The organism is Hydrogenophaga sp. ANAO-22 (genome assembly GCF_042466645.1).
In the GTDB taxonomy this organism is placed as follows: domain Bacteria; phylum Pseudomonadota; class Gammaproteobacteria; order Burkholderiales; family Burkholderiaceae_C; genus Hydrogenophaga.
In genome coordinates this window covers 5,286,144-5,396,247 of record NZ_CP159956.1, presented here as the reverse complement: position 1 = coordinate 5,396,247, position 110,104 = coordinate 5,286,144, and the positions used below count along the sequence as shown (strand labels likewise).

General features: G+C 67.7%; 108 protein-coding genes, 3 tRNA genes and 5 pseudogenes (2 of these 116 only partly in view). 45 read left to right on the top strand and 71 right to left on the bottom strand.

What is annotated here, in order from left to right:
* From ABSY19_RS26180 to ABSY19_RS26170, 3 genes and pseudogenes are all read right to left on the bottom strand, one after another.
* Positions 1–271 carry the start of a branched-chain amino acid ABC transporter permease gene (locus ABSY19_RS26180; protein ID WP_056581653.1) on the bottom strand. The gene continues 611 nt to the left of window position 1, outside the view, so the window shows 271 of its 882 coding nt (coding positions 1–271); it begins with the start codon at positions 269–271; the stop codon falls past the left edge of the window.
* 77 nt (positions 272–348) lie between these two features.
* On the bottom strand, positions 349–1,398 hold the full coding sequence (locus ABSY19_RS26175) for an ABC transporter substrate-binding protein (RefSeq protein ID WP_382157239.1): 1,050 nt from the start codon (positions 1,396–1,398) through the stop codon (positions 349–351).
* 517 nt (positions 1,399–1,915) lie between these two features.
* Positions 1,916–2,369, bottom strand: a pseudogene (locus ABSY19_RS26170) (transposase); the annotation flags it as partial.
* Positions 2,370–2,525: 156 nt separating this feature from the next.
* On the opposite strand from ABSY19_RS26170, the pseudogene ABSY19_RS26165 reads away from it, so the two are divergent.
* A pseudogene (locus tag ABSY19_RS26165) lies at positions 2,526–2,657 on the top strand (IS110 family transposase); the annotation flags it as partial.
* A gap of 114 nt (positions 2,658–2,771) precedes the next feature.
* Here ABSY19_RS26165 and ABSY19_RS26160 read toward each other — a convergent pair.
* Both ABSY19_RS26160 and ABSY19_RS26155 read right to left on the bottom strand, forming a co-directional pair.
* On the bottom strand, positions 2,772–3,467 hold the full coding sequence (locus ABSY19_RS26160; protein WP_082548890.1) for a GntR family transcriptional regulator: 696 nt from the start codon (positions 3,465–3,467) through the stop codon (positions 2,772–2,774).
* Positions 3,468–3,749: 282 nt separating this feature from the next.
* Positions 3,750–4,684: pseudogene (locus tag ABSY19_RS26155) on the bottom strand (transposase).
* 180 nt (positions 4,685–4,864) lie between these two features.
* Here ABSY19_RS26155 and ABSY19_RS26150 point away from each other — a divergent pair.
* From ABSY19_RS26150 to ABSY19_RS26065, 18 genes and pseudogenes are all read left to right on the top strand, one after another.
* A pseudogene (locus tag ABSY19_RS26150) lies at positions 4,865–5,434 on the top strand (SDR family NAD(P)-dependent oxidoreductase); the annotation flags it as partial.
* Positions 5,435–5,499: 65 nt separating this feature from the next.
* Positions 5,500–5,688, top strand: coding sequence for an SDR family oxidoreductase (locus ABSY19_RS26145; protein ID WP_382157237.1), 189 nt, complete (start codon positions 5,500–5,502; stop codon positions 5,686–5,688).
* A 10-nt stretch (positions 5,689–5,698) separates the two neighbouring features.
* Positions 5,699–6,415 (top strand): alpha/beta fold hydrolase, encoded by a 717-nt coding sequence (locus ABSY19_RS26140; RefSeq protein ID WP_082548893.1) that lies wholly within the window; start codon positions 5,699–5,701, stop codon positions 6,413–6,415.
* Positions 6,416–6,642: 227 nt separating this feature from the next.
* On the top strand, positions 6,643–7,587 hold the full coding sequence (locus ABSY19_RS26135; protein ID WP_066123738.1) for a LysR family transcriptional regulator: 945 nt from the start codon (positions 6,643–6,645) through the stop codon (positions 7,585–7,587).
* Positions 7,584–7,862: an EexN family lipoprotein gene (locus ABSY19_RS26130; protein WP_056581661.1), complete on the top strand. Its 279-nt coding sequence runs from the start codon at positions 7,584–7,586 to the stop codon at positions 7,860–7,862. Before ABSY19_RS26135 ends, ABSY19_RS26130 begins: the two co-directional genes overlap by 4 nt.
* Positions 7,863–8,098: 236 nt before the next feature.
* On the top strand, positions 8,099–10,099 hold the full coding sequence (locus ABSY19_RS26125; protein WP_056581665.1) for a conjugal transfer protein TraG: 2,001 nt from the start codon (positions 8,099–8,101) through the stop codon (positions 10,097–10,099).
* Positions 10,096–10,560 (top strand): ribbon-helix-helix protein, CopG family, encoded by a 465-nt coding sequence (locus ABSY19_RS26120; RefSeq protein WP_003111089.1) that lies wholly within the window; start codon positions 10,096–10,098, stop codon positions 10,558–10,560. Before ABSY19_RS26125 ends, ABSY19_RS26120 begins: the two co-directional genes overlap by 4 nt.
* A complete protein-coding gene (trbB, locus tag ABSY19_RS26115; RefSeq protein WP_056581667.1) occupies positions 10,557–11,609 on the top strand; it encodes a P-type conjugative transfer ATPase TrbB in 1,053 nt (350 codons plus the stop codon). The genes ABSY19_RS26120 and trbB overlap by 4 nt, the downstream gene beginning before the upstream one ends.
* Positions 11,606–11,989, top strand: a complete 384-nt coding sequence (locus ABSY19_RS26110) for a TrbC/VirB2 family protein (protein WP_056581670.1) — start codon at positions 11,606–11,608, stop codon at positions 11,987–11,989. The genes trbB and ABSY19_RS26110 overlap by 4 nt, the downstream gene beginning before the upstream one ends.
* Positions 11,986–12,258, top strand: a complete 273-nt coding sequence (locus ABSY19_RS26105) for a VirB3 family type IV secretion system protein (RefSeq protein ID WP_056581671.1) — start codon at positions 11,986–11,988, stop codon at positions 12,256–12,258. Before ABSY19_RS26110 ends, ABSY19_RS26105 begins: the two co-directional genes overlap by 4 nt.
* Before the next feature lie 15 nt (positions 12,259–12,273).
* Positions 12,274–14,733, top strand: coding sequence for a conjugal transfer protein TrbE (gene trbE, locus ABSY19_RS26100; protein WP_382157235.1), 2,460 nt, complete (start codon positions 12,274–12,276; stop codon positions 14,731–14,733).
* Positions 14,730–15,455 (top strand): P-type conjugative transfer protein TrbJ, encoded by a 726-nt coding sequence (gene trbJ, locus ABSY19_RS26095; RefSeq protein WP_056581676.1) that lies wholly within the window; start codon positions 14,730–14,732, stop codon positions 15,453–15,455. Before trbE ends, trbJ begins: the two co-directional genes overlap by 4 nt.
* Positions 15,456–15,467: 12 nt before the next feature.
* Positions 15,468–15,800, top strand: a complete 333-nt coding sequence (locus ABSY19_RS26090; protein ID WP_056581679.1) for an EexN family lipoprotein — start codon at positions 15,468–15,470, stop codon at positions 15,798–15,800.
* Complete coding sequence (trbL, locus tag ABSY19_RS26085; protein ID WP_056581682.1) at positions 15,797–17,182, top strand: P-type conjugative transfer protein TrbL; 1,386 nt, start codon at positions 15,797–15,799, stop codon at positions 17,180–17,182. Before ABSY19_RS26090 ends, trbL begins: the two co-directional genes overlap by 4 nt.
* A gap of 24 nt (positions 17,183–17,206) precedes the next feature.
* Positions 17,207–17,911, top strand: a complete 705-nt coding sequence (gene trbF / locus ABSY19_RS26080) for a conjugal transfer protein TrbF (RefSeq protein ID WP_066116900.1) — start codon at positions 17,207–17,209, stop codon at positions 17,909–17,911.
* A complete protein-coding gene (gene trbG, locus ABSY19_RS26075; RefSeq protein WP_056581687.1) occupies positions 17,908–18,912 on the top strand; it encodes a P-type conjugative transfer protein TrbG in 1,005 nt (334 codons plus the stop codon). Before trbF ends, trbG begins: the two co-directional genes overlap by 4 nt.
* A 2-nt stretch (positions 18,913–18,914) precedes the next feature.
* Positions 18,915–20,183, top strand: coding sequence for a TrbI/VirB10 family protein (locus ABSY19_RS26070; protein ID WP_056581690.1), 1,269 nt, complete (start codon positions 18,915–18,917; stop codon positions 20,181–20,183).
* On the top strand, positions 20,180–20,422 hold the full coding sequence (locus ABSY19_RS26065) for a DUF2274 domain-containing protein (RefSeq protein WP_056581693.1): 243 nt from the start codon (positions 20,180–20,182) through the stop codon (positions 20,420–20,422). Before ABSY19_RS26070 ends, ABSY19_RS26065 begins: the two co-directional genes overlap by 4 nt.
* A 652-nt stretch (positions 20,423–21,074) precedes the next feature.
* On the opposite strand, the gene ABSY19_RS26060 is transcribed toward ABSY19_RS26065, so the two are convergent.
* On the bottom strand, positions 21,075–22,631 hold the full coding sequence (locus tag ABSY19_RS26060; protein WP_382157233.1) for a methyl-accepting chemotaxis protein: 1,557 nt from the start codon (positions 22,629–22,631) through the stop codon (positions 21,075–21,077).
* Here ABSY19_RS26060 and ABSY19_RS26055 point away from each other — a divergent pair.
* The 9 genes from ABSY19_RS26055 (at position 22,621) to ABSY19_RS26015 (ending at position 29,591) form a co-directional block, all read left to right on the top strand.
* A complete protein-coding gene (locus tag ABSY19_RS26055; protein WP_382157231.1) occupies positions 22,621–22,860 on the top strand; it encodes a hypothetical protein in 240 nt (79 codons plus the stop codon). The two genes, ABSY19_RS26060 and ABSY19_RS26055, sit on opposite strands and share 11 nt — an antisense overlap.
* A 78-nt stretch (positions 22,861–22,938) precedes the next feature.
* Entirely contained in the window at positions 22,939–23,250 is a 312-nt protein-coding gene (locus tag ABSY19_RS26050) for a flagellar hook-basal body complex protein FliE (protein WP_382157229.1), read from the top strand.
* Between the two features lie 5 nt (positions 23,251–23,255).
* On the top strand, positions 23,256–24,140 hold the full coding sequence (locus tag ABSY19_RS26045; protein WP_382157227.1) for a FliM/FliN family flagellar motor C-terminal domain-containing protein: 885 nt from the start codon (positions 23,256–23,258) through the stop codon (positions 24,138–24,140).
* Between the two features lie 6 nt (positions 24,141–24,146).
* Entirely contained in the window at positions 24,147–24,533 is a 387-nt protein-coding gene (locus ABSY19_RS26040; protein WP_382157225.1) for a FliM/FliN family flagellar motor switch protein, read from the top strand.
* Complete coding sequence (gene fliP, locus ABSY19_RS26035; RefSeq protein WP_382157223.1) at positions 24,530–25,312, top strand: flagellar type III secretion system pore protein FliP; 783 nt, start codon at positions 24,530–24,532, stop codon at positions 25,310–25,312. Before ABSY19_RS26040 ends, fliP begins: the two co-directional genes overlap by 4 nt.
* Entirely contained in the window at positions 25,309–25,578 is a 270-nt protein-coding gene (gene fliQ, locus ABSY19_RS26030; protein ID WP_291112544.1) for a flagellar biosynthesis protein FliQ, read from the top strand. Before fliP ends, fliQ begins: the two co-directional genes overlap by 4 nt.
* Before the next feature lie 10 nt (positions 25,579–25,588).
* Positions 25,589–26,362 (top strand): flagellar biosynthetic protein FliR, encoded by a 774-nt coding sequence (gene fliR, locus ABSY19_RS26025; protein WP_382163950.1) that lies wholly within the window; start codon positions 25,589–25,591, stop codon positions 26,360–26,362.
* A 3-nt stretch (positions 26,363–26,365) separates the two neighbouring features.
* Positions 26,366–27,490, top strand: a complete 1,125-nt coding sequence (locus ABSY19_RS26020) for a flagellar biosynthesis protein FlhB (RefSeq protein ID WP_382157221.1) — start codon at positions 26,366–26,368, stop codon at positions 27,488–27,490.
* A 13-nt stretch (positions 27,491–27,503) separates the two neighbouring features.
* Positions 27,504–29,591, top strand: a complete 2,088-nt coding sequence (locus ABSY19_RS26015; protein WP_382157219.1) for a flagellar biosynthesis protein FlhA — start codon at positions 27,504–27,506, stop codon at positions 29,589–29,591.
* 7 nt (positions 29,592–29,598) lie between these two features.
* On the opposite strand, the gene ABSY19_RS26010 is transcribed toward ABSY19_RS26015, so the two are convergent.
* The 3 genes from ABSY19_RS26010 to ABSY19_RS26000 form a co-directional block, all read right to left on the bottom strand.
* A complete protein-coding gene (locus tag ABSY19_RS26010; protein ID WP_382157217.1) occupies positions 29,599–30,561 on the bottom strand; it encodes a hypothetical protein in 963 nt (320 codons plus the stop codon).
* A gap of 122 nt (positions 30,562–30,683) precedes the next feature.
* Complete coding sequence (locus tag ABSY19_RS26005) at positions 30,684–31,568, bottom strand: flagellin (protein WP_382157215.1); 885 nt, start codon at positions 31,566–31,568, stop codon at positions 30,684–30,686.
* Positions 31,569–31,678: 110 nt separating this feature from the next.
* The gene (locus tag ABSY19_RS26000) at positions 31,679–32,341 is read right to left on the bottom strand and encodes a TetR/AcrR family transcriptional regulator (RefSeq protein WP_382157213.1); all 663 of its coding nucleotides are present in this window, start codon (positions 32,339–32,341) and stop codon (positions 31,679–31,681) included.
* Between the two features lie 324 nt (positions 32,342–32,665).
* Between ABSY19_RS26000 and ABSY19_RS25995 the strand changes: the two genes are divergently transcribed.
* Positions 32,666–34,252 carry a tannase/feruloyl esterase family alpha/beta hydrolase gene (locus tag ABSY19_RS25995; RefSeq protein WP_382157211.1) on the top strand — a complete coding sequence of 529 codons (1,587 nt, stop codon included), beginning with the start codon at positions 32,666–32,668 and terminating at the stop codon, positions 34,250–34,252.
* A gap of 62 nt (positions 34,253–34,314) precedes the next feature.
* Here the strand turns inward: ABSY19_RS25995 and ABSY19_RS25990 are convergent, their stop codons facing one another.
* The 12 genes from ABSY19_RS25990 to flgB are packed head-to-tail and all read right to left on the bottom strand — an operon-like array spanning position 34,315 to position 44,141.
* On the bottom strand, positions 34,315–35,391 hold the full coding sequence (locus ABSY19_RS25990; protein WP_382157209.1) for a hypothetical protein: 1,077 nt from the start codon (positions 35,389–35,391) through the stop codon (positions 34,315–34,317).
* 14 nt (positions 35,392–35,405) lie between these two features.
* The gene (flgL, locus tag ABSY19_RS25985) at positions 35,406–36,317 is read right to left on the bottom strand and encodes a flagellar hook-associated protein FlgL (protein ID WP_382157207.1); all 912 of its coding nucleotides are present in this window, start codon (positions 36,315–36,317) and stop codon (positions 35,406–35,408) included.
* A 13-nt stretch (positions 36,318–36,330) separates the two neighbouring features.
* Positions 36,331–37,707: a flagellar hook-associated protein FlgK gene (gene flgK, locus ABSY19_RS25980; protein ID WP_382157205.1), complete on the bottom strand. Its 1,377-nt coding sequence runs from the start codon at positions 37,705–37,707 to the stop codon at positions 36,331–36,333.
* A 3-nt stretch (positions 37,708–37,710) separates the two neighbouring features.
* Positions 37,711–38,091 (bottom strand): rod-binding protein, encoded by a 381-nt coding sequence (locus ABSY19_RS25975; protein WP_382157203.1) that lies wholly within the window; start codon positions 38,089–38,091, stop codon positions 37,711–37,713.
* 12 nt (positions 38,092–38,103) lie between these two features.
* A complete protein-coding gene (locus ABSY19_RS25970) occupies positions 38,104–39,234 on the bottom strand; it encodes a flagellar basal body P-ring protein FlgI (protein ID WP_382157201.1) in 1,131 nt (376 codons plus the stop codon).
* 10 nt (positions 39,235–39,244) lie between these two features.
* Positions 39,245–39,907, bottom strand: coding sequence for a flagellar basal body L-ring protein FlgH (flgH, locus tag ABSY19_RS25965; RefSeq protein WP_382157200.1), 663 nt, complete (start codon positions 39,905–39,907; stop codon positions 39,245–39,247).
* Positions 39,907–40,695, bottom strand: coding sequence for a flagellar basal-body rod protein FlgG (flgG, locus tag ABSY19_RS25960; protein WP_382157198.1), 789 nt, complete (start codon positions 40,693–40,695; stop codon positions 39,907–39,909). The genes flgH and flgG overlap by 1 nt, the downstream gene beginning before the upstream one ends.
* A gap of 40 nt (positions 40,696–40,735) precedes the next feature.
* The gene (locus ABSY19_RS25955; RefSeq protein ID WP_382157196.1) at positions 40,736–41,464 is read right to left on the bottom strand and encodes a flagellar basal body rod protein FlgF; all 729 of its coding nucleotides are present in this window, start codon (positions 41,462–41,464) and stop codon (positions 40,736–40,738) included.
* Positions 41,465–41,474: 10 nt separating this feature from the next.
* Positions 41,475–42,668, bottom strand: a complete 1,194-nt coding sequence (locus ABSY19_RS25950; protein WP_382157194.1) for a flagellar hook protein FlgE — start codon at positions 42,666–42,668, stop codon at positions 41,475–41,477.
* A 17-nt stretch (positions 42,669–42,685) separates the two neighbouring features.
* Positions 42,686–43,354, bottom strand: a complete 669-nt coding sequence (locus tag ABSY19_RS25945) for a flagellar hook capping FlgD N-terminal domain-containing protein (RefSeq protein ID WP_382157192.1) — start codon at positions 43,352–43,354, stop codon at positions 42,686–42,688.
* Positions 43,355–43,356: 2 nt separating this feature from the next.
* On the bottom strand, positions 43,357–43,776 hold the full coding sequence (flgC, locus tag ABSY19_RS25940; RefSeq protein ID WP_382157190.1) for a flagellar basal body rod protein FlgC: 420 nt from the start codon (positions 43,774–43,776) through the stop codon (positions 43,357–43,359).
* Positions 43,777–43,778: 2 nt separating this feature from the next.
* Positions 43,779–44,141, bottom strand: a complete 363-nt coding sequence (gene flgB / locus ABSY19_RS25935; RefSeq protein WP_382157188.1) for a flagellar basal body rod protein FlgB — start codon at positions 44,139–44,141, stop codon at positions 43,779–43,781.
* Between the two features lie 16 nt (positions 44,142–44,157).
* Here flgB and flgA point away from each other — a divergent pair, with 16 nt between their 5' ends.
* Complete coding sequence (gene flgA / locus ABSY19_RS25930) at positions 44,158–44,832, top strand: flagellar basal body P-ring formation chaperone FlgA (RefSeq protein ID WP_382157186.1); 675 nt, start codon at positions 44,158–44,160, stop codon at positions 44,830–44,832.
* 10 nt (positions 44,833–44,842) lie between these two features.
* Here flgA and ABSY19_RS25925 read toward each other — a convergent pair whose 3' ends face one another.
* The 16 genes and pseudogenes from ABSY19_RS25925 to fliF form a co-directional block, all read right to left on the bottom strand.
* Complete coding sequence (locus ABSY19_RS25925; protein WP_382157184.1) at positions 44,843–45,574, bottom strand: glycoside hydrolase family 73 protein; 732 nt, start codon at positions 45,572–45,574, stop codon at positions 44,843–44,845.
* Complete coding sequence (gene flgN, locus ABSY19_RS25920; RefSeq protein WP_382157183.1) at positions 45,561–45,986, bottom strand: flagellar export chaperone FlgN; 426 nt, start codon at positions 45,984–45,986, stop codon at positions 45,561–45,563. Before flgN ends, ABSY19_RS25925 begins: the two co-directional genes overlap by 14 nt.
* On the bottom strand, positions 45,983–46,267 hold the full coding sequence (gene flgM / locus ABSY19_RS25915) for a flagellar biosynthesis anti-sigma factor FlgM (protein ID WP_382157181.1): 285 nt from the start codon (positions 46,265–46,267) through the stop codon (positions 45,983–45,985). The genes flgN and flgM overlap by 4 nt, the downstream gene beginning before the upstream one ends.
* A gap of 52 nt (positions 46,268–46,319) precedes the next feature.
* Positions 46,320–47,261, bottom strand: coding sequence for an OmpA family protein (locus ABSY19_RS25910; protein ID WP_382163948.1), 942 nt, complete (start codon positions 47,259–47,261; stop codon positions 46,320–46,322).
* A gap of 123 nt (positions 47,262–47,384) precedes the next feature.
* Positions 47,385–48,248, bottom strand: a pseudogene (gene motA / locus ABSY19_RS25905) (flagellar motor stator protein MotA); the annotation flags it as partial.
* A 21-nt stretch (positions 48,249–48,269) separates the two neighbouring features.
* Positions 48,270–48,983 carry an RNA polymerase sigma factor FliA gene (gene fliA, locus ABSY19_RS25900; RefSeq protein ID WP_382163946.1) on the bottom strand — a complete coding sequence of 238 codons (714 nt, stop codon included), beginning with the start codon at positions 48,981–48,983 and terminating at the stop codon, positions 48,270–48,272.
* 8 nt (positions 48,984–48,991) lie between these two features.
* On the bottom strand, positions 48,992–49,444 hold the full coding sequence (locus ABSY19_RS25895; RefSeq protein WP_382157179.1) for a flagellar basal body protein: 453 nt from the start codon (positions 49,442–49,444) through the stop codon (positions 48,992–48,994).
* Between the two features lie 35 nt (positions 49,445–49,479).
* Complete coding sequence (locus ABSY19_RS25890) at positions 49,480–50,523, bottom strand: flagellar hook-length control protein FliK (RefSeq protein WP_382157177.1); 1,044 nt, start codon at positions 50,521–50,523, stop codon at positions 49,480–49,482.
* Positions 50,520–50,831 (bottom strand): hypothetical protein, encoded by a 312-nt coding sequence (locus ABSY19_RS25885; RefSeq protein ID WP_382157175.1) that lies wholly within the window; start codon positions 50,829–50,831, stop codon positions 50,520–50,522. Before ABSY19_RS25885 ends, ABSY19_RS25890 begins: the two co-directional genes overlap by 4 nt.
* Positions 50,824–51,210, bottom strand: a complete 387-nt coding sequence (gene fliS, locus ABSY19_RS25880) for a flagellar export chaperone FliS (RefSeq protein WP_382157173.1) — start codon at positions 51,208–51,210, stop codon at positions 50,824–50,826. Before fliS ends, ABSY19_RS25885 begins: the two co-directional genes overlap by 8 nt.
* A gap of 43 nt (positions 51,211–51,253) precedes the next feature.
* Entirely contained in the window at positions 51,254–52,615 is a 1,362-nt protein-coding gene (gene fliD, locus ABSY19_RS25875; RefSeq protein ID WP_382157171.1) for a flagellar filament capping protein FliD, read from the bottom strand.
* A gap of 170 nt (positions 52,616–52,785) precedes the next feature.
* A complete protein-coding gene (locus tag ABSY19_RS25870; RefSeq protein WP_382157169.1) occupies positions 52,786–53,220 on the bottom strand; it encodes a flagellar FliJ family protein in 435 nt (144 codons plus the stop codon).
* On the bottom strand, positions 53,217–54,524 hold the full coding sequence (fliI, locus tag ABSY19_RS25865) for a flagellar protein export ATPase FliI (RefSeq protein ID WP_382157167.1): 1,308 nt from the start codon (positions 54,522–54,524) through the stop codon (positions 53,217–53,219). Before fliI ends, ABSY19_RS25870 begins: the two co-directional genes overlap by 4 nt.
* Positions 54,521–55,231, bottom strand: a complete 711-nt coding sequence (fliH, locus tag ABSY19_RS25860) for a flagellar assembly protein FliH (RefSeq protein WP_382157165.1) — start codon at positions 55,229–55,231, stop codon at positions 54,521–54,523. Before fliH ends, fliI begins: the two co-directional genes overlap by 4 nt.
* Complete coding sequence (locus tag ABSY19_RS25855) at positions 55,228–56,253, bottom strand: FliG C-terminal domain-containing protein (protein WP_382157163.1); 1,026 nt, start codon at positions 56,251–56,253, stop codon at positions 55,228–55,230. The genes fliH and ABSY19_RS25855 overlap by 4 nt, the downstream gene beginning before the upstream one ends.
* Positions 56,237–57,925: a flagellar basal-body MS-ring/collar protein FliF gene (gene fliF / locus ABSY19_RS25850; RefSeq protein ID WP_382157161.1), complete on the bottom strand. Its 1,689-nt coding sequence runs from the start codon at positions 57,923–57,925 to the stop codon at positions 56,237–56,239. The genes ABSY19_RS25855 and fliF overlap by 17 nt, the downstream gene beginning before the upstream one ends.
* A gap of 388 nt (positions 57,926–58,313) precedes the next feature.
* Between fliF and ABSY19_RS25845 the strand changes: the two genes are divergently transcribed.
* Positions 58,314–59,933 (top strand): ATP-binding protein, encoded by a 1,620-nt coding sequence (locus ABSY19_RS25845; RefSeq protein ID WP_382157159.1) that lies wholly within the window; start codon positions 58,314–58,316, stop codon positions 59,931–59,933.
* 15 nt (positions 59,934–59,948) lie between these two features.
* Here ABSY19_RS25845 and ABSY19_RS25840 read toward each other — a convergent pair whose 3' ends face one another.
* From ABSY19_RS25840 to ABSY19_RS25820, 5 genes are all read right to left on the bottom strand, one after another.
* Complete coding sequence (locus ABSY19_RS25840) at positions 59,949–60,392, bottom strand: hypothetical protein (protein ID WP_382157157.1); 444 nt, start codon at positions 60,390–60,392, stop codon at positions 59,949–59,951.
* A 363-nt stretch (positions 60,393–60,755) separates the two neighbouring features.
* Positions 60,756–61,529, bottom strand: coding sequence for a hypothetical protein (locus ABSY19_RS25835; protein WP_382157155.1), 774 nt, complete (start codon positions 61,527–61,529; stop codon positions 60,756–60,758).
* 19 nt (positions 61,530–61,548) lie between these two features.
* Positions 61,549–62,166, bottom strand: a complete 618-nt coding sequence (locus ABSY19_RS25830; protein WP_382157153.1) for a hypothetical protein — start codon at positions 62,164–62,166, stop codon at positions 61,549–61,551.
* A 169-nt stretch (positions 62,167–62,335) separates the two neighbouring features.
* Complete coding sequence (locus ABSY19_RS25825) at positions 62,336–62,998, bottom strand: hypothetical protein (protein WP_382157151.1); 663 nt, start codon at positions 62,996–62,998, stop codon at positions 62,336–62,338.
* Positions 62,999–63,014: 16 nt separating this feature from the next.
* The gene (locus ABSY19_RS25820; RefSeq protein ID WP_291112465.1) at positions 63,015–63,602 is read right to left on the bottom strand and encodes a hypothetical protein; all 588 of its coding nucleotides are present in this window, start codon (positions 63,600–63,602) and stop codon (positions 63,015–63,017) included.
* Positions 63,603–63,820: 218 nt separating this feature from the next.
* Here ABSY19_RS25820 and ABSY19_RS25815 point away from each other — a divergent pair, with 218 nt between their 5' ends.
* A complete protein-coding gene (locus ABSY19_RS25815) occupies positions 63,821–64,492 on the top strand; it encodes a hypothetical protein (protein WP_382157149.1) in 672 nt (223 codons plus the stop codon).
* 65 nt (positions 64,493–64,557) lie between these two features.
* Here ABSY19_RS25815 and ABSY19_RS25810 read toward each other — a convergent pair.
* The 11 genes from ABSY19_RS25810 to ABSY19_RS25760 form a co-directional block, all read right to left on the bottom strand.
* Positions 64,558–64,631 (bottom strand) — tRNA-Cys (locus ABSY19_RS25810).
* Positions 64,632–64,703: 72 nt separating this feature from the next.
* Positions 64,704–64,779: transfer RNA gene (locus ABSY19_RS25805), tRNA-Gly, on the bottom strand.
* A gap of 111 nt (positions 64,780–64,890) precedes the next feature.
* Complete coding sequence (gene lon / locus ABSY19_RS25800; protein WP_382157147.1) at positions 64,891–67,323, bottom strand: endopeptidase La; 2,433 nt, start codon at positions 67,321–67,323, stop codon at positions 64,891–64,893.
* An 88-nt stretch (positions 67,324–67,411) separates the two neighbouring features.
* On the bottom strand, positions 67,412–68,677 hold the full coding sequence (gene clpX / locus ABSY19_RS25795) for an ATP-dependent Clp protease ATP-binding subunit ClpX (protein WP_382157145.1): 1,266 nt from the start codon (positions 68,675–68,677) through the stop codon (positions 67,412–67,414).
* A 135-nt stretch (positions 68,678–68,812) separates the two neighbouring features.
* A complete protein-coding gene (gene clpP, locus ABSY19_RS25790; RefSeq protein WP_137916933.1) occupies positions 68,813–69,430 on the bottom strand; it encodes an ATP-dependent Clp endopeptidase proteolytic subunit ClpP in 618 nt (205 codons plus the stop codon).
* Between the two features lie 189 nt (positions 69,431–69,619).
* Positions 69,620–70,930, bottom strand: coding sequence for a trigger factor (tig, locus tag ABSY19_RS25785; RefSeq protein ID WP_382157143.1), 1,311 nt, complete (start codon positions 70,928–70,930; stop codon positions 69,620–69,622).
* Between the two features lie 75 nt (positions 70,931–71,005).
* Positions 71,006–71,091 (bottom strand) — tRNA-Leu (locus ABSY19_RS25780).
* A gap of 110 nt (positions 71,092–71,201) precedes the next feature.
* Positions 71,202–71,849: an aspartate/glutamate racemase family protein gene (locus tag ABSY19_RS25775; RefSeq protein ID WP_382157141.1), complete on the bottom strand. Its 648-nt coding sequence runs from the start codon at positions 71,847–71,849 to the stop codon at positions 71,202–71,204.
* Position 71,850: 1 nt separating this feature from the next.
* Positions 71,851–74,433, bottom strand: coding sequence for a TRAP transporter permease (locus ABSY19_RS25770; protein ID WP_382157139.1), 2,583 nt, complete (start codon positions 74,431–74,433; stop codon positions 71,851–71,853).
* A 103-nt stretch (positions 74,434–74,536) separates the two neighbouring features.
* Complete coding sequence (locus tag ABSY19_RS25765) at positions 74,537–75,463, bottom strand: TAXI family TRAP transporter solute-binding subunit (protein WP_382163944.1); 927 nt, start codon at positions 75,461–75,463, stop codon at positions 74,537–74,539.
* Positions 75,464–75,633: 170 nt separating this feature from the next.
* On the bottom strand, positions 75,634–76,965 hold the full coding sequence (locus tag ABSY19_RS25760) for an aspartate aminotransferase family protein (RefSeq protein ID WP_382157137.1): 1,332 nt from the start codon (positions 76,963–76,965) through the stop codon (positions 75,634–75,636).
* A gap of 183 nt (positions 76,966–77,148) precedes the next feature.
* On the opposite strand from ABSY19_RS25760, the gene ABSY19_RS25755 reads away from it, so the two are divergent.
* Positions 77,149–78,396, top strand: a complete 1,248-nt coding sequence (locus ABSY19_RS25755) for a D-amino acid dehydrogenase (RefSeq protein WP_382157135.1) — start codon at positions 77,149–77,151, stop codon at positions 78,394–78,396.
* 3 nt (positions 78,397–78,399) lie between these two features.
* Here the strand turns inward: ABSY19_RS25755 and ABSY19_RS25750 are convergent, their stop codons facing one another.
* The 3 genes from ABSY19_RS25750 to ABSY19_RS25740 form a co-directional block, all read right to left on the bottom strand.
* Entirely contained in the window at positions 78,400–79,302 is a 903-nt protein-coding gene (locus ABSY19_RS25750; protein ID WP_382157133.1) for a LysR family transcriptional regulator, read from the bottom strand.
* Between the two features lie 319 nt (positions 79,303–79,621).
* A complete protein-coding gene (locus ABSY19_RS25745) occupies positions 79,622–82,789 on the bottom strand; it encodes an efflux RND transporter permease subunit (RefSeq protein WP_382157131.1) in 3,168 nt (1,055 codons plus the stop codon).
* Between the two features lie 8 nt (positions 82,790–82,797).
* Complete coding sequence (locus ABSY19_RS25740) at positions 82,798–83,910, bottom strand: efflux RND transporter periplasmic adaptor subunit (protein WP_382157129.1); 1,113 nt, start codon at positions 83,908–83,910, stop codon at positions 82,798–82,800.
* Between the two features lie 122 nt (positions 83,911–84,032).
* On the opposite strand from ABSY19_RS25740, the gene hpnC reads away from it, so the two are divergent.
* A complete protein-coding gene (gene hpnC / locus ABSY19_RS25735) occupies positions 84,033–84,932 on the top strand; it encodes a squalene synthase HpnC (RefSeq protein WP_382157127.1) in 900 nt (299 codons plus the stop codon).
* Between the two features lie 18 nt (positions 84,933–84,950).
* Here hpnC and ABSY19_RS25730 read toward each other — a convergent pair whose 3' ends face one another.
* Complete coding sequence (locus ABSY19_RS25730) at positions 84,951–86,561, bottom strand: ATP-binding protein (RefSeq protein WP_382157125.1); 1,611 nt, start codon at positions 86,559–86,561, stop codon at positions 84,951–84,953.
* A gap of 10 nt (positions 86,562–86,571) precedes the next feature.
* Positions 86,572–88,116: a methyl-accepting chemotaxis protein gene (locus tag ABSY19_RS25725; protein ID WP_382157123.1), complete on the bottom strand. Its 1,545-nt coding sequence runs from the start codon at positions 88,114–88,116 to the stop codon at positions 86,572–86,574.
* A 214-nt stretch (positions 88,117–88,330) separates the two neighbouring features.
* On the opposite strand from ABSY19_RS25725, the gene ABSY19_RS25720 reads away from it, so the two are divergent.
* Positions 88,331–89,059: a Crp/Fnr family transcriptional regulator gene (locus tag ABSY19_RS25720; protein WP_382157121.1), complete on the top strand. Its 729-nt coding sequence runs from the start codon at positions 88,331–88,333 to the stop codon at positions 89,057–89,059.
* 12 nt (positions 89,060–89,071) lie between these two features.
* Here ABSY19_RS25720 and ABSY19_RS25715 read toward each other — a convergent pair whose 3' ends face one another.
* Genes ABSY19_RS25715 through ABSY19_RS25700 form a run of 4 tightly spaced genes read right to left on the bottom strand, consistent with a single transcriptional unit; the run spans position 89,072 to position 92,261 of the window.
* A complete protein-coding gene (locus ABSY19_RS25715; protein ID WP_382157119.1) occupies positions 89,072–89,512 on the bottom strand; it encodes a nucleoside deaminase in 441 nt (146 codons plus the stop codon).
* Between the two features lie 26 nt (positions 89,513–89,538).
* On the bottom strand, positions 89,539–90,702 hold the full coding sequence (locus tag ABSY19_RS25710; protein WP_382157117.1) for a mechanosensitive ion channel family protein: 1,164 nt from the start codon (positions 90,700–90,702) through the stop codon (positions 89,539–89,541).
* Positions 90,703–90,746: 44 nt separating this feature from the next.
* Positions 90,747–91,727: an AraC family transcriptional regulator gene (locus ABSY19_RS25705; RefSeq protein WP_382157115.1), complete on the bottom strand. Its 981-nt coding sequence runs from the start codon at positions 91,725–91,727 to the stop codon at positions 90,747–90,749.
* 6 nt (positions 91,728–91,733) lie between these two features.
* Entirely contained in the window at positions 91,734–92,261 is a 528-nt protein-coding gene (locus ABSY19_RS25700; protein ID WP_382157113.1) for an OsmC family protein, read from the bottom strand.
* 265 nt (positions 92,262–92,526) lie between these two features.
* Between ABSY19_RS25700 and ABSY19_RS25695 the strand changes: the two genes are divergently transcribed.
* From ABSY19_RS25695 to ABSY19_RS25680, 4 genes are read left to right on the top strand one after another with little or no spacing between them, the layout of a single operon-like run.
* A complete protein-coding gene (locus ABSY19_RS25695; protein ID WP_382157111.1) occupies positions 92,527–93,339 on the top strand; it encodes a class I SAM-dependent methyltransferase in 813 nt (270 codons plus the stop codon).
* A gap of 14 nt (positions 93,340–93,353) precedes the next feature.
* Positions 93,354–94,181: a class I SAM-dependent methyltransferase gene (locus ABSY19_RS25690; RefSeq protein WP_382157109.1), complete on the top strand. Its 828-nt coding sequence runs from the start codon at positions 93,354–93,356 to the stop codon at positions 94,179–94,181.
* A 53-nt stretch (positions 94,182–94,234) separates the two neighbouring features.
* Positions 94,235–95,533 (top strand): NAD(P)/FAD-dependent oxidoreductase, encoded by a 1,299-nt coding sequence (locus ABSY19_RS25685; RefSeq protein WP_382157107.1) that lies wholly within the window; start codon positions 94,235–94,237, stop codon positions 95,531–95,533.
* Between the two features lie 20 nt (positions 95,534–95,553).
* The gene (locus ABSY19_RS25680) at positions 95,554–96,027 is read left to right on the top strand and encodes an EVE domain-containing protein (protein ID WP_382157105.1); all 474 of its coding nucleotides are present in this window, start codon (positions 95,554–95,556) and stop codon (positions 96,025–96,027) included.
* 6 nt (positions 96,028–96,033) lie between these two features.
* Here the strand turns inward: ABSY19_RS25680 and ABSY19_RS25675 are convergent, their stop codons facing one another.
* Together ABSY19_RS25675 and ABSY19_RS25670 are read right to left on the bottom strand one after the other, a co-directional pair.
* Entirely contained in the window at positions 96,034–97,017 is a 984-nt protein-coding gene (locus ABSY19_RS25675; protein WP_382157103.1) for a formylglycine-generating enzyme family protein, read from the bottom strand.
* 27 nt (positions 97,018–97,044) lie between these two features.
* The gene (locus ABSY19_RS25670) at positions 97,045–97,854 is read right to left on the bottom strand and encodes a cupin-like domain-containing protein (protein ID WP_382157101.1); all 810 of its coding nucleotides are present in this window, start codon (positions 97,852–97,854) and stop codon (positions 97,045–97,047) included.
* A gap of 263 nt (positions 97,855–98,117) precedes the next feature.
* Between ABSY19_RS25670 and ABSY19_RS25665 the strand changes: the two genes are divergently transcribed.
* Positions 98,118–98,516, top strand: a complete 399-nt coding sequence (locus ABSY19_RS25665) for a hypothetical protein (RefSeq protein WP_382157099.1) — start codon at positions 98,118–98,120, stop codon at positions 98,514–98,516.
* 56 nt (positions 98,517–98,572) lie between these two features.
* On the opposite strand, the gene ABSY19_RS25660 is transcribed toward ABSY19_RS25665, so the two are convergent.
* From ABSY19_RS25660 to imuA, 4 genes are read right to left on the bottom strand one after another with little or no spacing between them, the layout of a single operon-like run.
* The gene (locus ABSY19_RS25660) at positions 98,573–99,193 is read right to left on the bottom strand and encodes a LysE family translocator (protein WP_382157097.1); all 621 of its coding nucleotides are present in this window, start codon (positions 99,191–99,193) and stop codon (positions 98,573–98,575) included.
* Positions 99,194–99,219: 26 nt separating this feature from the next.
* On the bottom strand, positions 99,220–102,327 hold the full coding sequence (locus tag ABSY19_RS25655) for an error-prone DNA polymerase (protein ID WP_382157095.1): 3,108 nt from the start codon (positions 102,325–102,327) through the stop codon (positions 99,220–99,222).
* Positions 102,328–102,337: 10 nt separating this feature from the next.
* Positions 102,338–103,648 (bottom strand): Y-family DNA polymerase, encoded by a 1,311-nt coding sequence (locus ABSY19_RS25650; RefSeq protein WP_382157093.1) that lies wholly within the window; start codon positions 103,646–103,648, stop codon positions 102,338–102,340.
* Positions 103,593–104,414, bottom strand: coding sequence for a translesion DNA synthesis-associated protein ImuA (gene imuA / locus ABSY19_RS25645; protein ID WP_382157091.1), 822 nt, complete (start codon positions 104,412–104,414; stop codon positions 103,593–103,595). The genes ABSY19_RS25650 and imuA overlap by 56 nt, the downstream gene beginning before the upstream one ends.
* 413 nt (positions 104,415–104,827) lie before the next feature.
* Here imuA and ABSY19_RS25640 point away from each other — a divergent pair, with 413 nt between their 5' ends.
* Both ABSY19_RS25640 and ABSY19_RS25635 read left to right on the top strand, forming a co-directional pair.
* Entirely contained in the window at positions 104,828–105,178 is a 351-nt protein-coding gene (locus ABSY19_RS25640) for a nucleotidyltransferase domain-containing protein (protein ID WP_382157089.1), read from the top strand.
* A complete protein-coding gene (locus ABSY19_RS25635; protein WP_382157088.1) occupies positions 105,171–105,557 on the top strand; it encodes a hypothetical protein in 387 nt (128 codons plus the stop codon). Before ABSY19_RS25640 ends, ABSY19_RS25635 begins: the two co-directional genes overlap by 8 nt.
* 9 nt (positions 105,558–105,566) lie before the next feature.
* On the opposite strand, the gene ABSY19_RS25630 is transcribed toward ABSY19_RS25635, so the two are convergent.
* Positions 105,567–106,757, bottom strand: coding sequence for a PLP-dependent aminotransferase family protein (locus ABSY19_RS25630; RefSeq protein WP_382163942.1), 1,191 nt, complete (start codon positions 106,755–106,757; stop codon positions 105,567–105,569).
* A 92-nt stretch (positions 106,758–106,849) separates the two neighbouring features.
* Positions 106,850–107,155 carry a DUF2917 domain-containing protein gene (locus ABSY19_RS25625; RefSeq protein WP_382157086.1) on the bottom strand — a complete coding sequence of 102 codons (306 nt, stop codon included), beginning with the start codon at positions 107,153–107,155 and terminating at the stop codon, positions 106,850–106,852.
* Between the two features lie 83 nt (positions 107,156–107,238).
* On the opposite strand from ABSY19_RS25625, the gene ABSY19_RS25620 reads away from it, so the two are divergent.
* The 3 genes from ABSY19_RS25620 to ABSY19_RS25610 all read left to right on the top strand — a co-directional run bounded on the left by ABSY19_RS25620 (position 107,239) and on the right by ABSY19_RS25610 (position 109,777).
* Entirely contained in the window at positions 107,239–108,189 is a 951-nt protein-coding gene (locus ABSY19_RS25620; protein WP_382157084.1) for a LysR substrate-binding domain-containing protein, read from the top strand.
* Positions 108,190–108,210: 21 nt separating this feature from the next.
* Positions 108,211–108,849: an endonuclease III gene (nth, locus tag ABSY19_RS25615; RefSeq protein WP_382157082.1), complete on the top strand. Its 639-nt coding sequence runs from the start codon at positions 108,211–108,213 to the stop codon at positions 108,847–108,849.
* Between the two features lie 112 nt (positions 108,850–108,961).
* Positions 108,962–109,777 (top strand): phosphate/phosphite/phosphonate ABC transporter substrate-binding protein, encoded by an 816-nt coding sequence (locus ABSY19_RS25610; protein WP_382157080.1) that lies wholly within the window; start codon positions 108,962–108,964, stop codon positions 109,775–109,777.
* Between the two features lie 12 nt (positions 109,778–109,789).
* Here ABSY19_RS25610 and ABSY19_RS25605 read toward each other — a convergent pair whose 3' ends face one another.
* On the bottom strand, positions 109,790–110,104 hold the 3' portion of the coding sequence (locus tag ABSY19_RS25605) for a histidine phosphatase family protein (protein WP_382157078.1). 240 nt of this gene lie beyond the right edge of the window; 315 of the gene's 555 nt are visible here — the last part of the coding sequence; the start codon falls outside the window, past its right edge; it ends in the stop codon at positions 109,790–109,792.

Below are 110,104 nucleotides of genomic sequence, written 5' to 3'. Positions count from 1 at the left end.
CGGGACGTAACAACAACTCTAACGGAGCTCCGACTGTTCCAACGAGTACACCAGACAACACAAGTGCTGGAACAAGAAAAATCATCGGCATTTGCCATTGGTGCAAGAGGCCGACAGCCGTAATAGCAAAAAACGCTCCCAGCGCATAGAACGAACCACAGGCAAGATTGACGACCTTTTGAACGCCAAAGATGAGTTGCAGACCGCAGGCGACAAGAAACAAAATCGCGGCTTGGAAGAGACCGGCTAAAAAGAGGTTGGCATACTGCATTGAAGCATCCATTTCATGCGTGTACGGAATTTTTAACTTAGCGGAGTACGCTTAAAGCACACTCCGCTAACGAATAATTACACGCGGAAATCTGCAGTCTTGATCCATTTCCAGTAGTCTGCGCCTGCAGGCTTCTGCAATTGATCAGAAAACGCGGCGGTAATATCGGACAGCCCCGGGTACTCATGCTGAGTACTGTTCTTACTGAAGCCTTGGTAGAACATCTGTTCGGCAATCTTGTCGGCCCGATAACGCCCTCGGCCACCTAGACTTTCGATGTCGTTTCCGGCAATGGCATCAGCGATCTCATCAGTTTTTGGCCAGCGGCCGGCAGCCTTCGCCGCCTTCTCGACACCGGCTTTGTAAGCCATCAGATTGAAGTAGGCGCGGTCAGCCAATGTGGTCGGAATGGCCTTGTAGCGGTCCCTGTATTCCGCAACAAACGACTTCTGCAATTCGGATGCTCCGGGCAAGTCAAAGTAGAAGGTGTTCTGCCCCAGCAATGCACCCTCGGGAACGAAACTGGACCGCAGGTCATTGATTTGACCACCCGCCACGGCCGACACGATCTTTGCGTTGGCCAGCAGACCTGCCGCGGAGGCCTGCCGAAGAAAGATAGGAAGATCGGAGAGGAAGAGCGAATTGAAAATCAGATCAGGCTTGGCGGCGTTCAATGCCGCCACGTTCGTCGTGAGATCGGTGGCACCAACCCGGATCCATTGCTCAGAAACAACCTTGGCCTCGATGTCATAGCGAGACAACAACGTCTTGAACGTTTCCCAGCAGTTTCGCCCATACGAATAGTCGGAATTCACTCCTGCAATAGTTGCGAACTTACCTTTGAAGCGTTTGATGGCCATGAGCGAACTCATCACTGCTTCACACTCGTTGTCAGTCGACCGGAACACAAAACGAGTTTTTGGCATCGACTCTTGCACTCCGTTTTGTGTCGTTCCATCCCAGCACTGGAGCAGAACACGCTCATCCTCTGCGACGGGGGCGACTGCCAGAGTAACGCCGGTAGAAATCAGTCCATGAATGGCGTCCACCTTCTCCTGCAGTGCCAGATGGCGAAACCGCTCAACTGTGTCCTTGGGAGTGGTCTCCTCCTGAATGACGAGCTCCACTTTCCTACCTGCAATCCCCCCGACCGGTTGATTCGGTCCACCCCCCACCGAACGGCTCGAATGCTGTCCTCCCCCATGAAGGCAGCCACCCCTGATCGCGGCGCCAACAGGCCAAGACGCAGAGGTCGGTCCTGCGCAAACAGAGGCCCACCCACAGATATCGCCGCCGCACCCAGGGTTGCTTGGGTAAAAGTCCGCCGACTTAACTTCATTTTGTCTCCTTTGCATGACACAGATAGATGAGGACCAATCGATGTCATGCAGTTTCGCAGTCATATGCCAACTTGCATGACACAAGTATATTACATGAGCGGCAAAAGTATCTCATAGAGGGTTTTCCCTTGAAATGAGGTACTAAGAGGATGTGCGGCCGAGAGGTGGCCCCATCGGTCTGAACACGAGTCGGGCGACGACAAGTGGAACGCTGCCGGGGTTGACCGCAGTGCAGAGATGTCCACGGTGGCGGGCGGGCGTCGCTTGCGCGAACGCACGACCGACGCGGTGGGCATCTCGTGTGACCGCCCATGCTGATGGCGATGCCCTCGCCCTTGAGCCGCTCGGTGAACACCATGCTGGTGAACTGCGAACCCTGGTCGGTATCGAAGATCTCCGGCTTGACGTGACGCGCGATCGCATGGTCGAGCACGCGCACGCAGAAGTCCGCTTCCATCGACATCGACACGTCCCTGGCCGGGACCTTGCGGCTATGTCAGTCAATGATCGCGGCCAGGTACACGAAGCCGCGTGCCATCGGGATGCAGGTCAGGTCCATCGCCCAGACCTGGTTCGCACGCTCGATCGCCAGGCCGCGCAACAGGTACGGGTAGATCACACATGCTGCGGCTCGTGTTGGGCTTGCTGTACAGCGCCTTGATGCCCATGCGCCGCATGAGGGGCGCCACGTGCTTGCGCCCGACCTCGAAGCCTCGTGCCTTGAGCATGTGGCGCGGCATGCGGCTGCCGGCGAACGGTTGACCTCCAGCGCCACCTTGGCCTTGAACGCCGGTGAGAAGTTCCGGCGTGGTCTTCTGCTCATGCTCTCGCTCCATGTCAGCCCGCTCTTCGCGGACCGCTCACAGGGCAGAGTTTTCACTCATCGCCGTGTTCAGATTTCCGGGGCCACCTTTGTGGTCCAGCGGCGCAACAAGAACGTGGCGGCGGTGGCACTCGCCAGCAAGAACGCTCGAATCGTCTGGGCGTTGCTGGCCCGTGATCGGCGTGACGAGACGGGTTACAGGAAGGCGGCCGAGGTCGCGTGATCGAACCTTTGAAGTTTCCAACTTCTTGCTGTACGCGAAATCGAGGCAGGGTCAAACTGCCTGACTTAATCTCCGCGCGCCGGGGCCAATTCGCAGCACCAAGGTACCCAAGTTCTAATTGGTGATGGTCTCTCGCGCAAAGCTCTCGATGTAGTCAACAAGACGATCGGAGGCCGCAGCGGCATCCTTAGAGTGACCCCTGGCTATCGCCTCGGCCATTTTTGAATGCAATGTGGCCGCCAGCGGAAGATCTCCAACCCTGCGATAGTGCTCGAACCAGAACCTGCGCGATAAACCGCGCATGAGCGCCATCGTCTTGGTTATGAACTCATTGCGAGCCGCTTTCCACATGCACTCATCGAGTTCTCGATCTAGCTGAGCAAAAAGCCCTTCGTCGCGCGCGCTAGCTGCATGAAGCAGAGAAGCGCCGATCTGGGCAAAATGCGCCCTCTCCTCCTCTGTTGCCCGCTCTGCTGCGAGTTGTGCGAGAAGACGTTGCACTTCCCTTCGCAACTCCAGCAATCGGAGTTGGGTGCGAATATTGGTTTCGGAAACAAGAACCCCTCGCTTGGGGAGGACCACAACCAGTCCCTCTCCGGCGAGACGCTGGAGCGCCTCTCTGATTGGTGTTCTACCAATTTCCAGCAGTTCCGACAAACCATACTCAGAAAGCACCACGCCTGGTGCTAGCTGCAGAGTAATGATCATCTCCTCAAGCCTCTTATAAGCCTGCTCGGCCAGAGTCGGCGCTTCAGTTCGGTTGGAGTTGGATTTTTGTCTCCTAGAGGAAACAGCGAGCGACTTCTTCATGCAATGCCTTTGCCGGTATAAAACGAGCCCTTCGTCAGCGCGATGGGGCAAAAAACAAGTTGTGTCCTGTTGACATGCTAGCTGAACTTGGACAGCACATGGTCCTCGGCCGCTTCGCAGTGCCCTTGCTCTGGGTCCACTGTATCTGGTCCGTTGTCCGCGACCTCTGCATCACCTACGCGAGGAAAGGTCTGCGCAACGTGATTCGCAGCGCCGATTCGGAAGCATCTTGACTACGCCACGCTACGCATGGTTGCTTCAAATCACTGCCCGTACGCGGCGCTACATGATGGTTTCGGTGCCCTTCGAGGCCGCCCCGCATAAGGCTGCGGACGCACTCATCCCTGCGCGCCCCATCAAGCTGCGCCGAGCCATCCACAGGTTCGACAGCGCGAACAGCGTGACGATCTGAACTGTGTTCTTCGCCAGGCCGCGGTACCGCACCTTCGTGTAGCCGAACTGCCGCTTTAATACACGGAACGGGTGCTCGACCTGGGCTCGGATGCTCGCCGTCAGCTTCTCCGCCTGCTCTGCCAGGAAGTCGGGCTGCAGGAATGGGTTCAGCTTGCGGCGGTCGCCGGCGCGCATCGCCACGTGCCACTGCAGCCCCTGAGCCTCGCCGCGCTTGTGAACGCCGCGGTAGCCGGCGTCGCCGAAGGCGACCTCCTCAACGCCGTGCAGCAAGCTGCCTGCCTGCGTCACGTCGTTCACGTTGGCCGACCAGCCCACGACGCTGTGCACCAGTCCCGACTCTGCATCGACGCGTTCTTCGTCGAACTCGGCGCTGCGATCAGCGTGGCGTCGACCACCTTGCACTTCTTCATCAACAGGCCCTTGGCCTGCAGGATGTCGTTGACCACTCGCAGCATGTCGGTCGCCAGGTCGTGCTTCTCCAGCAGGTGGCGGAACCTCAGGATCGTCGTCTCGTCCGGCAACCGCGCCACGTCGCCTGGCTTGGCGAACTCGCGAAACACGGGCATGTCGTGCAGCGCCTCTTCCATCGCCGGGTCGCTCAGCGCGAACCACTGCTGGAGGTAATGAACCCGCAGCATCGTCTCGATGGCAAACGGCGGCCGGCCCGTCTTCGCCTTCAGGTAGTACGGCTTCACGATCTGCACCAGCGCCGACCACGGAACCACGCGCTCCATCTCCTCCCAGAACTCCCGCTTGCGCGTCTTCTTAGTCGACAGGTTCAGGCCCAGTCCGAGTTGCTTCATGCCGCAGATCATCGCAGGGCGCTGCCGTTCACGCTACGCGGCCAGCGCCTGAGTTTTGCAGACATTCCCTAGAGCCCGAATGACGTAAGCGGCGGCAAGCGAGAGTCAGCCTCGACTCGCGTCAAGCTTCTTAGCCAGCCGACAACGGAATCTTGCTGACATCTTGAATATTACCGAGATATGTGTAAGATGCTAGACGGCCGAGACTCTGAACCCCCTCTGCCCTTTTCATATTGCAAGGAGACGTGTATGAGATTCACTGGAAAAACTGCTTTCGTGACAGGCGCCGCGAGCGGCATTGGTGAAGCCACAGCAAGGATGTTTGCGCGCGAGGGCGCGCGCGTGGTCATCGCTGACCTACTAGAGCAAGAAGGCCAAGCAGTCGCACAGTCGATTACCGAGGGGGGTGGCGAAGCATGCTTCGTCAAGCTAGACGTCACTGAAGAGGAAAACTGGAAGGAAGCCCTTCAGAAGGGGGAGCAATCCTTCGAAGCCATTCATATCGTTGTAAGCAATGCCGGCATAAGCGGTATGGTTCCTGATCATGAAAAGGTCGACTATCTCGACCGACTGACGTCAATCCATATCCGCGGCACCTTCCTAGCCATCCGCCATGGCGCCCGCGCCATCACTCGTGCAGGTGGGGGATCAATCATCACGATTTCCTCCATCGCAGCGTATGCAGGCATGCCCGGTCTCCACATGGGCTATTGCGCCGTGAAAGCCGGGGTGTTGGCCATGACGCGCTCTGCTGCAGGCGAGTACGCAAGATCAGGGATCCGGGTAAACGCCATCGTTCCCGGTCTTCTGCCCCCATGCGAACCTCAGTGGTGTCCGCTGATCCCAAAATGCGGGAAAAGTTCTTTGAAACCGTTCCACTGGGCGGCACCGGTAAGCGAGAAGACGCCGCGAACGCAATCTTGTTTCTTGCATCAGAAGAGGCTGGGTACGTGACTGGCGCCGAGATACTGCTGGACGGCGGCTTCTTGGCATATCGATACTGAGTCTCGCCCCATGAACACCTTTGTGATGGTCCATGGGGCCTGGTCAGCAGGTTGGGCGTGGTGGCGAATGCACTCTCTCTTTTTGGCAGCGCATCACCGACTCCTGACGCCAACCTGTACGGGGCTGGGTGAACGCTCGCACTTGCTTGGACCTCGTATCGACCTGCATATGCACGTCGATGATGTCGTCCGTGCTATCGAGTCGGAGAACCTCAACCATGTCATCTTGGTCGGGCACAGCTATGGGGGAATGGTCGTGACTGGTGTGGCCGACAGAATCCCCGATCGGATTCAACAGTTGATATACATCGACGCACTACTACCGGAGTCCGATGAGTGCGCATTGGATCTCATGCCAAAGGCTCAGCGAGCCGCCATCCTGGAAGACGTCAAGAACAATGGATTCGGTTGGCTGGTCCCCCCAAGCCCACTTCCGCCGGACACCCCTGACCATGATCAAAAGCTCGCCCAAGGGAGGCGCGGACCGCAACCCCTTGCTACGTTCACATCTCCTCTATGTCTAGCGGGAGAAGCTTCAAACATCCCTTCTGCGTATATTTACTGTACGAAGACTGGTCTGTATGACACCTTTGGTCTTTCGGCGTCCCGCGCTCAAGCCCGAGAAGGGTGGAAATATTATGAGCTGCCTGCTTCGCACAACCCCCACATCACCATGCCAGAGCAACTCACCACCTTGCTCTTGTCAATTGCCGATTTAACCAACTAAAAGGCTCCTCCTCGAGTATCGACGGAGTGTGTCTGCGGCCATCGTTGCACACGTAAGGCCAGGCTCTCAACGATTCGGGAAATGCAATCGTGGCGGGGCGTCATGATCGCTCCGATTTTCATCCGATCTACATCTGTACGGGACGCCAATCGTCGTCCACACAGATCGTTGTGACGAGATTGAGCATGGAGGCTCTGCGATGAAGATGCATTTTGAGAGGGCACTATATGGAGCTTCGTCATCTGCGTTGCTTCTTGGCCGTTGCTGAAGAACTCCACTTCGCACGAGCAGCGGAGAGGCTGCACATTGAGCAGTCGCCTCTGTCGCGCGCTATCAAGGAGTTGGAGGTGGAACTCGGGGCGGTGTTATTTGCTCGCACCACTCGCAGCACTCGATTGACGCTCGCTGGCCGACTGTTCTTGGAACACGTGCGTCGCGTGTTCACTGTCTTGGAGCAAGCCCGCGATAGCGTGAAAGCGGCGGCCAATGGTTTCCATGGGCAATTGCGAGTGGCATTGTCGGACGGCATCACACCGTCGCGCCTACCGGCTCTGCTGGCGCTATGCCGACAAGAAGAGCCTGAACTTGAACTCCGATTCTTCGAGGTACCGCTATCACAGCAGATCAAAGGTCTGCACGACGATCTGTACGACGTGGGGTTTGCGCAGTCTGATGAAGTAGGTGACAGCATCGCCGCCATACCTGTATGGCGAGACGCGCTCATAGTAACGGTGCCAGCCCGGCATCCGCTGCTTGCGTACAAGCGCATTCCTTTGGAGGAGTTGCTGCGCTATCCGCTGGTTCTATGCGATCCACAAGTTTGCGAAGGCCATGCCAGATTCGTAGATCGTGTGCTACGCCGGGCCGGCACGGAGCCGTTGGTCGCAGAACGGGTTGCTACGTGCGATCTGATGATGGTGCTGGTGTCGGCTGGCCTGGCGCTTGGGTTTACGGGTGCCGCGCGCATTGCCGCTAACCCTGACGCAGGTGTGGTGGCCCGACCGCTGGCATTGCGCGTGCCGCCGCTGACAACTTACCTACTGTTCCCCGAAGGCGAGCCGTCCGATGTTCTGGCCCGGTTCATTGAGCGCGTGCAGGCCATTGAATCTCCGGAACCCCCAAGGCCCAAGCCGGGCCATCATTCCGATCCCTTGGAGGAATCCACGCCATGAAGAAGCTCATCCAGTTCCTGCTGGTGGCCGCGCTGACTGCCTGCGGCAATTCCGAGACGCCACAAACGACCAACGTTCCGGAGGCGAATATCCCGACGGTGGAAGAACTGGCGGCCAACCCCGAACGGCTCAAAGAGCTGCGCCAACAATGCAAGACGGATCGCCCCAAGCTGGGCGACGTGCTGTGCAATCGGGTAGCCGAAGCCACGCGCAAGCGGTTCTATGGCGACGGTGAAACGCCGTACACACCACCGAAGGAATCAGCCAAGTTCTGATCGTTGGCGGTTCGCAGCATCGCCTCAATATTTCTGCTCGACACGCCGCAATGCGTTATCGCTTGCGGTGTTTTTCATTGGTTCGCCCCTGCACTAATTCTGTCTTTTTGCTCGACCTTTCTGCTCGAAGCAGTCTTTGACCGGCACTGACCCGACACCCATCCTGACGCCTGCGGCACGTTCTTGTGCCGCCTTCCCCATGAGGAATCAGCGCAGGAGAAATCGGAGGCCAGGTCATGCAAGGGACGAACGTGCTGTTCGGTCAGATCGCCGTGGTATTCGGCATCGTGATCGCCGGCGTGTGGGGCGCCACACAATGGACAGCAGCGGCTCTTGGCTATCAACTACGCCTTGGCTCGCCCTGGTTTGACCTTCTCGGCACACCGATCTACCACCCGTGGAAGCTGTTTGAGTGGTGGTTCGTTTTCGATGCCTACGCGCCGCGCGTGTTCGATACCGGCGGCGCCATCGCGGGCGGCAGCGGCCTGCTGGCGGTGGTGGTCGCCATCGGCATGTCGATTTGGCGCTCGCGCCAATCGCGCCTTGTCACGACTTACGGCTCTGCCCGCTGGGCGAACGCGCAGGACATTCGCATGGCGGGCCTCACGCAGCCGGCCGGCGTGTTCCTGGGCCAGCATGACCGCCAGTACCTGCGGCATGAAGGCCCGGAACATGTCCTGACCTTCGCGCCCACGCGCTCCGGCAAGGGCGTGGGCCTGGTGGTGCCCACCTTGCTGTCCTGGCCCGCATCCGCCGTCATCCACGACATCAAGGGCGAGAACTGGCAGATCACCGCCGGCTGGCGCTCGCGCTTCTCACATTGCCTGCTGTTCAACCCGACCGATGCGAAGTCGGCGGCCTACAACCCGCTGCTGGAGGTACGGCGCGGCGCGCATGAGGTGCGCGACGTGCAGAACATCGCGGACATTCTGGTTGATCCCGAAGGCGCGCTGGAGAAGCGAAACCATTGGGAAAAGACCAGCCACGCACTGCTGGTCGGGGCCATCCTGCATGTGCTCTACGCGGGCAAGGACAAGACGCTGCGCGGCGTCGCCAACTTCCTTAGCGACCCGGCCAGCCCCTTCGAGCTGACCTTGCATCGGATGATGACCACGCCGCACCTCGGCGATGGGGCGCATCCGGTCGTCGCGTCGGCGGCGCGTGAAGTCCTCAACAAGAGCGACAACGAACGCTCGGGCGTGCTGTCCACGGCCATGTCGTTCCTCGGCCTGTACCGCGATCCCACGGTGGCCGAAGTCACTTCGCGCTGCGACTGGCGCATCGCAGACCTGATCGCGGCAGCGCATCCTGTGTCGCTGTACCTGGTGGTGCCGCCTTCGGACATTTCGCGGACGAAGCCGCTCATTCGCCTGATCCTCAACCAGATCGGTCGGCGCCTCTCCGAATCGCTCGATGGCTCCGATGGCATCGAGCGCCGCCACAAGCTGCTGCTGATGCTCGACGAGTTCCCGGCGCTGGGGCGCTTGGACTTCTTCGAGACGGCACTGGCCTTCATGGCCGGATACGGCATCCGCAGCTTCCTCATCGCGCAGTCGCTCAACCAGATCGACAAAGCCTACGGCCAGAACCATTCGATTCTCGACAACTGCCATGTGCGCGTGACGTTCGCCACGAACGACGAACGCACCGCCAAGCGGATCTCCGAGACGCTGGGCACGGCCACCGAGCTGCGTGCCCAGCGCAACTACGCGGGCCATCGGCTCGCGCCGTGGCTGGGCCACCTGATGGTGTCGCGCCAGGAGACGGCCCGCCCGCTGCTGACGCCGGGCGAAGTCATGCAGCTTCCACCCGACGAGGCAGTGGTGATGGTGTCCAGCATGGCGCCGATCAAGGCGAAGAAGCTGCGCTACTACGTGGACAGCAACTTCAAGCGTCGCGTGCTGCCGCCGCCCGCGCTGGCGGACGGGCAGTACGCCGACGCGCCGCCATCGCGGCCCGATGACTGGAGCGGGCTGGCGATTCCGCTGATGCCGGCAGCACCGGGCACGGCATCCGCCGACGACTTGGACAGCACCGACGACGGCGGCCCATGCCGTCAGCCCGAACTCTCCGAAACCGTCGCCTACGACCCCGTGCTGGCCGCGCCTGCGGCCGACCTTGGGCTGCTCGATGACGACGACGACCTGCCGCTTCCCCTTCCTCGCCAGCTTGATCCAGCCATGCAGCGCACGGCCCGGCTGGCTTCCCTCGACCCCAACGACGGAATCGAGCTATGAGCCACTACCGCCTGAACCTCTTTATCCAGCCCGAGCACGCCAAGCGGCTCGATGAGCTTGCCGCCAAGAAAGGCGTGTCCAAGTCGTCCATCGTCGCGGCGGCGCTCGCATCGTGGCTGTCGCCCGATGCCGCCGACCAGCGCGAAGCGGCCATCGCCAAGCGGCTGGATCGCCTGTCGCGCCAGGCCGAGCGCATGGAGCGCGACCAGAACATCGCCATCGAAACGCTGGCGCTGTTCATTCGCTACTACCTCACGGTCAGCACACCAGTCCCCGAGGCGCACCAAGACGCGGCACGCGCGCAGGGCAAAGCGCGCTTCGAGCAGTTCACCGAGCAGCTTGGCCGCCACCTGCTGCGGGGCCGCAGCCTGGTGCGCGACGTGGTGGAGGAACTGCATCCCGACCCGATGCGGATGGAAGACGCGGCGGCAGCCGCGCAAGCGCAGGAGCGTGCGTCATGAGTGCCGTTCCGCAGTCCATGACCGCCACGTCGCTCGACCGCCGCATCCAGATGTTGCGCACGGCGATGGGGCCGCTGATCGCCGCCGCGCTCGAAGACCCGGACGTGGTGGAGGTGATGCTGAATCCTGATCGCACCCTTTGGGTGGATCGGCTTTCTAGTGGGCGCGCGCCGATGGGCGTGGAACTGTCCGAGGCGGACGGCGAGCGAATCATCCGCCTGGTCGCGGCCCACGTCGGCGCAGAAGTCCATCGCGGCCAGCCGCTGCTGTCCGCCGAGTTGCCCGAAACCGGCGAACGCTTCGAGGGCATCTTGCCGCCGGCAGCGCCGGGGCCGGCCTTCGCGCTGCGCAAGCGTGCCATCGGCGTAATTCCGCTGGAGCGGTACGTCATCGACGGAATGATGACCAGCGCGCAAGCGGGCTTTCTCGTTCGCGCCGTGCGCGAGCGGCAGAACGTGCTGATCGCCGGCGCCACCAGCAGCGGCAAGACCACGCTCGCCAATGCTTTGCTCGCCGAAATCGCCGCCACCGGCGACCGCGTGCTGGTGCTCGAAGACACGGTGGAGCTGCAATGCGCGGCCCGTGACCACGTTCCTCTGCGCACCCGCGCAGGCGTGGTGTCCATGACCGAGCTGGTGCGCTCGTCCATGCGCCTGCGGCCTGATCGCGTCGTCGTTGGCGAAGTGCGCGGCGCCGAGGCGCTGGATCTCATCAAGGTGTGGGGCACCGGCCATCCCGGCGGCATCGCCACGATCCATGCCGGCTCCGCACTCGGCGCGCTGCTGCGCTTGGAGCAACTGATTCTCGAAGTGGCGGTGAACCCGCCCCGTGCGCTGATCGCCGAGGCGGTCAACGTGGCGATCCACATCGCCGGGCGCGGGCGCAAACGCCGCATCGAGAGCATCGCCCGCGTCGTCGGCTTCGACGGCGTGGGCTACCAACTGGCGGACGCGCTGGAAACGCCGTTTCCCGAGCTGCCGCCGCTTCCCAATGCCGCACCCGCTGCGGCGACTTCCCCATCCCCTGACTCACTTGGAGAACTGCCATGACGCAGATGACCATTCCTGCTTTCCGTTTTTCTGCAAATCCGGCTTTGCGCCACGCGCGGCTGCGCTGCCTGGCCCGCCCTGCGGGGCAAGGGCTGCTGCTGGCCGCGCTGCTGCTGTTCCTAGCCGGAACCGCGCAGGCCGCCGGTTCCTCGATGCCGTGGGAAGGCCCGCTGCAATCCATCCTCGAATCCATCCAGGGGCCGGTGGCGCGAATCGTCGCGGTCATCATCATCATCGCCACGGGCCTCGCGCTCGCCTTCGGCGACACGTCCGGCGGATTCCGCAAGCTGATCCAGATCGTCTTCGGTCTGTCCATCGCGTTTGCGGCTTCCAGCTTCTTCCTGTCGTTCTTCAGCTTCTCCGGCGGGGCGGTCGTATGAGTGCCCCGGACACCTTCAGGGACGGCTTCGAGGTGCCGCTGCATCGCTCACTGACCGAGCCGATTCTGCTTGGCGGTGCGCCGCGCACCGTGGCGATCGCCAACGGCACGCTGGCCGCCGCTGTCGGCTTGGGCCTGCAACTGTGGATTCCCGGCGTGGTGCTCTGGATCGTCGGCCATTCGCTGGCGGTGTGGGGTGCGCGCGTCGATCCGCAGTTCATGCAGGTCTTCGCCCGGCACATCAAGCACCGCCCGCTGCTGGACGTGTGAGGGGAGGACGCCGCGATGCTGAATCTCGCCGAATACCGCCAGCGCCCGGCCTTGCTTGCCGACTGGCTGCCCTGGGCCGGGCTGGTCGCGCCGGGCCTCGTCTTGAACAAGGACGGCAGTTTCCAGCGCACGGCCCGGTTTCGCGGGCCTGACCTCGACAGCGCGACGCAAGGCGAGCTGGTCGCCACGTCGGCGCGGTTGAACAATGCGCTGCGCCGCATGGGATCGGGCTGGGCGCTATTCATCGAAGCCGAGCGCCGGCCTGCGGCCGACTATCCGCACTCGGAGTTTCCCGAGCCGCTTTCGTGGGTGGTGGAGGAAGAACGCCGGGCCGCCTTCGAGGAATCGGGTAATCACTTCGAGAGCGGCTATCACCTGACGCTGCTTTACCTGCCGCCGGAAGAATCCCGCGCTCGTGCAGCCAGGATGCTCTACGAGAACACGCCGACGAATGGCGTGGACTGGCGCGAGCGGCTGCAAGCCTTCGTCGCGGAAACGGATCGCGTCTTCGACCTGCTCGACAGCGTGATGCCGGAAATTGACTGGCTCGATGACGCGCAGACGCTGACCTACCTGCACGCGACCATCTCGACGCTGCGCTATCGCGTGGGCGTGCCCGAAGTGCCGTTCCACATCGACGCGCTGCTGACCGATTCCGCGCTGGTCGGCGGCCTGGCGCCCATGCTGGGCGACCAGCACCTGCGCGTGGTGTCGGTGCGAGGTTTCCCGACCTCGACCTGGCCGGGGATTCTGGACGACCTCAACCGCCTGGGGTTTGGGTATCGCTGGAGCACGCGCTTTCTGTGCCTCGACAAATCCGAGGCGGAACGGGGGTTGGGGCGCTTGCGCCGCCAGTGGTTCGCCAAGCGCAAGAACGTCATCGCGCTGTTGCGCGAAACGATCTTCCAGCAGGAAAGCCCGCTGGTCGATACCGACGCGAACAACAAGGCGGCGGACGCGGATGCCGCCTTGCAGGAACTGGGCAGCGATCAAGTCGCCTTCGGCTACCTGACGGCGACCGTCACCGTCATGGACGAGGACGCCGGCGCAGCCGACGAGAAGCTGCGCATGGTGGAGCGTGCCATCCAGGGCCGGGGCTTCGTCACCATTCCCGAAACGCTCAACGCCGTGGATGCGTGGCTGTCGTCCATTCCGGGCAACGCCTACGCCAACGTGCGTCAGCCCATCGTCTCGACGCTGAACCTGGCGCACATGATGCCGGTATCGGCGGTATGGGCCGGGCCGGAGAAGAACGACCATCTCGACGGCCCGCCGCTGATCGTCACGCGCACCGATGGCGCCACGCCGTTCCGGCTGGTGACGCACATCGGCGACGTGGGCCACACGCTGGTCGCGGGGCCGACTGGCATGGGCAAGTCGGTCTTGCTTGCCACGCTGGCGATGCAGTTCCGCCGCTACCGCGGCTCGCGCATCTTCGCCTTCGACATGGGGCGCTCGATGCGAGCCACGATCCTCGGGCTGGGCGGCGAGCACTACGACCTCGGCACGGATGGCGAAATCGCTTTCCAGCCGCTCGCACGCATCGACCGCGAGGGCTACCGCACCTGGGCCGCCGAATGGATCGAAGGCCGCTTGCTGCACGAAGGCGTGGCGGTCGGCCCAGACGAGAACGCGGCCATCTGGTCGGCGCTGGGAAGTCTCGCCGGTGCGCCGGTGGAGCAGCGCACGATGACCGGGCTTTCCGTGCTGCTGCAATCGAACACGCTTCGGCAGGCGTTGCCGCCCTATGTGCTGGGTGGCGCGCACGGCAAGCTGCTGGACGCCGACCACGACCGGCTGGGCATGGCCGACGTGCAGTGCTTCGAGATGGAGGAGCTGATGCACAGCAAGGCCGCCGTCATGGCCGTGCTGCATTACCTTTTTGCGCGTTTCGATGAACGCTTCGACGGGGCGCCCACGCTGCTGATCCTCGATGAAGCGTGGCTGTTCCTCGACGACCCGGTGTTTGCCGCACGCATCCGCCAGTGGCTCAAGACGCTGCGCAAGAAGAACGTCAGCGTCATCTTCGCCACGCAGAGCCTCGCCGACATCAAGGATTCGAGCATCGCGCCCGCGATCATCGAGAGCTGCGCGAGTCGGATTTTCTTGCCCAACCCGCAGGCGACGGAACCGCAGATTCGCACGATCTACGAAGGCTTCGGCCTGAACAGCCGGCAGATCGAGATCGTCGCCACCGCGAGCCCCAAGCGCGACTACTACTACCAATCCCGCCTCGGCAATCGCCTGTTCGACCTCGACCTGGGGCAGGCGGCGCTGGCCTTCGCGGGCGCTTCCACGCCGCAAGACCAGCGCGACATAGACCGCGTGCTGCTGGACGCCGGCGTGCCCGGCTTCGCGGGCGCCTGGCTGCGCCATCGCGGCCTCGATTGGGCGGCCGACCTGCTGGCCTCGTTCCCCGGCCTCGCGCCGGGTTCTTTCCGTACCACCGACCACCCACAGGAGAACCTGCCATGAAAAAGCGTCTTGTCGCCGCCGCCATCTCGGCCATGCTTTGCACTGCCACCGCCCACGCGCAATGGGTTGTGATCGACCCCACGAACCTCGTGCAGAACACGCTGACCGCGATCCGCACGCTGGAGCAGATCAATAACCAGATCCAGCAGCTCCAGAACGAAGCGCAGATGCTGATGAATCAGGCGCGCAACCTCGCCAGCCTGCCGTCCAGCGTGGTCGGCCAGTTGCGCGCCAATCTGGCGACCACGCAGCGGCTGATCGACCAGGCGCGCGGCCTGGCCTACGACGTGACGAATCTGGATCGGGAGTTCCAGCGCCTGTATCCCGAGCAGTACGCCGCCACCGTCAGCGGCGACCAGATGTACCGCGATGCGCAGGAGCATTGGCGGAACACGCTCAACGGCTTGCAGACCACCATGCGGATGCAGGCCCAGGTGTCGCAGAACCTGGGCGAAGACGAAAGCGTGCTGGCCGACCTCGTGGGCAAGAGCCAGTCGGCCGAAGGCGCGCTGCAAGCCATGCAGGCCATGAACCAGTTGCTGGCCTTGCAGGCCAAGCAGTCGATCCAGTCGCAGCGGCTCCAGATCACGCAAGATCGGGCCGCCTCGCTGGAGTTGGCACGGCAGACCGCGGCCACGGAACGCGCCCGCGAGGTGCGGCGGCGTTTCCTGGGCGATGGCACGCCATACACGCCGCAGCGCGTGGATTTCTACGGCAACTGACGGGAGGCCGCTATGCGATGCGTCCTCGTCCCGTCTGTTCTGGTACTTGCTGCGCTGCTGGCCGCTTGCAGCGAACAGCCGGCTGACCACCTTGCCGATGCCTTGGCCGCCGATCCCTTGCGGCTCAAGGCATTGCGCGCGCAATGCGCGGACGACCGGCAGGCCACGGGCGAGGACGCTTGCCGCGCCGCCGCCGAAGCCTTCCGGCGGCGCTTCTTCTCCGGCCAGGCTGGGCCGGATGAATACCAGACGCTGGCCGACCTGCCGCCGATCCCGCCGAGCTTCGAGGAACCGGCCGATGGCATGGCGCCGGCCGTTCCCGCCGAACCGAAGGACACGCCATGAATGACGTGACCATCATCGACCAATTCCTCAACACCTTTGCCGCTTATATCGACTCGGGTTTCGGGCTGCTGCGGGGCGAAGTGGCGTTCCTCACGGCCACGCTGATCGTCATCGACATGACGATCGCCGGCCTGTATTGGGCCATGAGCCATGCCACCGGCCAGGGCGAGGACGTGATCGCCAAGCTGCTGCGCAAGGTGCTCTACGTCGGTGCCTTCGCCTACATCATCAATAACTTCAACTGGCTGGCCAGCATCGTGTTCCGCTCGTTTGCGGGATTGGGCATCACAGCCACCGGCTCGGCCATCACGATGGAGAACTTCTTGCAGCCGGGCCGGCTGGCGAAAACCGGCATCGACGCCGGGGCGCCGATTCTGGAGCAGATCGGCGAGATGGCGGGCTTTCCCGAAGTGTTTGTGAACCTCGACCCCATCGTGGTGATGTTCCTCGCGTGGCTGGTCGTGGTCTTGTGCTTCTTCGTGCTGGCGATCCAACTGTTCATCACGCTGATCGAGTTCAAGCTGACCACGCTCGCCGGATTCGTGTTGGTGCCGTTCGCGCTCTGGAACAAGACCGCGTTCCTCGCCGAGAAGGTCTTGGGCAACGTGGTGGCCTCCGGCGTCAAGGTGCTGGTGCTGGCCGTGATCGTCGGTATCGGCTCAGGCTTGTTCGCTCAGTTCCAAGTCCATCCTGCCGAGCCGTCCATCGACCACGCGCTGGTCATCATGCTGGCCTCGCTCACCTTGCTGGCGCTCGGGATCTTCGGCCCCGGCATCGCCACGGGCCTCGTCTCCGGTGCGCCGCAGCTCGGCGCTGGCGCAATGGCCGGTGCTGCTGTCGGCGCTGCCGGCACGGCCGTCGCCATCGGCGCCGCCGCGACGGGCGTGGGTGGCGCCGTGGCTGCTGGTGCGCGCATGGCCCCGGCTGCCGCCAAGCTGGCCGGTAGCGGTGCGCGCGCCGCTACGTCGGCGGCCAGCAGTGCGAAGTCGGCGTTTCAGGCCGGTTCCGCCGCCGCTGGCGGCGGCGCAAAGGGCGCGATGGCGGGCCTGGGCAACGTCGCCAAGACCGGCGCGCGGGCGGCCGGGCGAGGCGCTGCATCCCGCGCTTCCGCTGCCGGGCAACGCATGGCCGCTCCCTTCCACGCTGGCTGGAATGGCGCTGCTGCCGATGGTGGCGCGGGCGCGGCATTCGGTCAGGGTGCCGCAGGCGAGGCCGCATCCGGCGCCGCTACGGCGCAGACACAGGAACGGCCCGCTTGGGCCAAGCGCCTGCATCGCCGCCAGCAACTCACCCACGCCGCGACCACCACCGCCCACACGCTGCGCGGTGGCGATGGCGGCGGCTCCGGCCAGGGGCCGAGCCTGCGCGGCTCCGACGAATAAAGCGATTCATAAGGAGAACTGACCATGCGATTCAAGAAGCCGCAGGTGCGCTATGCCGACACGCCGCAACCTGCCACGCCGTACCAAGCCGCCGGCCAGGTGTGGGACGACCGTATCGGCTCGCCGCGCGTGCAGGCGAAGAACTGGCGGCTGATGGCCTTCGGCTGCCTGACGCTCGCGCTGCTGATGGCTGGCGGCCTGGTGTGGCGCTCGGCGCAGTCCATCGTGACGCCCTACGTCGTGGAGGTGGACAACGCGGGCCAGGTCCGCGCCGTGGGCGAGGCCGCCACGTCGTACCGGCCCACTGATGCGCAGCAGGCGTACTACATCGCGCGCTTTGTGACGCTGGTGCGCTCGCTGTCCATCGACCCCATCGTCGTCCGCCAGAACTGGCTGGACGCCTACGACTACACGACCGACAAGGGCGCAGCGGTGCTCAACGACTACGCGCGTGTGAACGATCCGTTCGCACGCATCGGCAAGGAGTCGGTGACGGTGCATATCACCAGCGTCGTGCGAGCCAGCAACACCTCGTTCAACGTGCGCTGGACGGAACGCCGCTACGTCAACGGCGCCGCGGCCGGGCTGGAGCGGTGGACGGCCGTGGTGACCATCGTGCTCCAGCTACCACGCACCGAAGAACGCCTGCGCCGCAATCCCTTGGGCATCTACGTCAATGGTCTGTCGTGGAGCCGCGAGCTGGATTCTTCCGAAGGAGCCAAGCCATGAATGATCTTCTCCGTAAATCCGCTTTGCCAGTGATCCTGCTTGCATCCACCGCCTTGTTTTCGGGCTGCGCCACGCAGGGCAAGCCGCCGCCCGTGATCTCGCTCGATGAGCCGGTGCTTGCCCAGCCGCTGCCAGAACCTCCTGCGCCGGTGGAGGTGGTGGCCGTGCCCGAGGTGCTGCCGATGCCGGCGCAGTTGAAGCCGTTGCCCGAAGCCGAGGACGCCAAGCCCATGCCGGAGCCGGCAGACGAGAAGGTGCGCGTCTCGCGCGCCAATGCCGAGGCCCGCGTCGCACCTACGCGCGAGGGCTACGTCAACGCGATTCAGGTGTGGCCGTTCACCGACGGCGCGCTGTATCAGGTCTATGCGGCCGTGGGCCGCGTGACCGTGGTTTCGCTCCAGCCGGGCGAGGAGCTGGTGACGGTCGCCGCCGGAGATACCGTGCGCTGGATCGTGGGCGACACGTCCAGCGGACGCGGTGCCGAGTTGCGCGTGAACGTGCTCGTTAAGCCGATCCGCTCGGGCCTCAGGACCAATCTTGTCATCACCACCAGCCGCAGGACGTACCTGTTGGAGCTGGCCTCGACGGAAAAGACGTGGATGGCGTCGGCGTCCTGGGAATATCCGCGCGACCGGATGCTGGCCTTGCAGCGCCAGGCGCAGGCGGCCAGCGCAGTCGCGCCGGTGGATTCCGGCTTGTCGTTGGAGAACCTGCGCTTCCGCTACGCGGTCAGCGGCAGTAATCCGCCGTGGAAGCCGCTGCGCGCCTTCGACGACGGGCAGAAGGTCTATATCCAGTTCCCCGCCGGCATCGCGCAAGGCGAGCTGCCGCCGCTGTTCGTGATCGGGCCGGAAGGCGACGGGCAACTGGTCAATTACCGCTTCCGCTCGCCGTACTACATCGTGGATCGGCTGTTCGGCGCGGCCGAACTGCGCCTGGGCGGTGACAAGGGCGACGTGGTGCGGATCAAGCGCACGGACGGCGTCGCGCGGAGGAACTGACCATGAGCCAGGACGACACCCCCGACCTCGCCACGCCGCAGGCGGACAAGGTCGCACCGGAGGCGGTGGCGCTGCGCGCCCAGCCGCGCCCGGTCACACGCCTGAACCGGCGCACGCTGGCCATCCTCGTTGGCGGCCTATCGGTCGCCGTGCTCGGCGCCACGATTTGGTCGCTGCAGCCCCCGCGGCGCGCGGCCAGTGAGCAGACCGAGCTTTACAACGTCGAGCGCGTGTCGAAGTCCGAAGGTCTGGATGGCCTGCCGGCGGACTACTCGAAGCTGCCGCCGAAGTTACCCGAATTGGGGCCGCCGCTGCCGGGCGATCTTGGCCCCGCCATCGTCAACTCGCAGCAGCCCGTGACGCCAGCATATGCGCCACCGGGCCATGATCCCGAGGATGCCTTGCGCAAGGAGGCCGATGCAGCGGCGGCTTCGTCGGTGTTCTTCCGCTCGGGTGGCCAACGTGCAGCCACGGTGGCGCAGGCAGCGCCGGTGGCGCCTGGCGCAGCAAGCACGCTCGCGGCCTTCGATCCGCTCGCCGGCGGGCCGGCCTCGACGGCGGCCCAGCCTGCCGACCCGACTGCCGTGCAGAACCGGCAAGACCAGAAGGAGGCGTTCCTGAAAGGCGGCGCTACGGAAACCCGCAACTCCGGCAACTTGGCGCTGCCGGCGTCGCCCTATCAGGTGATGGCCGGAACGGTGATCGCTGGCGCCTTGGTCACGGGCATCAAATCAGACTTGCCGGGCGACGTGATCGCCACGGTGACAGAGCCGGTCTTTGACACGGCCACAGGCAAGTTCCTGCTGATCCCGCAGGGATCGCGCATCCTCGGGCGCTACAACAGCCAGGTCAGCTACGGGCAGAGCCGCGTACAGGTAGTGTGGAACCGGATCATCCTGCCCGACACGTCCTCGCTCACGCTCGACAACCTTGTCGGCACCGACCCGGCCGGTTACGCCGGCCTGGAAGACGATGTGAACTGGCATTGGAATCGCATCGTCGCGGGCGCTGTGCTGACGACGCTGCTGGGCGTCGGCGCCGAGCTGGCCGCGCCTGATAACCGCCAGAACGGCAACCGCATCGTCATCGCCGGCCGTGACAGCGCCCAGGACAGCATCAACCAGGTCGGCCAGGAGATCACCCGGCGCAACATGAACATACAGCCGACGTTGACGGCGCGCCCCGGCTTGCCGGTGCGAGTCATCGTTAACCGGGATCTCGTGCTGCGGCCCTATCAGCCGCTGTTCTTCAACCGGGGAGCTTCGCAATGAGCACGACCAAGAAGCTGCGGCTCGGGCCGCTGCCCAAGACCGAGAGCGTCAAGCTGACATTCGCGTGCCCGGCCAGCCTGAAAGCCGACCTCGACCGCTATGCCGCGCTGCACGCGCAGTCGTATGGCGAAGCGGTCGATGCCGCGACGCTGATCCCGCACATGCTGGAGGCATTCATGGCTGGGGATCGAGGCTTCAAGCGCACGCAGCCCAAGAACGGAAAAGCCGCCCCTGCGTGAACAGGGGCGGCTCTAGATTGGTGCCCGAGGCCGGAATCGAACCGGCATGACCGTAAGGTCGAGGGATTTTCTTACCACTTCGACTTTCGCCGCCAACGCGCATGCGCTGTTCGTGGTCTGGAGCACGCCTTCACCATAGCCTTGCGGCCGTAGGTGCCCGCCGTCTGCTCTCTACACCTTCCCAAACTGTTGCTTGGGCTTGGCTCGGCGTTGGCTCGGGTGCAGAAGCATCCAGGGCTTTCGCCGATTTTGACGGGCTTCACTCCGGGCGTTTCCCCCCGAAGGCTCAAATTGTTCAAGTCCCTTGTGTCTACCGATTTCACCACTCGGGCGTAGCGTGCAATGCGCTGGAAACACCTACCTCCATCTACTGGCGCCTAGCTGGCTCCTGACCGTCAAGCCAAGCTATGAAGCTGCATCATGGACGCTCGCAAACCGTTGTCACTATTGGCCTTCTGGCCCGTTGGCGCAAGCAAGAAGGACTTGACAAAACAGATTTTAAGTCCCCTGTGTTTACCAATTTCACCATCGAGGCCCAATGGCCAATTGTGGCAGGTTGAAAAACGCCGGCCCCGCCAACGCGGGGTTGGCGGGGCCGGCGCTCCCGCGAGGATTTCTTAAAAGTCGTTATCCATCAACCACTTAGCGGGCCTCAGACCTTGAACACCGCGACGATCTCCGCCAGCCGGCTGGCCTGGCTCTTGAGGCTGTCGGCCGCGGCGGCGCTTTCTTCCACCAGGGCGGCGTTCTGCTGCGTGACCTGATCGAGCTGGTTCACCGCGTCGCTGACCTGGCTGATGCCTTGCGACTGCTCGACGCCGGCCGCGCTGATCTCGGTGATCATGTCCGTCACGCGCTTGACCTGCGACACGATGTTCTCCATGTTGCGGCCCGCGTCGTCGGCCAGCCGCGAGCCGGCTTCCACCTTCTCCACGCTCTCGTTGATCAGGAGCTTGATTTCCTTGGCCGCGCCCGCGCTGCGCTGCGCCAGGTTGCGCACCTCGCCGGCCACCACCGCGAAACCCCGGCCCTGCTCGCCGGCGCGCGCGGCTTCCACCGCGGCGTTCAGCGCCAGGATGTTGGTCTGGAACGCGATGCCGTCGATCACGCCGATGATGTCGGCGATCTTCCTGGAGCTCTCGGTGATGTCCTGCATGGTGCCCACCACCTGCCCCACCACGTCGCCGCCCTGCACGGCCGCCTCGCTGGCGGTCGTGGCCAGCTGGTTGGCCTGGCGCGCGGTCTCCGAGTTCTGGCGCACCGTGGAGGTGAGTTCTTCCATCGAGGCCGCGGTCTGTTCGAGGTTGCTCGCCTGTTCTTCGGTGCGCTGGCTCAGGTCGTTGTTGCCGATCGCGATCTGCGAGCTGCCGGTGGCGATCGACTCGGAGCTGGAGCGCACGTTGCTCACGATGTTGAGCAGGCTGGTGTTCATGGCCTTGAGCGCGTTCAGCAGTTGCCCGGTTTCGTCGGTGCTGGTGACTTCGATGCGCGAGGTCAGGTCGCCGGCGGCCACGGTCTCGGCCACGCGGACGGCCTCGTTCAGCGGCCGCGTGATGGAGCGGCTGATCACCAGGCCCAGCACCATGCCGATGCCCACGGCGGCCGCGATGAGGGCCAGCATCATCGTCAGGCTGGTGGCGTAGAGCTGGTCCGTCAGGTCGTTGGCCTTGCTGGCCGCGCCTTCCTTCATGCGGGAGAGTTCGGTGAACAGGTTGTCCACCTTGGTGGACTCGATGCGGGCGTCGTCCAGCGCCTTGGTCAACGCCTCGCTGCGGGTGGACAGCAGAGCGTCCTGCGCGGCCAGGCTGAGCGCGGTGTTCAGGTGCTGGCGGTAGGCGGCCAGCGAGGCTTCGGCCTCGGCAAACATGTCCTTGGCCTTCGGCGAATAGAACAGGGGCGCGGCCTTGTCCAGCAACTCGTCGGCGGCGGTCAGGCTCTTTTCCAGGGTCGCCTTGTGGGCCGCGCGCTCGTCCTCGGTGGTGGCCAGCATGAAGTTGGAGCGGGCGCGCCCGGCATAGATCAGGTTGATGTTGGCTTCCTTGATGTGGGAGAGGCCCATCAGCTCAAGGCTGTACATCTTGGTGGCCTCGTCGTTGATCTTCGACATGTTGAGGATGCCGATGCCGCCCACCAGGGCGCAGATGGTGCAGATGACGAGAAAGGCGGCGATCAGGCGAGGGCCGACCTTCAAAGACTGGATGAAATTCACGTTTTTCTCGGGGTTGATGGCCAGAGTCGGCCGGTGGATGCAGCGCCGTCAGCGCCGATATTCAGAAGTTGATCCGCCAACTATCGGCGCCGCTTCGGGCGTCTTGAGGAAAGAAAGCGCCTTCATCCGCCGTGCGGTCGCGGTGCATACCTTTCGCCTCATTCCCCGCGGAAAACGCGCCGTCGCTGGCGCCGCAGGAGGCTTCAACGCCGGGTTTTCAGCCTGTTGACCTGGGTCGGCCGCGCCCTCGCCCCTCGATACTTTCTTCACCCCAAGCCTTTACGCCGCCGCGCCCATGAACAGCTCCATGCTTTTGAACATCCAGAGCAGCCTTGCGCAGATCAAGGCCAGCGAGTCGCACATCGCCGAGGCGTTGCCGCTCGGCGGGGGCCAGGGCGCCCGCTCGTTCACCGACCACATCGGCGGCCTGATCCGCTCGGTGGACGACAAGGGCCACGAGGCCCAGGCGATGGTGGGCGCGGTCGAGACGGGCCAGAGCGACAACCTGGTGGGCGCCATGCTCAAGAGCCAGGAAGCCTCGCTCAACTTTCAAATGATGATGCAGGTGCGCAACAAGGTCGTTTCGGGCCTGGACGACCTCATCAAGCTGCCGATCTGAGCCGCATGCCCGCGACCACGAAGATCATCGGGCCCGCCCGCGGGGCGCTCATGACGGTGATCGACACCTGCGAGCTGGGCCGCCCCGTTCACGTGCTGGACCGTTTTTGCCAGGTCCTCCACGCCGACCTGGCGGCCGCCGTGGAAAGCCTGTTCGCCACCCGCACCGCACCGGGCTTCCAGCTGGGGCGCATCGAGCATTCGCGCCGGGTTCATCCGCACAGGCCCCTGCGCTGGTTCCTGTTCGACACGGCCGCCGGCCGCCTGGGTTTCTCCATCGATCGCCAGGCCGCGCTCGCGCTGCTGGCCCGCCGCCTGGGCATGAGCAACTGGAGCCAGCTGGATCAGGAAACGCTGCAGCGCTCGGAGACCGCCACCGAACAGCGGCTCGCCGCGCAGGTGGGCAAGCGCCTCGTGCAGTGCCTCTCGGCGCGCCTGCTCAGCGGCTTGCAGGAGCGCGCCGCCACGGACACCGCACCGGCCGTGCTCGACGCCGAGCGCCATGGCTTCGGCGGCCCCACCGATGCCCAGGCCCTGTTCCTGGGCTGCGACCTGCTCGACGCGCAGGGCCGCCCCATGGGCCGGCTGAACTGGGTGCTGGAAGACAGCGCCCTGGACGCCCTGCTGCGCGCCCTGGCGCCACCCCGGCGCAAGCCCGCGAAAAAACCCATCGACCCGAGCACCCTGCGCCGGCAGCTGCCCATGCTGCTCGACGTGCGGCTGCTGGAGAAGCCGCTGTCGCTGGGCGACGTGATGGCGCTGCGGCCTGGCAGCGTGCTGCCGGTCGACCTCGGCCTGGCCACCGTGCGCATCCAGGACAGCCCGGTGCTCAAGGCCAGCGTGGTCGAGCACGGCGGCAAGCTCTGTCTCACCTCCCTCCAAGAAGTCTGAACCGCCATGGAAAACCTCACCGCGCCCCTCCCAGCCGACGCCGCCGGCGGCATCGACGAACTGCTGTCCTACATGGACGGCCCGGCCGAGAAACCCGTGGCGGAACCGGTGGCGTTCGAGGCCCCGGCACCCCGGCTGGGCATGGGCGGCCTCATGCGCAAGATCCCGGTCACGCTCACGCTGGAGCTGGGCTCGACCCGGGTGTCGCTGGAAGACCTGGCGCACCTGAGCACCGACAGCGTGGTCGAACTCGATGCGCTGGCCGGCGAGCCGCTGACCATCAAGGTCAATGGCGTGTCCATCGGCAAGGCTGTGGTGGTGATCTCCGGCGAAAACTACGGCCTGAAAGTGGTCGAGATCTCCGACCTGAACCTGGACAGCCTGGCCGCATGACGCCACGCGCCCTTCGACCCGGCACCCTGCTCCTGGGCGCCGTCACGCTGGCCGCGCTCACGGGGCTGGCGCCCACCGATGCGCTGGCGCAGGCGGGGAGTCAAGGGCTGCAGATCTTCAGCAGCAACACCAGCGGCGGCACCACCGACTACACGGTTCGCACGCAGATCCTGATCATCATGACGCTGCTGGGTCTGCTCCCGGCCATGATGCTCATGATGACCAGCTTCACCCGCTTCGTCATCGTGCTCTCGCTGCTGCGCCAGGCGCTGGGCCTGCAGCAGGGCCTGCCCAACCGCATCATCACCGGCATCGCGCTCATCCTCACCCTGCTGGTGATGCGGCCGGTGGGCGAGCGCATCTGGACCGATGCCCTGCAGCCCTACGACGAGGGCAAGATCACCCTGGCCCAGGCGCTGAAGAACGCCGAGGCGCCGCTCTCGCGCTTCATGCTCGCGCAGACCAGCAAGCCCGCGCTCGAACAGATCGCCACCCTGGCCGGCGCGCCGGCCGTCACCGACCCCGCGCTGCACCCCTTCACCGTCAAGCTCGCCGCCTTCGTGCTCAGCGAGCTCAAGACGGCTTTCATGATCGGCTGCATGCTGTTCATCCCCTTCCTGGTCATCGACCTGGTGGTCTCGTCCGTGCTGATGGCCATGGGCATGATGATGCTGTCCCCGCTGGTGATCTCCCTGCCGCTCAAGCTGCTGCTGTTCGTGCTGGTGGACGGCTGGACGCTGACGGTCAACACGCTGGTGACCAGCGTGCGCGCGATATGACGCCCGAGATCGCCGTCGAACTGGTCGCCGAGTGCCTCAAGCTGGTGGTGGTGCTGGTCACGCTGCTCATCGGCCCCAGCCTGGTCGTGGGCGTGGTGGTGAGCCTGTTCCAGGCCGCCACGCAGATCAACGAGCAGACGCTGAGCTTCCTGCCCCGCCTGATCGTGACGCTGCTGGCCATCATCTTCATGGGGCAGTGGCTGGCGAGCAAGCTCATGGACTACTGCATCGCCATCTTCGAACGCGCCGCGCAGCTGGCGATCTGACGTGAGCCCCATGGAGCCGGTCTTCGGTCAACTGCTGGCCACGCTGCTGGCGATGTGGTGGCCTTTCGTGCGGCTGCTGGCCATGCTGTCCTTCATGCCGGTGGTGGGCGAGAACATGGTGCCGATCACCGTGCGCGTGCTGCTGGCGCTGGCGCTGGCCGTGGTGCTGCTGCCGGTGGCACAGCCCCCGGCGCCGATCACCCCCTTCTCCCTGCTCGGCATCGTCACCACCATCGAGCAGGTGGTGATCGGCCTGATCATCGGCCTGTGTTTCCAGCTCATCATGGCGGTCTTCACCCTGCTGGGCTTCATGGCCTCGTCGCAGATGGGCCTGTCCATGGCGGTCATGAACGACCCCATGAGCGGCGTGTCCTCCGACGTGGTCTCCACCCTGCTCTACGTCATGAGCATCCTGGTGTTCTTCGCCGTCGAAGGCCACCTGGTCTTCAACGGCGTGATGGGGTCGAGCTTCAAGTCCTGGCCGGTGGGCGGCGGCATCCCGCAGGTGGCGCTGGAGATGCTGCCGCTGCAGGTGGCCTGGGTCTTCTCGGCCGCCCTGCTGCTGGCCCTGCCGGTGATCTTCTCGGCGCTGGTGGTGCAGATCGGCTTCGGCCTGCTCAACCGCATCGCGCCGGCCTTCAACCTGTTCTCGCTCGGCTTCTCGCTGATCATCGTGTTCGGCCTGTTCATGCTCTCCGGCCTGGTGCGCTACATCCCCGAGCAGTACGTGCGTCTGACCTCGCGCGTGCTGGGCATGCTCGAACAGATGATGGTGGCGAGGTAAGCCATGGCCGAGCAGGACACCGGGGAAAAGACCGAAGACGCCAGCGCGCAGAAGCTGCGCAAGGCGCGCGAGAAGGGGCAGGTCGCCCGCTCCAAGGACGTGGCCACCGCCGTGGGCCTGGTCTGCAGCCTGCAGCTCATCGTCATCATGGCGCCCTCGTACCTGGCCGATTTCAAGCACCTGTTCGGCCTGGGCTTCGTGATGCTCGACGGCGAGGCCGCGCTGGACAACATGTGGTCCAACGCCTTCAAGCCGGCGATCCTGCTGGTGGGCAAGATGGTGCTGCCCCTGGCGCTCATCCCCATCATCGTAGCCGCGTTCACGCTGTTCCCCAGCGGCTGGGTGCTCAGCACCGACCAGTTCATGCCCAAGCTGGAGCGGCTGAACCCGCTGAGCTACTTCAGCCGCATCACCAAGCCCAAGCACCTGATCGACTGGGCCACCACCGCCGCCAAGGCGGCCTGCCTGGGTGGCGTGCTCTGGCACACCGCGAGTTCCACGCGCCCGGCCTTCCTGCGGCTGCAGGGCCTGCCGCTGCACGAGGCGCTGGCGCAGGCCATGGGCCTGGCGATCACCGGCATCTTCACCCTGTGCAGCGTGTTCGTGGTGTTCGCGCTGATCGACCTGCCGCTGCAGCGCTTCGTCTTCCTGCGCGAACAGCGCATGAGCAAGCGCGACCTGAAGGAAGAGCACAAGACCAGCGAAGGCCGGCCCGAGGTGCGCCAGCGCATCCGCCAGCTGCAGCAGCAGATCGCCAAACGCAGCGTGCGCAAGATCGTGCCCACCGCCGACGTGGTGATCGTCAACCCCACGCACTACGCGGTGGCGCTCAAGTACGACACGCAGAAGGCCGAAGCGCCCTATGTGATTGCCAAGGGTGTGGACGAGCTCGCGCTCTACATTCGCGCCCTGGCCACCGAACACCAGGTGGAGGTGCTGGAGCTGCCGCCGCTGGCGCGCGCCATCTACAACACCAGCCAGGTCAAGCAGCAGATCCCGGCCGCGCTGTACCAGGCCGTGGCGCTCGTGCTGCGCTATGTGCTCCAGCTGCGCGCCTACCGCGAGGGCGGCCGCAAGGCGCAGCCTGCGCTGCCCGCCGACCTCCACGTCCCCGCCCACCTGACCTGACACCAAGCCCGCCATGAACGTCCTCAAGTCACTCTGGTCCGACCTGCAGCGCATGCGCTACGCCGCGCCGCTCTTCCTGCTGGCGATGCTGACGATGGTGATCCTGCCGTTGCCACCGCTGCTGCTGGACGTGCTGTTCACGTTCAACATCGTGCTCTCGCTGATCGTGATCCTGGTCGCGGTCAACAGCCGCCGACCGCTGGACTTCTCCATCTTCCCCACCGTCATCCTGGGCGCCACGCTGTTGCGCCTGATGCTCAACGTGGCCTCGACGCGGGTGGTGCTGCTCAACGGCCACCAGGGCACGGACGCGGCCGGCAAGGTGGTCGAGGCCTTCGGCCACGTGGTGATCGGCGGCAACTTCGTGGTCGGTCTGGTGGTGTTCGTGATCCTGATGATCATCAACTTCCTGGTGGTCACCAAGGGCGCCGAGCGCATCTCGGAGGTGTCGGCGCGCTTCACGCTGGACGCCCTGCCCGGCAAGCAGATGGCGATCGACGCCGACCTCAACGCCGGCCTCATCAACCAGGAAGGCGCGCAGGCGCGCCGCAAGGAAGTGGCGGGCGAAGCCGACTTCTACGGTGCCATGGACGGCGCCTCCAAGTTCGTCAAGGGCGACGCCATCGCCGGCATCCTGATCCTGCTGATCAACCTCATCGGCGGCGTGCTCATCGGCAGCTTCATGCACGACCTCTCGCTGGGCGAGTCGTTCAAGCTGTACGCGCTGCTGACCATCGGCGACGGCCTGGTCGCGCAGATCCCGGCGCTGCTGCTCTCCGCCGCGGCCGCCATCATCGTCACCCGCGCCAGCGAGTCGGGCGACATCGAAAAGCAGATCACCGGCCAGCTGCTGGCCTCGCCCGGCGTGCTGTACGGCGCGGCCGGTCTGATGGCCCTGCTGGGCGCCATCCCGGGCATGCCCACCTTCATCTTCTTCGCCTTCGCCGGCGTGCTCGGCTACGTGGCGTGGCGCATGGGGTCGCGCGTGGTGGTGGCCCCGCCGGACCCCAGCGCCCAGGTGCAGGTGGCCCTGCTGACCGAGAGCCAGCCCGAGATCGACTGGAAGAGCCTGCCGGTGGTGGAGCCGGTGGCCGTGTCGGTGGGCTACAAGCTGGTGGGCCTGATCGACCCCGGGCAAGGCGCCGTGCTCGCCAAGCGCCTCAAGGGTGTGCGACAGACCCTGAGCGAAGGCATGGGCGTGGTGCTGCCGCCCATCGGCGCGCGCGACGACCTCGGCCTCAAGCCCAACTTCTACTCGGTGCTCATGCACGGCACGGTGCTGGCGCAGGCCGAGGTGTTCGCCGACCGGCTCATGGCCATCCCGGGGCCCCAGGTGTACGGCGACATCGACGGCATCCCCGGCGCCGACCCCTCCTTTCGCATGCCGGTGATCTGGATCGAGCCGGCGCAGAAGGCGCACGCCCTGGGCATGGGCTACCAGGTGGTGGACGTGCCCACGGTGATCGCCACGCACGTGACCAAGCTGATGCGCGAGAACCTCGGCGAGCTGTTCCAGCACGACGACGTCAACGCGCTGATGGAGCGCCTGGCCTCGCTCGCGCCCAAGCTGTCGGCCGCGCTGGACAAGGCCTTCACCCACAGCATGCTGCTCAAGGTGTTCCGCACGCTGCTGGCCGAGAACGTCTCGCTCAAGGACATCGTGCCCGTGGCCACCACCCTGCTGGAGAACGCGGAGCAGACCAAGGACCCGCTGCTGCTGGCCGCCGAGGTGCGCTGCACGCTGCGCCGCCAGATCGTCGGCGCGCTGTGCGGCCAGACCGGCGAGATCAAGGCCTTCAACATGGGCGGCGAGCTGGAGAACCTGCTGCTGGGCGCGCTCAACCAGGCGCGCAGCGCCGGCAAGGTCGCGCTGGACAACTTCCCGATCGATCCCAACCTGCTCAACCAGCTGCAGTCCCACATGCCCATCGCGCGCGAGCAGATGAAACAGATGGCGGCCACGCCGCTGCTGCTGGTGATGCCCCAGGTGCGCCCCCTGCTGGCGCGCTACGCGCGGCTGTTCGCGCCGGGCCTGCACGTGCTGTCCTACAACGAGGTGCCCGAGCAGCGGGAAGTGGCCATCGTCGGCTCGCTCGGCTGAGCGGCCCTCAGGCCTGCGCGTCCGGCGGCACCGGCCAGTGCCGCGCCACACCACTCACCACCTCGGCCAGGGCGTGCAGCAACAGCGACGACGCGGGGTCGGGCCGGTAACTCAAGCCACCCGACGGCAAGGGCGCGAGCGGCGTGCCCAGTTGCACCTTGACCAGCGGCGCGCCCAGGCGGCCCAGGGCCGCGGCCAGCTCCGGCATCAGCTCGCGCAGCAAGGGCAGCACCTGAGCTTGTCGGGGCATCAGGGCCATGGCCAGGCCACCGCCCAGCCACAGCAGCTGAACCGTCATCGGGCCGGCCTGCGGCAGGGTCAGCGCCACCTCCAGGCCGGCGGGTCCCTCCTCGCGCGGCCGGGGCTTGCGGCGCTCCCACAGCGGCGCGGCGGCCACGCGCAGCGCCACGCTCAGGCCGCCCCAGGCGTAGAGGTGAAAGCTCCAGTGGCCGGGTTCGCCGCGCTCCGACGGCGGCGCACCGGGCGCCGTGTGCGGGCCGGGCAGCGCCAGCGGCGGGCGCTCCAGCAGCGCCAGCCCTTGCAGGCCCAGGTCCATGTGGCGCGAGGTGAGGATGACGCGCCACGCGGCGGCCAGTTCGGTGGGCGACGGCAGCTTCCACTGGTAGGCCCGCAGGGCCGCCTGGTCCAGGCGCATCGCGGGCAGTTCGTCGGGTGATGCGGGGGCGCCCGGCACGCCGGGCCGGGGCGCGACGAACTCGAGTTCGAGCGAAGGCTCGGTCGCCAGCACCCGCATCCACACCATGTCGCCCACCGAAAGGCCCTGGGCCCAGGCGCCTTGCGGAGGCAGGCGCAGCGTGGCGCCGCGATCGCGCCGCAACGTCACGCCATGCTCGTCCCGCCCCTCGTAGCGCAGGGCGATGTGCTCGCCCACGGCCGGGCGCGGCGCACCCTCCCGGGCGGGCTGGCGCTGCGGCGCGAGGCTCGCGGCGGTGACACGATCGATGTTCATGGAGGCCTCCGTCCACCCACCCAGGTTCAGGCGCCTTGCGCGTGAAATGAAAAAAAGCCAGCCGAGTCACCGGCTGGCTTTGTCGCCTCGAGCCGCCGTGGAGGGCGGCCGAAGTCGCCGGTTTACTGCATGAGCGACATGACCAGCTGCGACATGCTCGACGATTGCTTGAGCATCGAGGTGCTGGCCTGCATCAGCATCTGGTTCTTGGTCATGTTGGCCGTTTCAGCGGCGTAGTCCACGTCCATGATGCGGCCCTTGGAGGCGTCGGTCTGGGTGCGCTGGTTGCCCAGGTTGTTGTAGACGCTTTCCAGGCGGTTGGAAGAAGCACCCAGCTGGGCGCGCACGGCACCGATGGAGTCCAGCACGTCGGCCAGGTCGTCGATCGCGGTGTTGGCGGCGGCGGCGGTGGCGATTTCGGTGCCGGGGGTGCCGGCGGTCACGCCAGCGGTGTAGGAAGCCACCACGGCGTCGAGGTCGGTGCCCAGGTCGCCCAGCGCGTCGGTCACGTCCACGTCCATGGTTTCGGCGGTCGTCGCGCCGATCTGGAAGGTCACGGCGGCGGCGCCAAGCTTGCCAGCCGTGCCATCCTTGCTGAACAGGGCTTCGCCAGCGAACGAGCTGTTCGTCATGATGTTGCCGAGTTCTTCGCCGAGCTGGTCGAATTCGGACTGCAGGGCGTCGCGGTCTTCCTGGGTGGCCGAACCGTTGGCGGCTTCGGTGGCCAGGTCCTTCATGCGGGTGATGATGTTCGTCATTTCCTTGAACGCGCCTTCGGCGGTCTGCATCATCGAGATGCCGTTCTGCGTGTTGCGCATCGCCACGGCCATGCCGCGCGACTGGGCGTTCATGCGGGTGGCGATCTGCAGGCCGGCGGCATCGTCCATGGCGGAGTTGATGCGGAAACCCGTGCCCAGGCGGGACATGGAGGTCGTCAGGGTCTTCTGCGTGGCGCCGAGCGCGTTCTGGGTGCTCAGCGAAGCGTAGTTGGTGTGCAGGCTCAACATGGTGGGTACTCCTTGATCGGTTGGGGCGCCGGGTATCGACGACCTCACCTTCACAGAGCGACCCGCTCGAGCGGGTCCTTAAATGCGGAGGCTGATTTTTTTGAGGAACCTCAGTCTTTGCCGGGCAGCAGAAGCATTTTCGAGATGAACTTGCGGCGTTCACTCTTGTCGCCAGCGCTGCCCTGATTCCTGAAAAGCGACTCCGACTGCATGTAGCAATACAGCACGAAGGCACGTGCCTTGGCTTCCGCGGCGTTGAAGTCCAAGGAAGAAAAGCACTCCGTGATGTAGGCCAGCCGCTTGGCATCGACCTGATCGACGATCATGCGCGCTTCCTCGTCGCGCCGGGCCCAGGCCCGAACCGCCAGTTCCACCGACGAACCCTTCATGGCGGCTCGACCGTGAAACGGCAACTCCACCAGCTCGCGGATCAGATCCTCCGCGGCCACGCCTTGTTTTTTGTAGCGCGCGATGATCTGTTCGGTCTGCGCCTCTTGCCAACTGATCAGCACGCGCTTCAACAGGTCATCGCGATCGGTGAAATGCCAGTAGAAGCTTCCACGCGTCACGTTCAGAATCTTGGCCAGCACATCGACACGCACGGCGTCGATGCTCTTGACGATCAGCAGTTCCGTGGCCGCCTCGATCCAGTCATCCGGCGTCAACTGAGCACGCGCTTCGGGTGTGCTCTTCGGAGGACGGGATTTTCCCACCGCGGACTTGGCCGCGGTGGCCGATTTCGCATGAGATCGGGCGGGACTGTTCACTGGCATCGCCGAATGATATCTGCTCGCTGCCGCAGCGGAACCGATGCAAAGAACGGCCTGCCTGGGCGACCTGGACGGTGCCAGCGCCAGGGCTTTCGAAAAAGCCCGCACTGAGCAAGCCATACAAACATTCAGTTATGTATGGAATAGGGTAAACACTCTCTGAATATTTTCCACTGAGAACTATCTTCGCTTGACCATACACAAGTGTATGTTGTTCGGCAAAGAATGAGGCTTTTCATCAGAGGCATTGCGACTTGTGCCTGAGAGAAGAGCGAGATCGCCGGGCTTGAAACCGTCCTTGCACACAACACAACGGAGAACGACACCATGAGACAAGCTCTAAGAGCGGCGCCGCATTTATCAGTGGTCCTGGTTGCGGCTTTGGCCGGCTGCGGAGGAGGCGACAACAGCGCGCCCAAGCTCACCTTTGCCGAACGTTGCAGCCAACTGGCCGGCAAGGCGGTGGGCGGCGGAACCATCGCTTCCACCAAGCTGGTGGCAGCCGCACCCGACAAGCCACAAACCTGTGAAGCCAAAGGCACCATCGTCAGCTCGCCAACGTCGACGATCAATTTCCGGATTGATCTTCCTGAAGATTCCCAGTGGAACAAGAAACTTGTTCAGCTGGGCGGTGGCGGCTACAACGGCGAGGTCAGGACGTCCGACATGGTGACGATGTTCAGTGGGAGCGAGGCCAGGATGCGGGGCTATGCGTTCGTGGGGGCGGATGGCGGCGTCCAGACATCGAATCTGAGTTCCACCCTCAACAACCCATCCGCCTTTGACAACTTTGCATTCAACTACCACCCGCAGGTGTTGAAAGCCGCGACAGCGGCATTGCAGACGGTGTATGAAAGCGCGCCGACCCGAAAGTATTTCTGGGGTGTATCGACTGGCGGCCGGGAAGCTCTGCTGCAGGCGCAAAGGTATCCGGAGAACTACGATGGCATCGTGGCAGGCGAACCTGTCGTCGACTACAGCAACGTCATTCAAAAAGGCACCGCCGTTGCTCAGCTTGCGTTTTCAAATGGTGGCATGGGTTGGCTGAACCCTGCGAAAGTCAAGCTGTATGCGGATGCGCAGCTGGCCGCCTGCGATGCCCTCGATGGCGTTGCCGACGGCATCATCTCGAACACCGGGGCATGCAGCTTCGATACCCAGACGCTTCGCTGCCCCGCCGGCGTCGACACCGGGGACACCTGCCTGTCCGATGAGCAACTGGCAACGATCAACTTTGTCAGAACCGACACGCCTCTGCCCGTGCCCGTCGCGAATGGGATCACGGTCGGCCCGGCATTCGGCATGGGCGCAGAAGCCGATGCGGCTGCGGGCCTGACCGCCATGCAATTCGGGGCAAGCGCCACCCAGCCTGCGAGCTCCTTGTTCTTCTTCTCGGACTTCTGGCTCAAATACCAGGTGACTTCCGATGTCAACACGACGGTGCTGGGATACACGCTAGGCTCGGACGCGGCCCGCTGGCTGGAACTCTCGAACAAGGTCAATGCGACCAATCCCGACCTCCATGCCTTTGCGGATCGAGGCGGAAAACTGCTGCTATGGGCAGGTGCAAGCGATCATCTGGTCCCACCCGCCTACAGTTCCAACTACTACGGCAGCGTGGTGACCAAGCTTGGCCAGACCAAGACCGACGGATTCATGCGGTTTTACATGCTCCCTGGCGTGGTGCACGGCACCACTGGCCCTGGTGCGTTCATGATCGACTACCTGGCGGCGTTGGACAGTTGGGTGGAAAACAACCAGGCGCCCAGCGATGCTCTGACGGTGGCCAAGCCAAGTGCCGATGGCAAGACGACCATTCGCACCCGCCCCCTTTGCCGTTTCCCGACTTGGCCAAAGTACGGCGGAACGGGCGACGTCAATGCCGCCTCCAGCTACAGCTGCGCCACGCTGTAACTTCTGCATGGGGCCAGTTGCTGATTTTTCGGCTCGGCCAGGCATCTGCCCTGGCAGCCACATCAACCCAGCAACGCCATGACCCGCGCGCGGTTCACGCCCGCCAAAGCCGGCGCCACATCGGCATAGGTCTCGAAGCGCATCGACTGCGTGCGCGCCAGGAAGGCCTGGGCCGCGCGCTCCACCGACTCGGCCGGGATCTCCGCCGAAGCGGCGCTGGCCTCGGCCGAGGCCAGCGCCAGCGCGCCGGCCACCTGGGCTTGCGTGACGCCCACGCGGTCCAGCGCGTGGATCACGCGCTGCAGCGCACCGCGGATTTCGTGCGGCTCCACCGGCGCCTGTTCGTACAGCGCCGACGGCAGGGCCGGTGCTTCGGTGTGGGTGCGCACGCGCTGGGGGACGCCGTCGGCGAAGCGGTGTCCCTCGCCCTTGATGGTGATGCGGTCCTGCACCTTGTCCCAGGTGGCTTCCGGCGCGCTGAACATGGGTTCGCCCCGGTCGTCGATGTGCACGCGCACATCGGCCGTGGCCAGGGCGTGGTCGAGCCGGCGCAGGTTGCTGTTCACGCCTTGTTCAGGGTCGATGGTGACGGTCAGCGGGCCGGCCAGGTTGGACGGCAGGCCGATGCTGAGCACCTCGCGCGCGCCTTGCGACAGCGCGGCCGCGTCGATGCCCCGGATGCGAAACGCCTGGCGCGCCGCGCCATGGCCCTGGTACTGCAGTTGCGGGTCGATGGCGGCGCTGGTGGCCGCGGCGCGCTGGCGCCAGAGTGTCTGCAGGCCTTGTCGCGCCGAGGCGAGTTCGCCCTCGCGCTGGTGGGCCGTGGCCGGGTCGGCCAGGTTCTCGCTGTAGCCGGACTTGAGGGTGTGCAGGCCGGCCGACAACTGGCCGAGGTAGGCCTTGGCCATCTGGACCGCGGCCACCTGCCCGTGCCGTTCGCCGTCCCAGGGGCTGAAGGCGGACGCTGATTTCGCTGCCTCGCCGGTCGTGGCGCGCAGGGGACGAGCGCTGGCCGCTCCGGGCACCGCTGCGGCCGGGGCCGTGGCACCCGCCGCCGGCCGGCCGATCGCGAGCGCGGTGCCGGAGGCGCGTTCGTTGCCGCCTGTGGATCGAAGGGCCTGGAGCGTGTTGACCTGCATGGGTGAGCGGTCGATCAGAGCACGTTGAACAGCGAAAGCGCCGACACCTTGGCGTAGGCCTTCTGCGTGGCCTGCAGCGCGGTGGTGTAGCCGGTGAGGTGCACGGCGGCCTCGGCGTAGTCGAGCTTGCCCAGCGCGAGCACGGCGTGGTCGTTGGACAGGCTCACGTTGGCCAGCGAGGTGTCCTGCGAGTCCAGCGTGGTGAGCGCGCCGCCGATGCGCGCGATGCGCGAGCTCACGCTGTTGAAGGTGGTGTCGAGCAGGTCCGTGGTGGCCTTGAGGCGGGCCCGCACGGCCGGGTCGTTGACGGTGACGCCCGGCGTCTGGAAGTCCTGGATGGTGAGGTCGAGCTGGTTCAGGAAGGCGGCCATCTCGTCCAGCGGCACGTTGGCCGCCTGCGTGATGCCGTTGCCCACCACCACCTGTTGCAGGTCGGTGTTGCCGGTGAAGCTGTAGCGCGCGCCGGGCGCGGCGGCCGGGTCGAGCGTGATGGAGGCGGTGTTCGAGGCGGTGCCCGAAAACAGGTAGCGGCCTTCCTGGTCGCGGGTGTTGGCGGTGGCGAAGATGCTGTCGCGCAGCGAGATGAGCTGCGTGGCCATGGCCCGCACGTCTTCGGAGGTGTTGGTGCCGTCGGCGGCCCAGATCTGCAGGTCGCGCATCTGCAGCATGTCGCGGCTCATGCTGTCGAGCAGCACCTCGCTGTGCCGCAGGCGCCCGCCCAGGGCGCCGATGTTGTCGCGGTACTGGTCCAGCGCGGCCTGCTCGCGCGCCAGCCGGCCCAGACGCACGCTGGCGATGGGGTCGTCCGAGGGCACCAGCAGGCGCTCGCCCGTGGCCATCTGCTGCATGAGCTGCTCGACCTTGAACGACGCCATCTGCAGCGAGGTGTTCATGGTGGTGTGGTACTGGGTGCTGGCGATGCGCATGGTCTCTTCTCCTTCAGCCGAACATGGCCAGCGTGGTGTCGAACAGCTCGTTGGAGACGGCCAGCACCTTCATGTTGGCCTGGTACATCTGCTGGTACTGCACGATGTTGATCGCCTCCTCGTCGGTGTTCACGCCGCTGGTGGACTTCCAGCTTTCCTCGGCCTGGTTGCGCACCGTCTTGGCGGTGTCGTGGGCCGCGCGCGCCTGCTGGTTCTGCGTGCCCAGGCGCCCGACGATCTGGGTGTAGATGTCGCCCAGGCGCACCGTGCCCAGCGAAGGCACCGTCAGCGGCTGGTCGCGCAGGCCGATGAGGGCCTGCAGGTTGTCGCTGTTGCCGGGTTTGGTCGGGTCCGAGGAAAACGCCAGGTCTTCGCCCAGCAGGCCGTCGACCACCTTGAGCAGGCCGGTGGAGGCGGCGTCGAACTGGAACAGGTCGGTGCCCGGCGTGCCGTCCATGGCGAAGCCGGCGGCCATCTGGGTGTTCACCCGCGTGGCGATGGCTTGGGCCAGCGCGGCCACGTCGTCGATCACCGGCTTGAGCACCGTGCGCTCGAACTCGTCCAGCCCGCCGAGCTGGCCGCCGAGGTTGCCGCTGGTGACGGTGAAGGACTCGCTGGCGAAGGCCAGTTTCAGGGTCTGCGAGCCGTCGGGGTTGTTGACGGTGGAGAGCGTGGCGGCCAGGGAGCCAGCCACCAGCGGCACGCCGCTGCGCAGGGACACGCTGGCGCTGCCGTCGGCCTGCTCGACCACCTGCAGGCCCACCAGGTTGGACAGCGCGTCGATCTTGAGGTCGCGCGCGTCCATCAGGCTGGAGGGGTTGATGCCGGTGGCGCGCGTGGCCGCGATCTTCTCGTTGAGGTCGGCGATCTCCGCGCTCAGCGAATTCACCTGCGCCACCGAGGCGGTGCGCTGCTGCGCGACCGAAGCGCGCTGGTTGTTGAGCACCTGGTTGAGGTTGTTGAAGCGCTGCGCCAGCGCCTCGGCCGAGGTGATCACCTGCTGGCGCAGGGGCGCGGAGGTGGGGTCGACGCTGGCGGCGTTGAGGGCGTTGAAGAACAGGTCCAGCCCGCTGTTGAGGCTGGAGCCGTCGTCGCCCATCACCTGCTCGAGCTGGCGCATGTAGGGCTGCGAGGTGTTGTAGCGGCCCAGTTCGGAATTGGCCTGCCACATCTGCATGCTCTTGTAGCCGTCGCTGAAGCGCAGCAGCGCGGGCACCGAGACGCCACCACCGGTGGCGGCCACGCCGCCCTTGAACGGGCCGACCGCCGCGAAAAGCGCGCCCTGCCGGGTGAAGCCCGGCGTCATCACGTTGGCGATGTTGTGGCTGGCCGCGGCCAGCGCGGTTTGCGCGGCGAGTGCGCCGGTCAGCGCGGTGTAGTGGATGGTCATGGGTCAGGGCTCCGGCGGTGTGGCGGCCCCGCGCACGGTCGGGGCCTTCTCGTGGAGAGCGACCGCCGCAGGCGTTTGCTTAAGCACGGCGGGCGCGGGCAGCAGCTGGCGCAGGATCACGTCGGCGATGCCGAAGGCGCGCTGGCGGGCCATGGTGTCGGCCACCACGTTGTCGGCCAGGTCCAGCATGTCCTGGTTGATCTTGTTGTTGAACGGGCTGTCCTCGCTGGCCAGGGCCTGCGTGGAGCGGCGCATGGCCTTGAGGTTCTGCGCGATGAAGAAGGCCTCGAATTTTTCCGCGGCATCGACCGCCTTGGCGCGCAGCACCGGGTCGATGTCGGCCGGCTGCCCGGCGCCGGGGGCCGAAGGTCCAATGGCTTGCATGGTGGGCTCCCCTCAGATGACGACGAGTTCGCCGTCGATGGCACCGGCCTGGTCCAGCGCCTGCAGGATGGCCATGATGTCGTCGGGCGAGGCGCCGGTGCTGTTGATGGTGTCGATGATGCCTTTGAGGCTGGTGCCCGGCGGCCAGCTGAACATGCGGCCGCTGCCCTGCTCCACCGCCACACTCGATTGCGGCACCACCTTGGTCTCGCCACGGCCGAAAGGCGCGGGCTGGCTCACCAGGGGCTGTTCGCCGATCACCACCTTGAGCGAGCCGTGCGACACCGCCGCCGGCCGCACGCGCACGCCATCGGCGATCACCACGGTGCCGGTGCGCGAGTTGAAGACCACCTTGGGCGTTTCCGTGCCCACGGCCACCGGCAACGCCTGCAGCATGGCCACGAAGGCCACGCGCTGGGTCGGGTTCGCGGGGGCGACCACGTCCACGCTGGTGGCGTTGCGCGTGGTGGCGAGCGTGCCGAACTTGCGGTTGATGGCCTCGACGATGTTGGTGGCGGTCTGGAAGTGCGGGCGCTTGAGGCTCAGCGTGACGGTCTCGCGGGTGTCGAAATCGCTCTCGATCTCGCGCTCGACCGTGGCGCCGTTGGGCACGCGGCCGGCGGTGGGCGTGTTCACGGTGACACTGGACCCGCTGGCGCCCTGCGCCGAGAGGCCGCCCACCACCACATTGCCCTGGGCCAGCGCGTAGACCTCGCCGTCGGCACCGCGCAGGGGCGAGAGCAGCAGCACGCCGCCGCGCAGGCTCTTGGCATCGCCCATCGAGGACACGGTCACGTCGATGCTCTGGCCCTTGCGGTAACCCGGCGGGAACACCGCGCTGACCATCACGGTCGCCACGTTGCGCGCCTTGGTGTTGCTGCGTTCGGGCAGCTTGACGCCGAACTGCTTGAGCATGTTCTCCACCGTCTGGCCCGAGAAGCGGATCTGGCTGCTGTCGCCCGACCCCTGCAGGCCGACCACCAGGCCGTAGCCGATCAGCTGGTTCTCGCGCATGCCTTCGACGTCGACCAGGCTGTGCAGCGGCCGGGCCGGCGCACCTGGCGTCTGTGCCTGCACCGGCAAAGCGAAAGCCAGCAGGGCGGCGCCCAGGGCCAGGGCGGCGCGGATCGGGGCGAGGTTCATGGCGGGCATCTCAGAAAGGCATCCAGGGGCTGGTGAAGAAGCGGGTGAGCCAGCCCGGGCTGTTGGCATCGGCCAGCGTGCCGGTGCCGGAATAGGCGATGCGCGCGTTCGCGATGCGCTGGGACGAGACGCGGTTGGTGGCGTCGATGTCCTCGGCGCGAACGAAGCCGCTGAGGCGGATGAACTCCTCGCCCTGGTTGAGCCACAGGCTCTTCTCGCCCGAGACGCGCAGCAAGCCGTTGGCCATCACCTCGTGCACCACCACGGTGATCGCGCCTTCCAGCGCGTTCTGCTGCGTGCTGCTGGAGCCACCGGAGAACTCGCGGTCGGCCGAGAGGCCCACGCTGGTGTCGAGCACCTTGCCGGCGATGCTCAGGGGCTGCACGCTCGCGCTGCTGCGCTTGTCCAGGCTGGTGCCCGAGCGCTTGCTGGCCTGCGTGGTCTCGGCCAGGATCACCGTGAGCACGTCGCCGGAGCGGAAGGCGCGGCTGTCGTTGGTGAGCACCCAGGCGGACTGGGGGTTGAACAAGCCACCCGACTGGCCCTTGCGCGCCATGGGCTGCACCGGCGGCAGGGGCGCGTCGGCCAGCGGCGGCGCCACCGGCGGCACGATGGTCGCGCAGCCACCGAGCCCGGTGGCCGCCGCCAGGGTGAGGACGGCCAGCGCGCGCATCAGCGCACCGCCTGGGCCAGGTTCTGCAGCATGCCGTCGGCGGCGGACAGCACCTTGGTGTTCATCTCGTAGGTGCGCTGGGCCGAGATCATTTCCACCATTTCCTCGACCACCTGCACGTTGGAGCCCTCCAGCGCGCCCTGCTTGAGCTTGCCGAAGGCCTCTTCGCCAGGCACGCCCTCGTTGGGCACGCCGCTGGCGGCGGTTTCCTGGAACAGGTTGTCGCCCAGCGCCACCAGGCCGGCCGGGTTCACGAAGCCCGCGAGCGTGATCTGACCCAGCTCGGTGAGTTCGGTCTCGCCCGCGATCCTGGCGCTGACCACGCCGTTTTCACCGATGGCGATCGACAGCGCGTTGGCGGGCACGGTGATGTCCGGCACGATGGGGTAGCCCTGCGCGGTCACGAGGCGACCTTCCGGGCTGGTCTGCAACTGGCCGGCGCGCGTGTAGGCGGTGTCGCCGTTGGCCAGCTCCACCTGCAGGAAACCCTGGCCGACGATGGCCACGTCCAGCTGCTGGCCGGTGGTCTGCAGGCTGCCGGTGGTGAAGACCTTCTGCGTGCCGACCACGCGCGTGCCATTGCCCAGCTGCACGCCGGTGGGCGCGTTGGTGTTCTCGTCGCGCGCGGCGCCGGGCTGGCGCTCCACCTGGTAGAACAGGTCCTCGAACATCACGCGGTCGCGCTTGAAGCCCACGGTGTTGACGTTGGCGAGGTTGTTGGCAATGGCCTGCAGCTTGGCGTCCTGCGCCTGCACGCCGGTCTTGCTGACCCACATGGCGGGATTCATGGTGTGTTTCCTGGTTGGTTGAACGGGGGGCGCGGCCGGCTCAGCCGCGCAGCAGGCGGTTGCCCGCCTCGGACATGCGCTCGGCCGAGCCGAACAGCTTCATCTGCACCTCGAAATCGCGGCTCAGCGTCATGGTGGCCACCATCTCCTCGACGGCGGACACGTTGCTGCCCTCCAGGTGGCCCGAGCGCATGGTCACGGTATCGTCGGCCGGCAGGGGCTGGCCGTCGCGCGCCACGATCAGGCCGGCTTCGTTCTTCGTGACCTCGCCGCCCAGCGGGCGCACGGTCTTGATGCGGTCCACCGGCTGCAGGTCCTCCTGGCCCGGCGGCTGGATCGAGACCGTGCCGTCGCCCGCGATGTCCACGCGCGTGAACGCGGGCAGCACGATGGGGCCGCCGTCGCCGACGACCGGGCGCCCGTTCACCGTCAGCGTGCCATCGGCATCCACGGTGAACTGGCCCGAGCGGGTGTAGGCCTCCTGCGCGCCGCGGTATTGCACGGCGTAATAGCCTTCGCCGGTGATCGCCACGTCTAGGTCGCGGCCGGTGGACTTGAGCACGCCGTGGCGCGCGCTCACGCCGTCGGCGTTGAGCTGGCTCATGTGGCGGTCGTCGTAGCCGTAGCCGGGGGTCGCGAGCGCGGTGCTGAAGGCCACGTCGGCCCGGAAGCCGGGCGTGTCGGCGTTGGCCAGGTTGTTGGCGCGCACCTGCTGCTCGCGCAGCGTGCGCTCCGCGCCGCTCATGGCCGTGTAGATCAGGGCATCCATGGCAAGGGGCTCAGACGGCCTGCATCAGAGCCTGGGTCATGGCCTGCTGGGTGGAAAACACCTTGGTGTTGGCCTGGTAGTTGCGCTGCGCGGTCATCAGGCCCACCAGTTCACCGGTCATGTCGACGTTGGACTGCTCCAGCGAGCCGGGGCTGATGGTGCCGGCCTGGCCCGCGCCGGGCACGTCGTACAGCGGCTCGCCGCTGGCGTTGGAGACGGCCCAGCTGGTGTCGCTCACCGGCACCAGGCCGTCTTCGTTGGGGAAGTTGGCCAGGGCGATGGTGCCCACGCGCTGCTTGAGGCCGTTGCTGTACTGGGCCAGCACCGAGCCGTCCTTGTCCAGCGCCACGCCCACGAAGGAGCCCGAGGCGTAGCCGTTGCTGGCGTTGACGGTGGTGGTGGCCTGGCCCGCGAACTGCGTCGTGCCGTTGTAGTTCACGGCCAGCGCGATCGGCGCCACCGTGGCCGGCACCGGCAGGTTCTTGGTCACCGGCGTGGCCGGGGTCAGCAGCTGGCCGGCGGTGCTGAACTGCAGCACGGTCTGCGAGCCCGCGGGCAAGGCCGCGCCGTTGAAGGTGTAGTGCACCGTGACTTCGTTCGGGTTGGTCTTCACGAAGTACTGCGTCACCGTGTGCTTGGTGCCTTGCGAGTCGTACACCACCGAGACCATGGAACCGTTGTACGACTGCGGGTCGGTTGGCGAGAACGGCGCCACGGCGGGGTTGGGCCAGTCGGCCGAGAGGTTGCCCACGTAGTCGAGCGTGCTGCTGGCCTGCGCCGGCAGCTGCCCTTTTTCGATCTGCATGTCGCCCAGGGCGCCGAGCGCGGTGCTGCCCGGCACGGCGGCGTAGCCCTGCACACGGCGGCCGAAGCTGTCGGTGACGTAGCCGTCCTTGTCGGCGCCGAAGATGCCCACGCGGGTGAACAGGGTCTCGCCGTTGGTGTCCTTGGTGACGAAGAAGCCCTTGCCCTGGATCGCGGCGTCCATGCTGCGGCCGGTGTTGAGCGCGCCGCCGCTGGTGCCGATGGTCTGCGACATGGAGCCGACCTCCACACCGATGGCCTGGCCATCGGCGTACATCGAGGCGAAGTTGGCGCGGCTGGACTTGAAGCCGTAGGTGCCGGCGTTGGCGATGTTGTTGCTGATCGCTTCCAGCTGGGTGTTGATGGCGTTGACGCCGCCGAGGGCAATGTTGAAGCTCATGGAAGGAGGTCCTTAAATCAACTGTTGGAGGTCTTCGGGCGGCCGAAAAAGCCGGTGATGGCATGGGAAGGCACGTCCCCCAGGTGCGCCACCTGCAGCAGCACACCGCCGGTGGGCGAGAGCTTCACGCTGGTGAGTTCGCTCTGGATCTCCACATCGGGGGACACGCCTTCGCCGCCGTCGACGGCGATGTCGTAGCTGCCACCCGGCAGGCCCAGCGTCTGGGGGTCCACTGAAAAATACACGGTACCGGCGCTCTGGGCACCCAGCTCTACGCGGTGTTTCTGGCCATCTGGCGCCGTGAGCACCACCGCCAGGTTGGAATTCGCGGCGTCGAGCTCGAAACTGCCCGAGACCTTCTCGGTGCCGAGGATCACCGACTCGGTCACCACCGACACCTGGCTGCCCACCTGGGCGCCGAGCGAGAGCACCTGCAGGCTCTCCAGCATGGAGGCGCTGTTGCGCGTCTGCGCCACCACGTTCTGCATGGCTTCGGTCTGGCTCAGCTGCGTGAGCTGGTTGACGAACTCGGCCGGGTCGCTGGGCTCCAGCGGGTTCTGGTTGCGCACCTGCGCCACCAGCAGCTTGAGGAACATGTCCTTGGTGCCGGCGTCCGCGTTCGCGGCCACCGGCGCTTCGGCGGCGGTCTGCGCCGACTTCTGGGTCAGATCGGTGATGGCTTCCATGGTCAGGACTCTCCCAGCCGCAGCACGGCCATCTGCATCTGGCGGGTGCGGGTCAGCACCTCGACGCTGGTTTCAAAAGCGCGCGAGGCCGACATCATGTCGGTCATCTCGGCCACGGGGTTCACGTTGGGCAGGTAGATGTCGCCGGCCTCGTTGGCCAGCGGGTGGTCGGGCTGGTGCATGCGGCGCAGCGGCTCTTCGCTCTGGACCACGTCGAGCACCTGCACGCTGGCGCCGGGCGTGGCGCTGCTGCCGCCGTTGTCGTAAATCGTGGCGAAGACCGGCTTGCGCGCGCGGTAGGTGTCGCCCTCCACGCCCGAGGCGGCTTCCGCGTTGGCCAGGTTGCTGGCGATGGTGTTGAGGCGCACGGTCTGGGCCGACATGGCCGAGCCCGCGATGCGGCTGATGCTTTCGAACGACATGTTTACTGCCCCGCGATGGCCTGCGCCAGGCCTTTGAATTTCATCTGGACGAAGGTCAGGCTGGTCTGGAAACCGACCGCGTTCTGCGCGAAGGCCGCCTGCTCGACGCCCAATTCCACGGTGTTACCATCCGCCGAAGGGTGGTGCGGCACGCGGTACATCAGCTCGCCGCCATCGCCCGTTTCAAGCCCCTCCCCGCCTTCGCTCATCACCCGTTCCAGGCTGGCGGCGAAGTCGATGTCGCGGGCCTGGTAACCCGGGGTGTTCACGTTGGCGAGGTTGGAGGCCAGCACCTTGGTCCGCTCCGCCCGCAACTGCAGTGCGTCGGCATGCACCGCGATCACTTGCCCGATATCGATACCCATGCGCAGTCCTTTCTGTTTGAAGTTGCTTGTCTGGTTCGGCGCCCTGCCCGCGCTCGCGGTGGCGGCGCCCGTGCTGCCGCAGGTCGAGCAGGCGGTGCGCGCGCACTGGCTCGCCCACGCCGAAGACCTGGGCTGGAAAGCCCCTGAAGTGAGCGTGAAGCTGGGCAGCCGCGCGCCCGCGAATCTGCAGTGCGCCAGCCCGGTCGCGGTGGACCTGGGCGACGCCCGCCACCCGACCCGCATGCCGCTCAAGGTGAGCTGCCCGGACACACCGGGCTGGACGCACGGGTTCGTGGCGCGCGTGACGCTCGAGGCCGAGGTGCTGGTCAGCGCCGGGGCGATCGCCGCCGGCAAGGCACTCACCGCCGCGGACGTGCGGCCCGAGCGCCGCGACGTGACGCAGATGGCCGATGCCCTGGGCATCGCGGATGAAGCGGTGGGGCAGTCGAGCCGGCGCGCCTTGCGCGAAGGCCAGGTGCTGCAGGCGCGCCTGCTGAACAAGGCCGTGCTGGTCAAGCGCGGGGCGGCCGTGCGCATCGTCGCGCGCCAGGGCGGCGTGTCGGTGGAGAACGCGGGCGAGAGCCTGCAGGCCGGCTCGCTCGGCGAGCTGGTGCGGGTGCGCAACACCGCGTCGGGCAAGACGCTGAGCGCGCGCGTCGTCGACGAGGGCGTGGTCGAACCCGCCGAGTAGCGCTGGCGCCTCATCGGTTGGCTCCCTGGATCTGGCGGGCCACCTGCTCCAGCTTGCCGGCGTAGGCCGGGTCGGTGGCATAGCCGCCCGCCGCCAGGCCCTGGGCGAAAGCCCGCGCGTCCTGGCCCGCGTCGATGGCGCCCCGGTAGCGCGGGTTGTCGCGCAGCAGGCGCGTGTAGTCCTGGAAGGCTTCGCCCGGATCGGCGTAGGCGCGGAAGCGCTCGGTGGTCTTGTGGGCCTCGCCGTTGCTGAACTCGGTGGTGAGCGCGTCGGTGGTGCCGCCCTTCCAGCCGCCCGTGGCCTTGAGGCCGAACAGGTTGTGCGTGTCGCTGCCGTCGGCCGCGCGCAGCGGTTGCCGGCCCCAGCCCGATTCGAGCGCCGCGTGGGCCGCGACCAGTTCGGGCGCCACGCCCAGCGCACGGCCAGCGCTTTCGGCCCAGGGTGCGATGCGGTTGAGAAAGGCGGCGCGTTCGGCCTCGGGCACCCCCTCGCCCGAAGCGGGGCGGGCGCCCGGCGCCTCGGCGGCGGCCGTGGCCATGCGCAGGCGCAGCGACGCGGCCTCGGGTGTGAGCCCGCCCGGCAGGCTGGCGCCCGAGCCCTGGGCGATGAAGCGGCGCACCTCGCCGTCCACCGAGCGCATGAGCGCGCTGAAGCCACCCGCGCCCGCGCGCGGCAGCGGCGCCATGCCTTCCATCGCCATGGCGGGCGACACCGCCGCGAAGCGCGCGTCAGGCAGGCGCATAGGTGTGCACCTCGTCGTTGAGCACGCGCTGCATGATCTCGTACTGGCCCATCAGCAGGTCGCAGTTGCGCGCGTTGAGGCGCTGGCACTCGGTCACCATGGCCTGCAGGTCGGTGTACCACTGCTTCACGGTGGCGCGCACGCCGTGCGGCAAGGCCTGCTGCACCATCTCGTAGGCCGCGTGGCCGTCGGCGCCGCTGATGCGCCGCGCCAGCGCGAGCCGTTCGTGGCCGCGCTGGGTGATGCGCTCGGTCAGTGCCGAAATGGATTCGCAGACGGCCGCCACGCGCACGGGGTCGTGGCGCAGCGCGGCGTCGAACTGCGCCTGCAGCAGGTCGCGCATGGCCTGGAAGTCGGTCTGGTCGTCGCGCACCAGCTCCAGGAAGGCCACGCACTCGCGCCGCACGCTCACGGCCGGCTCCCGTGGTAGCGCGTGATGAGGCTGGCGAGCTTGCCGGCGTCGAAGCGGATCTCGCCGCGCGCCAGGGCTTCGCGGATCTCGGCGACGCGGGCCGTGTCCACGTCCGACATGCCGCGCAGCGCGTCCATGGCGGGCTGCATGACGCCCGAGGCCAGCGCGGCCGGCGCGGTGGCCACCGAGGGCGCGCCGGCGCTGGCCGCGTCGGTGCGGGGCGCGTCGGCGGCGCGCGCCGCGGCGGCGGGCTCGGTGCCGGGGTTGCCGGAAATTCTCATGCGATCTCCTCGCGTTCGTCGGGTTTGCATTCGCCTGCGGCCTGAAGGGCGTTCATGGGGTGACGGGGGGGTGGTTGGCGCCGCGGTCCATCACCTGCTGCAGGCCGGGGATGCCCTGACTGGCCTTGAGCAGGGACGCGCGCAGCGCCGCGAGCACGTCCAAGCTGGGCATCTCGGTCTGCACGCCGGGCACCAGTGGGTGCTGGTCCGTAGGCGCGCCGAACATGGCGGCGATGGCCCCGCTCTGGCCTTCGGTGAGCACGAGCAATTCGATGCGCCGGTTCACGCTGGCGTGGGCGTCCCCGGTTTCGAAGGGCGCGCGATCGGCCATGCCGACCACCTGCAACACGTTGCGCGCGGGCATGCCGCCATCCATCAGGTGCGCGCGCGCGGCGGCGGCGCGGTCGCTCGAGAGCGTCCAGTTCGATGCGGTGTGCGGGCCCGCGCCGGCATAGGGCCTGGCGTCGGTGTGGCCGACGATGAGCATGCTGTTTTCGATCTTCGCGAACAGCGGGCCCATGCGCCGCAGCATGTCCTTGAATTTCGCGCCGGGCGTCGCGCTGCCGAGCTGGAACATGCCTTCGCGGTCGGTGTCGTGCAGCATGATGCGCAGCCCGTAGGGCGTGACGATGGTCTGCAGGTTGGCCTGCAGGCCTGCTTGCTCGCTCATCAGCTTGAGCAGCTCGGCCAGGTCCTGCAGCTGCGCGGGCGTTTCGTAGCGCACGCGCTGGCCCGGTTCGCGCGGCTGCACCTCGCCCACCTGCTCGCCCGCCATCGGGCCGCCGCCCGACCCGCGGACCGGCATGGGAAAACGTTCGATCAGGCTGCCGCGCGGCCCACCCACGGTTTCGACGCGGGGGCCGCGCCCTTCGTTGACCACGTGCCCGCCGCTGGCGGTCATCAGGCCGCTGAGCTCTTCCTTGTCGCGCGCGGCGAGCACCCACAGCACCATGAACAGGCACATGAGCGCGAGCACGAAATCGGCGAAGGCCACCTTCCAGGCCCCGCCGTGCGCCTCTTCGTCGTGGCGCCGCGAGGCGCGCTTGACGATGGTGGCGTGGTCAAGCTTGGACACGGCGATCCCCGCGCGTCGGTTGAACTCTTGCTTGGGCTCCTCTTCGCGGCCCTCCAGCGCGTTGATCCAGGACTCCAGCTTGGAGAAGCTGGGCTTGATGTTGAGCTGCACCAGGCGGCGCCCGGCGTCGATCGCCAGCAGCGCGACCTTGCCCGAGACATGGGTGACCAGCACCACCTTGACGGCTTCCATGTGCGACATCTCCTCCTTCACCAGCTGCTTCATCATGTTGCTGATGGGGTCGAGCACGGCGTAGCACAGGAAGATGCCGATGAAGGTGCCGACCATGGCCGCGGCCACCTTGGCCGCGATCTCGCCCGCGCCGGCACCGGCGCCCACCGAGTTCATCGCCATCACGATGCCCAGCACGGCGGCCAGGATGCCGAAGCCGGGCATGGCCTCGGCGATCTTGTGCAGCGACTTGGCCGGCTGGTTCAGCTCCTCGTGGATGGTCTCGAGCTCCTGCTCCAGCACGCCCTCCAGTTCGTGGGCGTTGATCTTGCCGATGGCCATCAGGCGGAAGTTGTCGACGATGAAGTGCAGCAGCTTGGGTTCGTCGAGCACCAGCGGGTACTTCATGAAGATGGCGCTCTTGTGCGGCTCTTCCACGTGGGCGTCCAGGGCCTTGATGCCGCCGGCGGCCGTCTGCAGCAGCTCGTACATCAGCAGCAGCAGCTGGCGCTGGAACTCCTCGCCCTGCTTGCGCGAGCCGACCAGCTTGCGCAGCTGGATGCCCATCTCGCTGAGCACGTGCCGCGGGTTGCCGACGATGATGGCGCCCAGGCCGGCGCCGCCGATGATCAGCAGTTCCACCGGTTCCCAGACCACCGCGAGGTCTCCGCCGCCCAGCAGGAAGCCGCCGAAGACGGTGAGGAGGATGACAAGGGCGCCGACGAAGAGTTGCATGGCTGGGCTTTGAAAAATCGGTCAGTCGGTCTGCAGGACGGTTTTCATCTTCTGCAGGGCGGCCTTGTTGATCTGGCAGATGCGGGCTTCGGTCAAGCCCAGCACCGCCGCGATCTCCTTGAGGCTCAGTTCGTATTCGTAGTAGAGCTGAATGACGCGCTGTTCACGCTCGCTCAACGTGCCCAAAGCCTGCTGTAGGCTTCGTTTGAGCACCAGTTCGGCTTCCGGCGAGCGCTGGGCGGACGCCTCGTTGGACAGCGCGTCGAACATGTCGTCGAAGCTGGCCAGGGTCTCGGCGTTGCTGTCCTGCTGGTAGGCCAGGTAGGCCTCGGGGCTGATGTCCAGCCCGGCCAGCACCTCGGCCTCGGTGGGTTCGCGCCCCATGCGCTTCGTGAGTTCGCGCACCTCGGTCTTGAGGCGAAAGCTCTCCTGGCGCACCGAGCGCGGCCGCCAGTCCTGGCGGCGCAGCTCGTCCAGGATGGCGCCGCGCACCCGCAGGCTGGCGAAAGCGGGGAAACGGTCGTCGGGCTCGCCGTAGCGGCGCAGGGCCTCGAGCAGGCCCATGAGGCCGATCTGCATCATGTCGTCGCGGTCCATGGTGCCACCGACCTGCGAGCTGAGCTGGCGCACGGTGCGCCGCACCAGCGGCGTGAACGCCAGCAGGTGCTTCTGCTCGTCCGCCGCGCCGAGCTCGGCCGCGGCCACGCTGGCCATTTCGGTGTAACCGCCGTACATGCCGTCGCTCACTCGATGATGAGCTTGCCGATCATCACTTCACCGAAGGGCATGGCCCGCGCCTCGGCCTTGAAGCTCTCGACGTAGGCCTTCTGCACATGGTCGGAGAGCGCGGGGATGGTGAGCATGCCGGCCTGTTCGAGCGTGAACTCGGAGAGGGAGCGCACCGCGATCGAGCGCAGCTTGGGCAGTTGCTGCTTGGTCTGCGCCTCGTCGGCCACGGGGGTCTTGAACACCAGGTCCACCGCGAGGTAGTTGGTCAGCGGGCCGCCTTCGCGCCCGCGCAGCATCACGATGACCTTGTCCAGCGTGACGTAGCGGTACTCGCGCTTGTCGGGCGCCGGAGCGCCGGCCACGGCCGGCTTGGCCGGGCGCAGCAGCCAGTAGGCCGCCGCGCCGCCGCCCGCGGCGGTGAGCAGCGCGACGCCGACGACGAGGGAGATCAGTTTGACTTTTTTCATGCGGGCAGGCTCGGTGGCGGTCGGTCGGTGGCGCTTCAGGCCAGGGTGAAGGCGCGCCCGTCGGCCTTCGATTCACTCAGCAGGCCCTGGCCGGGCCGGTCTTCCTGCTGCGGTGGGTGTTGGCGTTCGCGGTGCGGGGAGCGGCCGTCGGCGAGCGCGCGGTCTTCGAACACCTGCACCGTGACGGGGCTGCCCTGCTTGTGCGTGAGTTCCTGCCGCAGGCCTTCGCCCATGGCCTGCAGCTGGCGCACCACGTCGTGGTGGGAGGCGCTGAGCTGCACCTGCAGCTGGCCGGCCTCCTGGCGCAGCACGATTTCGATGCGGCCCAGGGCCGGCGGCTCCAGCCGGATGCGCGCCTGCTCGATGCCTTGCGAGGCCTGCACCTGCAGCCGATCGCCCAGCGCCTGCGCGAGCGGGCGCTGCCACAGGTCGGGCTCGGCGGCGGGCAGGCGCACGCTGTCGCCTTCGAGCACGAAGGCGTTGCCCGTGGCCGGCGCGGTCGCGGCGGCGGGGCCGGCCTGCACCGGCGGCAGTTCGAAGCGCGGCGCGCGCGCGCCGGCATCGGCCGTGGTGCTGCCCTGCCCGGCCGGTGCGGCCGCCGGCAACGGCGCCGAGGCATCGGACACGGCGGGGTCGGCGGGCACGGGCACCGCCGCAAGGGACGTCGCGGGTGCCGGGCTGGTCTGGAACAGGGCCACGGGCGCGGTGCCCGGCGGCGGCGCGGCGGGCGCGGCCTGCGAGGAGCGCAGCGCCAGCTGCAGCGCGCGCTCCACACCCACCGTCCACTGCACCGTGGCCAGGGCGGCGGACGGCATCGGCTCCGTGGGTTCGGCCGGGCCGTCGTCGCGCGCCTGCTCACCGTCGTCATCGGCCGCCGGCTCTTCATCGAGCAGGCCGATCTCGGTGGGGAGCGTGGGGTCGGCGGCGTCGATGGGTTCCACGCCTTCGCCCACGGCCAGCAGGTCGGCGAAATCGCCCGGCGGCGCGGCCTGTCCATCGGCCGGCGGCGCGATCGGCGCGGCACCGATCGGTGCGGACGCTGCGGGGGCGAGGTTGAGGACGGGGGATGCGGCGTTCATGGCAAGGCCTCCTGCAGGTCGGTGCTCAGGGCGTAGGCGGTCCAGCCGGTGCGCTGGTCGCACAGCGCCTGAAGGCGCTCGTGGGCCTGGGCATGGGCCTGCGCGCAGGCGGTGCGCGCGGCCTCGTGCGCCTGGCGCAGCGCGTGGTGCGCGGCCTGCTCCGGCGCGCTCAGGGCCGCCACGGCGGGCAGGCGGGCGAGCAGCGCGGCGAGCTGTTGATCGGTGCGGGCCAGCGCGGCCCAGTCGGCGGCCTGCGTCTCGTGGCGCAGGCGCGCCGCCAGGTCCAGAAGCGCCTGGCGCTTATCCATGGTGGGCCTGCATGCCTTCCCAGCCTTCCTGCAGCGTGCGCAGCAGCCGGCCCACTTCGTCGACCATGCCCACGTCGAGCCGGACCCCGGCCTCGTGCAGGCGGCGGGCGCAGTAGTCGTAGACCTCCGCGACCTGCGCGACCACCTCGCCACCGGCGTCCGTGTCCAGCGAGCTGGACAGGCCATTGAGCATGCCGACGCATTTGTCGAGGCTGCGCGCCTTGGCCTCGAAGCGGCTGCCTTCGATGTGGGCGCGCGCGCGCGCCAGCTCGTCCTGCAGACCGTTCATCAGGATGAGCACCAGCTGCACGGACGAGGCCTGTGCGGTCTGGGCGCCCAGGTCGACCTGGGCGTAGCTCTCGTATGCGTCGTATGTCAAGGAAGTCCTCGTCGGGGGTGATGACGGGCGGTGCGGTCGGTCCTCAGGCGGTGGCCGAGGTGGACGATCCGAACATGCCCGAGGTCTGGTTGAGCTGGCCCATCAGGGATTGAAGTTGGGTGAACTGCAGCAGGTAGCGCTCGTAGGACATCGCGAACTGCTCGTCCAGGCGCGCCTGGCGGTTGGTGATGTCGCGCTGCAGGGTCTGCACCGAGTCCTGGCGGCGCTTGATCTGGCCATTGCCCGAGTCGAGCCAGGTCTTGAGGTAGGTGTTCATCGAGCCCAGCAAGCCCGAGGGCGCCGACAGGCTGGACGAGCCGAAGGCCTTGTCCAGCGCGTCGGGCTTGACGTCCAGCGTCTTCTTCAGCTTGGCCGCGTCGAAGGTCAGCGCGCCCTGTCGGTCGGTGGAGATGCCCAGTTCGGACAGGCGCACACCGCCGAAGTCCTGGCGCACGATGTCGTTGAGGCGGGTGCGCAGCGCGCGAACGCTGCTGTCGCTGGCGAAGACGCCGCGCGAGGCCGCGTTGATGTCGGTCTTGGTGAGGTCGTTGATGATGCCTTGCAAGGTGTTGAAGGCGGTCACGAAGCTGCGCACGTTGTCGGCGGTGCCGGCCTCGTCGGCGGCCACGGTCAGCGTGGCGGGGGCGTCGCCCGTGGACATGGCGCGGGTGAGGCTGAGGGTCACGCCGTCGATGGCGGTCACGGTGTTGCTGGCCTGCTGGATGCGCACGCCCGTGCCCTGGTCGCCCAGCCACACCACCGCGTCGCGCGCCTGCGCCAGCTCGTTGGGCGTGGCGCTCAGGGCGTCCTTGAGGGCCCCGGCGGGCAGGCCGCTGGCGTCGACGGTGATCGCGCCGTCCTCGCCGCTGGCGCCGGACGAGAGGATCAGCTGGGACCCGTTGCCGGTGTTGACCACCTGGGCCGTCACCTTGCCCGCGTTGCCCGAGGCCTGGTTGATGGCGCGCGCGATCTCGGTCTGCGAGATGGTGCCGTTGCCATCGGCGTCGGCCATCAGCAGGTTGACGTTGAAGCTGCTGCCGTCGGCCTGCTGGATCACCAGCGGACCACCGGTGGCCACGGGCACGGCGGGCAGGTCGGCGAAGGCGATCTGGTGGTTGGAGGCCACGGCCTCCACGAAGAAGCTGTAGGTGCCGGGCTGGGCCGTGGCGGAGGCGGTGCCCGTGGCGCCGGAACTGCCGGCGACGGTCGCGCTGTTCTTGACCAGGCCCTTCTTGCCCGAGAGCGCGTCCATCGCGGTGTTGAACGCCGCGAGGGCCGAGCGCAGGCGGGTGTAGCCCGCGTTGGTGGCATCGGCGCTCTTGCTGTCGCGCGTGATGATGTCCTGCGTGCCCTGCGTGTAGATGGTGGCGAGCTGGGTCGCCATCTGGGTCGGGTTGATGTCCATGGTTGCTCCTGATCTGGCAGGAAAAGCCCCGCCCATGCCCGGTAAGGCGACCGGGAGCAGCGGTTTTTGAAGGAGGGGCTGGATTTTTTTCATCGCCGGGCCGCCCCAAGATGAAAAAGTCCCCCTGGGGGGCAGCGACCCGCGCAGCGGTGGAGCGTGGGGGCCATTTTTCATCGCTCAGTGCGGCGCCAGACGGTCAGGGCCACGTCGTCCAGCTGTTTTCGCGCCCGCACTTCACCGGCCAGGCGCCATTCGCGCTCGCGCTTGTGCAGCACCTGGGCCACACCTTCGCGCTGGCGAAAGGCGGCGTGCAGGGCCACGCGGGTGGCCTCCACCTCGGCGCTGTGGCGCTCCAGGCTGCGCTGCTGCTCCTGCGCCAGGCCCATCACCGACTGCTTGTAGGCCGCGCAGTTGGCGGCCAGCAGGAAGGGCTGGGCGCCCGAAGGCCCGGCGGCGTCGCAGATGGCGTGCAGCCGATCCACGCTGCGCTGCATGCGCTCGCGCACCGACTGCTGGCGGCTCAGCTCGGCGCCGATGCGCTCCTGCTCGCGCTCGCGCGCGGTGACCAGGTGGCCGAGGGTGACGAGGTGGGTGGGTGGGTTCATGCCATCAGCTCGCTCAGGTCGCGCAGGCAGTCCGTCAGGGGGGCGCTCTCCTTCACCCCCTGGTGCAGGTAGGCCTCGATGCGCGGGTACAGGCTCACGGCGCGGTCCGCCTGCGGGTCGGCGCCGGGCACGTAGGCGCCCATGGGCAGCAGGTCGCGCACCTGCTGGTAGCTGGAGAGCAGCGCCTTCATGGAGCGCGCGGCGGCGCTGTGCGCCGGCTCGGCCACCAGCGACATGCAGCGGCTGATGGACTGGCCGATGTCGATCGCCGGGTAGTGGCCGCGCTCGGCCAGCGCGCGCGAGAGCACGATGTGGCCGTCCAGGATGGCGCGCGCGGTGTCCACCACCGGGTCCTGCTGGTCGTCGCCCTCGGCGAGCACGGTGTAGATGGCGGACATGCTGCCCTCGCCTTCGCCGTTGCCCGCGCTCTCCACCAGCTGCGGCAGCGCGCTGAACACGGAGGGCGGGTAACCGCGCGTGGCCGGCGGCTCACCGAGCGAGAGCGCCACCTCGCGCTGCGCCATGGCGTAGCGGGTGAGCGAGTCCAGCAGCAGCAGCACGTTCTGGCCCCGGTCGCGGTAGTGCGCGGCGATGGAGTGGCACAGCTCGGTGGCGCGCAGGCGCATCAGCGGCGACTCGTCGGCCGGCGCCACCACGACCACCGCGCGGCGCAGGCCGGCGGGGCCGAGGGAGAGATCGATGAACTCGCGCACCTCGCGGCCGCGTTCACCGATGAGGCCGACCACCACCACGTCGGCCACGGTCTGGCGCGTGATGAGGCCCAGCAGCACGCTCTTGCCCACGCCGCTGCCGGCCATCAGGCCCACACGCTGGCCACGGCCGAGCGTGAGCAGGCCGTTGATGGCGCGCACGCCCACGTCCAGCGGCTCGTGCACGGGCCGCTTGCGCAGCGGGTCCACGCGCGGCGGCTGGCTGCCCAGCCGGTGCTCGCCACCGAGGCGGCCCAGGCCGTCCATGGGTTCGCCCAGGCCGTTGACGATGCGGCCCAGCCAGGACGGGCCGATCAGCAGTTCGCTGTCCGACGCCATCGGCAGCACGCGCGCGCCGGCGCTCAGGCCATCGGTTTTCTTGAAGGGCATGACCGAGGTCATCTCGTCGCGAAAGCCCACCACCTGCGCCTCGACCCAGTCGCCCGGCCCCACCTCGATGCGGCAGCGCTGGCCGATGCGCAGCTGGCAGCCCTTGACGTGCAGCAGCATGCCCGCCGCGCCCACGAGCCGCCCCGTGGGCACGGAGACCGGCACCTCGGTGAGTTCGACGGACTTCAGGCGCTCGGCGATCATGCGGCGAGCTCCGTGGCGGGCGCCGGCTCGGCGGCGAGGGGTTCGGTGTCGAGCAGCTGCGCGCCGATCTGCTCCATGCAGGCCTGCAGCCGGTGGCGGCAGCCCGCGTCGGCCTCCTGGCCGCCGCAGTGCACGCGGCACTCGCCGGCGTCGAGGCGGCTGTCGGCCATGAGCTTCCAGGCGCGGGCGCGCACGGGGTCGAGATCGCGGATGCGCTCCAGGTCTTCCGGGTTGAGGAACACCTCGATCTCGCCGGTGGCCGGCGGCATGGTCTTGAGCGACTCTTCCACCAGCGCCAGCAACTGCGTGGGCTGCAGCGTGAGCTCGGCGCGGATCACCTGGCGGGCCACCTTGCCCACGAGATCGACGACCTCGCTGCGCAAGGCCTTCTGGTAGTCGTCCTGGGCCTGGTGCAGGGCCGCGAGCGCGGCGTCCACCGGCGCGGCATAGGCCTGCCAGCGGGCCAGCACGGCCGCGCGGGCCTCGGCCTGTCCTTCGTCGCGGCCCTCGCGCAGGCCCTGCAGGCGGCCTTCGGCCACGCCGCGCTCCACCCCGCTGTCATGACCCTCGCGGTAGCCCCGGTCCATGCCCTGCTGGAAGCCTTCGGCCCATGCCGCCTGCGCGCTCTCGGCGTCGCCGGGCGACACCGCCTGGGCCGGCGTGAAGCGGCTCAGCGGCGGGAACCGGTGCGGCCGGTAGGTCTTCATGCGACCACCGCCTCCGCGAACAGCTGGATCTGGATCTCGTCGGCATCCACCAGCGCCTTGACCTCGCGCATGATCTCGGCGCGCGCCTGCTCGACGCGGCTGAGCGGCACCGGCCCGGTGCGGCGCAGCGTGTCTTCGAAGGCCTGCGCCTGGCGCCGCGGCATGGCCTGCAGCACCTTGCGGCGCACCTCGGGGTCCGCGCCCTTGAGCGCCACGGCCCACAGGTCCAGCGGCGAGGCTTCGATGATGCGGGTGATGACGTCCTCGGTCTGGCGCGAGAGGATGAAGAAGTCGTACATGCTGACCTCGATCTGCGCCACCACGGCCGGGTCGCGCGCCCGCATCTGCTCGACCACCTTCTGGCGGTTGCCGGGCATGCGGTTGATGATCTCGGCGGCCTGGCGCACGCCTTCCACCGTGGCGCTCTGGGTTTCCAGGCTCGCCAGGTAAGCGTCGACCAGCACCTCGAGCTCGCGCAGGATGTCGTGCTCCACGTGGCCGAGCTGGGCGATCTGCATCAGCACCAGGTCGCGGTTGTCCTCGGGCAGGCGCTCGATGACCTCGCTGGCCAGGGCCGAGGGCAGGAAGGCGAGGAAGACCGCCTGCATGTGTTCGTGCTCGGCCGCGATGCGGTCGGCGATCCAGCGCGACGAGGCCCACTGCAGCCGTGCCATCTTCGGCCGGATGGCGTCGCCATAGATGCGGGTGAGCACGCTGCTGGCGATGTTCGCGCCCAGCGCCATGTCGAGCGAACTCTTGAGGTAGGCGCGCGAGGCGCCGTGCACGCCGCTTTGTTCGCGGTAGTCGTCGAAGAAGTGCTGCAGCGCGGTGCGCGCCATGTCCACCTTGATCCCGCTCATGCGCGACATGACCTGGGTGACATCCAGCAGCTCCTCGCGCGAGAGGTGCTGCAACACGGCCGCGGCCGGTTGCTCGCCCATGCTCAGGAGCACGATGGCGGCCTGTTCGGTGGACGAGAGCGAGCCGGCATCGGCCCCTTCGAGATCAGGTGATGGCGGCATTTTTCTGAACCCACTGTTTGACAACTTCGGCGACGCGCTCCGGCTCCTTCTGGGCCAGCACCTTCAAGTGATTGACCAGCACCTCCACCGGCGAGCCGGGTGGTGGCAGGTCGTAGTCGGCGAGCAGCGGCACCATCGCGCCCGAGTTCGCCGCCTGGGCCTTGTGGGGCAGCGCCGCGACGGCCGGCGCCGGGTTCGCGAGCGCGGGCGACTCGGCGGCGGCGGCACCCGCCCCGCCCTCCAGCGCGATCAGGTCGGTCATGCCGACTTCGGCCGGCGGCTTGTGGCGCTCGCGCAGGATGCGCAGCAGCGGGCGCGCCAGCAGGAAGTAGCACAGCAGCGCGCCCAGCACGTACAGGCCCCAGGTCACGAACTCGAACACGGTCTCGCGTTCCTCGTACCAGGGCACGGCGGGCGCGGCGCCCGGGAACGCGAGCGAGGAGACCACGAGCTGGTCGCCCCGCTCGGCGTTGATGCCCAGGCCGCCGCGCAGCAGGCCCTCCATGCGCGCGATGTCCTGCGGGGCCCAGCCGGTGGCGGCCGCGCCGGGCGCGGCGCCGTCGTTGAGCACGACGGCCACGCTGAGTTTCTTGAGCTGGCCACGCGCGCGCTGGATGGTGGTGACGCTGCGGTCGTAGGCGAACTGCCGGGTGACGGCGCTGCGCTCGGCGGTGTTGGGCGCCGCGTTCGCGTCGGGCGCCGGCGTGGCCGGGCGGTTGCTGAGCGAGCCCGGCACACCCAGGGCCACGCGGTCGCGGTTGCTCTCCTCGCGCGAGGCTTCGTTGGTGACCTTGGGCGCGTCGCCGTAGCGCTCCTGGGTTTCCTGCACGCGGTCCTGACCGAGTTCGACCGCCACGCTCACGTTGTAGTTGCCCGCGCCCAGCAGCGGCTGCAGCAGCTGGTGCGCGTTCTGCAGGATGTCGTTCTGCGCCTTGCGCACCGCCTCGTCGGCGAAGCTGCCCTGATCGATGCCGTCCTTCACATCGACGCGCGCGGAGAGCAGGCGGCCGGCCTGATCGACCACGCTCACGCGGGACGGGTCCAGGTTGGACACGCTGCCGGCCACCAGCTGGATGATGGAGGCGATCTGTTCGTTGCCCAGCGTGCGCCCCGGGTGCAGGCTCAACACCACCGAGGCGGTGCTCTTGTCCTGGGCGTTGAGCACGAAGGTCGAGGAGCGCGCCACGGACAGGTGGACGCGGGCCGAGCGCACGGCGTCCATCGAGGTGATGCTCTGCACCAGCTCGCCTTCCAGGCCGCGGCGGAAGCGGATGTCCTGCACGAACTGCGTGACGCCCAGCGGGTCGTTCTTGTCCATCAGTTCCAGCCCTTCGGGCAGGCGCGCCGTGACGCCCTTGGCCGCCAGCAGCATGCGGGCGCGGCCGAGGTCGGAGGACGAGACCAGCACCTGGCCCGACTCGGGGTGCAGCCGGTAGGCAATGCCCTCGGCATCCAGCGCGGCCATCATGTCCGACACCGGCACCTGCTCGCGCGCACCGAACACCGGCTTGTAGCTGGCCTGGTCGTTCCACAGGAACATCATCACCAGGGCCGTGATGCCGATCGCCAGCAGCACGACCGGCAGCAGGCGGGACACCAGTTCAGGACGCAAGGCGCCGCCCAAGGCTTTCCCCGAGGGCAGCTTGTCGCGCATGAGCCTGAGTGCATTCATTCGATGGGTCCTGTTGGGGTACCGGTGGATTCTTGGCTCTCGCCCCTCCTCGACCCCTTCGCTCTTTGGGTCCAAATCCCCCCGTAGGTCCGGCCTCGCGCGGCGCGACATCGGCAAACGACTGCTTTCGAACTAAAGCGCGGCGCCATGCCACACATGCCCGGCCCTGTGTGGGTGGCGCCCTCCATTGGGGGCCGCCCAAGCGTGTCAATTTGCTCGGAATGGGCGGAAAAATTTGAGGACGTTTGACGCAGGACGCAACGCCGAGTCGCACAGCCGCCACAGGCTGCTGGTATGGTTGACGCCGCACGCGCCGCCCCATCTCCGGGCGTTGGCTGGTGTGCCAGGCTGCGCACGGCAGCGCCACCGACAGAAAGCACCTCTCCCCATGCCCACCCTTGAACCGTCCGTGCCCCCCTCGACCCAGGCCGCAGAAAAGGCCTCCTGCGCCCTGACGATCGAGCGGTTGCAGGAACAGGCGGCGCTGGCGCGTTCGATTGCCGACCGCTTGCCATGGCAACTCGCGCACTTCGATCTCGATCTGCGCTGCCGCTTTGGCAACCAGGCCTTCTGCGACGGCCTGCGCATCGACCCTTCGGCGCTGGAAGGCCGGCCGTTCCAGGACTGTTTTCCCCAGGATGCCCTGCCCGCCCTGCTGCCACGCTTCATGCAGGCCCTGGGTGGCGAGAAACAGCTGCGGCTCACGGAGCAGTCCACACCGGGAGGTGCCCACACCTTCACCGAGACCTCGTTCACGCCCGACGTGCACGACGGCGTGGTCCGGGGGGTCTTCGTCGAAACGAAGGAGGTCGCCGGGCGAGCGCGCGTGGACGACCTCGCGCAGAACAAGCGCCGCTTCGACCTCATGGCCGATGCGCTGCAGGACTCCTGCATCTACTTCCTCGACCCGGTGGGGCGCATCACCGAATGGAGCGAGAGCGCGCACCGCCTGCACGGCTTTTCCCGGGAACAGGTGGGCAACATGCACCTGGCCGACATGGCCGCGCCGCGCGTCGGTGAAGAGGCGGAGATCGGCATCGACGACACCATCCGGCTGGCCATCGATCGCGGCCAATGGGAAACCCGCGGCTGGCTCAAGCGCGCCGGTGCGGAGGCGTTCTGGGGCCAGACCCTGATCACGGCCCTGCGCGGCGACAACGGCGAGCTGGAAGGGTTGTCCTGCATCACGCGCGACATGACCGCGATGAAAGACCTGGACCGGGTCATGAACGACCTCAACGCCGAACTGGACCGGCGCGTGACCCAGCGGGTGCGCCAGCACACCGTGCCGAACAAGGACCTGGACATCTTCACCCACTCCATCACGCACGATCTGCGTGGGCCGGTGCGGCACATCAACACCTTCGCCGGCCTCATCGCCGAAGAACTGGGCGAGAACGCCAGCGAAGAGATCCGGCATTTCCGCGATGCCATGAAACGGGCCTCGCAGCGCCTGAACGCGATGATCGAGAACCTGCTGACCTACTCGCGCATCGGCCGCATCGACCTGCACCCCGAGCGGCTGGCGATGACGAACGTGCTCGAAGGTGTGGTCTCGCGCCTGCGGCAGGCCGCCCCCGATCGCCAGATCCAGTGGGAGATCCAGCCCGATCTGCCGATGGTGGTGGCCGACGCGGCGATGGTGAACGACCTGTTCACGCGGTTGCTGGACAACGCCATGAAGTTCACGCGCAAGGTCGAGCCGGCCGAGATCCAGATCGGCTGCCGCACGGAGAGCGACGGCACCTGCCTGTTCTTCATCGTGGACAACGGCGCCGGCTTCGACGTCGCCAAGGCCAGCAACCTGTTCCTCATGTTCCAGCGCCAGCACCACTCGCTGGACTTCGAGGGCTACGGCGCGGGCCTGGCCCTGTGCCAGCGCATCGTGCAGCGCCACAACGGCCGCATCTGGCTCGACAGCACGCCGGGCCACGGCTGCGCGGTCTACTTCACGCTGCCCGTGGAAACGGCGATGGCGGCGTCCGGCCTGGCCGCGCTCGGGTGCTGATCGCGCGGGCGGCGCTCAGCCGCCCGACAGGCGCGCCAGCCAGCGGCGCAGCAGGTGCGCCCTGCGCTGGCGCCGGCGGCCGATGTCGAGCAGGCGGATGGCGGCGGCCCGGCATTCGGCCAGGTAGCGCTCGCGCTGCGGAATCTCCCAGTCCGGCTCGTTGAGGGCCTTGTTGCGCACAGCCGCGAGATAACGCAGCCGCCGGTCCAGCCGGGCCGGCACCGGGTGGCGCACGCTGTCGAGCTTGGAGTGGATGCCCCGGCCCTTGCCGCCGAAGTCGCGCGCCAGCACCGAGTCGATCACCGCGGTGATGTCCAGCACGTCCTGCATGGCTTTCATGTGCGGGGTCTTGACCGTGTGCTGGTACATGGGGATGACGTCGCCAGCGCGGTCATCCGGATGAATGTCGCCCCGCGGGCGAAAGCCGGGTGTGGCGGAAGACACGAGGGATGGGTTCATGGTGCACAGACTCCAGCAAACGGTTCCACGGTTCGGGCATTGGGGGCGGCAGGCTCGCGGCCCATGGCGGTCTCCTCCGCCAGAACCGCCAGGCACTTCACACAGGACACCGGCTCGCCCGAGCGGGCCTGCCATCGATGGAAGATGCCGCTGGGCCGCGCACCACACAGCGCCTTGCCATCGGGCGGGGAGTGCTCGGACCACAGATGAACGACCACCCCCAGATCGACACCGGGACCGGCCCCGACGGCGCTGAGCCTGGCGGGCACGGCGGTGGCCGCGGGCGCCGATGCCCGATCGGCGGCACTGCGCGGGCAAGGAATGTTCAGGGGGTACAACAAGGTTCGCTCCCGGGCGTTCGGCTCACAACCACACGCTCCTGCGCCCGCTCTCCATCGCCTCCTGGTTCTGCAGCTCTCTCACGGCGGCCCGCACGAGGATGTGATCGAAGGCCTTGAGAATCTCGCTGGTGCTGGTGAAGGCCTCGCTGGAGGGCATGGCGGTGGGCACATCGCGGGCTTGCCGCGGGTTGCCAGACTGGGAGGGGCCCTTGCCCGTGATGTGCGCATGCCGCAATGCGGCCCGCACGACCTCTTCGCCGGACACACGTTGCCAGCGGTCCGACCGGCGCAGGTGGGTCACGCCCTGCCCCGCCGCGTTGCAACTGTGAACGACCAGGGGATCGTCCGGCAGGCGCGGTGCGAACGCGAGGTGCACGATGCTGTTGTGCGCGACCTCCTCGTCGGTGAGGCTGGCGGTCTGGGCCCATGGAACGGGCGCCAGCCGAAAGAGCATGTCGGCCAGTGAGCCGCCCAGACCCGCGGTGCTCATGGTGTCGAACACCGACAGGGCGAACGGCCGAGGCTCGTGGGGGTCTCCCGAGCGCAGTTCGCCCCAGGCGCTGGTTTCGGTGAAGTCGAGCGAGCCAGGGCCCGAGTCGGCATCGAGCTGCGAATGCGCGTGGACCACGCGAAGCATCACGGCAGGCCCCTGCCGTGGCGCATGCTCGCGCTCCTGCAGCACCTGGATGATGCTGGAGAGCAGGTACTTGTGGCACGCGAAACAGGACGCCGGGTTGTGCCGCGGCGCGCGCCGTGCGCTCAGTCCGTACAGGTGGGCGTGGTCATCGCTGTGCATGGGCAACCGGTGCTCGCCATCACCCCTGGGCCGCGTGTTTCATGAGGTAGCCGGTGTCGATGGGGTCCGACACCCGAACGACCATGTGCGTGCGGATGCCCACGATGGTGACCTCGGCGGGCAAGGGATCGGACACCTCGGCGACCAGTGTGTCGATGCCATGGCGCACCGCCCAGGCCTGCAGCGGCTCCGAAAAATGCCGCCAGCGCTGGACCATGCCGAACCGGTCCACACCGGAGATGGAGACGCGCGCCACATCCTTCGCGTGCATGGTCAGGCCGTAGAGGTAGACCCCCACGAAGCGGCCGGTGAAGGTCTCGCCGTTGCCGACGGCCACCTCGGAGCGTTTGACCGCTTCCCCGATGGCACGCACCAGAAGGGAGGAGCCATCCTCGGACGGCCAACAGGGCGTGATGAAGGACGCCAGCCTGAGCGTGGCCTCCTTGAGGTTGGGCTGCTGCGCCCAGCAGGACAGGCCGAACCCCTCATAAGGCTGGCCGGCCAGCGCATCGTGGATCCACTGCTCGGGCCCACCCGACTCCAGGGCCTGCAAGGGCCAGTAGGCGGTGCCTCCACCGCCCTGGACCGCCTTGCCCTGGCGGGTGCGCGCCGCGTTGAGCGAAAAGATCTGCGTCATGTCGAGCCGCGCGCGCGGGAAGGCGCGGACGCGTCATGCGCTGAGCGGATCGGCCAGGACCGCGACGGGAGGGATGAGAGCCACGTTTCAAGCATCCGGGTATTTTTCTACCCAATGCCTCGGCGGCGGCCCGGTCTACGGTGCCGTTTTGCCCCGTAGAGGGAAGGTGTCAGCCAAACTTCGGCATCTGGTTGCGCGATTGGCGGTACGCGGCGATGCGGGCCTGCACCTCGGCGCGCGCTTCGTCCATGCGAAGGTCCTGCGTGGCGCAGGCGGGGCAATGCGCGGGGCCCTGGTGCTGCTTGACCACCGGGTGCTTGGTGTTGCAGGCGCCGCACTGCCGGACTTCGATCTCGCGGCTTTGCAGCCCCTCGACCAGCAACGCATAGGTCTCGAACGTGATGCGCTGGCTGTCGCCCACGGGCGGCACCGTCCGGCGGTACTTGTTGTAGACCTCGATCATCTTGTCCAGCGCCTTGCCGAAATTCGTCTCGACCACGGCGTACTCGCCAATGCCGCGCGATCCGAAATGCAGGGCCATCAGGTACGAGGCCTCGAAGCGCTCCGCCGCGCTGTCGAGGAAGGTCTTGGCCGTAGTGGTTTGTCCCAGGCCTCTGGGCCGCTTGACCTTGATACCGTACTGCCCAAGGCGGCGGTCCATCTCCTCTTTGATTCGCTGCTCGCTCACGTCGGTGCCCAGCAGCTTGACGATCAGCTTGGTGCGCGAGGTCAACTCGATCAGGGCCTCGAATCGCTCGTCCGATACCTGGTCCTCGAAGAGGACGCGTTTGTGTCCAGAAGAAGCAAGGGCTCGGCCTGCGGTGTTGATCATGGTGATGTCCCTGGTTTCAGTGAATGCGGTTCTTCGAACGCCGGCTCATGACCATGAACTGCGTTTTCTGCGAAGAGGTCAGGTCGCGCGTGGCGGCGGCCTCGAAGTAGTGGTCACTGGCCACCGGAAACATCACCAGGCCGGGGTTGGCCGAGATGTCCCAGAGTTCGTGCGGTCCGAAGCGGCGGACGTGCACGGCTTCGCTCATCGAAAGATCGAACAGCACGCAGGCCTCGTCGAACGAAGTCTTGATGCTGTCGACGCGCACCGCCAGCGCCATGAAGGCCTCCTGGCGATTGGCGGCCTCGAATTCACCCGGCTGCACCAGCGACGCCGATGTCGTGGGCAGCAGCCCCGTGTGGATCATCATGGAAAACAACGGATGCGAGCAGTCCGCCAGCTTGATGACTTCGTCCTCGCTCAGCAGGGCCAGCAGCTCCAGCAGGTTGCGCTGCCCCGGGAACCAGCGTGCGATGACACGCGGGTCGACCAGTTCGGAACTGCGCGCGATGTGCCAACGCCGGGCCAGCGCCTTGAGGTTTTCGGCGCGAATGGCCCTTTCATACGTGGGCAGGTGCAGATTGCCTTGAATCCGCGAGTCCATCAGCGCTGTCATCATCTGTGTACATTCCCCTGTCTGTTCTTGAGCTGCGTCGCCAACGCGCCCGAAAGGCGCATTGTGTTACTCCCAGCCAGCCGGTTGGCGTCTACCATGGCACCAGGCCATTTGCAACGCCCACACCCCAACGCCCAGCCCTCATGCCAAGTCTTGAACCTCTGTCTATCGGCGATCTTTCCGCGCGCTTTAGGGCTCGATTGAGAATGAGCCTGGATCGCCTGGGCTTTCCGGGCGCCATGCGTGAAAAAAGTCGCGAACTGGCCTTCAGGCTCGGGGTGGACGAAAGCCTGGCCTCGGCCTTCCTCACCGGCGATGTGCTCCCGGACTACGAGGCCCTGCTCACCCTTTGCGCGCTGACCCAGCAACCACCCGGCTACTTCCTCGACCCCAGCGCCGATGCGCTGCCCCAGGGCACCCGGGTCGTCCCGGCCATCGGCCCGGGCGAGGACCTGGCCATCTGCCTGCCCGAAGACATGGCCGGTGGGCGCGCCACCCAGGATGCCGAGCTTTGCCACTACCGCGCCCGCAGGGACATGGGCTTCGGCGTGAGGGCCGGCGACTGCATCCTGGCGGTGTTCGTGCCGATGGAGCCGGCTTCGATGCAGAAGGACCGCATCTACCTCATCGGCTGCGAGACCGGCTTCGATCTGCGCCGCTGCGTCGTGCAAACGCCCGTGCGGGCGGCCTTCACCAGCTTTGACGGCAAGTCCGCCCAGACCATCAAGCCGCACGTCGCGGCGGTGGGGCAAGAACGGCCGAGCTTTCGCGCCGAAGGCCTGGGTGACGAGGTGCATGCCTTCGCGGAAGTGATCGGCCTGCTGCGAGGTGCGCAGAACCTGCCGCTCGAACCCAACGCCCTGGACTTCCAGGGCTGAGCCGCGGCGAGCAGACGAAAAAAAAGCTCGCCATGGGCGAGCTGGATGTTTCGATCAGGTATTTTTGGAGGCGCGATCCGGAGTCGAACCGGACTAACCGGATTTGCAATCCGGGGCATAACCGCTTTGCTATCGCGCCGTCAGGACCGGCATCAAAGACACCGATCTCAAACTCCGACAAAAAAGGGAAGCAGAGCTTCCCTTTTGAATTTGGAGCGGGAAACGAGATTCGAACTCGCGACCTCAACCTTGGCAAGGTTGCGCTCTACCAACTGAGCTATTCCCGCATTTCTTACCACCTGCTGCTGCATCTGCTATTGCGTTTGCCGCTGCATTTCGGTAAGCCATGATTCTAACCCGAAAAAAGGGGCTCTTTCAAGTCCCCCGAAATTTTTTGATCAATGTTTCACCGCGTCGGGAGACGCCGTCGGCTTGCTCACGCTGGCCGCCGCGATCTGGGCCGCGACCTCTTCTTCGGTGAGTGGCACGGGCTGGCGTTCGAGCGCGATGGCGAGAACCTTGTCGATCCATTTCACCGGCACGATCTCCAGGCCCTGCTTCACGTTGTCGGGGATCTCGGCGAGGTCCTTCACGTTCTCTTCCGGGATGATCACGGTCTTGATGCCGCCACGCAAAGCGGCCAGCAGCTTTTCCTTCAGGCCGCCGATCGCCGTGACTTCACCGCGCAGCGTGATCTCACCCGTCATGGCCACATCGGCGCGCACGGGAATGCCCGTGAGCGACGAGACCAGCGCGGTCGTCATGGCCGCACCGGCGCTCGGGCCGTCCTTGGGCGTGGCGCCATCGGGCACGTGGATGTGGATGTCGCGCTTGTCGAACTGCTCGTCCTTGATGCCCAGCATGCGGGCGCGGCTGCGCACCACGGTGCGGGCCGCTTCTACCGATTCCTTCATCACATCGCCGAGCGAACCCGTGCGCGTGATCACGCCCTTGCCCGGCATGATGGCCACTTCGATGGTCAGCAGATCGCCGCCCACTTCCGTCCACGCCAGACCGACCACCTGGCCCACCTGGTTCTGCGCCTCGGCACGGCCGTAGCTGTACTTGCGCACGCCCAGGAATTCGCTGAGGTTGTCGGCGCTCACCACCACGGTGGGCGTGTACTTCTTGAGCAGCAGGCCCTTGACCACCTTGCGGCAGATCTTGGAGAGCTCGCGTTCGAGCGAACGCACACCGGCTTCGCGGGTGTAGTAGCGCACGATGTCGCGCACGGCGTCGTCGCGCACGTCCAGCTCGCCTTCACGGATGCCGTTGTTCTTGAGTTGCTTGGGCAGCAGGTAGCGGATCGCGATGTTGGTCTTCTCGTCTTCCGTGTAGCCCGAGAGGCGGATCACCTCCATGCGGTCCAGCAGGGCCGGCGGAATGTTCATCGAGTTCGACGTGGCGACGAACATCACGTCGGACAGGTCGAAGTCGACCTCGATGTAGTGGTCACCGAAGGTGTGGTTCTGCTCGGGGTCCAGCACCTCGAGCAGCGCGCTCGAAGGATCGCCGCGGAAGTCCGTGCCCAGCTTGTCGATCTCGTCGAGCAGGAACAGCGGGTTGCGCGTGCCGACCTTGTTCAGGCTCTGCAGCACCTTGCCCGGCATGGCGCCGATGTAGGTGCGGCGGTGGCCGCGGATCTCGGCCTCGTCGCGCATGCCGCCCAGCGCCATGCGCACGTACTTGCGGCCCGTGGCCTTGGCCACCGACTGCCCCAGCGAGGTCTTGCCGACACCGGGTGGGCCGACCAGGCACAGGATGGGCGCCTTGACCTTGTCCACGCGCTGTTGCACCGCGAGGTACTCGAGGATGCGGTCCTTGACCTTCTCCAGGCCGTAGTGGTCTTCGTTCAGCACCGCCTCGGCATGCGCGAGGTCGTGCTTGATCTTGGTCTTCTTGCTCCAGGGCAGGCCGACCAGCGCATCGATGTAGTTGCGCACCACGGTGGCCTCGGCCGACATGGGCGACATCAGCTTGAGCTTCTTGAACTCGGCATCGGCCTTCTTGCGCGCTTCCGCGGGCATCTTGGCGGCCTTGATCTTCTTCTCGATCTCCTCGATGTCGGCGCCCTCTTCGCCTTCGCCGAGTTCCTTCTGGATCGCCTTGACCTGCTCGTTCAGGTAGAAGTCGCGCTGGTTCTTTTCCATCTGGCGCTTCACGCGCCCGCGGATCTTCTTGTCGACGTTGAGGATGTCGACCTCGCGCTCGAGCTGTTCGAACAGGTTCTCCAGCCGCTTGTTGACCGGATCGAGGTCCAGCACCACCTGCTTGGACTCGAGCTTGAGCGGCAGGTGCGCGGCGATCGTGTCGGCCAGGCGGCCCGGATCGTCGATGCTGGAGATCGAGGTGAGGATCTCCGAGGGGATCTTCTTGTTGAGCTTGACGTACTGGTCGAACTGCTGCATCACGGCGCGGCGCAGTGCTTCGAGTTCGTTGGACTGGGTGTCGGCCCGCTCCACGGCCGGGTCGACCGGGCTCACGCTGGCGATGAAATGGCTTTCGCCATCGCGGATGGTCAGCACCTTGGCGCGTTGCACACCTTCGACCAGCACCTTGACGGTGCCGTCAGGCAGCTTGAGCATCTGCAGGATGGTGGCGACGCAGCCCATTTCGAACATGTCGTCGGTCGACGGCTCGTCCTTGGCGGCGGCCTTCTGGGCCACGAGCATGATGCGGCGCTCGGCCTCCATCGCGGACTCCAGCGCCTTGATGCTCTTGGGCCGCCCCACGAACAGCGGGATGACCATGTGCGGGAACACCACCACATCGCGCAAAGGCAGGAGTGGCAGTTCGACCGGCGTGCTGGGAAGGGGGGTCTGTCCGGACATTTCAACCTCGACTAAAACGGGTAAATGGGGTCGGTGCGAGCGATCTCAACCGGACGCATCCGTGACGGGGTTGGTCGAAGCCGGCGCGTCAAGCCTGCTTGGCCGCCTCGCGGTACACCAGCAAGGGCGGCTTGTTTTCCTCGATGGTCGACTCGTCGACCACCACCTTCTCCACATTGCTCATGCCAGGCAGATCGAACATGGTGTCGATCAGCGCGTTTTCCAGGATCGAGCGCAGGCCGCGCGCGCCCGTCTTGCGGGCCAGGGCCTTGCGGGCGATCGCCTTGAGCGCGGCGGGCCGCACTTCGAGCTCGGCACCTTCCATCGCCAGCAGGCGGGAGAACTGCTTGACGACCGCGTTCTTGGGCTCGGTGAGAATTTCGACCAGCGCGTCTTCACTGAGTTCCGACAGCGCGGCGATCACCGGCACGCGGCCCACCAGCTCGGGGATGAGGCCGAACTTGATCAGGTCTTCCGGCTCGATTTCCTTGAAGGATTCGGTGATGCTGCGCTGCTTCTTGCTCTTGACCACGGCGCCGAAGCCGATGCCCGAGGCCTCGGTGCGGTTCTCGATGATCTTCTCCAGGCCGGCAAACGCGCCGCCGCAGATGAACAGGATGTTGGTGGTGTCGACCTGCAGGAAGTCCTGGTTGGGGTGCTTGCGCCCGCCCTGCGGCGGCACCGAGGCCATCGTGCCTTCGATCAGCTTGAGCAAGGCCTGCTGCACGCCCTCGCCCGACACGTCGCGGGTGATGGAGGGGTTGTCGGACTTGCGCGTGATCTTGTCGATCTCGTCGATGTAGACGATGCCCTGCTGGGCGCGCTCGACATCGTAGTTGCAGCTCTGCAGCAGCTTGGCGACGATGTTTTCCACGTCTTCGCCCACGTAACCGGCTTCGGTCAGCGTGGTGGCGTCGGCCATCACGAACGGCACGTTGAGCATGCGCGCCATGGTCTGGGCCAGCAGCGTCTTGCCCGAGCCGGTGGGTCCGATCAGGAGAATGTTGCTCTTGGCCAGCTCGACGTCGTCCTTGCGGGCGGCGACCTTGTGGCGCAGGCGCTTGTAGTGGTTGTAGACGGCCACGGCCAGCGCGCGCTTGGCGTTCTGCTGCCCGATGACGTAGTTGTCCAGGTTGGCCTTGAGCTGGGCCGGCGTGGGCACGTCGTCGCCCGAGGCCTTGACGGATTCGAGGCCGGGCAACTCGTCACGGATGATGTCGTTGCACAGGTCGATGCATTCGTCGCAGATGAACACCGAGGGGCCGGCGATCAGCTTCTTGACCTCGTGCTGGCTCTTGCCGCAGAACGAGCAGTAGAGCGCTTTTTCACTGGAGGCGGCTTTTTTGTCGGCCATAGGTCTGGGGGCTCGGATGAAGCGGTAACAACAATGATAGTTCAAGCCCCATAGGGGCCAAACGGGGGAAAAGCGCCGGTTTTGGCACCGTCTCCCGGGTTTGGCGGCCCATGGGTGGCCATGGCCAGGACGGGGTCAGACCGCGCCGGGGCGCTTGTCGATGACCTTGTCGATCAGGCCGTACTCGGCCGATTCGGCGGCCGAGAGGTAGTAATCGCGCTCGGTGTCGCGCTCGATCTTCTCCAGCGGCTGGCCGGTGCGCTCCGCCAGGATCTTGTTGAGCTGCTCGCGCGTCTTGAGGATTTCGCGGGCGTGGATCTCGATTTCCGTGGCCTGGCCCTGGGTGCCGCCCAGCGGCTGGTGGATCATGACCTTGGAGTTCGGCAGCGCGAAGCGTTTGCCCTTGGCGCCGGCGGCCAGCAGGAACGCGCCCATGCTCGCGGCCATGCCGATGCACAGCGTGGACACGTCGGACTTGATGAAATTCATGGTGTCGAAGATCGCCATGCCCGCGCTCACCGAACCGCCCGGGGAGTTGATGTAGAACGAGATGTCCTTGTCGGGGTTTTCGCTTTCCAGGAACAGCAGCTGCGCCACCACCAGGTTGGCCGACTGGTCATTGACCGGGCCCACCAGGAAGATCACGCGCTCCTTGAGCAGGCGCGAATAGATGTCGTACGCACGCTCGCCGCGGCCCGACTGCTCGATGACCATGGGCACCATGCCCAAACCTTGAATGTCCATTGCGCTCATGCGTTACTCCGTGTGTTGATGCTTGCCATATCACTACTGTAACCAACCCCATGTGGCCCCACGGCGACCGGTGGCTTGACCGGGACGACCGCAGGACAGGCGGAGGGAGGCACCTCCAGATGGGGGGCAAACCCGAAAAAGAAAGGGCGGATCGCTCCGCCCTGTTCCAGCATCCCGCCGCGAGGGAAATCAGGCCTGGGCCATCAATTCGTCGAAGCTGACCGACTTTTCGGTGATCTGTGCCTTGGACAGCACGAACTCCGTGACGTTGTTCTCGATCACGATGGCTTCCACCTCGGCCATGCGCTGGTTGTCGCCCTGGTACCAGCGCACCACGTCGGCCGGCTTCTCGTAGGAGGCGGCCAGCTCTTCGATGTGGGCCTTGATCTGCTCGGGCTTGGCGTGCAGCTCGTTGGCGCGCACCAGCTCGGCCACCACCAGACCCAGGCGCACGCGGCGCTCGGCCTGCGGGCGGAACAGCTCTTCGGGGATCGGGGCCTTGTCGGCGTCCTTCACGCCGCGCTGCTTCAGGTCGGCGCGGGCGCCTTCCACCAGGCGCTCCAGCTCGGACTGCACGACCGCGTTGGGCAGGTCCAGCTCGGCCTTGGCCACCAGGGCGTCCATCACGGCCTGCTTGTTGCGGGCCTGCAGGCGGAACTTGACTTCGCGCTCCAGGTTCTTGCGGATGTCGGCGCGCAGGCCTTCCACCGTGCCGTCGGCGATGCCCAGGGACTTGGCGAAGGCTTCGTCCACGGCCGGCAGGTTGGCGGCTTCGATCTTGTTGACCGTGACGAGGAAGTCGGCGGTCTTGCCGGCCACGTCCTTGCCGTGGTAGTCGGCGGGGAAGGCCAGCGGGAAGGTCTTGGACTCGCCCGTCTTCATGCCACGCACGGCGTCTTCGAATTCCTTGAGCATCTGGCCGTCGCCGACGATGAACTGGAAGGCCTCGGCCTTGCCGCCCTCGAAGGGCTCGCCGTCGATCTTGCCGGCGAAGTCGATGGTGACGCGGTCGCCGTCCTGGGCGGCCTGGTCCTGCGCGCGCTGCGCGAAGGTGCGGCGCTGCTTGCGCAGGATCTCGAGCGTGCGGTCGATGGCGGCGTCGTCCACTTCGGCAGCCACTTTTTCCACGGCGGCGGTGGTCAGGTCGTCGATCTTGACTTGGGGATACACCTCGAAGACGGCGTCGAAGGTCAGCTGGCCCTCGGGGGCGCCTTCCTTCTCGGTGATCTTGGGCTGGCCGGCCACGCGCAGCTGGGCTTCGTTGGCGGCGGTGGCGAAGGCTTCACCGACCTTGTCGTTCATGACCTCGTAGTGCACCGAATAGCCATAGCGCTGGGCCACGACGTTCATCGGCACCTTGCCGGGACGGAAACCGTCCATCTTCACGTCGCGCGCGATGCGCTTGAGGCGGTTGGACACTTCTTTCTGGATCACATCGGCCGGCAGCGTCAGCGTGATCTTGCGCTCGAGCTTTTCCAGGGTTTCAACGTTCACGGTCATGGCTTTCTCCAAAAAGGGTGTCGGTCAACCAGCCTGTCTGGCCGACCCGGGGGGTCTGTCTGTTCGTCTGTGGTGTGGTGCGCGGGGGGGACTCGAACCCCCACACCATTGCTGGCGTCAGGACCTAAACCTGGTGCGTCTACCAATTTCGCCACCCGCGCGCCTCGTAGGGGGTTTTCCGGTGCAGCGCAAAAGCAGCGCTGGACGGCCGGTTGTCCACTTCACGGCAACCTTAGATTGTAGCTGCAGCGCCCACCCCGGCCGGACGGCCTCAGGCCGCCAGGCGGTGCCGCAGGGCCCGGACCGCGCTGCCGGGCGTGGTGAGCACCGGCATGCCCACCGCCTTGTGCACCGCCAGCTGCGCGCGCGCCATGCTGAACTGGGACAGCGCGATCACGTCGCAGCCCTGCCCCACCAGCCAGCGCGCGGCCTCGACTACGCGCGCGTCATGGCCGGCGTCGTCGCCCCGGTTGAGGGCGTCCATGGCGCCTTCGGCCAGGCAGGTGACCAGTTCGGTACCGGCCGGGAACTCCGGCGGCATGGAAGTCAGGGTGGGCGCGAAGGACGCCACCAGCCCGATGCGGCCGCCGCGCGCCACGGCCACGGCTTCGGCCACCATGGCTTCGTTGGGCTTGAGCACCGGCATGTGCGGGCGCCGCGCCGCCACCGCCTCGATGCACGAACCGAATGCCGAGCAGGTGAACAGGATGGCGTTGGCCCCGGTGCCCTCGGCGTAGGCCGCCAGCGATTCGAAGCGCTGGTGCATGGCCGCGTCCAGTCCCTTGCCATCGCGCGCCAGGTCGGCCGACAGGCTGTCGTCGAGCAGGTTCATGCGCTCGGCCTCGGGCCAGGCGCGGGCGAGCTCCTCGTTGATGGGCGCGACCGAGTGGGCCAGCGCATGGATGAGGGCGATGCGCATGTCAGGCCACCTTCAAGGTGCGTGGCACGGCCATGCGCCGGCCCTGGCTCCACCAGACCAGCGCCACCAGCAGCAGCGCGGGCAGGTAGAACCAGTGCGGCGTGGGCCGGTCGTTGGGCACCTGCACGCCGGCGACGTCCCAGCCCTGCTCGAAGCCGGACTTGGCCGCCCGCGTGCCGAACTTGACCTGCCCGATCTGCACCGCGCTGCCCAGCGGCACCAGCTGCAGGCCGGCGTCGCTCAGGCGCTTGCGCCCGTCCTCGCCCTTGTCGCCCAGCTGCAGGGCCACGGTCTTGACCACGTCGTCGCCTTCGATCGTCGTCCCCTGGATGACCATCACGACACGGTCGTCGGCCGGCGTCTCGCGCGCCACCTCGTACACCTGCGAGGCGGGGACTTCGCGGTATTCGGGCGCGATCTGGTCCATGAAGTAGTCCGGACGGAACAGCAGCACCACCGCCGCCGTCAGCAGAACCGTTTCCCACCACCGGCTCTTCACGCGAAACCAGTTCATGGTGACCGCCGCGAACAGCAGCGTGGCCAGCGTGCACGCCAGCAGCAGCCGGATCAGCTCCGCAGCGCCATGCACATTGATCAGCAACAGCTGCGGGTTGAAGATCCAGATGAACGGGAGGATGACCGTGCGCAGCGCGTAGACCGCGCCCTGTATGCCGGTCTGGATGGCGTCCTCGCCCGAAATGGCCGCCGCCGCGAACGTCGCCAGGCCCACCGGCGGCGTGATGTCGCCCATGATCCCGTAATAGAAGACGAACAGGTGCACCGCGATCAGCGGGATGATGAGCCCGCTCTGCGCACCGAGCTCCACCACCACCGGCGCCATCAGCGTGGCCACCAGCACGTAGTTGGCGGTGGTCGGCACGCCCAGGCCCAGCACCAGGCACACGAAGGCGATGAAGAGCAGCATCATCATCACGTTGCCCTGGGCGACGAACTCGACGAATTCGGTCATTCGCAAGCCCAGGCCGGTGAGCGTGATGGCGCCAACGATGATGCCCGCGGTGGCGGTGGCCACGCCGATGCCGATCATGTTGCGCGAACCGTCGTTGAAACCATCCACCACCGACCGCCAGCCCCGCTGCCAGGCGCCCGCGCGGTCGTTCTGGCGGAACAGCGCGATCAGCCAGCCCTGCGTGAGCATGAGAACGACGAGCACCGTCACGGCCCAGAAGGCCGAGAGCGCGGGCGACATTTCCTCCACCATCAGGCACCAGATCAGCACCGCGATCGGCATCAGGTAGTGCAAGCCCGCGCGCACCGTGGGCCAGGTCTGCAGCGGCTGGGGGTTGTCGATGTCGATGTCATCCGGCAGATCCGGGCAGCGTGCCGCCTGGTAGACCGAAAACAGGTAGAGACCGAACACCACCGCCGAGACGGCATACGGCGCCGCCGGCCCCATGACGGCCTTGACGGCCTGGAGCAGGTAGTACACCGCGCACACCACCGCGATGCTGCCCGCCACGCCAATGGCATTGCGCAGCAGGCGCACGCGCCAGGGCCGCGCCACCGCCTGCACGATGGGCTGCATGCCCAGCTTGAGCGCTTCGAGGTGCACGATGTAGAGCAGCCCGATGTAGGACAGCGTCGCGGGCAGGAAGGCGTGCTTGACGATGTCGGCATAGGGAATGCCCACGTACTCGACCATGAGGAAGGCCGCCGCCCCCATCACCGGCGGCATGATCTGGCCGTTGACCGAGCTCATGGTCTCGATCGCCCCGGCCTTGACGCCACCGTAGCCGGCCTTCTTCATCAGAGGGATGGTGAAGATGCCGCCGGAGACCACGTTGGAGACCGACGAGCCCGAGATCATGCCGTTGAGCGCCGAGGACACCACCGCCACCTTGGCCGGCCCGCCGCGCAGGTGGCCCAGGGCCGCGAAGCTGACCTGCATCATGTAGTTGCCACCGCCCGCGCGGTCCAGCAGGGCCCCGAACAGCACATAGACAAAGATGGTGCCGGCCGAAACCCCCAGGGCGATGCCGTAGACACCTTCCGTGGTCAGCCACATGTGCGAGATCAGCCGGTTTACCGACGCGCCCTTGTGCGAGAGCACCTCGGGCAGGTGCGGACCCAGCAGGCAGTAAGCCAGGAAGATGACCGCCAGCGCGGCCATGGGCCAGCCCACCGCGCGGCGCGTGGCTTCCAGCAACAGCACGACGCCGGCAACGCCGACGGCAATGTCCAGGCTGTTCGGCTGCCCCGGCCGCGTGGCCAGCTCGGCGTAGAACAGCATGATGTAGGCGCCGCAGAAGGCCGCGGCCACGGCAAGCCCCCAGTCCACCACCGGCACCCGGTTGCGCGGCGAACGCTTGAACGCCGGCCAGGCCAGGAAGGCCAGGAACAGCGCGAACGCCAGGTGGATGGCGCGCGCCTCGGTGTCGTTGAGGATGCCGATGCCGAATTCGAACGGCAGGGGCGAGGCGTACCAGTACTGAAACAGCGCCCAGAGCAGGCACACGGTGAACACCACACCGGCCGTCCACCCGGTGGGCTTGCGGCCGCCGGTGTCGCTGTCGGCCACAAGTTGCTGCAGGGCTTCGGGGGCTTTTTCGATGTCGGTGCTCATGGTGCGCTCCGTGCCTGGGCGGCGGTGGGGAGGGTCAAAAAAATGGCGAAGCACCTTCGCCATTCGCGACAGCCGGGCCGCTCACGCGGCCCGGCGCGTCACCTCACTTGACCCAGCCCTTTTCCTTGTAGAACTTCAGCGCGCCTTCGTGCAGCGGTGCGCTCAGGCCGTCCTTGACCATGCCCTCGGGCGTCAGGTTGGCCAGCGCGGGGTGCAGCTTCTTGAACTCGTCGAAGTTGTCGAACACCGCCTTGACCACCTGGTACACGGTCTCGGGCGAGGTCTTGCTCGACGCCACCACGGTGGCGGACACGCCATAGGTCTGCGTGGGCTGCGGGTTGTTCGGGTAGAGGCCGCCCGGCAGCGTGACCTTGGCGTAATACGGCTTCTCGGCCACCAGCTTGTCCACCGCCGGCCCGGTGATTGACACCAGCTTCGCACCACAGGACGTGGTGGGGTCCTGAATGTTGGCGCTTGGGTGGCCCACGGCGTAATAGAAGCCGTCGATCTTGCCGTCGCACAGCGCCGGGCCGTGTTCGTCGGCCTTGAGTTCGGAGGCCAGCGAGAAATCGCCGAGCTTCCAGCCCATGCCGGCCAGCAGTTCTTCCATCGACGAGCGCGTGCCCGAGCCCGGGTTGCCGACGTTGAAGCGCTTGCCTTTGAAGTCCTCGAACTTGGCGATGTTGGCTTCCTTGCGGGCCACCACGGTGAAGGGCTCGGGATGCACAGCGAAGACCGCGCGCAGGTCGCCGTAGGCGCCCGCCTCCTTGAACTGCCCCACGCCCTTGAGCGCGTTGAACTGCACGTCCGACTGTGTGAAGCCCAGGTCGAGCTCACCGGCCTTGATCGTGTTGACGTTGAACACCGAGCCGCCGGTGGACTCCACCGAACAGCGGATGCCGTGCTTGGCGCGGTCCTTGTTCACCAGCCGGCAGATCGCGCCGCCCGCCGCGTAGTACACCCCCGTCACGCCCCCGGTGCCGATGGTCATGAACTTCTGCTGCGCCTGGGCCGGGGCCATGGGCGTCATCAGGGCGGCTGCGGCGGCCAGGGTGCTCAGGCTGAGGGAGATCTTTTTCATGCGGAAGGCTCCTGAAGGTTTCGACGGGGGTGGAACAAACTTGGTGCGGACACGAAGGCTTTTCACGAGCAAGCAAGCTTCGTGCAGACCCGCTGCGACGGCGACGGGGTTTTCCCCCATCAGGCGGCCACCGCGCGGTCGATGGCGCCGGCGAGCCGCGCCACGATCTGCTCGAGCTCGGCGGGGGTGCTGATGAAGGGCGGCGCGAGCAACACGTGGTCGCCGCAGCGCCCATCCACCGTGCCCCCCATGGGGTAGACCATCAGGCCGCCGGCCATGGCTTCGCTCTTGATGCGGGCGTGCAGCTTGCGCGCGGGATCGAACCACTGCCGGCTGCCGCGGTCGGCCACCAGCTCGAGGCCCCAGAACAGCCCGCGCCCCCGGATGTCGCCCACGTGCGGGTGGTCGCCGAAGGCCTGTTGCAACAGCGCGTGCAGCAATTGCCCGCGCTCGCGCACCTGCGCCAGCAGGCCGTCGCGCTGGATCACGCGCTGCACCGCGAGCGCGGCCGCGCAGGCGATCGCATGGCCCAGGTAGGTGTGGCCGTGCTGGAACAGGCCGCTGCCCTGCCGGAAGGCGTCCACCACCCTGCCCTGCGCCAGCACCGCGCCGATGGGCTGGTAGCCACCGCCCAGGCCCTTGGCCACCGTCATCAGATCCGGCACCACGCCCTCCTGCTCGCAGGCATGCAGGGTGCCGGTGCGACCCATGCCGCACATCACCTCGTCCAGGATCAGCAGGATGCCGTGGCGGTCGCACAGCTCGCGCACGCCCTTGAAGTAGCCGGGCACAGCGGTGAGCACACCCGCCGTGGCGCCGCCCACCGTCTCGGCCACGAAGGCCATCACGTTCTCGCCACCCAGGCGGTCGATGGCCTCGGACAGCTCGGCCACCAGCCGCTGGCCGTACTGCTCGGCGGTTTCATCGGCGCGGCGATCGCGGTACTCGTAGCACGGCGAGACGTGCGTCACGTCGATCAGCAGCGGCTTGAACTGCTCGCGCCGCCAGGCGTTGCCGCCCACGGCCAGCGCGCCCAGCGTGTTGCCGTGGTAGCTCTGGTGGCGGGCGATGAAGTGCCGCCGCTGCGGCTGGCCGATCTCCACGAAATACTGGCGCGCCATCTTCAGCGCGGCCTCCACCGCCTCGGAACCGCCGCTCACGAAATACACGTGGCTCATGCCCGCCGGCGCCGAATCGATCAGCACATTCGCCAGTTCCTCGGCCACCTCGGTGGTGAAAAAACTGGTGTGCGCGTAGGCCAGCTGATCGATCTGCGCGTGCATCGCGGCCAGCACATCCGGGTGCCCATGGCCCAGGCAGGACACGGCCGCGCCGCCCGAGGCGTCGAGGTAGGTCTTGCCGGCCTGGTCGGTCAGGGTGATGCCCTGGCCGCTCACGGCAAAGGGCATGGGGCGATGCAACTGGCGGTGGAAGACGCGGGTGGAACTCATGCAGGAAGGACCGGGTGGGGACAGCAATTCAGGCGCAGTGTAGGCAGCGTCGGCGCCCTGGGAAAAATGCCTTTTTCACCCCGTTCCATGCCTTTCGGTTATGGCCTGTCCATGAGTTCGCGGCATGGGCCTTGTCGCGATTGGCATTTTTCGCTCTGGCGCGGCTTGCCTACAGTTCGCCCCATGAACGCTTCCTCCCAACGGCGCCCCCACGTGTGCGTGCTCGGTGCCGGCATCGTCGGGCTGGCGGCGGCCTGGCAGTTGCGGCGCGAGGGCTTCGAGGTCACCGTGGTCGACCGGGCGCAGGCCGGCACCGGCGCGAGCGCGGCCAACGGCGCGCAGCTGAGCTACGCCTACGTGCAACCGCTGGCCGACCCGGGCATCTGGCGCCAGTTGCCCAAGCTGCTGTTCGCGGCCGATTCACCGCTGAAGCTGCGCCTGCAGCCCGACCCGCACCAATGGGCCTGGGGCCTGCAGTTCCTGGCCGCCTGCCGCGCTGGCGTGTCGCGGCGCACCACGGCCAGCCTGCTGGCCTTGGCGGCCGAGAGCCGCGCCGGCTTCGAACGCCTGATGGCCGAGGAGCGCATCGCCTGCGACTTCTCCGCCACCGGCAAGCTGGTGCTGTGCGCCGACGAGGCCAGCTTCGCCGCCGCGCGCCGCCAGATGGCCTTGCAGCGCGAACTCGGCAGCCCAACGCAGCACGCGCTCTCGCCCGCCGAATGCGTGGCGATCGAACCCGCGCTGGCGGGCTACGCGCCGCGCTTCGCGGGCGCCATCCACACACCCAGCGAGTGCGCGGCCGACTGCCACCAGGTCTGCCTGGAGCTGCTGCGCCTGTTGCTCGCGCAGGGCGTGCGCTTCGCGTTCGACACGCCGGTCACCCGGCTCACCCGCTCGGCCGATCGCATCGTGGCGGCCGACACCCCGCGCGGCCCGATCGAGGCCGACGCCTTCGTGGTCGCGCTGGGCACCGCCTCGCACCCGCTGGCGCGCACGCTGGGCCTGCGCGTGCCGGTCTACCCGCTCAAGGGCTACAGCCTCACGCTGGACGTGAGCGAGGCACCTGGCGCGGCGCCGCGTGTGAACGTGACCGATGCCGCGCGCAAGGTGGTGTTCGCGCGCCTGGGTTCGCGCCTGCGCGTGGCCGGCATGGCCGAACTGGTGGGGGAGAACACGCACATCCCCGTCGACCGCATCGACTCGCTGGCGGCCAGCGCCCAGGCCCTGTTCCCCGACGCGCGCTGCAGCGACGATCTGCGGCCCTGGGCCGGGCTGCGGCCGGCCACGCCCACCGGGCTGCCGGTGCTGGGGCGGCTGCGCGGCGGGCCCGACAACCTGTGGTTCAACACCGGACACGGTGCCCTGGGTTTCACGCTGGCCTTCGGCAGCGCGCAGCGGCTCGCGGCGCAGCTGCGCCAGAGCGGGCTCTGAAACTCAGCCAGCCGTCTCCAGCAGCGCCTGTTGCATGCAGCGTGTGAAGGCGCGCGTGGTCAGCGAATTCGGCCGCGCGGTGGGCCGCAGCATGCGCACCGTGGTGGGCACGGTGGGTTCGAGCTTGAGCACGTCGACCTTGGCGAGGTCGGCCGAGGCGGCGGTGCAGCTCTCCACCATGGCCACACCCACGCCGTGGTGCGCGAGCGCCAGCGCCACGTGGTAGGTCTGCACGGTCATCACTTCCTTGAGCCCGGCGCCGCTGTCGCGCACGGTGTGGGCCAGCAGCAGGCCCAGCGGGTCCTGGCCGTCGAGGGCGATCACGGGCAGCCTGGAGAGCTGCGTCAGCGTGATGGTGCCGGCCTTGACCTGGCGCGCGGTCAGCAGGCCCTTGGGCACCACGCACACGACGTGGCGGTCGGCCAGTTGTTCCTGCACGAGCGCGGGGTGCGACACGGCGCTGAAGACGTAGCCCACGTCGGCTTCCTGCAGCACGAGGGAGGAGATGATCTGGGGCGAATGCAGCGCTTCGTGGTGCACACGCACGGAGGGGTGTTTTTCGCGGAACAGGCGCATGGCGCGCGGGAAGACTTCGTAGCTCAGGGCGAGCACGGTGAGCACGCGCAGTTCGCCTTTGCCGCGGCCGGCCTTGAGGCTGGCGGAGAGGCGTTGCACTTCGTCGAGTTGGGCGAACAGGCGTTCGATGTGGGGGTACAGGGTTTGCGCTTCGGCGGTGGGCCGCAGGCGCCCGCCGACGCGCTGGAACAGCTGGAAACCGAGCTGGATCTCGGCGTGCTGCAGCGTGCGGCTCACGGCGGGTTGCGTGACGTTGATCATGCGGGCGGCGGCGCTCACGCTGCCGGTGAGCATCACCGCGTTGAAAACTTCGATGTGTCTTAGGCGCATGCGGCCTATTGTTGTCGATGTTTTTCTCCGGCTGGAGCGGTCATCGGCGAGGGCGGGGTGAGGGCTCCGCTCATGTCCCCCGGGTCGGCTTCGCCGCCCCTCCTCCTTTACTTCGCTGCGCCCTCACCCCGCCCTCGCCGATGACCTATGGGCATGCGAAGCATGGGTACACCTACACCTCCTGGCGCATGGGTGTTCGGTGCTCTGCGCAGCGGGGTAAAGGAGGAGACCCGGCGAAGCCGGGTCGGGGGACACCCGCGGAGCAGAGTGCCGAACACCCATGCGCCCGCGAAGTCTCAGAGAGAGAGAGAAACGAAACTCAGACAGGCCGTCGAACCCGGAACCAGGCCGCGTACATCGCCGGCAAAGCCAGCAAGGTCAGCACCGTCGCCACAATCAGCCCCCCCATGATCGCGACAGCCATCGGCCCCCAGAACACACTGCGAGACAGCGGAATCATCGCCAACACCGCCGCCGCCGCCGTCAACACGATGGGCCGCATCCGCCGAACAGCCGCTTCCACGATCGCGTCCCAGGCCGGCACACCGCGCGCCCTATCCTGCTCGATCTGATCGATCAGGATCACCGAGTTGCGCTGGATCATCCCCATCAAGGCAATCACCCCCAGCAAAGCCACGAAACCAAACGGCCGGTTCAGCAACAGCAACGCCCCAGCCACCCCCGCCATGCCCAACGGCCCGGTCAGGAACACCAGCATCGACCGGCTGAAACTCTGCAACTGCAGCATCAGCAACGTGAACACGATGAACAACATCAAAGGCACGCCCACCACGATCGAAGCCGAGCCCTTGCTGCTCTCCTCCACCGCGCCCGCCACCTCGATGTGGTACGCGCTCAGACCCCGCGCGGCCCAGCCGTCGCTGATCGCCTTGAGCTTCGGCTGCAGCTCGGCCGTCACCGTCGCGCCCTGCAAGCCCTCGACCACGTCACCCTGCACCGTGATCGCATAGTCGCGGTTCTCGCGCCACAACACACCGGGCTCCCAGTCGAACACCGGCTTGGCGATCTGCAACAGCGGAATCGCCTGGCCACTCGCCGTGGGCAGATACGCATTGGCCAGGCTGGTGATCGCGTCGCGCTCGTCCAGCGGCTGGCGCAGCACGATGTCGATCAGCTTGTCGCCCTCGCGGTACTGGCCCACCGTGGTGCCCGAAAGCAAGGTGCGCGAGGCCTGCGCGATCGACTGGCTCGACACGCCCAGCGCGCGCGCCTTGGCCTGGTCCACCTCCAGCCGCAGCTTCTTCACCGACTCGTTCCAGTTGTCGTTCACGCCGCGCATGTTCGGGTTCTCGCGCATCGCCTGCTTCACCTCGTCGGCCAGGCCGCGCAGCACCTGCGGGTCGGTGCCCACCACGCGGAACTGCACCGGGTACGGCACGGGCGGGCCGTTGGGCAGCAGCTTCACGCGGCCGCGCACCTCGGGGAATTCGGTCGCCAGCAAGGCCGGCAAGGCCTTGCGCAGGTGCTCGCGCGTCTTCAGGTCCTGGGGCAGCACGATCATCTGCGACACGTTGGTCTGCGGGAAGATCTGATCCAGCGGCAGGTAGAAACGCGGCACGCCCGAACCCACCCAGGTGGTCACGCTGCGCACGCCCTCTTCCTTCGCCAGCCGGCTTTCCACACGGCGCGTCACCTCGTCCATGGCGGGCATGCTGCTGCCCTCGGGCAGCCAGATGTCCACCAGGATTTCGGGCCGGCTCGAATCGGGGAAGAACTGCTGCTGCACCGAGCCCATGCCGACGATGCCGAGCACGAAGGTCAGGATGGTCGCGCCGATGGTCAGCCAGCGGTGCTGCACGCACCAGTCCACCACGGCGCGGAAACGCACGTAGAACGGGCCGTCGAAGACCTCGTGCGGCTCGCCCTCGGCGTGCGGCTTCACCTTGAGCAGCACCACGCCCAGGTAGGGCACGAACAGCACCGCCACCACCCACGAGATCACCAGCGCGAGCACCGTCACCGCGAAGATCGCGAAGGTGTACTCACCGGTGGTGGAATTGGCCAGGCCGATCGGCAGAAAGCCCGCGGCCGTGATCAGCGTGCCCGTCAGCATGGGCATGGCCGTGGCATCCCAGGTGAAGGTGGCCGCGCGCATCATGTCGTAGCCCTCTTCGAGCTTGCGCACCATCATCTCCACCGCGATGATGGCGTCGTCCACCAGCAGGCCCAGCGCGATGATGAGCGAGCCCAGCGAAATCTTGTGCAGGCCGATGCCCCAGTAGTTCATGGCCAGGAAGGTGATGGCCAGCACCAGCGGGATGGTGATGAACACCACCAGGCCGGGCCGCATGTCCAGCACGTAGCGCTTGAGCCCCCGGCCCCCCGGGCGCCGGTGCAGGCCCAGCGCCAGGAAACTCACAGCGAGCACGATCACCACGGCCTCGATCAGCACCTTCACGAACTCGTTGACCGAGTTCGTCACCGCGCTGGGCTGGTCCTGCACCTGGGCCAGCGTCATGCCCGCGGGCAGCGTGGCCTCGATGCCGGCCACGGTGGTCTTGAGCGCCTTGCCCAGGGCGATGATGTCGCCGCCCTTGGCCATGGAGATGCCCAGCGCGATGCTGTCCTGCCCTTCGTGGCGCACCAGCACCTGCGGCGGGTCCACGTAACCCAGGCCGATCTTGGCGATGTCGCCCAGGCGGATCTGCGTGCCGTTGGCCGCGCGGATCGGCATGGCGCGCAACTGCTCCACCGAGTTGAAGGCACCGGCCACGCGCACCTGCACCACGTCCTGCGGCGTCTGCACCGTGCCGGCCGACTCCACCGCGTTCTGCTGCCCCAGCGCGTCCAGCACCTGCTGCAGATTCAGGCCCAGCGTGGCCAGGCGCTTCTGCGAGATCTCGATGTAGAGCTTCTCGTCCTGCACGCCGAACAGCTCGACCTTGCTCACGTCTTTCACGCGCAGCAGGCGCTGGCGCACGTCGTCGGCCACCTGCTTCTTGTCGGCCGGCGAAAAACCTTCGCCCTGCAGCGCGTAGATCACGCCGTACACGTCGCCGAATTCGTCGTTGAAGAACGGGCCCACCACACCCTGCGGCAAGGTGGCGCGCATGTCACCCACCTTCTTGCGCGCCGTGTACCAGATCTGCGGCACCTCCTGCGGCGGCGAGGAGTCCTTGAGCTGGAAGATGATCAGCGTCTCGCCCGGCTTGGAGTAGCTGCGGATCTTGTCCGCGTAGGGCACTTCCTGCAGCGTCTTCTCGATGCGGTCGGCCACTTGCTCGGCGACCTGCTCGGCGGTGGCGCCAGGCCAGTAGGCGCGCACCACCATGGCGCGGAAGGTGAACGGCGGGTCCTCGTCCTGGCCGAGCTGGAAGTAGGCCGCCACGCCCAGCACCATCAGCACGATCATCAGGTAGCGGGTGAAGGCCTGGTGGTCCAGCGCCCATTGCGACAGGTTGAAGCGCGAGACCCAGGAGCCGGCGGGTTCGCCGGCGTTGTTCGTCGTCGGTGAGGCGTCGTTCATGCCGGGCCTCACTGCGTGGCGGCGGCGGTGAAACGCGTGACCTTCTGCCCCGGCGAGAGCACATGCACCCCGGTGGCCACCACTTCCTCACCGGGCTTGAGCCCGGCCACGATGACCATCTCGTTGCCATCGGCGCCAGCCACTTGCACCGGGCGCGGCTGCACCGTGCTGGCGGCGGCGTCGAACACCCACACGGCCGAGCCCTGCCGGTCGCCCTGGTCGGAACGCGCCAACGCGCTGGTGGGCAGCTTGATCACGGCGGGCGCGTCGCTCGCGCCGCCCAGCGTCACATAGGCCGTGGCGCCCAGCGGCACGGCCGCCGCATCGGGCAGCGAGAGCTTGACCTGGTAGGTGCGCGTGGCCACGTCGGCACTGGCCGCCACTTCGCGCACCGTCGCCTCCAGCGGCGCCGCGGCACCGGGGGCCGCGCCCGCGCCGGCCCACAGCCGCACCTGCGCCGTGGCACCGGGCCGCATCTGGGCCACCCGGTCTTCGGGCACGGCAATGACCACGTCGCGCGCGCCATCGCGCGCCACCCGCACCACCGGCGTGCCGGCGGCCACCACCTGCCCCACTTCGGCGTCCACCGACAGCACCACACCCGCGCCATCGGCCAGCAGGCGCGCGTAGCCGGCCTGATTGCCCTGCACCGCGCCCTGGGCCTTGGCCTGGCGCAGCGTGGCCTCGGCCGATTGCAGCGTGGCCTGGCGGCGCTCGATCTCGGCGCCGCTCACGAAGCCCTGGGCCTGCAGGTCCTGGTAACGCTTGAGGTCGGCGGCGGCGAGGTCGCGCTGGGTCTGCGCGGCGCTCACCTGGGCCTGCGCGGCCTGGCTGGAGAGCGCGAGGTCCTGCGCGTCCAGTTGCGCCAGCAACTGGCCCGGCTTCACCCGCTGCCCCACCTCGGCCGGGCGCTGCACCAGCTTGCCCCCCACCCGAAAGCCCAGGCGCGACTCGGTGCGCGCCCTCACCTCACCGGCGTACTCGCTGCGCGCCACCACATTGCCCGTGCCCACGGTGAGCAGCTTGACCGAGCGGATCGGCTCCTGCGGCGCGGGCGGGCGAGAGCAGGCGGACAGCACCAGGGCGGCGGTCACGATCAGGACAAAATGCGGTGTTTTCATGGTGTTGCAGGCGGGTGCGGGGGTGGAAACACAGAGAGCGTGAAATAGCGCTCATGGCGCCCTACACTAATGACTGACCGGTTAGTAATCAAAATTGTAGATCAAATCCATGAACCCTCTTCATGACAAAAACGTCATCCAACGGGGCTGACGCGACGCCGCTGGGCTCGGGTGTCGGGCACTACGAGAACTTCCCCGTCGCCTCCTGGCTGTGCCCGCCGGCGCTGCGTCCGGCCGTGGGCGCCATCTACCACTTCGCCCGCACGGCCGACGACATCGCCGACGAAGGCGATGCCCAAGCGGCGCAGCGCCTGGCCGACCTGGCCGCCTACCGCGCCGAACTGCACCGCTGCCTGCAACCCACCTCGCGCTCCACGCTGGACATGCCCGAAGCGCGCTGGCCCGGCATCTTCCGCGCGCTGGGCAAGGCCGCGCGCCGCCATGCCCTGCCCGCCCCGTGCCTGCACGACCTGCTCAGCGCCTTCGAGCAAGACGTGCGCCACACCGTGAGCGGTCACCGCTACGCCGACACCCCCGAGCTGCTGGCCTACTGCCGGCTGTCGGCCAACCCGGTGGGCCGCCTGCTGCTGCACCTGTATGGGGTGCGCGACGAGGCTTCGCTGCGCCAGAGCGACCAGATCTGCAGCGCCTTGCAACTCATCAACTTCTGGCAGGACATCAGCGTGGACCTGCCGCGCGGGCGCTGCTACCTGCCGGCCGACACCTTGCGGCGCCAGGGCGTGGCCGTGGCCGACTTCGAATCGAACCATGGCAGCAAGGAACAGGCCATGCAGGCCGTGGTGGCCGAGCTCTGCGCCTACGCGCGTGGCCTCATGCAGCAGGGCGCGCCCCTGGTGCACCGCGTGCCGGGCCGCGCCGGCTGGGAACTGCGCCTGGTGGTGCAAGGTGGCCTGCGCATCCTCGACGGCATTGCCGCCCAGCACCACCGCAGCTGGCAGACCCGCGTGACGCTGCACAAGAGCGACCTGCCCCGGCTGGCCTGGCGCGCGCTCTGGATGTAGGGCCTGTTCAGGCGCTTTTCAGGCGCTGCGGCCCACGGGCGGCGCGTCCTCGGGCCGCCCGTGGGCCTCGTCGGGGGCGTCCGGCGCCACCGTCAAGGGCAGGAACACATGGAAGCTGGCCCCCTGGTCGGGGCAGGCGTCGGCCCAGATGCGCCCGCCGTGGTACTCCACGATGCGGCGCACCAGCGCCAGCCCGATGCCCGCGCCCTCGAAGCGCGGGTCGCTGTGCAGGCGCTGGAACATGCCGAACAGCCGCTCCGCCTGCCCCGGCTCGAAACCCACGCCGTTGTCGCTCACATGGAACTCGGTGCCGTCGGGCAGCGCGCGCCAGCCCACCTCGATCTCGATCACCTCGCGGTGGGACGCGTACTTCACCGCGTTGTCCAGCAGGTTGACCCACACCTCGCGCAGCAGCACCGGGTCGCCCTGCACCGAGGGCAGACCGGGCTGGATGCGCCAGCGCAGCTTCTTCATGCCGGCGTCGATCGCCAGCGCCGCCACGGTTTCGTCCACCAGCGCGGCCATGTCCACCGCCCCCACCTTCATGCCCTTGCGGCCCAGGCGCGCGAAAGACAGCATGCCGTCGATGAGGTGCCGCATCTGCACCGCGGCGCGGATGATCTTGTCGCAGTACGGCAGGCTGCCCTGCACGTCGCCCGCGCTCACCTCTTCCTTGAGCAGCTCGGCGAACCCGGCGATGTGGCGCAGCGGCGTGCGCAGGTCGTGCGAGAGCGCGTACGAGAACTCCTCCAGCGAGCCGTAGGCCTCCTCCAGCTGGCGCGTGCGCATCAGCACCTGCTGGTTCAGGTCTTCGTTGCGGCGGTGGCGCTGCTCGATCAGGTTCTTGTACAGCGTGACGTCCTGCACCGAAAACGTGAGCGGCAGCTCGACCGCGTTCGACCCCACGTGCGGCACGCCCCGGCAGCGCACCCAGCGGCAAGCGCCGGTGGCGGTGACCACGCGGAACTCCACATCGATCTCGTCGCCCGAGCGCAGGGCCGCGTCCAGCGCGGCCTGCAGCATCGGCCGGTCCTGCTCGTGGGCGTGCGCCATGAACGCCTGCACGCCGCGCGCCTCCTCGTCGCGTTCGCAACCGAGGATGCGGTAGATCTCCGAGGTCCAGCGCGAGCGGCCGGTGTCCTCGTCGTGTTCGATGCGGCCCAGCCGCGCCAGCCGCTGCGCCAGCTCCAGCCGGTGCTGCAGGTCGGCGGTGAGCAGCTCGCGCTTCTTGCGCTCGGTGATGTCGGTCTGAATCGACACGTAGCTGGTCAGCCGGCCCGTCGCGTCCCGGATCGGCTCGATGTTGAGCGACACCCAGTACGGCTCGCCCGAGCGCTTGTAGTTCAGCAACTCGAAGTCCCGCACCGCCTGCCCCTGCCGCACCATCGCACCCAGGCGGGAGAGCGACAGGGCGCTGGTCTGCGGCCCGTGCAGCAGTTCGGCCGGGCGGCGGCCCACGCATTCGTCCAACCGCCAACCGGTGATGCGCGAATACGCGGCGTTGACCCAGGTGATGCGGCGCTCCTCATCGGTCACCACCACCATGTTGGAGGTGTTCTCCACGATCATCTCCAGCATCTGGAAGCGCCGCATCACATCTTCGGCGGCGGGCATGGGCGTCGGGGACATGGTCTGCTCCTCAGGCAAAGATGCCCACCGCGCTCTTCATGCTCTGCGACTGGTGGTTCAGGGCGTTGGCCGCGGCGGCGCTCTGCTCCACCAGCGCCGCGTTCTGCTGCGTCATTTCATCGAGCCGCCCCACGGCGGTGTTGAGCTGCTCCATCTCGCGGGTCTGCTGCACCGAGGCCGCGTTGACGGTGGTGATCAGCCGCGTGAGGTCGCTCACCTGCGCCACGATCTCGTTCATGCGCGCCCCCGTGGCCTCGACCTGGGTGGCGCCCTCGCGGATCCCGGCCAGGCTGCCGTCGATCAGTTCGCGGATCTCCCTGGCCGCGTTCGCGCTGCGCTGCGCCAGCGTGCGCACCTCGGTGGAGACCACCGCGAAACCCCGGCCCTGCTCGCCCGCGCGCGCGGCCTCCACGGCGGCGTTGAGCGCCAGGATGTTGGTCTGGAAGGCGATGCCGTCCACGATGTCCACGAACTCGGCGATGCGGTGGCTCGAGCGCGTGATCTGCTCCATGGTGCGCGCCATCGCCCGCATGGCCTCGCCGCCCGAGCTCGCCACCTCGCTGGTCTGGCGCGCCAGCGTGGCCGCGTCCTGGGCCGCGCTCGCGTTCTGCCGCATGGTGGCCACCAGTTGCTCCATGGACGACGCGGTCTGCTGCAGGTTGGCGGCGGTCTGTTCGGTGCGGCTGCTCAGGTCGTCGTTGCCATGCGCGATCTCGCCGCTGGCCACCGACACCCCGGTGGCCTGGGTCGACATGTCGGCCAGCAACGAGCGCAGGTTCAGCGCCGACTGGTTCACGGTCAGCAACAGCATGCCGATCTCGTCCACCCGGTTCAGGCTGGCCAGCCCACCAGCGTGCCCGCTGGCCACGCGCTGGGCCTGCCGCAGCACCAGCTTGAGCGGCGCGGCCAGTTGCCGCTGCAACCACAGCGCGCTCCCCGCCAGCAGCAGCACCAGCAGGCCCACCGCCCACGCGGCGCGCCCGGCCGGCAGGCCCGAGAACGCCAGCGCGGCGGCCATGCCCAAGCCGGGCAGCAGCAGCGCCAGGCGGATGCGCCCGCTCACGCCCAGCCAGCCGTTCCAGGACAGCCAGGCCAGCGGGCCGCTGCGCACCACCAACCCGCGAAAGAAGCGCCAGCCCTGCGCCCGGCCTTCGCGAAAGCGCCGGTACAGCGCCTCGGCGCCCTGCACCTCCTCGCGGCCCGGCTTGGTGCGCACCGAGAGGTAACCCGTGAGCACGCCGTTGCGCATCACCGGCGCGGCGTTGGCGCGCACCCAGTAGTGGTCGCCGTTCTTGCGCCGGTTCTTCACCAGGGCCGACCAGGGCATGCCCTGGCGCAGCGTGGCCCACATGTCGGCAAAGGCCTGGGCCGGCATGTCGGGGTGGCGCACCAGGTTGTGGGGCTGGCCGATGAGCTCTTCGGCGGTGAAGCCGCTGACCTCCACGAACGCCGCGTTGGCATGAACGATGTGGCTCTGCGTGTCCGTGGTCGACAGCAGGGTGCTGCGTTCATCGAACTCGTATTCCTGCTGCGTCACGGGCTGGTTGTTTCGCATGGGCAAGTGTCTCGCTCTCAAGGAGGTGGGGGTCTCGCACCACGGTCCGCAGAGGACCGCATGTGACCCCATTTCGGCACACAAGCGCCTTGAGGCATCTCAAAAAACGCAGCAGAAAACCGGGAATCTGCAACGGATGTGACGCAGCACGCGTTTCCAGCCCCCTGTTTCGCGTCTACTGGGGAGGAACCCTTGTTTAAATCCCGGGGCCCCTATGAAACAGCCGACCGCGCCCACCGATGCCACGCCTGTCCCGCCGCCCCGCTGCCGGACGCGTTGCGGCCATTGCGCCACGCTGCGGGTCTGCCTCATGGGCGGCCTGCCGGACGCCTCGCGCGAGCTGCTGGCCTCGTGCATCGAGGAATCGGCCTTCGGCAAGGGCGATGCGCTCCAGCTCGAAGGCGTGGTGGCGCAGCGCATCTCCATCATCAAGATCGGCGCCGTGATGGCCACCCGGCAGGGCGAGGACGGGCAGCCGCACCCGGTGGCCCTGCTCGGCCGGGGCAAGACCCTCGGGGGCTACGCGGTCTATGGGCACCAGGAGCAGATCGGCGCCCAGGCCCTCTCCACCGGGCGGGTCTGCAGCGTGGACGTGCCCGACTTCTACCGCCTGGGCGTGGTGGACCGCCAGTTCCACGCCTGCATCCAGGCCCACATCGTGGACGCGCACGGCCAGCTGGCCGACTGGTCGCGCGTCATGCGCATCAAGGGCTTGCAGCAGAAGCTGCTCGCCACGCTGCAGCTGTACGCGCGCGAGCAGCGCAGCCAGGCGATCCGCCTGCCCAGCCACGTGGCGCTGGCCGCCCTGCTCTCCACCACGCGCGAGACCATCGCGCGTTCGCTGCGCCAGCTGGAGGCGGCCGGCCACATCCTGCGGCACGACCGCTGGCACTGCGAAGTGGTCAGGCCGCGCGGCACCGGCGAGGCCACGGCCAGCCCCTGACCCCGCGCCGCCTCAGGGCTCGCCGATGTCCTCGTTCCAGAGCCCGGGCTCGGCGGCGATGAAGTCCCGCAACAGGTGCACGCAGCTCGGTTCCTGCAGCACCTGCACCTCCACGCCCCGGCCGCGCAGCCAGTCTTCCTCGCCCAGGAAGGTCTGGTTCTCGCCCACCACCACCTTCGGGATGCCGTAGAGCGCGATCGCGCCGCTGCACATCGGGCACGGCGAGAGCGTGGTGTAGATCACCGATTCCCGGTAGACCCGCGCGGGCTGCCGGCCGGCGTTCTCCAGCGCGTCCATCTCGCCGTGCAGGATGGCGCTGCCCTGCTGCACCCGCCGGTTGTGGCCGCGCCCGATGATGCGGCCCTGGTGCACGAGCACCGAGCCGATCGGGATGCCCCCTTCCTCGCGGCCCAGCCGGGCTTCGTCGATGGCGGCTTGCATGAACGGGTCCATGGGGTTTCCTTTCAAAAAAATCGTGTTCAGCCACGGCCCGGTGGCGGGCTGGGCGTGCTGGGCGTCTCCATTTCGGCCGCGCCACCCTCCACCGGCGGCGGTCCGTTGACCACGGGGCCCGATGCCGCCGGCTCGGGCGGGTCGAGCTCGGCCCGGTGGCGCGGCAGATAGCCCGGGTACTCGCGCTGGATGAAATCGATCAGGTGCTCGCGCACGTGGCAGCGCAGGTCCCACGCCGCGGGGGCCGAGGCGGCCGTGACGAGGCAGCGCAGCTGCATCGCCTTCTCGCCCGCTTCGGTCACCTGCAGCAGCGCGAAGCGCCTGTCCCAGTGGGGCGACTTCTCGCAGGCCGCCTGCAAGGCCTCGCGCAGCGGCGCCAGCGGCATGCGGTAGTCCACCCAGAGAAACACCGTGCCGATGAGCTCCGAGGTGCGGCGCGTCCAGTTCTGGAACGGCTTTTCGATCCAGTACTGCAGCGGCACCACCAGGCGCCGCTGGTCCCAGATGCGCACCACCACGTAGGTGCCGGTGATCTCCTCGATCACGCCCCACTCGTTCTCCACGATCACCACGTCGTCGATGCGGATCGGCTGGCTCAGGCCGATCTGCAGGCCCGCGATCAGGTTGCCCAGCACCGGCCGCGCCGCGAAACCCGCCACGATGCCCACCACGCCCGCCGAAGCCAGCAGGCTGGTGCCGATCTGGCGCACGGCCGGGAAGGTCATGAGCATCAGCGACACGCCGATCAGCACCACCAGCCCCTGCACGGTGCGCGAGAGCACCATGGTCTGGGTCTGGATGCGGCGCGCCGAGAGGTTGTCCGACACCGCCAGCGGGTTGGCCTCGTTCACGCCCCGCGCCACGCCCTGCACCACGCGCGCCAGCAGCCAGGTGAACACGCCGATGAGCAGCAGCGTGAGCAGGCGATCCACCCCCGGCAGGCCTTCAGGGCCCTGCTGCCAGGCCAGATTGAGCGCCAGCAGCTGCAGCGCCAGGTGCGCCGGCGCCTCGATGGCGCGCCCCACGCTGGCCACCATGGGGGCGCGCTGCGCGGCGCGCCGCACCACGCGGCGCCCGACCCGGAACACGAGCTCGGCCAGCAGACACAGCGGCAGCACGAGCACCAGGGTGGGCAGCCAGGCGGCGAGAAACGGGGGGAAACCTTCGGGGAGCCAGTCAACCATGTTCATGGCCCATCGTAGCCAGAACCGTGCCCGGCGGAAAACCGCGCCGATCAGGGCGGTTCGGTCAACTCCTCCAGTGCCGCGCGCCGGCGCCGCCAGGTGGCCGGTGGCACGCCGTACTCGCGCCGGAACGCGCGGATGAACGCCGTGTCGGTCTGGTAGCCCACGTCCTCGGCGATGCGCGAGAGCGGTGCCTTGCTGCGGCACAGCAGGTTGGCCGCGAGCATCATGCGCCACTGGATCAGGTACTGCATGGGCGAGCTGCCCACCAGGTGCTGGAAGCGTTCGGCCAGCACCGAGCGCGAAGTGCCCGCCTCGCGCGCGAGTTCATCCAGCGTCCAGGCGTGCGCCGGGCGCTGGTGCAGCGCGTTGAGCGCGGCGCCTACCACGCGGTCGCCCAGGCCCGCGAGCCAGCCGGTGCGGCCCGCGCTCTGCTCGTTGATGTAGAGCCGCAGCACCTCGATGAACAGCACCTCGGCCAGCTTGGACAACACGCCCGCACCGCCCGGCCGGGGCGAGCGCGCCTCGGCCAGCGCGTAGCGCACCGAGGCTTCCAGCCAGGTGCCCGCGTTCGATCCGCGCACGTTCACCCGCACCAGCGGCGGCAGCCCGGCCAACAGCAGGCGGGCCAGCCGCGCGTCGCAGGCCAGGTAGCCGCACAGCAGCCGGGTCGGCGCGCCGCCCCCGCCGTACATCAGCTGCCGGGGCCGGCGCTGCAGCAGCTCCTTCAACGGCGTGGCGGGCGCGGGTGTGAGGCCGGGGGCCGATCCCATGCGGTGCGCATCGCCCTGCGAGAACACGATCACATCCCCCGCACCCAGCCGCACCGGCGGCTGGTGGTCCAGCTCCACGAAACACTCGCCCTCGGTGACCAGGTGAAAGATCACCACCCGCTCGGCGTCCGGCTCCAGCAACGGCGCGGCCGCGTCGGCGCGCGGCGACTGATAGCACCAGGGCGCGGTGAAGCGGCCCTGGAGAAAGATGGCGCCCACCAGTTGCACCACGCGCAGGGTTTCGGACAGGGCGTCCATGCCTTCTCAGCCAGCATCGATGCGCAAGGCCAGCGGCGTCGCGGCCTGCAACGCGTTGGGAATCGGCGAGCGGCCCACCGCCGCCTGCACCAGCGCGCGCAGGCGTTCGGGCGGCACGCCGTTCGCCTGCACGCGCACGGCCAACTGCACATCCCCCGGTCCGGCGTTCACCGCCTGTCCGTCGGCATCGCGCATGCCGAGCAGGCCGCGGGTGTCGGAGCGGCTGGTCGCCTTCACCTCCAGGCTGGTGAGTTCGACGCCCTCGGCCGCCGCCGCCATCACGATGGAGGTGGTCGCGCAGGAGGCCAGCCCCGCGCGGAACAGCCAGCCCGGCGTCACCAGATCGCCGGTGCCGCCGAGTTCGTTCGGCATGTCGGAAGGCACCTGCGTGCCGTTGGCGTGGCTGGCCACCACCCGCGTGCCACCCGTCCAGCGCGCGGTGGCCGGGCCGTCCTCGTGCAAGCCGGTCTCGGGCCGGCGCTGCAGCACGGCTTGCACGCGCTGCAGGGCCTCTGCGATGTGTTGTTGCGTCACGGTGCACCTCCGTGCCGAGGCATTATGGGCGCCCTCCCCCCAGGCACCAAGGCAGCACGTCGGCTCATGCACCCGGACCGGACGCTGGGACAGCATTTCCGGACGCGCGGTCAGCCGCGTCAGCGCCCCGGGCCAGATCCGGACGATCGGGCAGCCCTGAGCGCGCCTCGGGCAGGACACCACACACCCCCTCGCGTTCCACTGCATGCCGGGCCATCGATCACCGCGGCCCGCACGCCAGCCACCCTTCAGCGAGACAAACACCATGAACGCACCGACCGACTTCATTGCCCTGAAAACCCGCCAGCAGGCCGCCTGGGCCAGCGGCGACTACGCCGTCATCGGCACCACCCTGCAGCTCGTCGGCGAATCGCTCGCCGAGGCCTGCGACCTGCACTGGGACGAGCGCGTGCTCGACGTGGCCGCCGGCAATGGCAACGCCACCCTGGCCGCGGCGCGCCGGGGCGCCCGCGTCACCTCCACCGACTACGTGCCCACCCTGCTCGAACGCGGCGCCGAACGCGCGCAGGCCGAGCGGCTGGACGTGCAATTCCAGGTCGCCGACGTGGAAGAACTGCCCTTCGACGACGCCAGCTTCGACGTGGTGCTCTCCACCTTCGGCGTGATGTTCGCGCCCGACCACGCCCGCAGCGCGGCCGAGATGGCGCGCGTCTGCCGCCCCGGCGGGCGCATCGGCCTGGCCAACTGGACGCCCGAAGGCTTCATCGGCCAGCTGTTCAAGACCCTGGGGCGCCAGCTGCCACCACCGGCCGGCGTGCAGCCGCCCTCGCTCTGGGGCACGGAGGCACATCTGCGCGAGCTCTTCGGGTCCACCGCCGCGAAGATCGACGCCACGCCCCGCCTGTTCAATTTCCGTTACCGCTCGGCCGCGCACTTCATCGACGTGTTCCGCACCTGGTACGGCCCGGTGCACAAGGCCTTCGCCGCGCTGCCACCCGACAAGGCCCAGGCGCTGGAGAGCGACCTCACCGAACTGCTCAACCGCCTCAACCGGGGCGGCCCCACCGCGCTGGTGGTGCCCAGCGAGTACCTCGAAATCGTCATCACCCGCCGCTGACGGAAGGGCCCACCATGGACGCGCGCCTTCAACGCCGCGTGCAGCGCTACGGCTGGGACCTGGCCGCGGACGACTACGAGGCGCTGTGGCAGGCCCAATTGGCGCCCGCCCAGGCCCGCCTGCTGGAGCACATGGCGCTGCAAACCGGTGAACACGTGCTCGATGTGGCCTGCGGCACCGGCCTGGTCACCCTGCGCGCCGCGCACAGCGTGGGGCCGCAGGGCCAGGCGATCGGGGTTGACCTCTCGGAACGCATGGTGCAGGCCGCCGAGCGCCGCGCGCGGACCAGCGGGCAGCGCCACATGCGCTGGGAGCGCATGGACGCCGAACAGCTGGCGCTGGCCGATGCCAGCCTCGACGCCGCGCTGTGCGCCTTCGGCCTCATGTACCTGCCTGAACCCGAGCAGGCGCTGAAAGAGCTGGTGCGCGTGCTGCGCCCGGGAGGCCGCCTGGGGTTGGCCGTGTGGGGCGAGCGAGCGCGCTGCGGCTGGTCGGCGCTGTTTCCCATCGTCGATGCCGAAGTGACCACCGAAGTCTGCCCGCTGTTTTTCCGCCTCGGCCAGGGCGACGCGCTGGCGCGGCTGTGCGGCCAGGCCGGCGCGACCGGGCTGCGAACCGAGCGCCTGAGCACCAGCCTGCACTACGCCAGCGGCGACGAAGCCTGCCGCGCCGCCTTCGCCGGCGGCCCCGTGGCACTCGCCTGGTCGCGCTTTGGCGACGAGGCCCGCGCGCGGGCCTGCGCCCGCTACCTCGACGCGCTCGCGCCCTGGCGCAGCGGCGCCGGCTACGCGGTGCCGGCCGAGTTCGTGCTCGTGACCGGCCACAAGCCCGAGCGAAGCTGAGGGAGGGCCGCGTCGTCTACAGTGGAAGCCGATCTTCCACTGGGACGAAAAGAATGCACACAAGAATCGTGATCGTGGGTGGCGGCGCGGGCGGCCTGGAACTGGCCTGCAAACTCGGGCGCAAGCTCGGCGCGGAGCAGGTCACCCTGGTCGACCAGCAGCTCTTCCACATCTGGAAACCCTCGCTGCACGAAGTCGCCGCCGGCACGCTGGACATCCACCAGGAAGGCCTGTCGTACGAAATGCTCGCGCACGACAACCGCTTCACCTTCTGCTTCGGCGCCATGACCGCGCTCGATGCCACCGGCAAGACCCTCACCGTGGCGCCCATCACCGACGAAACCGGCGAGGAACTCATCCCCGAGCGCACCCTGCCCTTCGACCAGCTGGTGATCGCGGTCGGCAGCACGGCCAACCATTTCAACGTGCCCGGCGCGGCCGAACACACGCTCTCGCTCAACCGCCCGGCCGACGCCGAACACTTCCGCCTGCGCATGCTCAAGCTGCTCACCGCGGCCGAACTGCGCAAGAGCGCGGGTTCGCAAGCCCAAGTGCGCGTGGTCATCATCGGCGGCGGTGCCACCGGCGTGGAACTCGCGGCCGAGTTGCGCGAAGCCAGCGTGGTGCACTCGCGCTACGGCTTTCGCCGGCTCGACCCGCACCACGACGTGCAGATCACCCTGCTCGAAGGCGCGGCCCGCATCCTCGCGCCGCTGCCCGAAAAAGTGTCCACCGCCGCCGCGCAGCTGCTGCGCGAACGCCACGTCACCATCGAAACCAACTGCCGCGTCGCGCGCATCACGCCCGAGCAGGTGGAAGATGCCACCGGCCGCGTGTTCGCGGCCGACATCGTGGTCTGGGCCGCCGGCATCAAGGCCCCCGACGTGCTGGGCACGCTCGGCCTGCCCGCCACCCGCGCCGGCCTGCTGGAGGTGGAGGGCAACCTGCTGGTGAAAGGCCAGTCCGACCTCTACGCGCTGGGCGACTGCGCCGCCTGCCCCACGGCCGATGGCGGCTTCGTGCCCCCACGCGCGCAGGCCGCGCACCAGCAGGCCAGCTACCTCGTTGACGCGCTGCTGCGCCGCGCCAACGACCGGCCCGCAGGCACCCGGCCCTACGTCTACAAGGACCACGGCTCGCTGGTTTCGCTGGGCACGCAGACCTCGGTCGGCAACCTCATGGGCAACCTGTTCCGCTCCACCTGGTACGTGCAAGGCATGTTCGCCCGCATGATGTACGTGAGCCTGCACCTGATGCACCACCAGGCCGTGCTCGGCACACTGCGCACCGGCGTGCTGGCGGTGGCGCGTTTCCTGGTGAAGCGGGCGACACCGCTGGTGAAGCTGCATTGAGGCAGAGAAAGGACACCACCATGACCCAATACTGGCTGATGAAATCCGAGCCCGACGAGTGCTCGATCGACGACGCACTCGCGGCACCGAAAGCCACCGTGCCCTGGACCGGGGTGCGCAACTACCAGGCCCGCAACTTCATGCGCGACGGCATGCAGGTCGGCGACGGCGTGCTGTTCTACCACTCCAGCTGCCCCGAGCCGGGCATCGCCGGCATCGCGCGCGTGGCCTCCACCACGCGGCCGGATCCCACGCAGTTCGACGCGAAGTCGCCCTATTTCGACGCTGCCTCCAAACCCGACGCCCCGCGCTGGCTGCTGCTGGACGTGCAGGCGCTGCGCAAGACGCGGTTGATCGGCCTGCCCGAGCTGCGCGACACGCCCGAGCTGGCCGACATGGTGGTGCTCAAGCGCGGCAACCGGCTCTCGATCACACCGGTGAGCCCTGAGCACTGGAAACTCATCACCGACAAGCTGGCCGGCGATCGAACGTAACGCCGCTCAACGAGCGGCTTCGCGCACCAGCCGGATGCCCACCAGCGTGTAGCGCGTCTGCACCGTGTTCCAGTTGCGGAACGCGCACCGCGTGTACAAGGGCCAGGTGTGCCAGGAGCCGCCCCGGCGCACCTTCACCGCGCCATCGGCCGGGCCCGTCGGGTCGTCCACGGGCGACTGTGCGTAGTAGTCATCGCCATGCCAGTCCGACACCCACTCCCACACATTGCCATGCATGTCGTGCAAGCCAAAGGCGTTCGCGGTGTAGGCGCCCACGGGCGCCGTGAACGCATGGCCATCGCGGCCGGGCACCGCCCGATCGCGCCAGGCCGGCCAGTTCGCGGCAGCGTCTTCGTCGAACGTGTTGCCCACCCCGATCAGCCCCGCCGGGTCGTCGCCATGCTGGTAGCGGCCCGTGCCACCGGCGCGGCACGCGTACTCCCACTCGGCCTCCGTCGGCAGGCGGTAGGCGCGGCCCTCCTGCTGTGACAGCCAGCGGGCCAGCGCGACCGCGTCGTTCCAGGTGACGTTCACCACCGGGTGGTCGTCGCCCTGCGCGAAGCCGGGGTTCTGCCAGGAGTAGCGCGGGGACCGCCCCTCGAACGCATCGCGCCGAGGACTGGTGGCGGGGTCGTAGGCCGGGTTGTAGCCGTAGCCCCCGGTGCCGTCCGCGACCGATTCGGGCACATGGCCCGAGCGCCGCAGAAACGTGCGGAACTGCCCCACCGTGATCTCGTGCCGGCTCATCTCGAAGGGCTTGGTGATGCGCACGCGGTGCACCGGGGCTTCATCCGACAAGCCCTCGAAGCGGGGCCGCTCCAAGGCGGGATAGGCCGCTGCCAGCGCCTGCACCGATTCGTCGCTGCCCATCAGGAACTCGCCCGCCGGCACTCGCACGAACGAAATGCCGAGGGAATCGACGGTGGCGGTGCGCGGTGTGGCGCACGCCGCGAGAAGAGCCACCAGGGCCAGCGATGCCCAGGTGAACACAGCAGCGCCTCTGGGACCCATCGTCGTTTACGCGGTCAAGCGCGCGTACCCTCGAAATGCCAAGGCCTTCAAGGAATCCATGCGATGGCTCTGGCCCACCGCCATGGGCGAGGCCCCCCATTTCTTCCGCACCCGGTGGTTGAACCTCATCGCGTTGAGCTGCTTGAGCGTTCGGGCGTCGTTGAAGAAAATCGACAAGGTCACCGACACCTCGGGACCATTTTTCACGTGATGCCCGGCCAGGAAAGGAATGTGAAGCGCGTCCCCCGGTGCGCAGTGGTAGGACACCCCCAGGCCCTCGCAATCGGGCTTCCATTTGAGGGCGCCCACCTCACGTTCCATGTGCGATTCGTACTCGGGCTGCGTGATGACGCGCTTGTCCAAGGGCGGAAAAACGGTGACCTCTTTCGAGCCCGCGATCTGCAGCAGGAAATTCGATGCCCGATCGAAATGGAAGGGCGTGATGCTGTGGGGCGACGAGAGAAAGATGTAGGAGCGGGGCTCGATGGGCACGCCATGGCCGCGCGCTTTCACGGTCCGGGCGATGTCCTTCACCAGATCGTCGTGAAGCCCGCGGAATGCAGGGTGGCTTTCCGGCTCCCGGATCATGATGTACGAGTTCGACGTCGGGAGGCTCTCGATGATCTTTTCGATCGGTAGGGCTTTGCGCCCCTCGGTGATGGCCGTCTCGAAGTCCTCGTCCTTGCTCATCTTGTGGCCCGAAAAATAGATGAGATCCTTGTTGATTTCGGGGATGGCGCGCTGGATGTTTTCCAGGCTCAACGCGGGGTGTTCGAACAGTTTCTGTTTGAACTGGAAGGACACCTTGTCGATCATGGAAGACATCTCCATGTCCGTGTCGAATACCTGGTACATCGAATCTCCTGTGGAACGCGGTCGGGCCGTGGCATTGTGCGGTGCCTTCGCCGCGTCTCCTGGATGGCCAGCGGCATATCAGGGCAAAAATCACGAAGGATGGAAAGACCGCGCCGGGCCAGCGTTGCTGCTCCTCCTACATGGCTCGGCGCGCTTTTCCTACGGAGGGCACGCAGCCGCAGGGCGAAGATGAAGTTTCTCGAAACCCTCAGGAGATTAAAACCATGTACATCAAGACACTCACCGCCATCACCCTGTGCGCCGCCTCTGCCATCGCATCGGCCCAGGCCATGACCAAGGCCGAATACGACGCGGCCAAAGACCGCGTCGAGATGAACTACAAGACCGCCAAGAAGTCGTGCGATGCCCTCAAGGACAACGCCAAGGACATTTGCGAAGTCGAAGCCAAGGGCAAGGAAAAGGTCGAGAAGGCCGAGCTGGAGCACAAGTACAAGGCCACGCTGGGCAACGCCCGCAAGCTCGAGGAAGTCAAGGCGGACACCACCTACGACCTCGCCAAGGAAAAATGCGAAGACCAGGCCGGCGACGCCCAGAAGGTGTGCAAGGCGGACGCCAAGGCGGTTCACGACCGCGCCGTGAAGGCCGCCAAGGAAAAGGCTTAAAACAGCCTCCCCATCGCGCGAACCGCCCTTCGGGGCGGTTTTTTCGAGCAGCCCCCTCAGCCGCGCAGTGGCAGCGCCAGGCCGATGGCCACGAAGATGCCGCCGCAGACCTGGTTGAAGCGCTTGCCCACGCGGCGCAGCCAGGGGCTGATGCGCGCGGCCATGCCGGCGATGAACAGCTCGGTGATGGCCTCGACCAGCGCGAAGGTGCCGGCCATGATCAGGAACTGCAGCAACAGGCTGCGGTGCGGGTCGATGAACTGCGGCAGGAAGGCCGCGAAGAACAGGATGCCCTTGGGGTTGGTGACGGCGGACAGGGCCCCCTGTCGGAACAGCGAGCCGCCTGAGCGCGCCGGCCCGGCCCGGTCGCCTTCGGTGATCTGCACGCCCACGGGCGGCGAGCGCCAGACCTGGATGCCCAGCCACACGAGGTAGGCGCCGCCGAGCCACTTCAGCGCGGTGAGCCACACCAGCGAGGTCTGCAGCAGCGCGCCGATGCCGAACATGGACAGCGCGATGACCGCCACGAAGCCCAGCGTGCCGCCGAAGATGGTGAACAGCGTCTTGCGCTGGCCGTGCAGCACCCCATGCGTGAGCGCGAGCAGGCCGTTGGGGCCGGGCGAGAGGGACAGGCCGGCGGCGGCCAGCAGGTAGATGAGCCAGGTGTCGAGGTTCATGGGGGCGATGCTAGCGCCGATGGGCCTCAATGGAAATCCCGACTCACGGTGGACAGGCCGTTGAGCAGGGGCGTGAGGTCTTCGAGGTGGCCGGCGATGAGGTTGCGCGCCTCGCCCTCGCGCTGCCACACGCCACGCACGGCCAGCAGGCGCGCGCCGGTGAGCACAGCGCGCTGGCGTTCGCGGATGCGTTGCCACACGATGACCTGCACCACGCCGGTTTCGTCTTCCAGGCTCACGAACACCACACCCGAGGAGGTGCCGGGCTGCTGGCGCAGGGTGACGATGCCGCAGTGGCGCACGAGGCGGCCGTTGGGCGCGTCCTTGAGTTGTTCGGCGGTCATGAGCCTGCGCTTCGCGAGTTCTTCGCGCAGCAGGGCGAGCGGGTGGCGGCGCAGGGTGAGGCCCAGGCTGGCGTAGTCCCACACGATGGCTTCGCCTTCGGGTGCGGGCGGCAGGGCCAGCGGGGCTTCGTCCACCGGCGCGCCCTTGAGCAAGGCCGGTGGCGGGCGCAGCGCGGCGGCGTCCCACACCTGCTGGCGGCGGTGGCCGCTCAGGCCCATGAGGGCGTCGGCGGCGGCGAGCGCTTTCATCTGCGGCTGGTCCAGGCCGGCGCGGCGCGCGAGGTCTTGCGCGTTGCGGAAGGCTTGTTGCGCGCGCGCCTGCACGATGCGCTCGGCCGCTTCCTGGCCGATGCCACTGACCAGGCGCATGCCCAGGCGCACCGCGCCATCGGCGTCGAGGATGCTGTCGCGGTCGCTGTGCAGCACGTCCACCGGCCGCACGACCACGCCGTGGCGTTTCGCGTCCTGCACCAGCTGGCTGGGCGTGTAGAAACCCAGCGGCTGGCTGTTGAGCAGCGCGGTGAGGAACTCGGCCGGGTGGTGGCATTTGATCCACGCGCTCACATAGACCAGCAGCGCGAAGCTGGCGGCGTGGCTTTCGGGAAAGCCGTAGCTGGAGAAACCTTTGATCTGCTCGAAGATGCTTTTGGCGAACTCGGGCTCGTAGTCACGATCGGTCATGCCCTTGATCAGCCGCTGCTCGTATTTCTGCACGTTGCCGTGGCGTTTCCAGGCGGCCATGGCGCGGCGCAATTCGTCGGCCTCGCCGGGTGTGAAGCCGGCCGCGAGCACGGCGATCTGCATGCACTGCTCCTGAAAGATGGGCACGCCCATCGTGCGGCCCAACGCCGCCCTCAAGGCCCTTCCGCCCTCCGGCCCGGGAAAGCTCACCGGTACCTTGCCCTGCCGCCGGTTCAGATAAGGATGCACCGCCCCACCCTGGATGGGCCCGGGCCGCACCAGCGCGACCTCGATCACGAGGTCGTAATAAGAACGTGGCCTCAAGCGCGGCAGCATGCTCATCTGCGCGCGGCTCTCGATCTGGAACACGCCCACGGTGTCGGCGGCGCAAATCATGTCGTAGGTCGGGCCGTCGTTGTCCGGGATGTCCTGCATGCAGAACGCCCGCCCGTCTTTGTCACCGAGCAGGGCCATCGCCTTGCGCAGCGCGGTGAGCATGCCCAGCGCGAGCACGTCCACCTTGAGCAGGCCGACGGCGTCGAGGTCGTCCTTGTCCCACTCGATCACGGTGCGGTCTTTCATGGTGGCGTTCTCGATCGGCACCAGGCGCGAGAGCGGCAACTGCGTGAGCACGAAGCCGCCGGTGTGCTGCGAGAGGTGGCGCGGAAAGCCCATGAGGGTGGAGGTGAGTTCCAGCAGCTGGCGCACCTTCAGCTGCCCGGTGTCGAGGCCGGCCTCCTGGAGCCGTTCGGGCGCGATCGCGTGCCCGTCCCACCAGCGCGACTGTTTGGCCAGCACATCGAGCGAGCCTTCCGCAAAGCCCAGGGCCTTGCCCACGTCGCGCAGCGCGCTGCGCGGGCGGTAGCTGATGACGGTGGCGGTGAGCGCGGCGCGCTCGCGGCCGTATTTCCCGTACAGGTACTGGATGACTTCCTCGCGCCGCTCGTGCTCGAAGTCCACGTCGATGTCGGGCGGTTCGTCGCGTTCGCGCGAGATGAAGCGCTCGAACAGCAGGCCCGTGCGCCCCGGGTCCACTTCGGTGATGCCCAGGCAGTAACACACCACGCTGTTGGCCGCCGAGCCCCGGCCCTGGCACAGGATGGCTTTCGAGCGGGCGAAGGCCACGATGTCGTGCACCGTCAGAAAGTAATGCTCGTACCGCTTGTAGGCGATGAGTTCCAGCTCGTGCTCGATCTGTTTCGCAAACGCCTCGGGCGTGCCCTGCGGCCACCGCCTGCGGGCACCTTCTTCGGTCAGCTGGCGCAGGTGGCTCTGCGGCGTTTCTCCCTCGGGGATCACCTCGCTCGGGTACTGGTAGCGCAGTTCGTCCAGCGAAAAATCGCAGCGCGCGGCCACCGCCAGGGTTTCGGCCAGCAGGTCGGCGGGGTAGAGCTGACCCAGCGTGAGGCGCGCGCGCAGGCGCTGCTCGGCGCTGGGCTCCAGCGCGAAGCCGCATTCGGTGAGCGGCTTGCCGATGCGCGTGGCGGTGAGCACGTCGTGCAGGGGTTTGCGCGAGCGCACGTGCATGCGCACGTCGCCCACGGCCACCAGCGGCACGGCGGTGAGCGCGCTGCTCTGGCGCAGCTGGTGCAGGCGCATTTCGTCGTCGAAACGGCAGAGCTGTTCCACGCCGAGCCAGCAGCGGCCCATGAAGTGCTGCAGCAGCCAACGCGCGATGGTGTCCATCGGATCCTGGTCGCTGTGGCGGTCGGGCACGGCGATCACCACGCAGTCGGCCAGGGCCGCGGCATCGATGTCGCCGACCGTCAACCGGTAGGTGCCCTTGGGGGCGCTGCGGCGCAGGCGGGTGATGAATTCGCACAGGTTGCCGTAGCCGTTGAGGTTGCAGGCCAGCACGACCAGGGTGAAGGGCGCGTCGCACCGCACCTGGAACTGGCTGCCGATCAGCAGCTTGAAGCCGTGCTTTTTCGCGGCGACGTGGGCGCGCACCACGCCGGCCAGGGAACACTCGTCCACCAGGGCCAGGGCGCGGTAGCCCAGGGCTTGCGCGCGCTCGACCAGTTCCTCGGGGTGGCTGGCGCCGCGCAGGAAGCTGAAGTTCGAGAGGCAGCGCAGCTCGGCGTAATCGGGAAGGGCATCGGCGTTCATGGCAGTGCCTTCAGGCGAAGTGCCCATGCAGGTACCAGGCGGGCGCGCCGTCCAGCCGGGTCTGGAACACCCACAGCACGCCGGCCTGCGGGGACAGGGCCACCCAGTAGTCGCGCACCACGTTGCGCATGCGCTCGGCGCCTTCGACGCGGTCCCACCAGCCGCCCTCCACGCGCTGCGGCCCGAGCAGCATGACCAGTTCGCTGTCGTGGTGGACCGGCCGGTGGTCGCGCACGGCCAACCGCAAGGGCATGGGCAGCACGAAGCCGGGCTGTGGCAGTTCGGTGCCGGGCGCGCCCTGGCGCGGCAGGGGCAGCGTGGCCGGCTGCCAGCGGCACATCCATTCGGGGCGGTGGTCTTCGCACAGCACCGGGCGCAGCACGCGCTGCGGCCCCAGGCGGGCGGAGAGCCGCTCCAGCACCAGGCCCAGTTGCTCGCCCTGGCGCACGGTGTCGGGCAACAGCGAGGCGCTCACGTCATGCAGCGGCCGCACCTCGGTGGCCACCATCACCAGGTCGCCCACGGGCGCGAGCAGTTTCACGCGCGCCAGGTGCTCACCCAGCAGGCGGCAGAGGTGTTCGATGTCGCGCGTGGGCTCGGCGGTGCGGATGGTGATCTCGCCGCCCTCGCCCGCCGCGCGCGCGCGCATCGCGTCGTGTGCCCAGCGCAGCGTGAAGGCGGTGACGCCCGCGCGCCGCGCGGCCAGCCAGCCGCTGAGCACGCGCAGCAGGCGCCGCGCGCCGAACAGCAGGGCCGGCGCCTGCTCCACGCGGGCCATGAGTTCGAGCCGCTCTTCAAAATGCTCGGGCAGCGCCACCCAGTCGTGCGCCTCGGGCGCGGTCCCGTAGGCCTGGTCGAGCGCCTGCAACAGGAGCTGGTCGAAGCGGCGGCCCAGGCCGCTGCGCGGCAGCGCGCGCACGTCGCCCAGCGTGCGGCAGCCGATGTGTTCGAGCGTGAGCCGGTGCGGCCGCACGGCGCTCAGCGTGTCCATGGGCAGGGTGTCGAGCAGCGCGGCCAGCGGGCGTTGGAAACCGTTCTCGATGCCGGCGCGCGCCAGCGCGAGCGCGGCCAGGCCGTTGGGCGCCCAGGCCAGCTGCGCCACGCCGAGTTCGCGGGCTTCGCCCCACACGCGCTCGCGCAAGGCACGGCGGCCACCGAACAGGCGCGCGCTGGCCGCCACCTCCATGAGCACGGCTTCGTCGGCCAGGGCTACGCGGGGCGTGAACTGCAAGGCCCAGGTCGCCAGCGCGCGCTGCGGCGCGGCCTCAGTGGGCGGGGCTGTGCCGGCGCTCGGGCTGGGCAGCAGGGCGGACCACAACATGCTCGTTCTCTTCGGTTCGGGGCATCCACCGGCTGGGCTCACGCAGCCGGGGTGGGAGGATGGTGGCAAGGCCACCCGGCACCGAGGGCAGGTGCAGGGTGGCCTCCAGCGGCGGGCCCTTGCGCTTGGCGATGCGCAACTGCAGCTCCCAGTCCACCCCCACGCAGGCCTGCACGCGCAGCGGCGCGGCCGACGACTCGCCCAGGGCGTGCATGGGCCGGCACACGAACACCGGCGACTCGAAGCCGGTGGCGAGCACCTGCAGCCGGCGGATCTGCGCTGCCCTCGCCCGCGGCAGCCAGGCGACGATCGCGCCGCCGGCCTGGGCCTTGATGAGCTGCTCGGCCGACCACAGGCGCTCGGCCGCCGTGTCGGCCTGCACCCAGACCAGTTGGCGCTCGTCGAGGCCTTCGAAGCGCAGGCCGGGCAGGTGCGGCGACAGCGGCGGGCCGATCACCACCACCGCCTGCCCGGCGGCACAGACCTGGCGCAGCGCCGGCCCGAGCAGGCGCCATTCCAGCGTGCCGCTGTGCGGGGTGAGGATTTCGGTCAGCCCGTGGCCGGGCCAGCCACCGCCAGGCAACTGCGCGTCCAGCGCGGCGAAGCCGCTGGGCCACACCGCCGAGACCGGCGCGCCGAGCTGGTCACCCCGCCACAGCGCCGCGGCCACGGCCGCCGGCAGGCCACCAGCGGGCGGCGGCACCGGGCGAACGGGTATGGGGGCCGGGGACGGATCGTCCTCCTGCCAGAAAACGGCGGGCAGCATGGCGGGATGAGTGCGCGGGGAGGTCTGGGATGCGTCAAGATACTGTATCTCCGTACAGTATATGAAAGCCCAAGTCCTGTCCATCTGAAGGGCAAGCGGCGGCTCATTAAATATTGTGGGGGTCTACGGTTTTTGTAGAATGCGCCATGGTTCCCGTTCACTCCGCTCGACGCTCTGCCCGGCCTTCTTCCGGGGGATCGGGTGCGCCCGTCTCCCTGCTTTCGCCTGCGGAATACGCCAAGGCCCATGGGATCAGCGCGGAACGGGTGCGGCAGTTGTGCCGCACCGGTCGAATCCCGGGCGCCGCCCAGCACAGCCTGGGGCCGCTGACCCTGTGGCTCATCCCCTCGGATGTGGCCGACCCGAGGCTGCCCCGGGGCAGGCCCGCCAAACCAAGGGCACCTGAACCCCCAATGCACGTGCAGACGCGGGCCCACCCCAGGCTCTCGCTCCACCAACCTGATGCCGGCACACAGCGGCAGGCCGAAGCGCGTCTGCGCCTGGGTCGGCAAGAGGCGCGCGCAATCATCGCGGCCATGAAGAAAAAAGGCGTGACGGTCCGTCTCTTCGGCTCGATGAAAACAGGCCAGACCACGCCCCACTCCGACATCGATCTGCTGATCACCGACCCCGGGCCGCTGGGGGCCATGCGCGCGGTCTCCGAAACGCTGGCCGAGCGCCTCACCATCCCGGTGGATGTCGTAGCCGAAGAGACCATCGGACCCGACGCCTTTGCCCGCATACAGGACAGCCTGAATGCATAGAAGAGACTTCGAGGCCGAGATGGCCAAGCTCGACAAAGAGCTGGAGGAGTTCGGGCGCTGGGAAGCTCAGAACCCCGCCGCAGGGGACTGGGCTTACGGCAAGCTGGCCGGCGCCACGGTCAACAGCGTCTATACCGGCATGGAGACTATGCTGGATGATCTGCGCGGCTTTCGCCACGTGGGCCGCAGGCGCTACGGCAGCGAGATCGACCCGGAGCGCGCCAGGCACGTGCTGCACAACGCCAGGCAAGCAGCGCCGCTCTTTCGCCAGGAAATGGCCTTGGCCATCACGGCACTGGAAGAAGTGCTGGCCGTGGCCGAGGCGGAGCGGCTGGAATCCCGCAAGGCCGAGAGCCGCACCAAGAAGCGCTCTGGCTGACGCCGCCGCTCAGACCGCCTGGCCCAGGCGCCCGATCCCTTCCTCGATCTTCTCCAGCCCCACGGTGGCGAAGGACAGGCGCAGCGTCGCGTGGTCGGGGTTGCGCGCGAAGAACGGCGCGCCAGGCACGAAGGCCACGCCTTTTTCGATCGCGCGCCTGGCCAGCTCACCGCCGTCCTTCACCTTGCCGCCGGCACCCGTGAGGCTGGCCCAGACGAACAGGCCGCCCTGGGGTTGCACGAAGTCGATCGCATCGCCCAGCTCGCGGCGCAGGGCGTTGCCCATGGTGATGGCGCGCTCGGCGTAGACCTTGCGCACCTTGTCCAGCGTGGCGGGCATGCGGCCGGCCTTGAGGTACTGCGCGGCGGTGGCCTGGGCGAAGGTGCTGGTGTGGGCGTCGCTGAACTGCTTGCACATGGTGGCCTTGGCCAGCAGCTCGGCCGGGCCCACCATCCAGCCCACGCGCAGGCCGGGGCTGAGCACCTTGCTCAAGGATCCGCAGTGCACCAGGCGTTCGCGGCTGCCGGGCACGGTGGGGCTGAGCGCGAGCAGGCTGGGCGGCGGGGCCGCGCCGAAGTAGAGGTCGCCGTACGGATCGTCTTCGACGATCAGCGTGTCGTGTTTCACCGCCATCTCCAGCACCCGCTTGCGCCGTTCCAGGCTGAGCAGGCCGCCGCTGGGGTTGCCGAAGGTGGGGATCAGGTAGACGAACTTGGGCTTGTGTTCTGCGATGAGCTTGTCCAGTTCGTCGGTCTTCACGCCGTCGCCGTCCACCGGCGCGCTGATGAGCTCGGCGCCGTAGAGGCGGAAACACTGGATGGTGGCCAGGAAGGTCGGGCCTTCGACAATGACCTTGTCGCCGGGCGAGACCAGGGTCTTGCCCAGCAGGTCCAGGCCCTGCTGGCTGCCGGTGGTGACGATGAGGTCGTTCGCGCCCACGTCCTTCGCGCCCTTGCTGGCCATGAAGGCGGCCAGCTGTTCGCGCAGGGGCTGGTAGCCCTCGGTGGCGCCGTATTGCAGCGCGCCACCGGCCTCTTCGGTCAGCGCGGCGTTCACCGCTTCACGGATCCCGTCCACATCGAACATCGCGCTGTCTGGAAAGCCGCCGGCAAAACTGATGATGCCGGGCTTGCCCAGCAGCTTGAAGAGTTCGCGGATGGCGGAGGTTTCGACGTTGTTGAGGCGGTCGGCGAAGGGAATGGTGAAGGGCATGGTGGCGGTTTCCGTGAGGTCGTGATGGACAACGGCCTCCATTCTCGCGCACCGGCGTGGGGCGCCCGGTGCGGCCTCCCTCAGGCCACGGCCAGGGCGCGAGCGCGGCGCCGGGGCAGCCAGTTCCAGCGCGAGGCGGTGGCGCGCCGCGCGCAGGGCAGCGGTTCCAGCCGCAGCACGGCGGTCTGCAGGGCGTAGGCGATCACGCGGTGGTGCGGTTGGGCGACGAAATGCTCGCCCGCGTTGAGGATCACGTCCTGCTGGTCGTGGTCCAGCGTGATCCAGACGCTGCCTTCGCGGCAGACCAGGCGCAAGGCGCCCGAGGGGATGGCCTTCACGGCCCGGTGGGGCATGTTCAGGTCCACGGTCAAGGTGTCGGTTGTCATGGAACGCTCCTTTCGCATCAGGGATGTGCATGACTGTACGGAGCCGCCCTATACTGGACAAACGTTCATTTCGAATGCTTCGCATGCCATTCAAGAATGTGAAAACCGGCGCCGAACTGCTCCCGCTGCCGCGCTCGCAGATGCTGCGGCTGGACCTGCTGCCCTGCTTCGACGCGGCGGCGCGCACGCTGAGCTTCACGCTGGCCGCGCAGGAGCTCAACCTCACGCAGTCGGCCGTGAGCCGGCAGATCCAGCTGCTGGAAGACAGCCTGGGCACGCCGCTGTTCGAGCGGCGGCACCGCGCGCTGGTCTTGACCGAAGCCGGCGAGGTGATGCAGCGGGCCACGCGCGATGCGCTGGAGCGGCTGCGCGACGCCTCGGCGCGCGTGCGCCCCGGCCCGCGCCTGCGCCAGGTCGCCATGACCTGCACACAGGGTTTCGCTTCGCTCTGGCTGATTCCCCGCCTGGCCCGCTTCGCCGCCGACCATCCCCTGGTGGACGTGCGCATCTCCGCCACGATGGACATGATGGACCTGGAGCGCCATCGGCTGGACGTGGCGGTGCGCTTCGTGCCGTCCAGCGCCGGCCGCGGGCGGGCGCTGTTCGAAGAAGTGGTGCAGCCCCTGTGCGCGCCGGCCCTGCTGCGCCAGCCGGGCGCGCCGCTGCGCCAGCCCGCCGACCTGGCCCACCACACGCTGCTGACCGTGGAAAGACCCGCCGGCCACGCCATCACCTCGGACTGGGACCCCTGGTTCCAGGTGATGGGCCTGCAGGACATGCGCATGAAGAACGCCATGCACTTCACCCAGTACGCCGACGCGGTGGCCGCCGCCGTGGCCGGCCAGGGGGTGGTGATCGGCCGGTTGCCGCTGCTGCAGTCGCTGCTGGACAAGAAGCAACTGGTCGCGCCCTTCCGCAGCGGCGGCGCGGCCACGCGCCGGGGGTATTACGTGGAAGTGGCGGAGCACGCGCACGACAACCCCGACGCGCTGGACTTCGCGAACTGGCTGCGCGCCGAGGCCGAGCGCGGCTGAGCTGAGCGAGAATCCCAGCCCATGACGCCCACCCAGATCGAAGCTTTTTTCGCCACGCTCCAGGCCGCCAACCCCACCCCGCAGACCGAGCTGGAGTACACCAGCGTGTTCGAGCTGCTCGCCGCCGTGCTGCTCTCGGCGCAGGCAACCGACGTGGGCGTCAACAAGGCCACGCGCAAGCTGTTCCCGGTGGCGAACACGCCGCAGGCCATCCTCGACCTGGGGCTGGAAGGGCTGGAGGGCTACATCAAGACCATCGGCCTGTACCGCAGCAAGGCCAAACACCTGATGCAAACCTGCCGCATGCTGGTGGAACAGCACGGCGGCGAGGTGCCCGGCACGCGCGAGGCGCTCGAGGCCCTGCCCGGCGTGGGCCGCAAGACGGCCAACGTGGTGCTCAACGTGGCCTTCGGCGAACCCACCATGGCGGTGGACACGCACATCTTCCGCGTGAGCAACCGCACCGGCCTGGCGCCGGGCAAGACGCCGCTGGCGGTGGAACTGCAGCTGATGAAGCGCGTGCCGCCCGCCTACGCGGTGGACTCGCACCACTGGCTGATCCTGCACGGGCGCTACGTGTGCCAGGCGCGCAAGCCGCTGTGCCCGCGCTGCGCGGTGATCGCCTGTTGCGATTTCAAGGACAAAACCACCTCGCTCTGAGCCGCCCCGGGCGCCACCTCCAGGCGCTTGGAAAGCCACGTTCGTCGCCGCACCGGGACGCACGCCTTTGGTGCATCTAGGATGGCAATCTTCCATCCGGGGGAATATCAGAATGAAAGCATTGTTTGTGCGCACCGCGCTGGCCCTGTCGTTTTGCGTGGGCACAGCGGCCCATGCCAAAGACCTGATCCTGGCCATCAGCGAAGGCACGTCCGGCGGCACCGACCACGCGCGCGTGATCGCCAAGTACCAGGGCCTGGCCGATGTCATCGGCAAGAGCATCAACCAGAAGGTGAACGTGGTGTTCATCCGGGAGTTCTCCTCGCTCGAGGAAGGCATGAAGGAGCGGCGCTTCGCCCTGGCGATGGCGCGCCCGAGCGATTTCCCGGCGCGTGGCATGCGCGACTACGGCTACCAGTACGTGGCCTCGGCCAAGCCCGATGGGCAGTGCCTGATCGTCGTGCCCAAGGAGTCGGCCTACAAGACGGTGGCGGACATCAAGGGCAAGCGCCTGGTGCTGCCCGAGCCGGCGGCCTACATGGCCAAGTTCTGCGCCTCGGCCCTGCGCGACGCGGGCATCGACATCGCCAAGGAGAACGTGCAGCGCGTGCGTGAGCAAGGCGCGGTGCCGTTCTACCTCACCAACAAGTTCGCCGACGTGGGCGGCGTGGCCTCGTACTCGGGCGTGGCCAAGTCGCTGGACAAGACGGGCCACCGCGTGCTGCACACCAGCGTGTCGCAGCCCTACTTTCCGCTGATCGTGGACCGCGAATTCACCCCGGCCCAGATCGATGCCATGCAGAAGGCCCTGCGCGCCCTGCCCGACTCCGAGGCCGGCCAGGCCGTGCTCAAGAGCGTGGGCATCCAGGCCTTCGACACCACCGCCGAGAAGAAGCTGCGCGAGCTGCTGGGCTGGCTCGGGCTGTAGGCGCTCCTCCGCTCAGAGCTCGACCGTCACCCAGCCGCCCGGCTCGGGCGCGTCCTTGGGCCACTCGGCCGCTTCGCGGATGTGCACACCGCCGCTGTCCAGGATGTGCCGCACCGCACGGATCACGCCGGCGTGCGTGATCCAGAGCACGTCGGTGCTGGTGGCGGGCCGCAGTTCGCCCAGCGCCGCGGCCACGCGGTAGAGCAGCATCTGCGTGCTCTCGACACCGCCGAAGCGGTGGTGCGCGAAGTCGGCCATCCAGGCGTCGAAGGCGTCGGGCGGCACGCTGTCCCAGCGCTGCAGCTCCCAGACGCCGAAGTCCATTTC

Bases quoted from the DNA above. Each gene is read 5' to 3' on its own strand.
- ABSY19_RS25715 (WP_382157119.1), bottom strand. From the start codon at position 89,512: ATGGACCCGTTCATGCAAGCCGCCATCGACGAAGCCCGGCTGGGCCGC.
- ABSY19_RS26160 (WP_082548890.1), bottom strand. From the start codon at position 3,467: ATGAAGAAGTCGCTCGCTGTTTCCTCTAGGAGACAAAAATCCAACTCC.
- trbB (WP_056581667.1), top strand. From the start codon at position 10,557: ATGAGTGCCGTTCCGCAGTCCATGACCGCCACGTCGCTCGACCGCCGC.
- ABSY19_RS25725 (WP_382157123.1), bottom strand. From the start codon at position 88,116: ATGCGAAACAACCAGCCCGTGACGCAGCAGGAATACGAGTTCGATGAA.
- ABSY19_RS26000 (WP_382157213.1), bottom strand. From the start codon at position 32,341: ATGCCAGTGAACAGTCCCGCCCGATCTCATGCGAAATCGGCCACCGCG.
- flgB (WP_382157188.1), bottom strand. From the start codon at position 44,141: ATGGGTATCGATATCGGGCAAGTGATCGCGGTGCATGCCGACGCACTG.
- hpnC (WP_382157127.1), top strand. From the start codon at position 84,033: ATGACAAAAACGTCATCCAACGGGGCTGACGCGACGCCGCTGGGCTCG.
- ABSY19_RS26110 (WP_056581670.1), top strand. From the start codon at position 11,606: ATGACGCAGATGACCATTCCTGCTTTCCGTTTTTCTGCAAATCCGGCT.
- ABSY19_RS26125 (WP_056581665.1), top strand. From the start codon at position 8,099: ATGCAAGGGACGAACGTGCTGTTCGGTCAGATCGCCGTGGTATTCGGC.
- ABSY19_RS26145 (WP_382157237.1), top strand. From the start codon at position 5,500: ATGCGAACCTCAGTGGTGTCCGCTGATCCCAAAATGCGGGAAAAGTTC.
- ABSY19_RS25770 (WP_382157139.1), bottom strand. From the start codon at position 74,433: ATGAGCACCGACATCGAAAAAGCCCCCGAAGCCCTGCAGCAACTTGTG.
- fliH (WP_382157165.1), bottom strand. From the start codon at position 55,231: ATGAAGACCTACCGGCCGCACCGGTTCCCGCCGCTGAGCCGCTTCACG.
- ABSY19_RS25740 (WP_382157129.1), bottom strand. From the start codon at position 83,910: ATGAAAACACCGCATTTTGTCCTGATCGTGACCGCCGCCCTGGTGCTG.
- flgG (WP_382157198.1), bottom strand. From the start codon at position 40,695: ATGAATCCCGCCATGTGGGTCAGCAAGACCGGCGTGCAGGCGCAGGAC.
- ABSY19_RS25690 (WP_382157109.1), top strand. From the start codon at position 93,354: ATGGACGCGCGCCTTCAACGCCGCGTGCAGCGCTACGGCTGGGACCTG.
- ABSY19_RS25730 (WP_382157125.1), bottom strand. From the start codon at position 86,561: ATGTCCCCGACGCCCATGCCCGCCGCCGAAGATGTGATGCGGCGCTTC.
- ABSY19_RS25845 (WP_382157159.1), top strand. From the start codon at position 58,314: ATGCCCACCCTTGAACCGTCCGTGCCCCCCTCGACCCAGGCCGCAGAA.
- ABSY19_RS25670 (WP_382157101.1), bottom strand. From the start codon at position 97,854: ATGATCGACAAGGTGTCCTTCCAGTTCAAACAGAAACTGTTCGAACAC.
- ABSY19_RS25995 (WP_382157211.1), top strand. From the start codon at position 32,666: ATGAGACAAGCTCTAAGAGCGGCGCCGCATTTATCAGTGGTCCTGGTT.
- ABSY19_RS25760 (WP_382157137.1), bottom strand. From the start codon at position 76,965: ATGAGTTCCACCCGCGTCTTCCACCGCCAGTTGCATCGCCCCATGCCC.
- ABSY19_RS26070 (WP_056581690.1), top strand. From the start codon at position 18,915: ATGAGCCAGGACGACACCCCCGACCTCGCCACGCCGCAGGCGGACAAG.
- ABSY19_RS26140 (WP_082548893.1), top strand. From the start codon at position 5,699: ATGAACACCTTTGTGATGGTCCATGGGGCCTGGTCAGCAGGTTGGGCG.
- ABSY19_RS25885 (WP_382157175.1), bottom strand. From the start codon at position 50,831: ATGGATAAGCGCCAGGCGCTTCTGGACCTGGCGGCGCGCCTGCGCCAC.
- clpX (WP_382157145.1), bottom strand. From the start codon at position 68,677: ATGGCCGACAAAAAAGCCGCCTCCAGTGAAAAAGCGCTCTACTGCTCG.
- ABSY19_RS25695 (WP_382157111.1), top strand. From the start codon at position 92,527: ATGAACGCACCGACCGACTTCATTGCCCTGAAAACCCGCCAGCAGGCC.
- flgC (WP_382157190.1), bottom strand. From the start codon at position 43,776: ATGTCGTTCGAAAGCATCAGCCGCATCGCGGGCTCGGCCATGTCGGCC.
- ABSY19_RS26090 (WP_056581679.1), top strand. From the start codon at position 15,468: ATGCGATGCGTCCTCGTCCCGTCTGTTCTGGTACTTGCTGCGCTGCTG.
- lon (WP_382157147.1), bottom strand. From the start codon at position 67,323: ATGTCCGGACAGACCCCCCTTCCCAGCACGCCGGTCGAACTGCCACTC.
- ABSY19_RS25895 (WP_382157179.1), bottom strand. From the start codon at position 49,444: ATGAAAAAAGTCAAACTGATCTCCCTCGTCGTCGGCGTCGCGCTGCTC.
- fliF (WP_382157161.1), bottom strand. From the start codon at position 57,925: ATGAATGCACTCAGGCTCATGCGCGACAAGCTGCCCTCGGGGAAAGCC.
- ABSY19_RS25955 (WP_382157196.1), bottom strand. From the start codon at position 41,464: ATGGATGCCCTGATCTACACGGCCATGAGCGGCGCGGAGCGCACGCTG.
- ABSY19_RS25750 (WP_382157133.1), bottom strand. From the start codon at position 79,302: ATGCGCCTAAGACACATCGAAGTTTTCAACGCGGTGATGCTCACCGGC.
- trbG (WP_056581687.1), top strand. From the start codon at position 17,908: ATGAATGATCTTCTCCGTAAATCCGCTTTGCCAGTGATCCTGCTTGCA.
- ABSY19_RS26120 (WP_003111089.1), top strand. From the start codon at position 10,096: ATGAGCCACTACCGCCTGAACCTCTTTATCCAGCCCGAGCACGCCAAG.
- tig (WP_382157143.1), bottom strand. From the start codon at position 70,930: ATGACCGTGAACGTTGAAACCCTGGAAAAGCTCGAGCGCAAGATCACG.
- ABSY19_RS25890 (WP_382157177.1), bottom strand. From the start codon at position 50,523: ATGAACGCCGCATCCCCCGTCCTCAACCTCGCCCCCGCAGCGTCCGCA.
- ABSY19_RS25830 (WP_382157153.1), bottom strand. From the start codon at position 62,166: ATGACGCAGATCTTTTCGCTCAACGCGGCGCGCACCCGCCAGGGCAAG.
- ABSY19_RS25990 (WP_382157209.1), bottom strand. From the start codon at position 35,391: ATGCAGGTCAACACGCTCCAGGCCCTTCGATCCACAGGCGGCAACGAA.
- fliD (WP_382157171.1), bottom strand. From the start codon at position 52,615: ATGGACATCAACCCGACCCAGATGGCGACCCAGCTCGCCACCATCTAC.
- ABSY19_RS25975 (WP_382157203.1), bottom strand. From the start codon at position 38,091: ATGCAAGCCATTGGACCTTCGGCCCCCGGCGCCGGGCAGCCGGCCGAC.
- ABSY19_RS25620 (WP_382157084.1), top strand. From the start codon at position 107,239: ATGCCATTCAAGAATGTGAAAACCGGCGCCGAACTGCTCCCGCTGCCG.
- ABSY19_RS25765 (WP_382163944.1), bottom strand. From the start codon at position 75,463: ATGACGCCCATGGCCCCGGCCCAGGCGCAGCAGAAGTTCATGACCATC.
- ABSY19_RS25870 (WP_382157169.1), bottom strand. From the start codon at position 53,220: ATGAACCCACCCACCCACCTCGTCACCCTCGGCCACCTGGTCACCGCG.
- ABSY19_RS25840 (WP_382157157.1), bottom strand. From the start codon at position 60,392: ATGAACCCATCCCTCGTGTCTTCCGCCACACCCGGCTTTCGCCCGCGG.
- ABSY19_RS25710 (WP_382157117.1), bottom strand. From the start codon at position 90,702: ATGAACATGGTTGACTGGCTCCCCGAAGGTTTCCCCCCGTTTCTCGCC.
- flgL (WP_382157207.1), bottom strand. From the start codon at position 36,317: ATGCGCATCGCCAGCACCCAGTACCACACCACCATGAACACCTCGCTG.
- ABSY19_RS25610 (WP_382157080.1), top strand. From the start codon at position 108,962: ATGAAAGCATTGTTTGTGCGCACCGCGCTGGCCCTGTCGTTTTGCGTG.
- ABSY19_RS25655 (WP_382157095.1), bottom strand. From the start codon at position 102,327: ATGAACGCCGATGCCCTTCCCGATTACGCCGAGCTGCGCTGCCTCTCG.
- ABSY19_RS26055 (WP_382157231.1), top strand. From the start codon at position 22,621: ATGAAATTCACGTTTTTCTCGGGGTTGATGGCCAGAGTCGGCCGGTGG.
- ABSY19_RS26105 (WP_056581671.1), top strand. From the start codon at position 11,986: ATGAGTGCCCCGGACACCTTCAGGGACGGCTTCGAGGTGCCGCTGCAT.
- ABSY19_RS26010 (WP_382157217.1), bottom strand. From the start codon at position 30,561: ATGAACATCGATCGTGTCACCGCCGCGAGCCTCGCGCCGCAGCGCCAG.
- ABSY19_RS25650 (WP_382157093.1), bottom strand. From the start codon at position 103,648: ATGTTGTGGTCCGCCCTGCTGCCCAGCCCGAGCGCCGGCACAGCCCCG.
- trbJ (WP_056581676.1), top strand. From the start codon at position 14,730: ATGAAAAAGCGTCTTGTCGCCGCCGCCATCTCGGCCATGCTTTGCACT.
- ABSY19_RS25970 (WP_382157201.1), bottom strand. From the start codon at position 39,234: ATGAACCTCGCCCCGATCCGCGCCGCCCTGGCCCTGGGCGCCGCCCTG.
- ABSY19_RS25660 (WP_382157097.1), bottom strand. From the start codon at position 99,193: ATGAACCTCGACACCTGGCTCATCTACCTGCTGGCCGCCGCCGGCCTG.
- fliA (WP_382163946.1), bottom strand. From the start codon at position 48,983: ATGTACGGCGGTTACACCGAAATGGCCAGCGTGGCCGCGGCCGAGCTC.
- ABSY19_RS25825 (WP_382157151.1), bottom strand. From the start codon at position 62,998: ATGATCAACACCGCAGGCCGAGCCCTTGCTTCTTCTGGACACAAACGC.
- ABSY19_RS25665 (WP_382157099.1), top strand. From the start codon at position 98,118: ATGTACATCAAGACACTCACCGCCATCACCCTGTGCGCCGCCTCTGCC.
- imuA (WP_382157091.1), bottom strand. From the start codon at position 104,414: ATGCTGCCCGCCGTTTTCTGGCAGGAGGACGATCCGTCCCCGGCCCCC.
- ABSY19_RS25640 (WP_382157089.1), top strand. From the start codon at position 104,828: ATGCACGTGCAGACGCGGGCCCACCCCAGGCTCTCGCTCCACCAACCT.
- ABSY19_RS25835 (WP_382157155.1), bottom strand. From the start codon at position 61,529: ATGCACAGCGATGACCACGCCCACCTGTACGGACTGAGCGCACGGCGC.
- fliP (WP_382157223.1), top strand. From the start codon at position 24,530: ATGACGCCACGCGCCCTTCGACCCGGCACCCTGCTCCTGGGCGCCGTC.
- fliI (WP_382157167.1), bottom strand. From the start codon at position 54,524: ATGATCGCCGAGCGCCTGAAGTCCGTCGAACTCACCGAGGTGCCGGTC.
- flgM (WP_382157181.1), bottom strand. From the start codon at position 46,267: ATGAGAATTTCCGGCAACCCCGGCACCGAGCCCGCCGCCGCGGCGCGC.
- flgH (WP_382157200.1), bottom strand. From the start codon at position 39,907: ATGCGCGCGCTGGCCGTCCTCACCCTGGCGGCGGCCACCGGGCTCGGT.
- ABSY19_RS26045 (WP_382157227.1), top strand. From the start codon at position 23,256: ATGCCCGCGACCACGAAGATCATCGGGCCCGCCCGCGGGGCGCTCATG.
- ABSY19_RS25925 (WP_382157184.1), bottom strand. From the start codon at position 45,574: ATGCGCCTGCCTGACGCGCGCTTCGCGGCGGTGTCGCCCGCCATGGCG.
- nth (WP_382157082.1), top strand. From the start codon at position 108,211: ATGACGCCCACCCAGATCGAAGCTTTTTTCGCCACGCTCCAGGCCGCC.
- ABSY19_RS26135 (WP_066123738.1), top strand. From the start codon at position 6,643: ATGGAGCTTCGTCATCTGCGTTGCTTCTTGGCCGTTGCTGAAGAACTC.
- ABSY19_RS25685 (WP_382157107.1), top strand. From the start codon at position 94,235: ATGCACACAAGAATCGTGATCGTGGGTGGCGGCGCGGGCGGCCTGGAA.
- ABSY19_RS26005 (WP_382157215.1), bottom strand. From the start codon at position 31,568: ATGTTGAGCCTGCACACCAACTACGCTTCGCTGAGCACCCAGAACGCG.
- ABSY19_RS25635 (WP_382157088.1), top strand. From the start codon at position 105,171: ATGCATAGAAGAGACTTCGAGGCCGAGATGGCCAAGCTCGACAAAGAG.
- clpP (WP_137916933.1), bottom strand. From the start codon at position 69,430: ATGAGCGCAATGGACATTCAAGGTTTGGGCATGGTGCCCATGGTCATC.
- fliR (WP_382163950.1), top strand. From the start codon at position 25,589: ATGGAGCCGGTCTTCGGTCAACTGCTGGCCACGCTGCTGGCGATGTGG.
- ABSY19_RS25680 (WP_382157105.1), top strand. From the start codon at position 95,554: ATGACCCAATACTGGCTGATGAAATCCGAGCCCGACGAGTGCTCGATC.
- flgK (WP_382157205.1), bottom strand. From the start codon at position 37,707: ATGACCATCCACTACACCGCGCTGACCGGCGCACTCGCCGCGCAAACC.
- fliQ (WP_291112544.1), top strand. From the start codon at position 25,309: ATGACGCCCGAGATCGCCGTCGAACTGGTCGCCGAGTGCCTCAAGCTG.
- ABSY19_RS25745 (WP_382157131.1), bottom strand. From the start codon at position 82,789: ATGAACGACGCCTCACCGACGACGAACAACGCCGGCGAACCCGCCGGC.
- ABSY19_RS25855 (WP_382157163.1), bottom strand. From the start codon at position 56,253: ATGCCGCCATCACCTGATCTCGAAGGGGCCGATGCCGGCTCGCTCTCG.
- ABSY19_RS25625 (WP_382157086.1), bottom strand. From the start codon at position 107,155: ATGACAACCGACACCTTGACCGTGGACCTGAACATGCCCCACCGGGCC.
- ABSY19_RS26050 (WP_382157229.1), top strand. From the start codon at position 22,939: ATGCTTTTGAACATCCAGAGCAGCCTTGCGCAGATCAAGGCCAGCGAG.
- trbE (WP_382157235.1), top strand. From the start codon at position 12,274: ATGCTGAATCTCGCCGAATACCGCCAGCGCCCGGCCTTGCTTGCCGAC.
- ABSY19_RS25775 (WP_382157141.1), bottom strand. From the start codon at position 71,849: ATGCGCATCGCCCTCATCCATGCGCTGGCCCACTCGGTCGCGCCCATC.
- ABSY19_RS25820 (WP_291112465.1), bottom strand. From the start codon at position 63,602: ATGGACTCGCGGATTCAAGGCAATCTGCACCTGCCCACGTATGAAAGG.
- ABSY19_RS25755 (WP_382157135.1), top strand. From the start codon at position 77,149: ATGAACGCTTCCTCCCAACGGCGCCCCCACGTGTGCGTGCTCGGTGCC.
- ABSY19_RS25945 (WP_382157192.1), bottom strand. From the start codon at position 43,354: ATGGAAGCCATCACCGATCTGACCCAGAAGTCGGCGCAGACCGCCGCC.
- ABSY19_RS25815 (WP_382157149.1), top strand. From the start codon at position 63,821: ATGAGCCTGGATCGCCTGGGCTTTCCGGGCGCCATGCGTGAAAAAAGT.
- trbL (WP_056581682.1), top strand. From the start codon at position 15,797: ATGAATGACGTGACCATCATCGACCAATTCCTCAACACCTTTGCCGCT.
- ABSY19_RS25705 (WP_382157115.1), bottom strand. From the start codon at position 91,727: ATGGACGCCCTGTCCGAAACCCTGCGCGTGGTGCAACTGGTGGGCGCC.
- trbF (WP_066116900.1), top strand. From the start codon at position 17,207: ATGCGATTCAAGAAGCCGCAGGTGCGCTATGCCGACACGCCGCAACCT.
- ABSY19_RS25720 (WP_382157121.1), top strand. From the start codon at position 88,331: ATGAAACAGCCGACCGCGCCCACCGATGCCACGCCTGTCCCGCCGCCC.
- ABSY19_RS26020 (WP_382157221.1), top strand. From the start codon at position 26,366: ATGGCCGAGCAGGACACCGGGGAAAAGACCGAAGACGCCAGCGCGCAG.
- ABSY19_RS26040 (WP_382157225.1), top strand. From the start codon at position 24,147: ATGGAAAACCTCACCGCGCCCCTCCCAGCCGACGCCGCCGGCGGCATC.
- ABSY19_RS26065 (WP_056581693.1), top strand. From the start codon at position 20,180: ATGAGCACGACCAAGAAGCTGCGGCTCGGGCCGCTGCCCAAGACCGAG.
- ABSY19_RS25950 (WP_382157194.1), bottom strand. From the start codon at position 42,668: ATGAGCTTCAACATTGCCCTCGGCGGCGTCAACGCCATCAACACCCAG.
- ABSY19_RS26015 (WP_382157219.1), top strand. From the start codon at position 27,504: ATGAACGTCCTCAAGTCACTCTGGTCCGACCTGCAGCGCATGCGCTAC.
- ABSY19_RS26130 (WP_056581661.1), top strand. From the start codon at position 7,584: ATGAAGAAGCTCATCCAGTTCCTGCTGGTGGCCGCGCTGACTGCCTGC.